A 115,343-nucleotide genomic window follows, 5' to 3' on the forward strand; every position below is an offset into this window, starting at 1 on the left:
CCATGCGGAAAAGCGGAAGTTGATCAGGTCACACGGCAGCTGTGGCCGGGAATCGTCGTGATCCCCCGTCAGGTCCCCGTGGCCGGGCGCGCGGGAGTACGCGTGGGACAGCGGAAACACGTGTGGGACAGCAGAACCGCCCCACCGGTACGGGGGAGCCCGGTGGGGCGGTCGCTCACCAGACTGCCACAGCCGACAGGGCAATGGGGACCGATCGACGCATATCCAGCGGTAGTTGAGTCGAAATCGACGGTGCTCGGACTTCGGTGGAGCACGTTCGGGAGAAAGCACGGCAACTTCCGCCGGAGGACGGCACCCGCGCTCCACCAGCTCACACCCGGTCCGCCGGACCGAGCCGCGCGGCCGCGATGGACCGGCTGCGCGCCGCCGTGACGGCTCCCACCACCGGCATGGCCAGCATGGCCAGGAAGACAGGGCCGTAGCCGCCCTCGGACGACACGTCCATCACCACCACCTCGCCCGCGGACAGCGTGGCCCCCACCACGAAACAGGTCAGCCCGCGCAGGGGGGCGGAGCCGAGCACGCGTGGGGGCGCGACCACCAGCACCACACCCGTCACCAGGCCCAGCCCCGCCCCCACGACGAGGGAACCCAGTACGGCGACGGCGCCCGCCACGGGCTTGTCGAAGGTGCTTCCCACCGGCCCGCCGAACAGCCCCGCGAGCGCGATCACCGCCCACAGCACGGCGCAGATCCCGGCCGGAATCGCCCCGGCCCGGATGCCGAACAACAGCCCGCGGTGCATCACGGCACCTGACGCTCCCATGTGTTCCCCCTGTCCGTGCGCCGCGCGTGCGATGTCACCCGAAGCCCGGCGTCGGGCGATGCGCGTCAGCGGGGCCGCGCCATCTTCGCAGGTCTGCCGGGGCAACCGTCACCGGGTGGGTCATCATGTGATGGACGGAGGACGTGGCCGAGGGGGGCACAGGTGATTTCCGAGCCGGAGATGGTGGACGAGTTCGGTGCGGTCGGGGCGGGCGAGGTGGTGGGCGACTTCGACCGGAGGCCCACGGAGGGACCCCGGCAGCGTCGCCCGTGGTTGTGGGCGCTGGGCGGAGCCGTGCTGGCCTCCGCCGGGTGGGCCGGCGTGTTGTACCTGCATCCCGTCGGCGACCCGGCGCCGGACCTGCACGGCTACCGGCTGGCCGGAGACCCGTGCCCGACCGTGCGGCTGAAGGCGATAGGTGCGGCGATAGCGCCGAAGGACGGGACACCCAGGCTCGAACCGGAGCTCCTGAACGACCCGGCACTCGACCGGGCGGAGTGCTTCCTCTCCCTCCGGCCACCGGCCGCGAAGAAGTCGGTCACGAGCGGCTGGTACTCCGATTACTCCGTCGGTGTCACGGTGGCGCTGCACAAGAAGTCCGACCCGGCGGCCGAGTTCGAGGCGATGCGCGGGGTGACCGATCCCGGTATCGAAGCCGATGTGAAGGTGGAGAAGGTCCCGAACCTCGGCGACAGCGCGTACCTGCTGACGCGGGACGACGGCCATGCGGAGCTGAGGGTGCGGGAGGGCGGTGCGGTCCTCTCGCTGAGCCTCACCTCCTCCGCGCAGTTCAACAGTGAGGACGGCGAGGTCCCGTCCGACGACGGGCCGGACACATCCGATCTGACCCCGTACCAGTCCGCGATGATCAGCGACATGCGTGACCTGATGAAAAGCCTCAAACACTGACCCCGGGTCCGCTGAGTCATTGCGGCCCGATGAACACTCCACCCCCGGGGGAATACGCGCCCGGACGAGGGTCTTCCAGTTGCTGTGGCGATCGGTGACCGGGCCGGCCGCCGGTGCCGTGAACAGGAGAGAGGAAGCTCATGCCCAAGGCGTACGTGTTCACCCGCAACGGCGGACCGGAGGTGGAGGCCTTCATCGAGCAGGACGTGCCGGTGCCGGGCCCGGGTGAGCTGCTCGTCGCGGTCCGGGCCGCCGGGGTCAACCCCGTCGACTGGAAGCTGCGTGGGGGGTACACCAGGCCCGGAAGCGAGCCGCAGTCCTTTCCCACCGTCTTCGGCAGCGAGGCCGCCGGGGTCGTCGAGGGCATCGGCCCGGACGTCGAAGGGTTCGCGATCGGGGACGAGGTCTTCGGCAACCCGGTGACCGGCGGGTACGCCCAGTACACACTGCTGCCCGTCGCCGTCACCGCGCACAAGCCGGCCGGCCTGTCGTTCACCGACGCGGCGGTACTGCCGGTCGCGGCCGCCACCGCGTACGACGGTGTGCGTCAGCTCGGCCTCGCCCCCGGCGCGACCCTGCTGATCACCGGGGCCGGAGGCGGTGTGGGAACCGCCGCGGTGCAACTCGCCCGGCATGGCGGTGTCCATGTCGTCGGCGTCGCGAGTGCGGCCAAGAAGGACTTCGTCGAGTCGCTCGGCGCGGTGCACGTCGAATCCGGCCCCGGACTTGCCGACCGGGTGCGGGCAGCCGCCCCCGACGGAGTGGACGCGGTCTTCGACCTGGTCGGCGGGGACACCCTGCGGGCTGCGGCTTCACTGCTCGCGGCCCCGGCCGCACTGATCAGCGCCGGGGGCAAGCCGCTGGCCGTGGAGCTCGGCGGGGCGCCCGTCGCGCGGGCCCGCACCGCGGCGGTCCTCGACGAGGTGGCGAACCTCGTCGTCACCGGAGCGCTGCGGACCCATGTGAACCGGGCCTACCCGCTCACCGGGGCGGGAGACGCGCTGCGCGCCGTGGAGGACGGACACGCACTGGGCAAGACCGTGATCGAGGTGGTCGCGTGAGCACGCCGTACACCACCGGCGACGCACACCCGCTGGACAGCCCGGTCCGCGCCGCACTGACCGGCCCGCACGCCCATTTCGCCGAGCGGCGCGGCCGGATCCTGCGCTACCCGGCGGACGTGGCCCCGTGGGTCGCGATCCCGGACGTGCCTCGGGCCGAGGACTGGGACGACGCGGCGGAGCTCGTCGGGCCCGGCGGCGCCGTCACCATCACCGCCTTCCACGAGCCGACGCCGGACGACTGGGAGGTCGTCTTCCGGGCCGATGGCGTCCAGCTCGTCGACGCCGGGGTCGAGACGGCACCCTTCCCCGAGGCCGTACCGCTCGGACCCGCCGATGTGCCCGAGATGCTCGCCCTGGTCGAGCGCACCCGGCCGGGGCCGTTCCTGCCCCGCACCGTCGAGCTCGGCACCTACCTCGGAGTGCGGCGCGAGGGGGTGCTGGTCGCCATGGCCGGTGAACGGCTGCACCTGCCGGGCTGGACCGAGATCAGCGCCGTCTGCACCGACGAGTCCGTGCGCGGTCAGGGACTCGGCACCGCACTGGTGCGCGCCGTCGCCCACGAGATCCGGCAGCGCGGCGCAATGCCGTTCCTGCACGCCGCCGCCTCCAACACGGACGCCGTCCGGCTCTACGAGTCCCTGGGCTTCGCGCTCCGCCGCCGGACCTCCTTCCTCTCGGCGCTCGTCCCGCAGCCGCTGCCGACGCGCCTGCCCGCCCCCGGCGGTGTCCGCGAGGCCCGCACGGCGGCCGTGCGCTGACCCGCGGTTCGGGACCTTCGGCGCGGACCAAGAGGCCGTAAGACTCGTGTGCCGCCCCCTCGGAGCCGGGTGCACTGGAACCGAACGCCGGCACCGGGCCGGCAGGTCCCGGGAGGAGCGGCCGTGACGATCGGGCTTCAGCGCCGAGGTGCGACACGGGGAGCGGCGCTCCCCGGGGCGGACGCGGGGGAGGCGGCCGTTCACGCGCCACGGGTCGGGAACCCCGCGCTGTTCGGCGGACTGGTCCTGCTCACGGCCCTGGTCGTCCTGCTGGACGTCCGGACCGGTGAGGACCTGCGCCTCGTACCGCTGCTGGTGGTCGTGCCCGCTCTCGTCTCGGTCTTCGGAACGATCCGGCAGACCGTGGGCGTGTCCACCCTGATCATGATCGTCGTCGTCGGCTCGCACCTGGTGTCCGGCGGCACGTTCTGGGACGTCGCCACCGGCGTGATCGTCACCGTGCTGGCCTGCTGCCTGGGTATCGGCGCCTGTGTGCTGCGGATCCGCCACGCCATGCAGATAGCCCGGCTGCGCTCCGCCGCCGGCGCGCTCCAGCGCCAGATCCTGCGCCCGCTGCCCATCCTGACCGACCAGATCCTCGCCCACGGCATCTATACGCCGATCGAGGAGGACCGTCTGGTCGGCGGTGACATCTACGAGGTCGTCCAGTCGCCCTACGGAACCCGGGTGATCATCGGGGATGTCCAGGGCAAGGGCCTCGCCGCGATCGGGGCGGGCTTCGCCGTGCTCGGAGCGTTCCGGGAGGCGGCCATCCGCGAGCCCGCCCTGACGGGTGTGGTCGACGCCCTGGAGGACGCGGTCGCCAGGCACAACGTCTTCTCCGCCCAGACCGGGGAGACCGAACGCTTCGTCACCGCCCTGGTGCTCGGCTTCGACGGGAGCGACCGCGTCGAGGCCGTCAACTGCGGCCATCTGTCGCCACGGCTGCTGCACGACGGTGCGGCCGCTGCCGTTCCGCTGAGCCGCACCTCCGTTCCGCTGGGCCTGGCGGAACTCAGCCGCGAGGCCCGGGCCGCCGAGTGGCTGGACTTCCCGTCGGGTGCCACGCTGCTGATCTGTACCGACGGGGTCACCGAGGCGCGCGACGCGTCCGGTGCCTTCTATCCGCTGGACGCCCGGCTGGGCCGCTGGGCGGAGCGGGCTCCGTACGAGGTGCTGGAGGCGCTCAATGCCGATCTCGAATCCTTCTCCGGAGGCGTGCGGCGCGACGACATCGCCGCGCTCGCCCTGCGCCGGACAACGGCCGGCGGCCTCGACCGGCCCATGGCTGCCGACCACGGCGCCCGACGGGCGGCCGAGACGTTCAGCAGCCGGTGAGCCGAGCCGTTGAGCGGCCGGCCACAAGGCGCTGAAGGCCATCCCACGCCGATCGAATGTTCCGTCGAGACTTATGTCGCGGTGGGACATTTTCGGGTGTACGGTGCACTTAGACCGTCCGGCAATTGGGGGGTGGGTGAAGGAGCGGGGCTGGGTGCGTGCAGCTGCAAGGCGGAGGATTGAGGCAACGCAATGGGGTCTCCCCTGCTCGAGCGAAGCCGAGAGCTTGGGGAAGTTGTTGATTGACGACAACGCGGCAGATGTGCGTGCCCAGCCCCGCGACGCCGCCCCCCTATTGCCGGTCGGTCTTATGCATCCGGAACGGAAGACCCCGGAGCGGCGGAGCCGCAAGGCCCGCAGGACCCGGGGCGCACTGGCGCAGGCCGCGTTCGAGCTCGTACTCGACCGGGGTCCGAAGAATGTGACGGTCGAGGAGATCGCGGAACGCGCGGACGTCGACCGGCGCACCTTCAGCCGGTACTTCACGAGCAAGGAAGCCGCGGTCCTGGACTCGCTCCGGGGTGACGGCGACCGGATCAACGAGGCCCTGAGGGCCCGCCCCGCCGGCGAACCCCCGCTCATCGCCTACCGCAGGGCCGTTTTCGACTGGCTCGAAGACCCCGGCGTGCCCGCCTGGCACCGGCGCGAGCGGATCTTCGACCTGCTGGTCCTCGCCGAACAGGAGCCGACCCTCTACGCGGCGTTCCACCACATCCGGGTGGACGCCCAGGAGGACTCGGTCGCCATCGTCGCGGACCGGCTCGGGGTCGACCCGCGACGGGACATCCGCCCCGCCGTCACGGTCGCCGCGGGCGCCGGGGCACTCCTCGCAGCCCAGGCCGCCTGGGTACGCGCCGGGCAACCGGACGACCTGCCCCGACTCATCGGGCAGGCCTTCGACGCCCTCGCGGGGGAACTGCTCGCGCAGCCTCCCGCCGGGCAGGCGCCGCACAGCACCACGGAAGGAAGCACAGAATCATGAGCACCACCCCCACCCCCGCCGACCAGGAGTTCGCCGGCAAGACCGCCCTCATCACCGGCGGAGCCTCCGGCATCGGACTGGCCCTGGCCCATCGGCTGGCCGCCGGCGGCGCGTCCGTCGTCGTGGCCGACTACGACGAGGCCGCCGCCCGCAAGGCGGTCGCGGACCTGGAGAGCACCGGCGCCAAGGCCGCCGCCGTGGCCATGGACGTGACCGACCCCGACTCCGTCGAAGCGGGCGTGCGCTTCGCCGTCGACACCTTCGGCGCCCTGCACCTCGCCGTCAACAACGCCGGCATCGGCGGCCCCACCAACCCCACCGGCGAGTACGCCGTCGAGGACTGGAACCTGGTCGTCGCCACCAACCTCAGCGGTGTCTTCTACTCGATGCGCTACGAGCTTCCCGCCATCGTCGCGGCGGGCGGCGGCGCCGTGGTCAACATGTCGTCGATCCTCGGCACCAACGGCTTCGCCGGTTCGCCCGCCTATGTGGCCGCCAAGCACGGCGTCGTCGGCCTCACCAAGACGGCGGCCCTCGAATACGCGGCGCAGAACGTCCGCGTCAACGCCGTCGGCCCCGGCTTCATCGACACGCCGCTGCTGCGTAACACCGACAGCGCGGCCCGCGACCACCTGATCTCGCTGCACCCGGCCGGCCGCCTCGGCAAGGCGGAGGAAGTCGCCGAACTCGCCGCCTTCCTGCTCTCCGACCGCGCCTCCTTCATCCACGGCAGCTACCACCTGGTGGACGGCGGCTACTCCGCCTCCTGAGCGGCGAACGGGGAACGGGGGCGAGCAATGGAACAAAGAACGTGAGGAGAAATCCATGAAGGCCGTTCAGTACCGCACCGTGGGCGCAGCACCCGAGGTCGTCACCGTGCCCGACCCGGAGCCCGGCCCCGGCCAGGTGATGCTCAAGGTCACCGCCGCGGGTGTCTGCCACTCCGACATCGCCGTGATGAGCCGGCCTGCGGAGCAGATCCCGTTCCCGCTGCCGCTCACCCTCGGCCATGAGGGCGTGGGCACCGTCGCCGCCCTCGGCGACGGCGTGAGCGGGCTCTCGGTCGGCGATTCCGTCGCGGTCTACGGCCCCTGGGGCTGCGGCACGTGCGTCAAGTGCGCCGAGGGCAAGGAGAACTACTGCCTGCGCGCCAAGGAACTCGGCATCGCCCCGCCCGGACTCGGCTCGCCCGGCGCCATGGCCGAGTACATGATCGTCGACGACCCGCGCCACCTGGTGCCGCTCGGCGGTCTCGACCCGGTCCAGGCCGTGCCGCTCACTGACGCGGGCCTGACCCCCTACCATGCGATCAAGCGGTCGCTGCCCAAGCTGGTACCGGGCGCCACCGCCGTGGTCATCGGTACCGGCGGTCTGGGCCATGTCGCGATCCAGCTGCTGCGCGCCATGACCGCCGTCCGGGTCATCGCCCTCGATGTCGCCGAGGACAAGCTCGCCCTCGCCCGCGCCGTCGGCGCCCACGAGACGGTCCTGTCGGACAGGGACGCCGCGGCGAAGGTCCGGGAACTCACCGGCGGGGTCGGCGCGCAGGTCGTCCTCGACTTCGTCGGAGCACCGCCCACCGTCGCCACCGCCGGGGCCGCGGCCGCCATCGACTCCGACGTCACGATCGTCGGCCTCGGCGGCGGTGCGCTGCCGGTCGGCTTCGGCTCCCTGCCGTACAACACGACGGTGACCTCCCCGTACTGGGGCTCGCGCTCCGAGCTCGCCGAGGTGCTCGACCTCGCCCGCGCGGGATCGGTCGAGGTCCATGTGGAGACGTACACCCTGGACGAGGCGCCGCTGGCGTACGAGCGACTGCACCACGGCAGGATCAACGTCCGCGCGGTCATCCTCCCCAACGGCTGATCGGGTCCTCGACGGCTGATCGGATCCCAACGGCCGGCCGGGATCTTCTTGTCACGGCCTTGCGGGCCGTCGCACGGTGCGACGGCCCCGCATCGTCATACGCGTGACCGATGCGCACCGCGCCGCTCGCGGAGAGACTGGACGGATGGAATTCGTCGCGCTGATGACATTGCCCGGACTGGTGATCGGGCTGACCGCGGTCGCTTTTCTCGATCAGCTGATGCTGCGCGCGGGGCGGGCCGGTCTGCTGCCCTGGCGCAACGGCGCGCGGCAGGGGCAGGTGGTGGCGACGGGTTCGAGCAGCTGCACGCTAGCTTCTCGCCGGGGAAGCAGAGCGAACTCAAGGAGCGCCAGAGCGCCCTGCTGATGCGCGACGACGAGGAGGACGGTGCGCCGCCCCACCGCTCCACCGTCGACCTCGACGGCGGCCGTGCCGTCATCCGCCTGCCCGGCGGCGCCGGCCGGTAGCGGGCCGACCGCCTGAGTGCCGCGGCTCAGCGCGTCGCCACCAGCGGACGCAGCGGGGTGTCGCGCAGCCGGGTCACCGCCGGGGCGCAGCGCCGTGCCGCGATCGTCAGCAGCCGGGCGACGAGTGCGCCGGTCACCAGCCCGATCAGCACATCGTGGGGGTAGTGCACACCGATCCACACCCGTGAGGCGGCCATCAGCACGGCGGCGGGCACCGCGATCGCGCCGAGCCGGCGGTCGGTCAGCCAGATCGCCGTCGCCGCGGCCGCCGCGATGGCGGCGTGGTTGCTGGGAAACGACCAGTCGCCGAGCGCCGGGCACGCCTCCACCGTCACGACATGGAGGGTTCGGCACGGCCGTTGCTCGTGGAAGAGCGACTTCACCAGGTCGTTGGCGAGATAGGCGGCCACCACGACGAGCGGGGTGCAGAGCGCCATGGCGGTACGAGCGGGATCGGTGGAGCGCGAGCGCCACCAGGAGGCGAGCATCAGCAGGGCGAACAGGGCGAGCCCGTAGTCCGACCAGACGCGGACCACGGAATCCAGGACGGTGGGAGAGTGCCGGGCCAGCTCGGTGATCCAGGTGTACAGATCACCGTCGACCGAGGTGGCGGCGGAGGCGAGCGGCATCAGATGGTCTCCCCTTCGGCGTTGCGCCGGCCCCGGGAGCGGAGCAGCTCGGCGGCGAGCGGGACGAGGGAGACCACGACCACGAGGGCGACGATCGGCAGCAGATAGCGGTCGACGTTCGGCACCGAGGAGCCCAGCGCGTAGCCCGCCAGGACCAGCCCGACCGTCCAGACCACTCCGCCGACGACCTGCCAGAGCGTGAACAGCCGGGCCGGGACGTCGAGCGCCCCGGCGAGCGGGTTGAGCACCGTGCGCACGACGGGTACGAAACGGGCCAGCACGATCGCCTTCGCGTGGCCGTATCTGCCGAGGAGCTCCTCGGCGCGGGCGGCGCCCTCGTGCAGCCGCTTGGCGCGGCTGCGGGCGAGCAGGGCCCGGCCGCCCCGCCGGCCGATCCAGTAGCCCGCCTGGGCGCCCAGCAGCGCGCCGGCCACGGCGGCGATCAGGACCTGCGGCAGCGACAGCCGCACCGGGCCGTGGGCGCCGGACACGCAGAGAAGGCCCGCCGTGAACAGCAGGGAATCGCCGGGGAGGAAGAAGCCGACGAGCAGCCCCGTCTCGGCGAAGAGCACGACGGCGATACCGAGCGCGCCGAACGCTCCGAGCAGTGACCCCGCGTCCAGCAGGTTCACCGCCTGTGGCACGGACGCCAGTGAGAATACGGACACGGTGGAGGGTCTCCCATAATGGTGAGCGGGCGGCCCCACGGAACGCCCGGACTGACTACAGTGATGTAGACGGTCTACATCACTGTAGACGCCCGAAGGGGGAGGAGAGTTCCCATGTCCCAGGTGAAGGGGATAGCGAGCGGAGAACCCGACCCCAGACCGCACGGCGATCCCGCTTCCGTACCGACGCCGCAACCCGCCCCACGGCATCCGTCACCGCCCTCGGCCGCGTCGGAACGCCGGCCCGCCGGCGAGCTGGAGTCCACGATCCTGGCGGCACTGTGGGCGGCCGGAACACCGCTCACCCCCGGTCAGGTCCAGGGCGCGATCGGCGCCGAACTCGCCCGCACCACCGTCACGACGATCCTGTCCCGCCTGTACGAGAAGGGCACGGTCGCCCGCACCCGGGCCGGCCGCGGATTCGTCTACACACCCACCGAGGACGCACCCGGGCTGACCGCCCGCCGTATGCACAGCGAACTGCGGAAGCAGGAGGACCGCAGTACCGTCCTCGCCCGGTTCGTGTCACAGCTCACCGACGAGGACGAGCAACTGCTCCGGGAGCTGCTCGACGGAGAAACCCCGTGATCTACGCCGTCTGGCTTCCGCTGCTGATGCCGTTCCTGGCGGTGCCCGCGGCCCGCCGGCTGGCGGACGCGCTGTCGCCGGTGCGCGCCGTGCGGCTGCTCGCCGCGACGGGAGTCGGCCTCGCCCTGTGCAGCGTCCTCGCCCTGGTCCTGCTCGTGGTGCCCGGCGCGACCCGGTTCTCCGCGGTCTCCGCCGTCGGTGAACTCGTCAGACCGCTCTCCGACGCGGGCCCGGCCGCCGCCGTGCCCCTGGCCGCCGCCGCACTGGCCCTCCTCGTCGGCTGTGTCGCCGCTGTCGCCCGCGCCGCCCGCCGCCACTGGACGGAGCTGTGCCGGGCCGGACGGTACGACGGGCACGCCGGCGGCGAGCTGGCCGTCCTGCGCGACAGCCGCCCCGACGCCTACGCGCTGCCCGGCCGCCCCGGGACGCCCGGCAGGATCGTCGTCACCACGGGAATGCTGCGCGCCCTCGACCCCGCCGAGCGCGACGCCCTGCTGGCACACGAACGCGCCCATCTCAAGGGCCGACACCACCTCTTCATCGCCGCTGCCGAGGCTGCCGCGCTCTGCCACCCGGCGCTGCGCTCGCTGCGCGCCCCCCTGGGCTACGCCCTGGAACGCTGCGCCGACGAGGCGGCCGCCTCCGCCGTCGGCGACCGGCGGATCGCCGCCCGCGCCATCGGCCGGGCCGCCCTCGCCGCCCGCGCCGCCGAAGGCGCTCCGCAGCCCCGCCCGCGGGTGGCGCTCGCCGCAGCGGCCGGGCCCGTACCGCGCCGCGTCGCCGCGCTGCTCGGCCGGAGCACCGCACGGCCCCGCGTCGGCCGTGTCGCGGCCGCGGCGCTGCTGGCCTGCCTGGTCGTCTCCGGCGCCGCCGCGCTCGACGCGACGAGTGATCTGCACAGCAGCATCGAGGCGGCACAGGGCGAGAGCGCGCACCACTGACCGGCTGACCCCCTGCGTCCTGTCGTCCGGCGGCCCGCTCAGGCCCCCTCCTGATCGGGTGTCACCCGCCCGTCCGCCAGGTGTTCCCGCAGCCGGTCGAGGAAGACCCGCTGTCCCGTGACGAGCCGCTCCGCCGCCTCCCGGGGCGTGCACCAGTCGAACCGGTCGACCTCCGGGAACTCCCGCAGCACACCCGACCCCCTCGGCCATTCCATGGTGAACGTCCCGGGGACCGCCGACGCGGCATCGAGATCCGCCTCCAGCGCCCACACCGTCACGGTCTTGCCGCCGGACTGACGTGCCTCGCCCAGCGCCACCCACTCGCCGTCCGGCACCGGACACCCGAACTCCTCCGCGAACTCACGGCGGGCGGCGGCCGCCGGCTCCTCCTCGGGGCCGTACTCCCCCTTGGGGACCGACCAGGCCGCACTCTCGCGACCCGCCCAGAACGGGCCGCCCATGTGCCCGATGAGTACCTCGAAACCGGACTCGCTCGACCTTCGGAACAGGAGAAGGCCCGCACTGCGCCTGGCGCGCTGCTGAGATGGCATGCCGTTAAGTCTGCGTCCCGGCCGAGGTACACAGCCGCGGACGACACCCCGTTCCCGGTGATCATTGCCGTCATCGAGCCGACGCGTCCTGTTCGCCGTGAGGTTCCCGACGCCCCCTGGTGCGTGATTGCGCGCGCGGCCATGCTGTCCGCCGACAGCGCCGCTGCCCGGACCGGGCCGCGCAACCATCGCAATCCCAGGAGGACTTGTGGGCCCAGGCACAGTCGGCAGGACAACCCCACCGCGCGGGAGGGCCGCGCGAGGAAACCGGACGATCGCGCGCCCGCTCGTGCTGCTCGCGACGGTGTCCGCCATGACCCTCGGCGCGATCTCTCCCGCACTCGCCGATCCGAGCTCCGATCCACGCCCCCGCACCCCCGCCGAGATCCTCAGACCGGTCGCCCCACCAGCCGCGAGCAACGCGGCAGGGGCACCCCGTTCGGTCGTGGACGGCGACGGCATCGAGACCGCGCGTACGTCCCGCCCGATCGCCCCGGGGGTCCGCCTCAGCTCGTACGACCGGCTGGAGTCCGACAAGTGGCTGCGGGTCGACAACCTCTCGGTCGACCTCGCCGGCAGCGGCGTACGCGCCGACTACCTCTCCTCCGGCAAGGTCTCCGAGCGGCACACCGTCTCCGAACTGGCCGCCGGACACGACGCGGGCCGCGGCCGCCGCACCGTCGCCGCGATCAACGCCGACTTCTTCGACATCAACCAGACGGGAGCGCCCGAGGGGATCGGCATCAGGGACGGGGCCACCGTCCAGTCGCCCGCCCCCGGGATCAACCGGGCCGTCGGCATCGGCCCCGACAGCGCGGGCCGCATCCTGAACCTGTACTTCGAGGGAACGCTCACCCTGCCCGCCGGGCAGCGGCCGCTCGCCGCGTACAACGCGGCCAACGTGCCGGCCGGCCAAGTGGGCGCGTACACCTCGGCCTGGGGAACCGCCGACCGGGCCCTGACCGTCGACAACGCGACCCCGGTCGCCGAAGCGGTGGTACGGGACGGCAAGGTCGTCTCCGTCTCGCACGCCCCCGGATCGGGGGCCGTACCCGACGACACCACCGTCCTGGTCGGCCGTGAGGCCGGAGCCGCCGCACTCGACGCCCTGAAGCCCGGCGACCCGGTGTCCCTGGCCTACCGGGCCCGGACCGACGGCGGGGCCGTGCCGCGCACCGCCGTCGGCGGCCGGGAACTCCTCGTCGTCGACGGAGTCGCGCAGAACCATGACGGCGAGGGCAACAACACCGCCGCGCCCCGCACCGCCGTCGGCTTCTCCGAGGACGGCCGGACCATGCAGATCCTCACCGTCGACGGACGGCAGGCCGACAGCGGCGGCGTCACCCTCACCGAACTCGCCCTGATGATGAAGCGCGCCGGCTCCTACAGCGCACTCAACCTGGACGGCGGCGGCTCGTCGACCCTCGTCGCCCGCGTACCCGGCAGCGACGCGCTCCAGGTGGAGAACAGCCCGTCCGACGGCAGCGAACGCACCGTTCCCAACGGCCTCGCGCTCACCGCCCCCGACGGCAGCGGACGGCTGAAGGGCTACTGGGTCCAGCCCCGTACGCCGGCCGGCTCCGCTCCGGGCGTCGACCCCGTCAAGGGCGGCCACCCCGACCGGGTCTTCCCCGGTCTCACCCGACGTCTCACCGCGACCGGATACGACGAGACGTACGGCCCGGCGCAGGGCACCCCGCGCTGGCACACCGCGCGGGGCTCCGTCGGCACGGTCGACGGTCACGGGCTCTTCACCGCACGCCGCAGCGGCAGCACCGACGTACGCGCCGAACACGGAGCGGCCCGCGGGAGCACGTCCCTGACCGTCCTCGACAAGCTGGCCCGGATCCAGCCCACCACCCAGCGCGTGGGCCTCGCCGATGCCGGGGCCACCGGCACCTTCGGCATCGTCGGGCTCGACGCCCACGGCACCAGCGCCCCCGTCGAGCCGCGCGACATCGCGCTCGACTACGACCACACCCTCTTCGACATCCGCGACGACGGTCAGGGATCCTTCAGCGTCGCCTCGCGCACCGGCTCCGGTGCCGGACAGATCAAGGCGACCGTCGCCGGCACCAGCACCGTCCTCGCCGTCAGCGTCGGCCTCACCGAGCAGGCCGTCTCCTCCTTCGACGACGCCGGGTCCTGGAAGTTCAGCCAGGCCCGCGCGGACGGATCGCTCGCCGCCACCCCTGACGGCCACACCGGCACCGGACTGAAGATCGGCTACGACTTCACCCGGTCCACCGCCACCCGCGCCGCCTACGCCGCCCCTCCCCAGCCGGTCGCCGTGCCCGGCCAGCCCCAGTCGTTCAAGCTCTGGATCAAGGGCGACGGCCAGGGTGCCTGGCCGACCCTGCACCTCAAGGACGCGGCCGGCTCCGACCAGTTGCTGCGCGGACCGTACGTCACCTGGACCGGCTGGCGGCAGATCACCTTCGCGGTGCCGCCCGGGGCCGCCATGCCTCTCTCGGTGTCCCGCTTCTACCTCGCGGAGACCGGTGCGGCCAAGCAGTACACGGGTGAGATCGTGATCGACGACCTCACCGCCCAGGTGCCGCCCACCGTCGACCTGCCCGAACAGACCGAGCCCGCCGATCCGTTGATCGACCCGGCAGCCGTGACCGGGCGCAGGGACTGGCAGTTCGCGGTGATGTCCGACGCCCAGTTCGTCGCCCGCGACCCGGACAGCGCGATCGTCGCCCAGGCACGGCGCACCCTGCGCGAGATCGAGGCGGCGGCCCCGGACTTCCTGGTCATCAACGGAGACCTCGTCGACGAGGGATCGCCCGCGGACCTGGCCTTCGCCCGCCGCATCCTCACCGAGGAACTCGGCGACTCGCTGCCCTGGTACTACGTACCGGGCAACCACGAGGTGATGGGCGGCAGGATCGACAACTTCATCACCGAATTCGGACCCGCCCAGCGGACGTTCGACCACAAGGGCACCCGCTTCGTCACCCTCGACACATCGAGCCTCAGCCTGCGCGGCGGCGGCTTCGCCCAGATCGAGCAGCTCCGCGCCCAGCTGGACGCGGCGGCGAAGGACCGGAACGTCGACTCGCTCATGCTGATCGAGCACGTGCCGCCGCGCGACCCGACCGTGCAGAAGGGCAGCCGGCTCGGGGACCGCAAGGAGGCGGCCCTGGTCGAACAGTGGCTCACCGACTTCCGCCGTACGACGGGCAAGGGCGCGGCCTTCATCGGCAGCCACGTGGGGGTCTTCCACGCCTCGCACGTCGACGGGGTGCCGTATCTGATCAACGGCAACTCCGGCAAGGCACCGGCCGGGCCCGCGGACGACGGCGGCTTCACCGGCTGGTCGCTGGTCGGCGCCGACCGAGTCAGCGACGGCGCACAGGCCGCCGCACGGCAACGGCCCTGGCAGGGCGGGCCCGACTGGGTCTCCGTACAGACCCGCGCGCATGTGGACGCGCTGACGATCGACGCGCCCGCGGTGCTCGGAACCGGAGGCCGTACGAAGGTCACCGCGACCGTCACCCAGGGGACCCGCAACGTTCCGGTCGGCTTCCCGCTGGCCGCGGACTGGACCGGCTCCCCGAACGTCCACATCGGTGACCGCGGCGGCGCCCGGCACCGCGACACGGCGGTGCTCGACCCGTCCACCGGCACCCTCACCGCGTTGCGGCCGGGCACCATCACCCTGGCCGTGACGGTCAACGGCACGACACAGCAGACCCGGATCAGGATCGCGGCGGCCGGGTCCGCGCCGGCGGCCTGACGGGCCGAAAGCCGGTCCGGCCCGATGGCCGGACGTGCGTCCGGGCCGCCCCGCACCACGAAACGGTGTGGGGCGGCCCCGCTCGCCTACAGCTTGCGGTACTCGTACGCCTCCGACGCCGCGGCCTCCACCGCAGCGATGTCGCCGCCCGCCGACGCGGTCACCACGGCCGCCACGGCACCCTCCACGAACGGCGCGTCCACCAGCCGCGAGCCGTCCGGCAGCTCGTCGCCCTCGGCAAGCATCGACTTGACCGTGAGCACCGCGCTGCCCAGATCGACCAGCAGCGCGACGCCCGCGCCGCCGTCCACCGACCTGGCGGCCTCGGCGATCAGCTCCGCACTCGTGCCGAGACCACCCGCGGGGGTGCCACCGGCGGCGGCCACCGGAGCCGTGGCGCCGCCCGCGGCAAGGCCCTTGGCCAGCTCCGCGACGGACTCGGCCACCGGGCCGCTGTGCGAGACCAGCACGATCCCGACCTGCTTCCCGTCGCTCATGCCCCGCTCCCGTCCGCCGCTCCGGTCTCGGCCAGCGCGGCGATCAGCAGGGCCGAGGACGTCGCCCCGGGATCCTGATGCCCGATGCTGCGCTCACCCAGATAGCTCGCCCTGCCCTTGCGGGCCTGCATCGGCACCGTCGCCAGCGCCCCCGCCTCGGCCGCTTCCCGGGCCGACCCGAACGAGGTGCCGAGCGCCTCGGCGGCCGGCAGCAGTGCGTCGAGCATCGTCTTGTCCCCGGCCTGCGCCCCACCGAGCTGCGCCACGGCCGCGACGCCCACCCCGAGCGCCTCCGCCAACTGCTCCGGGGCCACGGCGGGGGCGTCGCCCAGAGCCTTTCCCGTACGCCGCAGCAGCGTCCCGTACAACGGGCCCGAAGCACCGCCGACCGTCGAGATCAGCTGCCGTCCGGCCAGCATCAGTACGGCCCCCGGAGTCTGCGGCGGCTCCTTGCCCAGGGCCGCGGTCACCGCGGCGAACCCGCGCAGCATATTGCTCCCGTGATCGGCGTCGCCGATCGCGGCGTCGAGGTCGGTGAGATGGTCCGCCTCACGGCTCACCAGGGCCGCGGCCGCGGTCATCCAACGATGGAAGAAGTCGGCGTCGAGCACATGATCTCCTTGTCGCTCCAGCATGACGGGGTGCGGTACCGGCGGGTCAACGGCCCCAGCGCAGCGCCGACGTCTCCACCGGCGCGTCCCAGAGCCGCAGCAACTCCTCGTCCACCTGGCAGAGCGTCACCGAACAGCCCGCCATGTCGAGCGAGGTCACGTAATTCCCCACGAGCGTACGAGCTGCCACGACACCCCGCTCGGACAGCACCCGCTGGACCTCGGCATTGAACCCGTACAGCTCCAGCAGCGGCGTCGCGCCCATGCCGTTGACCAGCACGATCACCGGTCCGGTCGGCCGAAGGTCGTCCAGCACCGCATCCACCGCGAAGTCCGCGATCTCCCGCGAGGTCATCATCGGCCGCCGCTCCCGCCCCGGCTCGCCGTGAATGCCGATCCCGAGCTCCAGCTCACCGGGCGGCAGATCGAACGTGGGGGAGCCCTTGGCCGGCGTGGTGACGGCGCCGAGTGCCACCCCGAAACTCCGCGACGCCTCGTTCACCCGCCGCGCGACGGCCGCCACCCGCTCCAGCGGGGCGCCCTCGTCGGCCGCCGCCCCGGCGATCTTCTCGACGAACAGGGTGGCGCCCGTACCCCGCCGCCCGGCCGTGAAGAGACTGTCGGTCACCGCCACGTCATCATTGACCAGCACCTGGGTGACCTGCAGGCCCTCGTCCTCGGCGAGCTCCGCGGCCATCTCGAAGTTCAGCACGTCGCCCGTGTAGTTCTTGACGACGAACAGCACCCCCGCCCCGCTGTCGACCGCGGCGGCCGCCCGTACCATCTGATCCGGCACGGGCGAGGTGAACACCTCACCGGGGCAGGCCGCGGAGAGCATCCCGGGCCCGACGAACCCCGCGTGCAACGGCTCGTGCCCGGAACCGCCGCCGGAGACCAGCGCCACCTTCCCGGCCACCGGCGCGTCACGTCGTACGACGACACGGTTCTCGACATCCACGATCAGCTCGGGGTGGGCGGCGGCCATACCGCGCAGTGCGTCCGCGACAACGGTTTCGGGGACGTTGATCAGCATCCTCAACGGTATCTCCTAGCGAGGTGGGAAGGTCCGGCACCGAGCAGGGTTCACACAGGCCGGGCTGGATTCGCCGAGTCACTGCCGACTCTACTGACCGGGTATCACGTTGTGTCGGAGGTCGCTGAACGGATGTCCGGACAGGACCCGCGGGGTGCCCGAGGGTCTCGCACCGCCCCGCCCCGTAACCCGTCCGTCTCCGTGGTGTCAGACGCCTGCCGCCCGCGCCGCCTCGTACACCTCGGCCGCCACGTCGATCAGTTCCGAGGCGTCGCGCGTCGTGCCCTGGAGGTCCAGCAGGATCTCCGGAACGCCCGTCGCGGCATGGGCCGCCAGGTCCTCGACGATCTGGGCCGTGTTGCCGTGGAAGGGGGCGCGGCCCGCACCGCCGACCGGTTCGGCGCTGTACCTGGCGTTGGCGCGGGCGCAGACGCCGACCGGACGCTCCCGGCCGCGCTCGGCCGCCAGGTCCTGGACCCGCTTCCACTGCTCTGCCAGCCGGTCGGCGCCCGCGGCCACCGGCATCCAGCCGTCCGCCCGGTCGACCAGGCGGCGGGTGGCCCGGGGACTGTTCGCCGGCAGATAGACCGGGACGGGGCGTACCGGCTTCGGGCCGACCTCGGACGGCGCGATGGTGGTCAGCTCGCCCTCGTACGAGACGGGATCCGGACCCCAGACCGCCGCGCACACGTCCAGCAGCTCGTCCAGGACCGCGCCGCGCTTCTCGAAGGGGGCGACTGAAGCGGCGGCGTACTCGTCCAGGGACCAGCCCGTGCCGAGGCCCGCGACCACCCGGCCGCCGCTCGCGGCGTCGAGCGAGGCGAGCGAACGGGCCAGCTGGAACGGTACGTGCAGCGGCGCGACCAGGACGCTGGTGCCGAGCCGGGCCCGGCTCGTCGCCCCGGCGGCCAGCGCGAGCGTGATCAGCGGATCGGCGACGCTGCGGTACTGATCGGGCCAGGGCAGCCCCGGAACGCCGTACAGCCCCTGCGTGGCGGGCTCGGGAAAGATGATCCGCTCGAAGACCCACAGGCTCTCGTAGCCGATCTCCTCCGCCGCGCGTGCCACGGCGGCCACATCGCGGCCGATGTCGTACTGCTTCATCTGCGGGAGACCGAGCCCCAGCGAGACCGGCATGAGCGCACTCCTTCTGACAAGCGGTGGGGCAACCACCGTATGACACCTGCCTGTTGCCTGCCGGGCTTCCCGCCGGGAGCGCCGGCGGACATGAGCGCGGCCGGGGGCGGGTGCGCGCTCTGCGACCGGGGTGGCACACTCCGCCGCCGATGAGGGCAGGGCCCTGTCGAGGCCGGGGCGATCACGAGATATCTTGATGTCAAGCAATGTTGCAGACGTGGAGCGGAGCACAGGGTGACTGACTCGACCATCATCTATACACACACCGACGAGGCTCCGGCCCTGGCGACGTATTCGTTCCTGCCCGTCATCCAGGCGTACGCCTCGACGGCCGGGGTCAATGTCGAGAGCCGTGACATCTCGCTGGCCGGACGCATCATCGCGGGCTTCCCCGAGCGTCTTGAGGAGGGCCAGCGCATCGAGGACGCGCTCGCCGAGCTCGGCGAGCTGGCCAAGCGGCCCGAGGCCAACATCATCAAGCTGCCGAACATCTCGGCCTCGATCCCGCAGCTGAAGGCGGCCATCGCCGAGCTTCAGGCGCAGGGCTACGCGCTTCCGGACTACCCGGACGACCCGCAGACCGACGAGGACAAGGACGTCCGCGCGCGCTACGACAAGGTCAAGGGCAGCGCGGTGAACCCCGTGCTGCGTGAGGGCAACTCCGACCGCCGTGCCCCCGCCTCGGTCAAGAACTACGCCAAGGCGCACCCGCACCGCATGGGCAAGTGGTCCGCCGACTCGAAGACGAACGTCGCCACCATGGGCGTCGACGACTTCCGCTCCACCGAGAAGTCCACGACCATCGCCGAGGCCGGTACGCTGCGCATCGAACTCGCGGGCGACGACGGCAGCACCACCGTGCTGCGCGAGTCGGTGCCGGTGCTCGCGGGCGAGGTCGTCGACGCGGCGGTCATGCGCGTCGCCGCCCTGCGCGAGTTCTTCACCGCGCAGGTCGCCCGCGCCAAGGCCGAGGACGTGCTGTTCTCCGTCCACCTCAAGGCCACCATGATGAAGGTCTCCGACCCGATCATCTTCGGCCACGTGGTCCGCGCCTTCTTCCCGAACACCTTCGCCAAGTACGGCGAGGTGCTCGTCGCGGCCGGTCTGTCCCCGAACGACGGCCTCGGTGCCATCCTCAAGGGCCTGGACTCGGTGCCGCACGTGGGCGCCGAGATCAAGGCGTCCTTCGAGGCCGAGCTGGCCGAGGGCCCCGCACTGGCCATGGTCGACTCGGACAAGGGCATCACCAACCTGCACGTACCGAGCGACGTCATCGTCGACGCCTCCATGCCGGCCATGATCCGCACCTCCGGTCACATGTGGGGCCCGGACGGCCAGGAGGCCGACACCCTCGCGGTGCTGCCGGACAGCAGCTACGCGGGCGTCTACCAGGTCGTCATCGATGACTGCCGCGCCAACGGCGCCTTCGACCCGTCGACCATGGGCTCGGTGCCGAACGTCGGTCTGATGGCCCAGAAGGCCGAGGAGTACGGCAGCCACGACAAGACCTTCGAGATCCCCACCACCGGTACGGTGCGGGTCCTCGACGGCAACGGCGACGTGGTGCTGGAGGAGGCCGTGAGCGCCGGCGACATCTTCCGCATGTGCCAGGCCAAGGACCTGCCGATCCAGGACTGGGTCAAGCTCGCCGTCACCCGCGCCCGCGCCACCGGCGTCCCGGCCGTGTTCTGGCTCGACGAGGACCGCGCCCACGACGCGCAGCTGATCACCAAGGTCAAGAAGTACCTCGCCGACCACGACACCGACGGTCTGCAGATCGAGATCATGTCGCCGGTCGAGGCGACCGCGTTCTCGCTGGAGCGCATCCGCCGCGGTGAGGACACCATCTCGGTCACCGGTAACGTGCTGCGTGACTACCTGACCGACCTGTTCCCGATCCTCGAGCTGGGCACGAGCGCGAAGATGCTCTCCGTCGTCCCGCTCATGAACGGCGGCGGTCTGTTCGAGACGGGCGCCGGCGGCTCCGCGCCCAAGCACGTCCAGCAGCTGGTCAAGGAGAACTACCTGCGCTGGGACAGCCTGGGTGAGTTCTTCGCGCTCGCGGCCAGCTTCGAGCACCTGGCGGCGACCACGGGCAACGCACGCGCCCAGATCCTCGCCGACACCCTCGACCGCGCGACCGGCACCTTCCTCAACGAGGACAAGTCGCCGAGCCGCAAGCTGGGAGGCATCGACAACCGCGGCAGCCACTTCTACCTGGCCCTGTACTGGGCCCAGGAGCTGGCGCAGCAGACCGACGACGCACAGCTCGCGCAGGCGTTCGCCGCGCTCGCGAAGACGCTGGGCGAGCAGGAGCAGACCATCGTCGACGAGCTGATCGCGGTGCAGGGCTCGCCGGCCGACATCGGTGGTTACTACCAGCCCGACCCGGCCAAGGCCTCGGCCGTCATGCGCCCGTCGAAGACGTTCGTCCAGGCCATCGCGGCCATCGGCTGACGCGACGCTGCGGAGAGGGGGCGCGACCAGGCGCCCCCGCCCCTCCCGCCCCGGCCGGCACCATGCCCGGCCGGGGCGGTTCCGTGTCCAGGAGCGGCACCGACCAGGCCGCCTGCTCGAAGAGTTTCCGCGTAATCGGCCCCACGGAGCCCTTCCACCGGTAGGTTCGAACGCCCGGACCAACCGTGCCCTGGAAGGGGGTCGGCCGTGCTGACAGGCAGGAACGCCGTGGTCACCGGTGGATCACGGGGCATCGGCCGCGCGATCGTCGAGCGGCTGTGCCGCGACGGGGCACACGTGGTCTTCAACTACGCCACCGACGACGACGCCGCAGCCGAGGTCGTCCGCACGGTGCGCGGCGACGGCGGCAAGGTCCGGTCCGTCCGGCTGGACCTCGCGGACCCGGACGGACCGGAGCGCCTGATGTCGGCCGCCGAGGAAGAGCTCGACGGGCTGGACATCCTGGTGAACAACGCCGCCTTCTGCCCCGCCCCGTCCCTGCTCACGGACACCGATCCGGCGGTCTTCGACCAGGTCCTGGCGGTCAACACCAGAGCGGTCTTCATGACGATCCGCCACGCGGCGCTACGGATGCGCGACGGCGGCCGCATCGTCAACATCTCCACGGCCAACACCGTGCGGCCGGGCCCCGGTATCTCCGCCTACGCCGCGAGCAAGGGTGCCGTCGAGCAGCTCACCGCCGTCGCCGCCCATGAACTCGGGGCCCGCGGGATCACGGTCAACACCGTCTCGCCCGGCGCCACCGACACCGAGCTGCTGCGAGGCACCAACCCGCCGCAGGCACTGGAGGCAGTCGCCGGCATGACCCCGCTGCGCCGGCTGGGGGAACCCGCGGACGTGGCCGATGTGGTCGCCTTCCTCGCCGGTCCCGACGGCCGGTGGATCACGGGGCAGAACGTCCGCGCGACGGGCGGGCTGGCCTGAGCGGCGCCGGGGGAGCCCGCCGCCCGGCCCGGGCCTCCACCGTATCGCCCGGCAACGGCACCGCACCGCAACGGAGTTCGGTCGGCGGCGGCCCGGCTCATGGTGGACCGAGGGCCTGAAAGACGGCCTGTGCCCATGGACGCCCTGATGGGTGAATGTCACGCGGCGGCGGGCGGTGGGCCGCGCACAGCGGCCCGGCGGCTGATTTGCTGCACCTGGAATCTGGCGTGACGCGTGCGGGACCGGTCTGCGGGCCGTCCCGGTGGGAACGGCGCCCCTGCCGGGGCTCGGTCCACCCGCGAACGACAATCGAAGGAGCGTCCCAGTGACGACGACGGGCACAACAGGGGCAGCCGACGAAGAGGAGACGTACGCGAACGAGCTTCCGGTCCATGCCAAGGAACCGGGAAACGTCGTCATCAAGTGGCTGACCACCACCGACCACAAGACGATCGGCACGCTCTACCTCGTCACCTCGTTCGCCTTCTTCGTCGTCGGCGGGGTGCTGGCCCTGGTCATGCGCGCCGAGCTGGCGCGTCCGGGGATCCAGATCGTCTCGCCCGAGCAGTTCAACCAGGCGTTCACGATCCACGGCACGATCATGCTGCTGATGTTCGCGACGCCGCTGTTCGCCGGATTCACCAACTGGATCATGCCGCTGCAGATCGGCGCACCCGACGTGGCGTTCCCGCGGCTGAACATGTTCGCGTACTGGCTCTACCTCTTCGGCTCGGTCATCGTCGTCGGCGGCTTCCTCACCCCGAACGGCGCGGCGGACTTCGGCTGGTTCGCCTACTCCCCGCTGACCGACGCGGTCCGCTCACCGGGCATCGGCAGCGACATGTGGATCATGGGTCTGGCCTTCTCCGGCTTCGGTACGATCCTCGGTTCGGTCAACTTCATCACCACGATCATCGGCATGCGCGCCCCCGGCATGACGATGTTCCGCATGCCGATCTTCGTCTGGAACGTCCTGCTGACCGCCGTGCTGGTCCTGCTGGCCTTCCCGGTCCTCGCGGCGGCACTTCTGGTGCTGGAGGCGGACCGCAAGTTCGGCGCGCACGTCTTCGACCCGGCCTACGGCGGCGCCCTGCTCTGGCAGCACCTCTTCTGGTTCTTCGGCCACCCGGAGGTGTACATCATCGCGCTGCCGTTCTTCGGCATCGTCAGTGAGATCATCCCGGTCTTCAGCCGGAAGCCGATCTTCGGCTACATCGGCCTGATCAGCGCGACGATCGCCATCGCGGGCCTCTCCGCGACCGTGTGGGCGCACCACATGTTCGTCACGGGCGGGGTGCTGCTGCCCTTCTTCTCGTTCATGACCTTCCTCATCGCGGTCCCGACCGGTGTGAAGTTCTTCAACTGGATCGGCACCATGTGGCACGGGTCGCTGTCCTTCGAGACACCGATGCTCTGGTCGATCGGCTTCCTGGTGACCTTCCTCTTCGGCGGCCTGACCGGCGTGATCCTCGCGTCGCCGCCGATGGACTTCCACGTCTCGGACTCGTACTTCGTCGTCGCGCACTTCCACTACGTCGTCTTCGGCACCGTGGTCTTCGCGATGTTCGCCGGATTCCACTTCTGGTGGCCGAAGTTCACCGGCAAGATGCTGGACGAGCGGCTCGGTCAGATCACGTTCTGGACGCTGTTCGTGGGCTTCCACGGCACGTTCCTGGTGCAGCACTGGCTGGGGGCCGAGGGCATGCCGCGCCGCTACGCGGACTACCTCGCCGCGGACGGCTTCACCGCGCTGAACACGGTCTCGACGATCTCCTCGTTCCTGCTCGGTCTGTCGGTGCTGCCGTTCTTCTACAACGTGTGGAAGACCGCGAAGTACGGCAAGAACGTCGGGGTCGACGACCCGTGGGGCTACGGCCGTTCGCTGGAGTGGGCGACCTCCTGCCCGCCGCCGCGGCACAACTTCCTCACCCTGCCGCGGATCCGTTCCGAATCCCCGGCCTTCGACCTGCACCACCCCTCGGTCCGCGCGCTCGACGTAGCCCTCAACCGTGCGGACACGGAGCTGCCCCGAACTCAGGGGGACGACCGGGCCTGAGCGTGGCGGCCCGGCGGGAGGAGGAGCGAGTGGACCCCGACAAGGACAGCGCCCGCGGTCTGGCACAGCTGCAGGGCTACCTGCTGTGGAGCGCCGAGGTCGAGGAGGCCCGCCGCCGGGCGGCCCGCTTCACCGACGAGCTGCCCTGGCTCACCACGGCACAGCGCGAGGACGTGGAACGCGTCTACACCGCCGACCGCCTCGCCGCATCACAGGCGACGCTCGCCCGGATCTCCGCCCGCGCCACCTCGCTGCGCGGCGAGTACGAGGCGCGCTACCGCCTGCTCAAGGCACGCTGCGTGGCCGCCGGTGTCGTGTTCGCCGGCGCGGTCGGCGGCACCTGTACCGCACTCACCCTGCTGACCCGCTGACCGGGTGGCGTCGTCCGTCCGCCGTCCCCAGCAGGCGAACTCGCCCGGGGCTCGTGAAGATGGAACGACGGGCGCGTGCGACGGCAGGCGAACGTATGACCGTACAGGCCCGAGAAGGGACGAACACTGTGGCACGCCCCAGGATCCTCGTTGTCGGAGCCGGATTCGCCGGAGTGGAATGCGTACGCCGTCTGGAGCGCGGGCTCGCCCCCGGCGAGGCGGAGATCGCGCTCGTCGCCCCGTTCTCGTACCAGCTCTACCTCCCCCTGCTGCCTCAGGTGGCGGCGGGCGTGCTCACCCCGCAGTCGGTCGCCGTATCGCTGCGCCGCAGCCGCAAGCACCGCACCCGGATCATTCCGGGCGGGGCCATCGGCGTGGACCCCAAGGCGAAGATCTGCATCATCCGCAAGATCACCGACGAGATCGTCTACGAGCCCTACGACTACATCGTGCTCAGCGCCGGGAGCGTCACCCGTACCTTCGACATCCCCGGTCTGCTGGACAACGCGCGGGGCATGAAGACTCTGGCCGAGGCCGCATATGTACGGGACCATGTGATCGCCCAGCTCGACCTCGCGGACGCCAGCCACGACGAGAACGAACGCGCCTCGCGGCTGCAGTTCGTGGTGGTCGGCGGCGGCTACGCCGGCACCGAGACGGCCGCCTGCCTGCAGCGCCTCACCACCAACGCGGTCAGGCACTACCCCAGGCTCGACCCGAAGCTCATCAAGTGGCACCTCATCGACATCGCCCCGAAGCTGATGCCCGAGCTGGGGGACAAGCTGGGCCGGAGCGCCCTGGAGATGCTGCGCGCCCGCGGCATCGAGGTGTCGCTCGGCGTCTCGATCGCCGAGGCCGCCCCGGAGAAGGTGACCTTCACCGACGGCCGGGTGCTGCCCTGCCGGACCCTGATCTGGACGGCGGGCGTCACCGCGAGCCCGCTGGTCACCACGTTCGACGCGGAGACGGTACGCGGCCGGCTGGCCGTCACCCCCGAGATGCGCCTGCCGGGCTTCGACGGAGTCTTCGCCCTCGGCGACTGCGCGGCCGTACCGGACCTGAGCAAGGGCGACGGAGCGGTCTGCCCGCCCACCGCACAGCACGCCATGCGCCAGGGCCGCAGGCTCGCCGACAACCTCATCGCGACCCTGCGCCACCAGCCGCTGAAGCCGTACGTCCACAAGGACCTCGGCCTCGTCGTGGACCTCGGCGGCAAGGACGCGGTCTCCAAGCCGCTCGGCGTCGAGCTGCACGGAATCCCCGCGCAGGCCGTCGCCCGCGGATACCACTGGTCGGCGCTGCGCACCAATGTCGCCAAGGCACGGGTGATGACCAACTGGGTGCTCAACGCGGTCGCGGGCGACGACTTCGTACGCACCGGCTTCCTGTCCCGGCAGCCGGCCAGACTGCGCGACTTCGAGCACGCGGACGCCTACCTCACACCGGCGCAGGTCCGCGAGCACACCGCCTCGCTGCACACCGGCACCTGACCGCGCACCGCGGGGCCGGGGCGGAGAACGGCCGGTCGGATCAGCTGTTGCCCGCGTGCCCGGCCGTCAGCCCGGGATCCCGCTCGGCCACCGGGTCCAGGATGTCGTCGATCCCCTTCAGCAGCTCCGCGTCGAGCGTCACACCGGCCGCCGCGGCGTTCTCCGTCACCTGCTCGGGCCGGGAGGCGCCGATGATCGCGGCAGAGACGTTGGAGTTCTGCAGCACCCACGCGACCGCGAGCTGGGCCAGGCTGAGACCGGCGCCGTCGGCGAGCGGCCGCAACCGCTGAACGCGCTCCAGCACATCGTCGCGCAGCCAGTCGGCGATCATGTTCGCACCGCCCTTGTCGTCCGTCGCCCGCGAACCGGCCGGGAGCGGCGCACCGGGCCTGTACTTGCCCGTGAGCGCGCCCTGAGCGATCGGGGACCAGACGATCTGGCCGATGCCCAGCTCCTCGGACGCGGGCACCACCTCGCTCTCGATGACCCGCCACAGCGCCGAGTACTGCGGCTGGTTGGAGATCAGCGGCACCCGCAGCTCGCGGGCCAGTCCGTGTGCGGCGCGGAGCTGGCCGGCCGTCCATTCCGAAACACCGATGTACAGGGCCTTGCCGGAGCGGACGACGTCGGCGAAGGCCTCCATGGTCTCCTCCAGCGGTGTGGAGTGGTCGTAGCGGTGGGCCTGGTACAGGTCCACGTAGTCCGTCTGCAGGCGGCGCAGCGAATTGTCGATGGACTCCATGATGTGCTTGCGGCCGAGCCCCCGGTCGTTGTTTCCGGGACCGGTCGGGAAGTAGACCTTGGTGAACACCTCGAGACTCTCGCGGCGTTCGTTCCTGAGCGCCCGGCCCAGGACGGCTTCGGCCCGGGTCTCGGCGTAGACGTCCGCGGTGTCGAAGGTGGTGATTCCGGCGTCCAGGGCGGCGCGGATGCAGGCCACCGCTGCGTCCTCCTCCACCTGGGAGCCGTGGGTGAGCCAGTTTCCGTAAGCGATCTCACTGATGGTCAGGCCGCTGCGGCCGAGTCGGCGAAACTCCATGTGGCTGCTCTCCCTGTGTTCGTGAGGCGCGGATCGTGCAAGGACCCGGCCATGCTATTGCGCAGGGCCGGCGCCGCCCGGGCAGGCTCAGGTCTCGGGGACGGTGCGGTGGACGGCGCGGAGGAAGGCCGCGTTGTCCGGGGTGCGGCGGATCCGGTCGAGCAGTGTCTCCAGCGCGTTCTGCGGCTCCCTGGCGTGCAGCGCGCGCCGCAGTCGCCGTACGACTCGCAACTCGCTCCCCGGTACGAGGAGTTCCTCGCGCCGGGTGCCGGACGCCGGGATGTTCACGGCCGGGTGGATGCGCTTCTCGGCGAGCCGGCGGTCGAGCCGGAGCTCCATGTTGCCGGTGCTCTTCAGTTCCTCGAAGAAGTAGTCGTCGGCGCGGGAGCCGGTCTCCACCAGCGCGGTGGCCAGGATGGTGAGGGAGCCGCCCTCCTCGGCGAGCCGTGCGGCGCCGAAGAACTGCTTGGGGCCGAGCAGGGCGGCTGCGTCGACGCCGCCGCTGAGGGTGCGTCCGCCCGCGGCGGAGGCGTTGTTGTGGGCGCGGCACAGCCGGGTGAGGGAGTCGAGCAGGATGACGACGTCCTGGCCCTGCTCGACCAGCCGCTTGGCGCGTTCGACCGCGAGGTCGGCGAGTGCGATGTGATCCTTCGCGGGCCGGTCGAAGGTCGAGGCGAGCACCTCGCCCCGTACGGACCGGCGCATGTCGGTGACCTCTTCGGGGCGTTCGTCGACCAGCACCACCATCAGATGGCACTCGGGGTGGTTGGCGGCGACAGCGGCGGCGATCTGCTGGAGCAGCACGGTCTTGCCCGTCCGGGGCGGGGCGACGACGAGCCCGCGCTGCCCCTTGCCGATCGGTGCGACCAGGTCGACGAGACGCATCGCGGCGCCGCCGGACGGTGTCTCCAGCCGCAGCCGTTGCCCGGGGTGGAGCGGGGTGAGGTCGCGGAAGTGCGGACGGCCGCGAAGGGCCTGCGGGGAGAGGCCGTTGACCCGCTCCACGGTGGACAGGGTGCGTGGCCGGTCGCAGAGCCCCTCGACGTCATCGCCCCGGCGCAGGCCGTGGCGGCGGATCAGGGCGGCCGGGACCACCACGTCGCCGGGGGAGGGGTGGCCGCCCCGGACGCGCAGCGCGCCGTTCCCCTGATGGGTGAGGTCGAGGACGCCTCTGGCTTCCTCGGTGGTCAACTCCTTTTGCAGAAGCGGGTGTTCGAGAGTGCTGGTCATGGAGAGCGGTCCTTTCGCGGACATGGCGAATGAGGGGGGCCGGACGGCGCGGGCGGAAGAGATCACGCCCCGCACGACGGGCGGGAAAGCTCGGACGGAGAAAGCCGGGCCCGAACTGGGTGAGGTGATGCGGAAAGCCGGATCGCCGGTCGGGAGGAGACGGGCGTGGTGGCTTCGGAGAGGTGGATCTGCACCGGCGCCTCGAAACGAGGCGGACACATGCGGTGATTGCATGGTACCACGGCGCTCGGGAGCCGGGGCGGAGTCGAAGGTCCCGATATCCGGTTGCCGCGGCGTTCACGGAGTGATGTGGTTCTGCGGGCCACCCGCCCGTTCACCCCATTCCGACCGGCGCCCCGGGCGCGGAGGAGTCACCTTGTCCCTGCGCATCACCGCACTGGCCGACCCCGACCGGGCCGACGGGAGCCACCGTCTGGCCTGGCTCGCCTCCGATCCCGCGGGCAGCCCGCTCGGCTCGGCGTTCCTGCGCGTCTTCACCCGTGAGGGCCAGGACCACCTCGCCGAACTGGAGCTCCGCGTGCATCCGGCCGAGCGCCGCAAGGGGGTCGGCTCGCGGCTGTTCGACGCGGCGGTCGCCGCCGCCCGCGAGGAGGGGAGGCGCAGCGTCATCGCACAGGTCGAGGCCGATTCCCCGGGGGACGGTTTCCTGCGGGCCAAGGGGCTGCGCAAGGTGCTGACCCTGACCTACGTCCGGCTTCCGCTGGCGAAGGCCGACACGGGGGCGCTGCGCCGGGCCGTCGGGCAGCCGCATCCGGGCTACCGGCTCATCTCCTGGGACGGCACCGTCCCGGACGAGCTCGCGCCGACGTTCGCCGCGTCCCGCCGGGCCATGGACGACATGCCCATGGACGACACCGACTTCGGCACGGTCGTCTGGGACGTGGACCGGGTCCGGTCCGTGGCGGCGGCCGTCGCGGAACGCGGCGAGCTGCTCCACACGGTCGCGGCGGTCGACGAGTCCGACGCCACGATCGTGGGCTTCACGGAACTGGTCGTCCCGGGCGACGGCAAGGGCGACGCCCAGCACTACGGCACCGGAGTCCTTCCCGAGCACCGGGGGCACGGCCTCGGCCGGTGGATGAAGGTGCGGTCCATCCTCCGGGCCCGAGAAAGCCACCCCGGCCTGGAAGGGCTGCTGACGGACACCGCCGACAGCAATACGCACATGCGGTGCATCAACGACGAGCTCGGCTACGAGCCGACACACAGGTCGGTCGAGTACCAGCTCGACCTGTAGGAGCGGTCCGTCCGGTGGCCGGGGCGAGGCCCCGACCACCGGCCTTCTTCCGGATCAGACCGTGCCCCGGAACGCGGCCAGGATCCGCTCGGCCGCCAGCGTGGCCGTCAACTCACCTTCCCGCACCAGCTGTTCCAGATCCGGGGTGAGCGCGCGCACCTCCGGATGGCCGCGCAGACTCTCCAGCAGCTCGTCGCGCACCATCGTCCAGGTCCAGTCGACCTGCTGGTCACGGCGCTTCGCGGCGAGCCGGCCGGTCGATTCCAGCAGCGCGCGATGCTGCTCCAGCCGCTCCCACAGCGTGTCGAGACCGGCCGGCTCACGGGCGCTGCAGGTGAGGACGGGCGGGGTCCACGCCGCGTCCACCGGGTGCATCAGCCGCAGCGCACCCGCCAGTTCACGCGCGGCCGCGCGGGCGTCGCGTTCGTGCGGGCCGTCCGCCTTGTTGACCGCGATCGCGTCCGCCAGCTCCAGCACACCCTTCTTGATCCCCTGGAGCTGATCGCCGGTCCGGGCCAGCGTCAGCAGCAGAAACGTGTCGACCATGTTGGCCACCGCCGTTTCCGACTGCCCGACGCCGACCGTCTCCACCAGGACCACGTCGTACCCCGCGGCCTCCATCACCACGATGGACTCCCGGGTCGCCTTGGCCACCCCGCCGAGGGTCCCGGCGGTCGGGGACGGACGCACGAACGCCGCCGGGTCCACCGCGAGCCGCTCCATCCTGGTCTTGTCGCCCAGGATGGAGCCGCCCGTACGGCTGGAGGACGGGTCGACGGCCAGCACCGCGACCCGGTGCCCGAGCCCGGTGAGCATGGTGCCCAGCGCGTCGATGAAGGTGGACTTCCCGACCCCCGGCACGCCGCTGATGCCGATCCGCCGGGCGGCGCCGGAGTGCGGCAGCAGCTCGCGCAGCAACTGCTGGGCCAGCGCCCGGTGATCGGGGCGGGTGGACTCGACGAGAGTGATGGCGCGCGCGATGTGCGCCCGCTTCCCGTCGAGCACCCCCTTCACATAGCTGTCGATGTCGATCTTCGGAGCCATCGGGTCAGCGGCTCACAGCTCGTGACCGAGCGCGGCACCGAGCCGCGTCACCAGGTCGTACGCGGCATCCGGAATGACCGTGCCGGGCGGGAACACGGCCGTCGCGCCCGCCTCGTGCAGGGCCTCGACGTCCTGCGGCGGAATCACCCCGCCCACCACGATCATGATGTCCTCGCGCCCCTCGGCCGCCAGCTCCTCACGGAGCGCCGGCACCAGCGTGAGGTGCCCGGCGGCCAGTGAGGAGACGCCCACGATGTGCACGTCCGCCTCCACCGCCTGCCGCGCCACCTCGGCCGGCGTCTGGAACAGCGGGCCGACGTCGACGTCGAAGCCCAGGTCGGCGAAGGCCGTCGAGATCACCTTCTGGCCGCGGTCGTGGCCGTCCTGTCCCATCTTGGCGACCAGGATGCGCGGACGGCGTCCCTCGGCCTCCTCGAACCTGTCCACCAGTGCCCGGGTCCGGTCCACGGATGGGGATTCACCTGCCTCGTTGCGATACACACCGGAGATCGTACGGATCTGGCCCGCATGCCTCCCGTACACCTTCTCCAGGGCGTCCGAGATCTCGCCCACCGTCGCCATCGCGCGTGCCGCGTCGACGGCGAGGGCCAGCAGATTGCCTTCGAGACCGGGGCCGGGCTCCCGCTCGGCCGCCGCCGTGAGCGCGTTCAGCGCGGCCCGGCAGGCCGACTCGTCGCGCTCCTCGCGCAGCCGGCGCAGCTTCGCGATCTGCTGGGCGCGCACCGACGAGTTGTCGACCTTGAGCACATCGATCTGCTCATCGGTCTCCACCCGGTACTTGTTCACCCCGATCACCGGCTGGCGCCCCGAGTCGATCCGCGCCTGGGTGCGGGCCGCGGCTTCCTCCACCCGGAGCTTCGGAATGCCCGCGTCGATGGCCTGCGCCATGCCGCCCGCGGCCTCGACCTCCTCGATGTGCTGCCAGGCCCGGCGCGCCAGGTCGTACGTCAGCTTCTCCACGTACGCGCTGCCGCCCCACGGGTCGATCACCCGGCCGGTGCCCGACTCCTGCTGGAGGAGCAGCTGGGTGTTGCGGGCGATCCGGGCGGAGAAGTCCGTCGGCAGGGCGAGTGCCTCGTCGAGTGCGTTGGTGTGCAGCGACTGGGTGTGCCCCTGGGTGGCCGCCATCGCCTCCACACAGGTCCGGGTGACGTTGTTGAACACGTCCTGCGCGGTCAGCGACCAACCCGAGGTCTGCGAATGGGTGCGCAGTGAAAGCGACTTGGCGTTCTTCGGCTCGAACTCCTTGACCAGCTTGGCCCAGAGCAGCCGGGCCGCCCGCAACTTCGCAATCTCCATGAAGAAGTTCATGCCGATCGCCCAGAAGAACGACAGCCGCGGTGCGAACGCGTCCACGTCGAGACCGGCGTTCCGCCCGGCCCGCAGATACTCCACACCGTCCGCGAGGGTGTACGCCAGCTCCAGATCGGCCGTCGCACCCGCCTCCTGGATGTGATAGCCGGAAATGGAGATCGAGTTGTAGCGCGGCATCTTCTGCGAGGTGTACGCGAAGATGTCGGAGATGATCCGCATCGAGGGCTTCGGCGGATAGATATAGGTGTTGCGGACCATGAACTCCTTCAGAATGTCGTTCTGAATGGTCCCGGCCAGTTTCTCGGGCCCGACGCCCTGTTCCTCCGCGGCCACGATGTACAGCGCCAGTACCGGGAGCACCGCGCCGTTCATCGTCATCGACACCGACATCCGGTCCAGCGGGATGCCGTCGAAGAGCTGCCGCATGTCGTAGATCGAGTCGATCGCCACGCCCGCCATGCCGACATCGCCGGTCACCCTCGGATGGTCGCTGTCGTAGCCGCGGTGGGTCGGCAGGTCGAAGGCGACGGAGAGACCCTTCTGCCCGGCCGCGAGGTTGCGGCGGTAGAAGGCGTTGGACTCCTCGGCGGTGGAGAACCCGGCATACTGACGGATCGTCCAGGGCTGGTTGACGTACATCGTCGGGTACGGGCCCCGCAGATACGGGGCGATGCCCGGATACGTACCGAGGAAGTCGAGCCCTTCGAGGTCGTGCCCGGTGTACAGCGGCTTGACCGCGATGCCTTCCGGGGTCTCCCACAGCAGATCGCCGTCGGAACTGCCGGAGGACTCCTTCACCGAGGTGCGCCACCGCTCCTCGGACACCTCGGCGGCGGCGCCCGGACCGAGCTCGATGCCGGAGAAGTCAGGGATACGCATTACGCCACATCCATACGGTCGAGAAGGGAGGAGAGCACGGCCACCACATCGGAGCCCGCGAAGACGTACTCGTCGACGCCGGTGTATCCGGCGGGCCGGCCGGCGAGGAACACCCGCAGCGCGCCCGCCGAACCCAGCGCCCCGGCGACCGCCGCGGCCTGCTCGGCGTAGAGCGCGTCGCTGGAACAGAGGCACGCCACGGTCGCCCCGCTGGCCCTGAACGCGTCGGCGGCCGAAGCCTCGTCGACCGGGACCGGGTCGTGGACCGGCTCGATGCCGCCTGCCTGGAAGAGGTTGGCGGCGAACGACGCCCGCGCGGTGTGCGCCGCGGCGGGGCCGAGTGCGGCGAGGAAGACCTTCGGCCGCTCCCCGGTCGTCGCGAGGTGGGCGTCCGACCGGGCGCGCAGCGCCTCGAACGCCTCGTCTCGGCGGACCCTGGGCAGACCGCCCGCGACCGCGGCCGGTCCGGCCGGGGCCGGTTCGCGCTCCACCGGCCGCTCCGACAGCTGCGGGAACTCGCTGACCCCGGTGATCGGCTCCTTGCGGCGCGCCAGATCCTTGCTGCGCGCCGCCCAGGTGGCCGCGAGACGCTCGCCGATCATCCCGGAGCGAAGGGCGGCCGCCTGGCCGCCGGAGCCTTCGATCTCCTGGAAGAACGACCATGCGGCGTCGGCGAGCTCGGTGGTGAGCCGCTCCACGTACCAGGAACCGCCCGCCGGGTCGATGACCCGGGCCAGGTGCGACTCCTCCAGCAGGATCGTCGACGTGTTGCGGGCGATGCGCCGGGCGAACGCGTCCGGCAGGCCCAGCGCGTGATCGAACGGCAGCACGGTGACGGAGTCGGCACCGCCGACACCCGCCCCCAGACAAGCCAGTGTCGTGCGCAGCATGTTCACCCAGGGATCGCGCCGCGTCATCATCACCGACGACGTCACCGCGTGCTGGCGCTGGGCACCGGCCCCGGCGGCCCCGCACACCTCGGCCACCCGGGACCACAGCCGGCGCGCGGCCCGCAGCTTGGCGATGGTGAGGAACTGGTCGGCGGTCGCCGCGTACCGGAACTCCAGCTGCCCACAGGCGTCTTCGACCGACAGTCCGGCGTCCGTCAGCGCCCGCAGCAGGGCGACACCGGTCGCCAGCGAAGCGCCCAGCTCCTCGGCCGCCGAACCGCCGGCCTCGTGGTACGGCAGCGCGTCGACGGTCAGTGCCCGCAGTCCGGGAAACTCCTGTGTGCACCGCCGCGCCCAGTGGACCGCGGCCGACAGATCGGGCGCGGCGCCGGTGCGGGCGGCCAGCCCGAGCGGGTCCGCGCCGAGGTTGCCGCGCACGCTCCGCGCGTCGACGCCCCGCTCCGCGCAGATCCGCAACAGCTCCGTCGCCGCGGCGTCGGTCTCACCGCCGGCGTCGAGCACCACGGGGGCCAGATCGAGGTAGACGCCGTCCAGGGCCCCTGCCAGCGCGGACACCGGAACACCCGTGGCACCGCCCACGGCCAGCCACAGCGAGGTGACGCCGTTCTCCAGGTCGGCGAGCACCGCCTCGTTGAGACGCGCGGGATCCGCGAGGGTGTGCCGTTGCCGTACGTCCCAGCCGCCCGCCGCGTTGCCCTCGGGCTTGCTGCCGCGGGTGAAGGGGGCGAAGCCCGGATATCCGGCATCGGGCGCGCTGTCGCGCGAGGTGTAGAGGGGGCGGGTGATGAGCCCGTCCTCCACCGTGGTGGACAGTGCTTCCTCGGCGGCCGAACCCTCAGCATCCTTGCCCGACTTGCGCAGCACGCCTTCGACGAGGCGTTGCCATTGCTCATGGGCGGGGGCAGGGAACTCGGCGGCCAACGAAAGCCCGTCGGCAGGCAGGACCGTCATGCCCAGATGCTAGGTCAGGGCGCTTGAGGGCAGCACGGGTTCCGCTTGTGACCTTGCCCTCTCCGGAGCGCACTTGATCCTTCACCCACCGTCGCGTAGACGACCGGCCGCGCGAACGGAGGAGGATTCGCCGGGCGCACCCTCGCCGCGCCCGGGCGGGAATCGCGGGGCCGGGAATTCGAGGGTCGTCGTACCGGTCCGCGCATCGATCGGTGTTGCCCTTCGGGCGGCTTTCCGGAGAGGACACCGCTATTGGTGTGGTGTGCCCCTGACCTGGGTGGGGGCGGCTTCGATTTCACATTTCCATTGCCTTCGCCGGTGCCCCCGATCGATACCGTCCGGCGTTTTACTTTGTCGATTTCCCGACCGCGTGCGACGTTTGATCAGGCCAGGCCGAATAAATTCGGATACGCGTCGGGAAAAGGGGAAGTTCATCGTGCAAACAGCCAGGGCCGTCCCGGCATCCACCGTCCTCAATCTGCGCGACCTGGGCGGCATCGCCCTGGGCCCGGATCACCGGCTCCGGGCGGGTGTCGTGCTGCGGTCCGGACAGCTCAGCGGGCTCGACGCGGCGCAGGACTCGCAGGTGGCCGCGCTCGGCATCCGGACCGTCGTCGATCTGCGGACCGCCGACGAGCGCGCCGCGGCACCCGACCGGCTGCCTCCCGGGGCCCGGCTGTTCGTCGCCGACGTGCTCGGGGACAACCCGGGTGTGGCGCCTGCCCGGCTGCGCGCGCTGCTCACCGACCCCGTCGAGGCGGAGCGGGCGCTGGGGGGCGGGAAGGCGGAGGGGCTGTTCGCGGACACCTACCGGCAGATGGTGCTCTCGCCGGGGTCGTCCGCCGCCTACCGGGCCTTCGTCGAGACGGTCGCCGACGACCGCGCCCGCCCGGTGCTCTTCCACTGCACGGCGGGCAAGGACCGTACCGGCTGGGCGACCGCCCTCCTCCTGATGATGACCGGCGCGTCACGTGATGTCGTGCGCGCCGAGTTCCTCGCGGTGAACCCCGTGCTGCGGGTCGCCTTCGCGCCGTACGTGCAGGACTTCCTCGACGCGGGCGGCGACCCGGAGATCGCGTCCGCGATCACCGAGGTCCGCCCTCGCTACCTCGACACGGCGCTGGACGCCGTGGAGGAGAGGTGGGGCGGGCTCGACGGTTATGTGCGCGACGGTCTGCGCATTCCCGAAGCGGCGGTGGAACGGCTGCGCGACGCACTGGTGGTGCCCGCCTGAGCGGCGATCCGGGCGTTCCTTCCTCCCGTGCATCCCTGGGGCGATAGGAGCTCCGGGGTTTGACTTGATACCCCCAGGGGGTATGTTGTGGTGCATCGGGAAGCGCTGCCTCCCGGTCGACCCGATGGAGGAAACCGTCATGAACAACGCACTGAGGATCACCGCCTTCGCCGCCGCGCTCGCCGCGACCTTCGGAACCGCGTACGGAGTGGGCAGGGGCGTCGACCCGCTGGTGGCGGCGGAGGACCGCCCCGCGGGGCAGCACGGTGGCCACGGCGGGGGAGAGGAGGGCGGGACGAAGGCGGCGGCGGACCACGCGCCCGGCGGACTGCAGGTGTCCGAAGGCGGCTACACGCTGGCCCTGGAGACGCCGACGGTCCGGGCCGGGGCCCGCTCCGAGATCCGGTTCGCCGTCAAGGACGACAGCGGGCAGAAGGTCACCGCCTATCGGCGTGAGCACGGCAAGGAGCTGCATTTCATCCTCGCCTCCACCGACCTCACCCAGTACCGCCATCTGCACCCCGTCCGTGCCGCCGACGGCACCTGGTCGACGCCGGTCGACCTTCCCGAAGCCGGTGGCTACCGGGTGTTCGCCGACTTCACCCCGGCCGCAGCGGGTGCCGAGAACCTCACGCTGGGAGCGGATCTGGCCGTCTCCGGCGCCTACCTCCCCGCCGCTCTCCCCGCCCCGGGCGCCACCGCCGAGGCCGACGGCTACCGCGTCACGCTCGGCGGCGAACTCCGCGCCGGCCGGGCCGGTGAACTCAAGCCGTCCATCAGCAAGGACGGCCGCCCCGTCACCGATCTGGAGCCCTACCTCGGCGCGTACGGGCACCTGGTCGCCCTGCGCTCGGGCGACCTGGCCTATCTGCACGTCCACCCGAACGAGGGAGGTCCGGGTCCGGTGGTGTCCTTCGCCGCGACGGCGCCCAGTGCGGGCATGTACCGGCTCTTCCTCGACTTCAAGCACGAGGGCAAGGTGCGCACGGCGGCGTTCACCGTCCGGGTGGCGGAACCGGGGAACGGCGACGGCGCACACCGGGACAGCGGGACCGGGGAGCCCGCCGCGCACGCCCACTGACGCGAGCCGTTCGCGCCCCGAAATGACCCTGTGGCAGAGCGTGTTGCGCAGGGGTGGGCGAGGACGTGCCGGGTTCCTCCTCGGCCCCTGGGTATCGTGAGAGGACCGGATTTCGAATCCTCCGAGAGGGGCGTACGTTGACCGAGCGCAAGCCTGCGGGCGTCAGCTTCGAATCATGGGTCGACAAGCAGATCCGGGAGTCCGAGCAGCGTGGCGACATCTCGCGGTTGCCGGGATTCGGTAAGCCGCTCGAAAGCCTTGAGGCTCCCTACGACGAGAACTGGTGGATCAAGCGGAAGATGCAGCGCGAGGGGGTGTCGGTGCTCCCGCCGACGCTGGCCCTGCGCAAAGAGGCGGAGGACGTGGCCGAAGCCGTGTCCGGGGCGCGGACGGAGGCCGAGGTCCGGCGCATGCTGACCGAGGTCAACGAGAAGATCCGGACAGCCGTCAGGCGGCCGCCGCCGGGACCGATGCTGAACCTCAAGCCGTTCGACATCGACGCCGTGGTCGACGAATGGCGCGCGGCGCGCGATCGCTCGTAGCCCCCGACGGGCTCGCGAGTGGGTGCCCGGCAACCGGATGCGTAATACTCCACCCATGAAATCGAGCATTACGCGCCCGGGGGGTGGGGAGCGACGGGAGGCCGTACGCATCAGGCGGGCCACCGCCCGGGACGCGAAGCGGCTCACCCGGCTGGTCAGGACCTCCCGCGCCTACGAGGGGCAGTACGCCGCCATGGTCGCCGGATACCGGGTGGGTCCCGACTACATCGAGACCCATCGGGTCTTCGCGGCCGTGGAGCCCGGCACCGAGCGGGTGCTGGGCTTCTACTCGCTCGTTCTCGAGCCGCCGGAACTCGACCTGATGTTCGTCGCCGACGACGCACAGGGACTCGGCATCGGGCGGCTCCTCGTCGGGCATCTGCGCGGTGAGGCGGAACGCGCCGGCCTCACCGAAGTCCGCGTCGTCTCGCACCCGCCCGCCGAGGGCTTCTACCGCAGTGTGGGCGCCCGGCGGACCGGCACCCTGGCGGCCAACCCGCCTGCGGTGATGTGGGACCGGCCCGAGCTGCTGCTGCCGATCGCCTGATCCGGCACGGCGGGTCCCGGCCGGGACCCGTGCACGAGCCCCGGCCGAACCCCTTTCTCAGGACGCCGTGTTACGAGGGGAAGCCGCCGTACGGGCGCGTGATGATCTCCATGGCGTGACCGACGGGATCGAGGAAGTACACGCCCCGGCCGCCGTCGTTGTGGTTGATCTCGCCCGGATGCTTCCTGTGCGGATCCGCGAAGTACTCGACCCCGAGATCCTTGATGCGGGCGTACGCGGTGTCGAACTCCGCCTCCGAGACGAGGAAGGCGTAGTGCTGCATGGTGATCGAGGCTTCGGGAATGGCCGCGAAGTCCAGTGTGACGCCGTTCGCGGTGGTGACCGGGATGAACGGGCCCCATTCCTCGCCGATTTCGAGCCCCAGTATGTCCGCAAGGAACTCGGCGGACTCCTTGTTGTCCCGGGAATGGATGATGGTGTGATTCAACTCGACTGACACTGTGGAATGCCTCCAACGGGCATCTCACGGGCACCTCCACGCCTCACCCGGCCGGTGACCGACGCGCGATGCCGTTACCGAAATCCTAGGTGAGGTCGAACTGATCGTCGAGGTCCGGTGAACGATCCGGCCACCACCCCGGCCCTGGTGACCGGTTACGGTGGGGGAGGGGGGAAGGTGAAGTACTCCGGGTATCCGGACGGAGGCTCCCGGTGACCTCGACAGCACGTCTTCCCGACAGCCAGGGCCGCGACGACGGCCGCCACGAGACGCCCGAGGAACGCGCGGACCGGCGGTGGACCGATCTGCTCCAGGAACTGCGCGTGGCCCAGACCGGCGTCCAGATCCTGTTCGGCTTCCTGCTCGCCGTCGTCTTCCAGCCCCGCTTCACCGAGCTCTCGGACGCCGACCGCACCATCTACGTGGTCACCGTGATGCTGGGATCGGCCACCGCCGCCGCCCTGATCGGGCCCGTCTCGTACCACCGGCTGCTCACCGGCCGAAGGCTCAAACCGCAGACGGTGACCTGGGCGTCGAGAATGACCGTGCTCGGGCTCCTGCTGCTGTTCTGCACGATGTGCTCCGCCCTGCTGCTCATCCTGCGGGTGGCCCTGCACAACTCCGTCGCCCTGTGGCTGGTCGGTGCCATGGCGCTGTGGTTCCTGGTCTGCTGGTTCGTCTTCCCGGCCTGGGCGCTGGCCCGCTCCTCGTCCGCGCACGGGAAATAACAGCGCACGGGAAGCGAGCACGGCCCGGTCAGCCGGGGTCGTCCGCCGCGAGCCCCCGAAGGTCCGTGACCGTGAAAAGGGCGCCGTCCGGATCCAGCAGGGTGGCTTCGCTGCCCTGGGACAGGATCCGCTGCTCGACCAGACTGCCGCCGTTCTCCCTCGCCGCCGCGACCGTGGCCGGCACATCGGTGACGGGGAAGTGCACCTGCCAGTGCGGGCGGACCAGCGGGTCGGGTGCCGCCTCCACCGCGCCGGAGCTGATCCGGGCGAGCCGGCGTCCGTCGCAGTCGACGACGACCTCGTCCTTCTCGTACGACACCTCGCAGCCCCCCGGACGTCCGCTCGCCCAGTCGAGCACTTCTCCGTAGAAGATCGCGGCGTCGAAGGCGTTCCTGGTGTGCAGACGCAGCCAGGCGTGCGAATGGCCGTCCGGGGTGGGCGGTGAGGTCGCGGGCTCGGTCCGCTCCCAGATACCGAACACCGCACCGTCCCGGTCCGCCGCCAGCGCCCCGCGCCCCTTGCCGAGAGCCATCGGCCCCACGGCGACCGTGCCGCTGCGCTCACGGATGCGTGAGGCGGCCGCGTCGGCGTCGGCGACGGCGAAATAGGGCGTCCAGGCCACGGCCACCCGGTACGCGGTCGCCACCGCGCCTATCCCGGCGACCGGTACGCCGCCGCGGCGTGCGACCGAGAAGTCCTGCCCCAGCTTGCCCGGGCGGAAGGTCCACCCCAGCACGGCGCCGTAGAACTCCTGCGCCGATCCCAGATCGCGGGTCATGAGGTTGACCCAGCAGGGCGCTGCGGATCCGGTCAGCGGCGCCGGTGTCGGCGCCCTCCCCGGGTGGCTTCCGGTCATGGTCCTAACTGCCTTCATCGGTTGCGAGGTCTGCGTATGCCCGTGGCCGCCGGGCCTCACCAGCCTCACCGGGGGCGGCCGCCCCCGCAACACGCGAAGCCCCCACCGCGGACCGATGCCGGGGAGTCCGCGGGGTCAGTCGCGCTGCTCGTCGGTCTCGCGGCGGATGGGCTCGTTCCCGTGGTCACCGAGTTCGTACGGCGAAAGGCCCCGGCGGTCGGGCGGGAAGTGGTCGTCGCCGTGCACATCGCGTTCCTCGATGTGGCTGCGGTGGTCCGGCCGTGGTGGCTGCTCGTCGGGTCTGGGCGGTGGCAGTTCCTCGGCCCGGCGCTTCCTCCCGAGCCAGACCGCGCCGATCAGCACGGCCACCAGCGCCACTCCGACAATGCCCATCACCGACCCGGTGGCGCCCCGGCCGTCGGCGAAGGTGAGGGCCAGCGAACTCAGGTCTGCGTTCGAAACGTCCATGCTTGCCGGATACCCCGAGGTGGAGCCCTCACTCAATAATTCACATGAATTCATGTTTTAAGTGGATATGACCTGAAAGGTGTTTCGTTCCGAGGGGTCGCGATCCGTTCGAATCCCGGTGGTCTCGTGTCGCCGTCGCCCTGCCACGGGGTGAGCCTGGAGACATCCCCGAATCGCCCCAGGGGCACGGAGCGGAAGGAACCGCGGTGAACACCATCAAGGAGAAGCAGACGGAGGACAGCGGGTACGTCGAGGAGGTCTCGGTCGTCATCAGCGGGTGCGAGAAGGCCGACGCGCGGATGGTCTTCGATGTGCTGCGGGCCGCGTTCACCACCGACCGGGCCTCGGTCGACGTGCCGCAGAACCTCGCGGGCACCCGCCCCACCGCATGGGTGGTGACCGTCGACGTCGCCGAGGCGAGGGTGGTCTCCGGGCCGGTCGCGCTCGGCGCGCCCGTCAGCGTGGACGTGCAGGGCGGTTACTGGGCGGTGGAGCGGCTCCGCCGGAGCCTGGCGCACGCCTTCGACGTCAAGGTCGTGGGGACCGTCTCCGGTGACCAGGAGGAAGAGGTGCGGCTGCGTCTGTCCAGCCGGTAGACCGATGGGCCGACAGGCCGACGGATCACGGCCCGGCAGCGGAGCAATGGGGCCGGAAGACACCGCACGTCTGGTAGAAAACGGATAAAAGGCCACCCCTGAAAGGTGCGAGCGCGTGGACCCCTCTCGCGGGCGGGACGACGGTGCGCAACAACCGGCAGCGACCGGTGACCGTTCCACCCTGACACTGCAGATCAACGGAACCGAGCGGACGCTCACGCTCGATCACCGCACCACCGTCCTGGACGCACTGCGCGAGCACCTCGGCCTCACCGGTGCCAAGAAGGGCTGCGACCACGGACAGTGCGGGGCGTGCACCGTCATCGTCGACGGGCGGCGCGCCAACAGCTGCCTGCTGCTCGCCGTCGCCCACGACGGCGCCGCCATCACCACTGTCGAGGGCCTCGCCGACGGCGACCGGCTCCACCCGCTCCAGGAAGCCTTCCTGGACCGCGACGCCCTCCAGTGCGGCTACTGCACCCCCGGCCAGCTCTGCTCGGCCGTCGGCATGCTCGGCGAGGCGGCGGACGGCTTCCCGTCCCATGCCACCCCCCGGCGCGCACCTGTATCGGCCCCGGCACCGCTCGGCGCCGACGAGATCCGCGAGCGGATGAGCGGCAACCTGTGCCGCTGCGGCGCGTACCCCCGTATCGTCGAGGCGATCGAGGACGTGGCGCCGTGAAGCCCTTCGCCTATCTCCGTGCCCGGTCCGCCGACGAAGCGGTCCAGGAGAGCGCCGCCCGCCCCGACGCCGTGTTCCTCGCCGGCGGCACCAACCTCGTCGACCTGATGAAGCTCGGTGTCGAGGCCCCCGAGCTGCTCATCGACATCAGCCGGCTGCCGCTGGACCAGGTGGCCGACACCGCGGACGGCGGCCTGCGGATCGGCGCGACGGCGCGCAACAGCGACCTGGCCGCCCATCCCGCGGTGCGCACCCGCTACCCCGTCCTGTCCCAGGCGCTGCTGTCCGGCGCCTCCGGGCAGCTCCGCAACACCGCCACGACCGGCGGCAACCTGCTGCAACGCACCCGCTGCCCGTACTTCCAGGACACCTCCAAGCCGTGCAACAAGCGGGAACCCGGCACCGGATGCCCCGCCCGCGACAGCGCCCAGCGCGACCTCGCCGTACTCGGCCACTCCGAGCACTGCGTCGCCACCCACCCCTCCGACATGGCCGTCGCCCTGTCCGCCCTCGACGCCACCGTCCGGCTGCACGGACCGGACGGCGAGCGGACCGTGTCCGCCACCACGTTCCACCGCCTGCCGGGCGACACCCCCGACCGGGACACCGAGATCCGGCCGGGCGAACTCATCACCGAGGTGGTCCTGCCACCGAGCCCCGACGGTGCCGCCTCCGTTTACCGCAAGGCCCGCGACCGCGCCTCCTTCGCCTTCGCCCTCGCGTCCGTCGCCGCCGTACTGAGCGTTCGCGCCGGCCGGATCGAGCACGCCGCACTGGCCTTCGGCGGACTCGCCCACCGGCCCTGGCGCGCACACGCCGCCGAGGACGTGCTCCGGGGCGCACCGGCCACCGACGAGACCTTCGAACGGGCTGTGGACGCCGAACTCACCGCGGCCCGGCCGCTGCGCGACAACGCCTTCAAGGTGGGCCTCGCCCGCAACCTGGCCGTCGACGCGCTCGCCGAACTCGCCGCCGACAGCTGAGCAACCGCACCAACGCCGACCCCCTGCCGTGAGGACCCCGTCATGAGTCAGGCCCCGCCACCACTGGGCACCCCCGTCGTCCGCCGTGAGGGCAGGGACAAGGTCACGGGCACCGCCCGCTACGCCGCCGAGCACACCCCGCCGGGGTGTCTGTACGGCCGGCCCGTCCCCGCCACCATCGCCCGCGGCCGCGTCGACGCGATCCGCGCGGAAGAGGCCCTGGCCCTGCCGGGTGTGCACGCCGTACTCACCCATGAGAACGCCCCCCGGCTGAAGGAGCCCGACGACCCGATCCTCGCCGTCCTCCAGAACGACAGGGTCCCGCACCGGGGCTGGCCCGTCGCGCTCGTGGTGGCCGACACCCCGGAGGGCGCCCGCGCCGGGGCCGAGTCGCTGCGGATCACGTACGAGTCCGCCGGGCACGACGTCCTGCTGACCGAGGACCACCCCGGCTTGTACACCCCGGAGACGGTCAACGGCGACTATCCGGCGGTCCGTGAACGCGGCGACACCGACCGGGCCTTCGTCACGGCACCCGTGCAGATCGACGCCACCTACACCGTCGGCGCCCTGCACAACCACCCCATGGAGCCGCACGCCACGACGGCACAGTGGGACGAGAACGGGCACCTGACCGTTCACGACTCCAGCCAGGGCTCCACCAAGGTCCGCGACAGCCTTGTCACCGCGTTCGGAATCCGGCCCCAGCAGATCACCGCCGTCTCCGAGCATGTCGGCGGCGGCTTCGGGTCCAAGGGCACCCCGCGCCCGCAGACCGTGCTGGCCGCCATGGCCGCGCGCCACACCGGGCGCCCCGTCAAGATCGCGCTGCCCCGCCGCCAGATGGCCGCCGTGGTCGGTCATCGCGCCCCCACCGTCCAGCACGTCCGGCTCGGTGCCGACCTCGACGGCATCCTCACCGCCATCGACCACGAGATCATCACCCACACCTCCACGATCAAGGAGTTCGTGGAGCAGGCGGCCGTACCGACCCGGATCATGTACGGCTCCGCCACCAGCCGCACCACTCACCGGGTGGTCGCCCTGGATGTGCCGAGCCCCTCCTGGATGCGCGCACCGGGCGAGGCCCCGGGCATGTACGCGCTGGAATCCGCCATGGACGAACTCGCCTCGGCCCTCGGCATGGACCCCGTCGAGCTGCGCATCCGCAACGACCCGGCGAACGAACCGGACTCCGGACGCGCCTTCAGCAGCCGCGGCCTGGCCGCCTGCCTGGAGAAGGGCGCCGCGCGCTTCGGCTGGTACGACCGCGATCCGCGCCCCGCCATCCGTGAGGAGGGTCCGCTGCTGCTCGGCACGGGCGTCGCCGCCGCCACCTACCCCGTGTACATCGCCCCCTCCAGCGCCTCGGCGCACGCCGCCCCCGACGGCTCGTACCGCATCCGGGTCAACGCCACCGACATCGGCACCGGCGCCCGCACCGTGCTCGCGCAGATCGCGGCCGAGGCCCTGGGCGCCCCGGTGGAGAACGTCCGGACCGACATCGGCAGCAGCGAACTGCCCGACGCCCCACTGGCGGGCGGATCGGCGGGCACCGCCTCCTGGGGCTGGTCCGTGCACAAGGCATGCACCTTGTTGCGGCGGCAGCTGGACGAGCGTGCCGGCCCGGTTCCCGCCGACGGGCTCACCGTCACCGCCGACACCCAGCAGGAGACCGCGGAGGAATCCCCGTACGCACGCCACGCGTTCGGCGCGCACTTCGCCGAAGTCGCCGTGCACTCGAGGACCGGAGAGGTGCGACTGCGGCGGATGCTCGGTGTGTTCGCCGCCGGACGCATCCTCAACCCCCGTACCGCGCGCTCCCAGTTCATCGGCGGCATGACCATGGGGATCGGCATGGCACTGACCGAGGCCAGCACCATGGACCCTGTCTTCGGCGACTTCACCGAGAGCGATCTCGCCTCCTACCATGTGCCGGCCTGCGCCGACGTGCCGGAGATCGAGGCGCACTGGATCGACGAGGAGGATCCGCATCTCAACCCGATGGGCAGCAAGGGCATCGGTGAGATCGGAATCGTCGGCGCCGCCGCGGCCGTCGGCAACGCCGTCCGGCACGCCACCGGTATCAGACTGCGCAGCCTCCCGCTCACCCCGGACACGCTGCTGCCCTATCTCCTGTGACCTGGGCGGTCGTCCCCTGTGTTGCGCGACAGGTGCGGCCGGGTCACCCTGTGGAATGACCCAGAAGCGACATCTGCTCACTCTTCGTGTTCGGGGGTCGTTGTCCAACGGGGCGAAGACAAGTGGGCCTCGATGTGAGGAGCCTCGACGATGACCGTTCCACTCGACCGGCACTATCTGGTCGAACTCCAGGTTTCGGCAGAGCGTGTGTCCCAGCTGCGGCGAATAATCGCGGCACACCTCCGCCACTGGAGTCTCGAACTCCACATCCGGCCGGTGTGCCGGGGTGTGGAGGAGCTGCTGACCAATGTCCACCGGCATGTCGGTGACGACAACAACTGCACCGTCGAACTCCGCTGGTCCGGGCGGCATCTCACGGTCTCCGTCGCCGACAACGGCTCCGAGATGCCGCGGCTGCTCAGCACCGGTGGCGGTGGCCTGAGCAGGGTCATGGCCCTGAGCGACAGCTGGGGCACCTGCCGTACGCCCGAGGGCAAGGTCGTCTGGTTCACCCGGTACGCCGAGGAGCCGTACAGCGTCGGCCTGGCGCCGCTCCCGCCGCTGCCCGGTGTGCGCGAGTTCCGCCGCTCTCCCGCCGTGGTCGCCGCCCCCGTCGCCGAGCCCGTGACGGCATCCGATCCCGCTCTCGTCTGAGCCGGGCCACCGGGACCGCCGGCTCCTGTACCCGCTGAACGCTTCCCCCTCCCGGCGCGGACGACGTGCGCACCGTACGCGCGGACCGCGCCGGCCGGGTGTCCGCCCGACGGGGCCCGCGTTGCGGCGCGGCGTACGACGCGGCACGGTCGAAGAACCGAGGCAAGGAGGACACGGCCATGCCCATCGCGACGGTCAATCCCTCGAACGGCGAAACCCTCAGAACGTTTCAGGCACTGGACCAGGCGGGGATCGAGCAGCGGCTCGACGCAGCCGACAGCGCGTTCAAGCAGTACCGGACGACCGGATTCGCCGAGCGGGCCCGCCTGCTGAACCAGGCCGCCGTGCTGCTGGACGAGGACCAGCAGGACATCGCGCGCACCATGACCACCGAAATGGGTAAACCCGTCAAGGCGGCCCGCGCGGAGGCCGCCAAGTGCGCCAAGGCGATGCGCTGGTACGCCGCCCACGCGGAGGAACTCCTCGCGGACGAGTATCCGTCCGCCGCCGATGTGCGCGACTCCGGCGCCTCCCGGGCCTACGTCCACTACCGGCCGCTCGGCGCCGTGCTCGCCGTGATGCCGTGGAACTTCCCGCTCTGGCAGGTCGTACGGTTCGCCGCCCCGGCCCTCATGGCGGGGAACGTCGGCCTGCTCAAACACGCCTCCAACGTCCCGCAGACGGCGATGTATCTGGAGGGACTGTTCCGCCGGGCCGGATTCCCGGCGGGATGCTTCCAGGCCCTGCTGGTGCGGTCCGGGGCGGTCGAGGCGATCCTGCGGGACCGCCGGGTCGCCGCGGCCACCCTCACCGGCAGCGAACCGGCCGGCCGCTCCGTCGCGTCGATCGCCGGCGACGAGGTGAAGCACACCGTCCTGGAGCTGGGCGGCAGCGACCCGTATCTCGTCATGCCGTCGGCGGACGTCGCCAGGGCCGCCCGCACCGCCGTCACCGCGCGGGTCCAGAACAACGGGCAGTCCTGCATCGCCGCCAAACGGTTCATCGTGCACACGGAGGTGTACGAGGAGTTCGCCGAACGGTTCACCGTGGGCATGAGCGATCTGACGGTCGGCGACCCGATGCAGGAGTCCACCGACATCGGACCGCTCGCCAGCGAACAGGGCCGAACCGACCTGGAGGAGCTGGTGGACGACGCGCTCCGGCAGGGCGCGAGCGCACTGTGCGGAGGCGGCAGGCCCGACGGCCTGGCCCCGGAACTGGAGCACGGCTGGTTCTACGCCCCCACCGTCCTCACCGGCATCACCCCCGCCATGCGCATCCACCGCGAGGAGACCTTCGGCCCCGTCGCCTCGCTCTACCGGGCCGAAGGGCTGGACGAGGCCATCGCGCTCGCCAACGACAGCCCCTTCGGCCTCAGTTCCAACGTCTGGACCCGCGACCCGGACGAGGCGCGTCGCTGCGTACGCGACCTGGAGGCGGGCGGCGTCTTCTTCAACGGCATGACGGCGTCCCATCCCGCGCTGCCTTTCGGCGGCGTCAAGCGCTCCGGCTACGGACGCGAGCTCGCCGGGCAGGGCATCCGCGCATTCTGCAACGCGACCACGGTCTGGTACGGCCCCGAGCCCGCCGGCGCCACCTCCTAGAGCTTTTCGGCTGGAGACATCCATGAGCAACGCCCCCGGCCCGGCGGCCCCGTCCGGCCCGTCCGACGAAGAGATCGCGGCACTCGACGCGCACTGGCGGGCCGCCAACTACCTGGCCGTCGGCCAGATCTATCTGATGGACAACCCGCTCCTGACCCGGCCGCTCGCCCGGGAGGACATCAAGCCGCGCCTGCTCGGCCACTGGGGCACCTCACCCGGACTGAACCTGGTCTACACCCACCTCAACCGTGTCATCAGATCCCGCGGTGTCCAGGGCCTGTGCGTCTGGGGCCCCGGCCACGGCGGACCCGCCGTCCTCGCCAACTCCTGGCTGGAGGGCAGCTACTCGGAGACGTACCCCGATGTCGGCCGTGACGCCGAGGGCATGGGGCTGCTGTTCAAGCAGTTCTCCTTCCCCGGCGGGGTGCCCAGCCATGTGGCACCGGAGACACCCGGCTCCATCCACGAGGGCGGCGAACTCGGCTACGCCCTCACCCACGCCTACGGGGCCGCCCTCGACCACCCCGAACTGCTCGTCGCCTGCGTCATCGGGGACGGCGAGGCCGAGACCGGACCGCTCGCCGCGTCCTGGCACTCCAACAAGTTCCTCGACCCCGTGCACGACGGAGCCGTCCTCCCCGTCCTCCACCTCAACGGCTACAAGATCGCCAACCCGACCGTGCTCGCCCGCCTCCCCGAGACGGAGCTCGACGCCCTGCTGCGCGGCTACGGACACGACCCCCTGTACGTCGGCGGCGACGACCCGATCGGCGTCCACCGGGCGATGGTCGCCGCGATGGACCGGGCCGTCGACCGGATCCGGGAGCTCCAGGCCGCCGCCCGCACCGGCGGCGACACAGGCCGCCCGCACTGGCCGATGATCGTGCTGCGCACCCCCAAGGGATGGACCGGCCCGCTGGAGGTCGACGGGGTGCCCGTCGAGGGCACCTGGCGCGCACATCAGGTCCCGCTGCCCGGGGTCCGGGACAACGAGGACCATCTGCGGCAGCTGGAGGAGTGGATGCGCTCCTACCGGCCCGAGGAACTCTTCGACGCGTCGGGGCGGCCCGGCCCCCAGGTGCTCTCCTGTGTGCCCGAGGGCGACGCCCGGCTCGGCTCGACCCCGTACGCCAATGGCGGTCTGCTCCTGCGTGATCTGCCCATCCCGCCGCTGGACGACCACGCGGTCGAGGTCGGCAAGCCCGGCACCGTGCTGCACGAGCCGACCCGGGTGCTCGGCGGCCTGCTGGAGGCCGTCATGGCCGCCACCGCCGAGCGCCGCGACTTCCGCGTCGTCGGCCCCGACGAAACCGCGTCGAACCGGCTCGACGCGCTCTACGGCGCCACCGCCAAGGCCTGGCAGGAACGGATACTGCCGACCGACGAGCACCTCGCCCGCGACGGACGCGTCATGGAGGTGCTCTCCGAGCATCTGTGCCAGGGCTGGCTGGAGGGCTATCTCCTCACCGGCCGGCACGGCCTCTTCTCCTGCTACGAGGCGTTCGCCCACATCGTCGACTCGATGGTCAACCAGCACATCAAATGGCTCAGGACATCCCGCCGGCTGGTCTGGCGCCGCCCCATCGCCTCGCTCAACTACCTGCTCACCTCGCACGTCTGGCGCCAGGACCACAACGGCTTCTCGCATCAGGACCCGGGCTTCGTCGACCACATCCTCAACAAGAGCCCCGAGGTCGTACGCGTCTATCTGCCGCCGGACGCCAACACCCTGCTCTCGGTCGCCGACCACGCGCTGCGCAGCCGCGACTACGTCAATGTGATCGTGGCCGGAAAGCAGCCGTCCTTCGACTGGCTCACCCTCGACCAGGCCCGCGCGCACTGCGCCCGCGGTGCCGGTGTGTGGGAATGGGCGGGTACGGAGGACGGCAGCCGCGAACCCGACGTGGTGCTCGCCTGCGCCGGCGACGTACCCACGCTGGAGACCCTGGCCGCGGCGGACCTGCTGCGCAGGCATCTGCCGGAACTGGCGGTGCGGGTGGTCAATGTGGTCGACGTGGCGCGGCTGCTGCCCCGCGAGGAGCATCCGCACGGGATGCCGGACTCCGAGTACGACGCGGTGTTCACCCGGAACACGCCGGTGATCTTCGCCTACCACGGCTATCCGTGGCTGATCCACCGGCTCGCCTACCGGCGCGCGGGCCACGCGCAGCTGCATGTGCGCGGCTACAAGGAGGAGGGCACCACCACGACGCCCTTCGACATGGTGGTCCGCAATGACCTGGACCGCTACCGGCTGGTCATGGACGTCATCGACCGGGTGCCCGGCCTCGGTGTGCGCGCCGTGGCGGTACGCCAGGCGATGGCGGATGTCCGCACCCGCCATCACGCCTGGATCCGTGAACACGGCACGGACCTGCCGGAGGTGGCCGACTGGACCTGGAGCGGCTGACACCGCCCCGGTGCGCCCGACGTGGGCTCAGCGGCCGACCGCGCGTGCCAGCTGGGCCTTCGTCATGTTCGACCGCCCGTGGATGTTCTTCTTCTTCGCCTCTTCGTAGAGCTGGTCGCGGGTCGGCCCTTCCGCTCCGCTGTGGGCGCGCAGACCGCCGCGCCGCGAGGACGACATGTCCTCGATGGAGGTACGGCTCGCCGTCCTCGACTCACCGGCGCGGGCGCGTGCCTTGTTGACCGTACGGGCCGCGATCTCCTCGGCGCGTTCCTCGCTCACCCCGCGCTCCTGCGCGCTCTCCTTGATGTGCTCGTACTGCCGCTCCCGCTTGGCGTCGGATCCGCGTGGCATGGTGCGGTCACCCCTCTCTCCGGGACCTGCCCCGGGGCCCGGCGGGCCCCCTCCCCAGTCTCCCAGCGACGCCCCGGGCCCGCATGCCTGAGACGTGCGGGCCCGGGGGAGGGGTACGGCGTCGCGCCGGTCCGTTCAGTAGCGCAGGGCAGCCGCGACCGACCGTGCTCCGCGAGCGATTCGTCCGGGAGGAGGACCACGTCGGCGCCGCTGTCCAGAGCGGCTTCGACGAGCTCGTCCACGATGTCCTCACGGACCGTGCCGTCCGTGAGGTCCGCGGCCTCGCCGCTCACCGGCTCCAGGTGCTCGTCCGTCACCCGGACCGTCTGCTGGAGATGCTCCTCCACCGCGACCAGTCCGGCACGGCCCTCCCGTACGGCGGCCCACACCTCGTCGAGACCGCCGGCGAAAGCACGACGGCCCCGGGCCTCGTCCAGTTTGCCGTCGATCTCCGCCGCGAACCGCTGCTGATAGAGCGGGCGAGGGTCCTCGGCCAGGACCGTGCGCAGCTTCTCGTCGACCGTGCGCAGGAAGTTGCGCGTCTCCTCGTCGCTGAAGGTGCTCGGGGTGTCGCCGACCCGCTCCTCGCGCTGCGGGTCGGACGGCTCCTGCGGAGCCGTCGGCGGGAACCCGCCGGTCCGCTCCTCGCGCAGGGCGTCCGCCGTGCCGCTCCACAGGACGGCCCGGTCGGCCGACACGGTGAGCGCCCAGAAGGGCTGGGCCTGTGCCTTCGCGGCTACCAGGTTGCGGGTCAGATAGCGAAGCGGGTGAATTCGACGAGTCGATTCATGCCTTTTGATCCTAATATGAGCGGGTTCTTGATTGTTGTTCCCTGGAGGCGCATGCGATGTCCACGATCTTCCGCACTGCTCCCTCCTCCCTCATGTTCCCGTCCCGCCCTGCCTTTGCCTGTCCCTCCCTCCCCCTCTCTTCTCCTCCTTCCTTACGCCCTTCCGAACAGACGGAGCGTCCGTGAACCCGATCAGTCCCCTGCGGCACGCCCTCGGCGCCCGCGCAGTCCGCAGTCTGACCCCGGCCGTGCTGGCCGGGGTGGTCATCGCCGGTACCGCCGCCTGCGGCGGCTCCGACACCCATTCGACCGGCACGGCCAGGAGCACCCGAACGGTCTCCCCCGAACCGGCCATGACCCGGTCCGCGAGTCCCACCGGGCGCACCCAGCAGGAGTTCGCGGCCTCGGTCTCCGCCGCCGCCGAGCGCAACCGGCAGCAGGCGGTGAAGCAGCTCGCAGGTGTGCAGGGCCGGGGCAACGCGGTCAAGGACGTCTCGGTGACCGGGCAGCCGGTCGCGAAGTCCGAGCAGTTCCGCAGCGCCCTCGTCCGCGTCACCAACCGTACGGACAAGGCTGCCTTCTACGCCGTCAAGGTGGAATTCGTCGACGCGTCGGGGAAGGTGCTCGACTCCGTGGTGCTCGGCTTCCCGGACGTCCCGCCCGGACGGACCGTCAACCAGCTCGCCAACAGCCGGAAGGCGGCCGGCGTCAAGACGTTTCCCCGGATCGCCCAGGCCGAGCGCAGCTGACGGCCGGGGCCGGGCGAGTACCGACGCCGACGCCGACGCCGCCACCGATCCCGGAGCCGGTGGCCGCGCAGGTGCTTGCGGTGATGGCGACCTGCGGCATGTACGACACCTCCGGCGACTGGCTGCTGCGTGCCGGGGGCGATGCTGCGCGTCGGGCTCGGCCGGATCTCGGCGGACGGGGCACGCACCGCCGTCGCCGACCCGGCGCGCCCTGCCCGGCCCCGGACAGCGGGACGCGCCGACGGCCCGCGGTGGTTCGCGACCCGCTCAAAGGCCGTGGCCTGGTGCACGGGCGGCGGGCCCGGCTGAGTGCCGGGGCCCGCGCCGTCACTTCCGGGCCGGGCCTACCAGATGGACTCGACCCACTCGGGGTGATCGATGAACGGGTTCCGGTTGTGCTGGTACTGGTCGAATATGACGTCGTTGCGCCGCTTCTCGAAGGCGTCCGGCGGGTCCTCCTGGCTCCACGCCTTCAGGACCGACAGGCGGCCGATGTACGGGGCGGAGCCGTTGTTGACCTTGTCGTTGGGCTCCAGGTCGGGAAAGGAGCCGTCGCCCTCGTAACGCACCGCCATATAGAGGAGCATGCGAGCGACATCGCCCTTGACCGCGTCGCGCGGCTCGAAGGAGTCGCCGTCGGTGTAGTTGCCCGGTGCGCCGCTGACCGCGCTGCCGCCGTTGTCGAAGTCCTTGTTGCCGCGGATCGAGTTGACGGTGACATCCTCCGGGCGCAGGTGGTGGATGTCGGTACCGGGGCCGGTCGCGGTACCGAAGTCGCCGTGGGACTTGGCCCAGACGTGCTCGCGGTTCCAGTCCCCGACCGAGCCGCCGTTGGAGTTCTTGGACTGGGAACGGCCGGTGTAGAGGAGGATCACGTTCGAGCTGTTGGCGGGGTCCTCGTCGGTGTCCTTGAGGGCGGTCCAGACCTGGCTGTACGAGAGCTTGGTCTGGACGCTGATGATGTCGTGCAGGGAGCTCTTCAGCTGGGTGCCGGTCTTGCCGAGCGCGTCCTGGTAGTACGTGTCGTCGAGTACCCGCAGCGATGTAGCGGTGGTGGGCGTGGCCTCGGGTGTGGCGGCCGGTGCGGCGGCGGCCGTGCCGCCGAGCACCGCGAAGGCGGCAAGGGTCGCCAGCAGCGGGCGCCGGTAACGAAGGTGACGACGGGACATGTGGGGTGTCCTCTCCGGAAATGCGTGCGCCACGACACCGTCACAAGGTGGGGAGCGGCGCCGCGGCGGTCGTGTGGTACGTGGTAGCCGGGAGCCTTCCACACGCACCGTGACCATGGTGTGAACAGCGTGTACCTATCATGTGCAGGTCAAGTGATGGCTTGATCGTGACCCTTGGAGCGGATCGCGGGGCCTCGGATGCGCCGCGCCGGGCAGGGGGCGAGAATGACCGAAAGGACGAGGAGGCGGCATGAGCGACGAGCCCGAATCCGTATCCGCATCTCGGGGAGTGACTCCCGACAGCCTCTTGCACACCGGCGGTAGCGACAATCCGTCGGCAGAGGACCTGGTGCTCGCCTCAGGGCGGGACCTGACTCCGAAGAATCTCCAGTGGGCGGAGCGCAGGCTCGCCCGGGAGGGCCGGTCGGCGATCGACAAGACGCTGCCCTAGCGGGACGCAGCGGCCCGGCGGCCCGAGCCGCGGGGAGTGTGTGGGCGCTCCCCGCGGCTCGGCTAGCCTGGGTGCACAATGAACCGTTTGACGACGTCAGGGGCCGGGTTCGACCTCGCCCGCTACCCCGAGGACCCGCGCGACCCGTTCCGCGCCTGGGACGCTGCCGACGAGTACCTGCTGCGCCGGCTGGAAGGGGCCGACGGCACGGATCCGGTCGATCTGTCCGGCGCCGTGGTCGTGGTGGGCGACCGCTGGGGCGCGCTGAGCACGGTGCTCGCCGGGCACCGCCTCGTACAGATCACCGACTCCTGCCTGGCGCAGCGCGCGACCCTGGCGAATCTCGACCGCAACGGAGTGGACCCGGACGCGGTACGTCTGCTGTCCACCAGGGACACACCGCCGGACCGTATCGACGTCCTGCTGGTACGTGTCCCGAAGAGCCTCGCGCTCCTGGAGGACCAGTTGCACCGGCTCGCGCCGGCCGTCCACCCGGACACCGTCGTGATCGGCACCGGGATGGTCAAGGAGATCCACACCTCCACCCTCAAGCTCTTCGAGCGGATCATCGGTCCGACCCGCACCTCCCTGGCCGTCAAGAAGGCCCGGCTCATCTTTTCCGCCCCGGGCCCGGCGACGGACCGTGCGCCCAGCCCCTGGCCGTACCGCTACGAGCTGCCCGAGGGGCTCGGCCCGGTCTCCGGCCGCACCGTCACCAACCATGCCGGGATCTTCTGTGCCGAGCGCCTCGACATCGGCACCCGGTTCTTCCTCGGCCACCTCCCCGAGCGCAGCGGCCCCGACCGGGTCGTCGACCTCGGGTGCGGGAACGGCGTCGTCGGGCTGTCCGCGGCGCTCGCCAACCCCGAGGCGACGGTCACCTTCATCGACGAGTCGTACCAGGCGGTCGCCTCCGCCGAGGAGACCTTCCGGGCCAACACCGGCCCCGACGCAGAGGCCGAGTTCCTGGTCGGCGACGGGCCGGCGGAACTGCCGCCCGCCAGCGTGGACCTGGTGCTCAACAACCCGCCGTTCCACTCCCACCAGGCCACCACCGACGCGACGGCCCGCGCCATGTTCCACGGGGCCCGCGCCGCGCTGCGGCCCGGCGGAGAGCTGTGGGTGGTCGGCAACCGGCATCTCGGCTACCACACCCGGCTCCGCCGTATCTTCGGCAACTGCGTCACGGTCGCCGGCGACCCGAAGTTCGTCGTGCTCCGCGCCGTCAAGCGCTGACCCACGCCGTCAGGAGCCCGCCCAGCCGGAACCGTGTCCCGGCCCTTCCAGATTCTTGCAACACGTTCTACTGTGTGCGCCGCCGCACACGGACGACGCGACCGCGAGACTCCCGGAGGGGCCGTGCACCTCGAATACACACCTGAACAGCAGCAGTTGCGCGCCGAGCTGCGCAGCTACTTCGCCGCACTGGTCCCCGACGACGCATACGCACGCTACGCCGCCCCCGCGGCCCAGAAGAGCTTCTACCGGGAGACGATCCGCCGCCTCGGCACCGACGGCTGGCTCGGCGTCGGCTGGCCCACCGAGTACGGCGGGCGCGGACTCTCCCCGATGGAGCAGTTCATCTTCTTCGACGAGGCCGCGCAGGCGGGCGTCCCGCTGCCGCTGATGGCCCTCAACACCGTCGGCCCGACGATCATGCGGTACGGCACCGACGAGCAGAAGGCGTACTTCCTGCCCAAGATCCTCTCCGGCGAGATCGACTTCGCGATCGGTTACAGCGAACCCGACGCGGGCACCGACCTCGCCGCCCTCAAGACCCGGGCCGTGCGCGAGGGCGACGAGGCCACCGGCCACTACACGGTCGACGGGCAGAAGATCTGGACGACCAACGGCGACACCGCCGACTGGGTCTGGCTCGCCGTCCGCACCGACCCGGACGCGGCACCGCACAAGGGCATCACGATGCTGCTCGTCCCGACCACGGACCCCGGCTACTCCTGCACCCTGATCAACACCCTCGCCTCGCACGACACCACCGCCAGCTACTACGAGAACATCCGCGTCCCCGTCTCCCGCCGCGTCGGCGAGGAGAACAAGGGCTGGCGGCTCATCACCAACCAGCTCAACCACGAACGCGTCACCCTCGCCGCCCACGGCACCATGGCCATCCGCGCCCTCCACAACGTACAGCGCTGGGCCGCGGACACCCGGCTCGCCGACGGCCGTCGCGTGATCGACCTCGGCTGGGTCCGCGCCCTGCTGGCCCGCACCCACACCAGGCTCGACGCCATGAAGCTCCTCAACTGGCAGATGGTGTCCGCGGTGCAGAACGCGACCCTCACCCCGCAGGACGCCTCCGCCGTCAAGGTCTACGGCTCCGAGGCGCGCCGCGACGCCTACGCCTGGCTGATGGAGGTCGTCGGCTCGGCGGGCCCGCTCAAGGAGGGCTCGGCCGGCGCGGTGCTGCACGGCGAACTCGAACGCGGCTACCGCTCCGCCGTCATCTTCACCTTCGGCGGCGGCAACAACGAGATCCAGCGGGAGATCATCTCCTGGATCGGCCTGGGGATGCCGCGCGTACGACGGTGAAGGCGCGCGGTCTGTTCCGGCGGCTGACAGCCGTACCGGGACGCTCAGATCCGGTGGCGCCCGGCGCCGGGCGCGGAGGTATCCGTGGCGTGCGCGGCGATCACGGCCGCCTGGATGCGGCGCTCGACACCGAGCTTGGCCAGCAGACGGGAGATGTGGTTCTTGACCGTCTTCTCCGACAGATAGAGGCGCTTGCCGATCTGGCTGTTGGTCAGCCCTTCACCGATCAGTGCGAGGACGTCCTTCTCCCTCGGGGACAGCCCCGCCAGCGCGTCGTCGTCCTCCTCGGAGCCGGTACCGGATTCCTCCTCGCGCAGGCTGTTCATCAGCCGTGCCGTCGTCGACGGGTCGAGGGTCGAGCGCCCGGAGGCCAGGGTGCGGACGGCGGTGACGAGGTCCGAGCCCTTGATCTCCTTCAGTACGTAGCCAGAGGCCCCGGCCATGATGGCGTCGAGCAGTGCTTCGTCGTCGTCGAACGAGGTCAGCATCAGGCAGGCCAGTTCCGGCATCCGCGAGCGCAGCTCACGGCAGACCGTGATCCCGTCGCCGTCCGGCAGCCGCACATCGAGGATCGCGACGTCGGGACGGAGCGCCGGACCGCGGGCCAGCGCGTGGTCGGCCGTGCCGGCGTCGCCGACGACTTCGATGTCGGGTTCCGCGTCCAGCAGATCCTGCACGCCGCGCCTGACGACCTCGTGGTCGTCCACCAGGAAGACGCGGATCGGTTTCTGCGCCGAGAACCCCGTGTCGTCGCTCATCGTGGCCCTCCTCGCCTTCAAGGGTTGCGCAGTCCGCCCCCGTTCTCCGGTCCGCTCAGGTCTCGGGCGCGTCGGCGCGGGGACCGTACAGCTGCAGCAGCCGTGTCCGTGTTCCGTACAGGCGCTCCGCGACCGTCTCGGCGACGAACCTGTACACCGACCGGCCCAGCGCCGCATCGGCCTCGCACAGCGAACGGACGGCGGCGGCATCGAACTCCACGGCCTGCCCCGCCTGGATCACCCGCGCACCCAGGTGCCACACATGCGGGGGGAAGAGCCAGGACCAGCCCAGCATCTCGTCGCGTCCCAGCGTCTCGACGACCGCCGCACGGCGGCCGGGCACATGGAGGTCGACCTCGACCTGCCCCGAGCGGATGACCCAGAAGCGGTCGGCCCTTCTGCCTTCCTCGAAGAGCCGTGCGCCGAGAACCAGTGGCACTTCGCAGGACGCCTTGTCGAGCAGACGGGCCCGGCTCTCGGGCGGGATCACGTCGAGCAGGCTTCTGGCCGTTGACATGGAACCTCCGTTCCTGGCAGGCGTGTACCCGCACGCCCGTTCTGAACGATATGCGTGTTCCCGGCGGGTCGCTCGGCCGTGCTGCGTGCTCCCGTCCACTCCATCGTGTGCCGCACGGGACGCATGGCGCTTGGGCCGACCGGCCCGGCTCCGTGACCCGCTCGGCCCTTGCCCGCGGGCTTCGCGCTGCGCAGTGGGGCGACGAGGCCGGATCATGACGGAGGAAGCGCCTCGCTTCGAGGAGAGGCCATGGGCAGCACTCGACCGAGCGTGACCGTGACAGGAACGGTCGTGGTCGGCACCGACGGTTGCGACCACGCGACGCGGGCCGTGCGGTGGGCCGTGGGCGAGGCGGGTGCTCGCGGTCGGTCGCTGCGGATCGTGTACGCGACCGGGACGCGCCGCGGCGGTCTGTACCTCTCCCGGGAGGACAGTCGGCAGATCGACGCACGCCGTCCCGCACCACGCGCGATGCCCGGTCGTCCTCGTACCCCACACCTGATCACCGCGGCCGCGGTCAGCGGGTGTCCGGGACGACGGCGACGGGGCAGTGCAACACCGAGTGGTCCACCGGACCGAGGTGCGGACCATGGTGTCCGCGTCAGCGGCGCCGCCGTCCTGTACCCGGATGACCTGCCTGCCCGGATGACCCACTGCGAGGGCGTACTCAGACGAACCCGCCGCTGCCGTGAGGGGCGTAGAGATCGAGGAGGCGGATCCGGGTGGCCTGCAACCGGTGGGCGAGGACCTCCCCGACCCAATGGCCGATGGCCGAACCGAAGGCGGGCTCCGCGTCCATCATCATGCGTACGGTCTCCGCGTCGAACTCATGAGTACGGACAGGTGTCATCGCCTCCGCCCCGAGGTGCCAGATGTAGGGCTTGAACAGCCAGGCCCAGCCGACCAGTTCACCGGAACCGAGGCTCTCGATCGCAACCGGGGGGCTGCCCGGCACACGGATGTCCAGGGTGACGGTGCCCGAGCGCAGGATCCAGAAGCGGTCCGCGTGGTCCCCCTCCTGGAAGAGACGGACCCCCTGGGCGAAATTGACCTCCTGTCCGGTCCCCATCAGACGGGCACGGTACTCGGCGGGCAGGGCTGACGTGATGCGAGTCGGAGAACCGATCATCGGTGGCCTCCTCAGTAGTCCCCGGTGTCAGCGTCGCCGGGCAGCCGGTTCAGGGACATATGGGGCGTCCGGCCCCTCCACTATCGTCTCCCGCGCCTCCTGGGCCAAACGGACGCCGGGGCGGCGGCGGGCAGATCCGCTCCCGTCACTTCCCGAGCCGCGACGCGTGGTCGGGGACGTAGGTCTGCAGGTCTCTCGGCGGTCGCTGGTACCCGGTGGCCGGAGGCCGCGGGGGCAGTTCGATCACCGGCGGGTCGACCGTCTCGTACGGCACGGTCGACAGGAGGTGGGCGATCATGTTCAGCCGGGCTCGGCGCTTGTCGTCGCTCTCGACGACGTACCACGGAGCCTCCGAGATGTCGGTGTGGACGAACATTTCGTCCTTCGCCCGCGAATAGGCCTCCCAGCGGGTGATCGACTCCAGGTCCATCGGCGAGAGTTTCCACCGGCGGGTGGGATCCTGCAGCCTGCGCCGGAACCGCTCCTCCTGCACCGCGTCGCTGACCGAGAACCAGTACTTGCGCAACAGGATGCCGTCCTCCACCAGCATCCGCTCGAAGATCGGGCACTGGCGCAGGAACCGCTGGTGTTCCTCCATGGTGCAGAAACCCATGACGCGCTCGACGCCGGCGCGGTTGTACCAGCTCCGGTCGAGCAGGACCATTTCCCCCGCGGCCGGCAGGTGCTCGACGTAGCGCTGGAAGTACCACTGGCCACGCTCGCGCTCGGTGGGCCGCGGCAGCGCGACGATACGTGCCACCCGGGGGTTGAGATGCTCGGTGACGCGCTTGATCGTGCTGCCCTTGCCCGCCGCGTCACGTCCCTCGAACACCACGACGAGCCGTGCGCCTTCGGTGCGTACCCACTCCTGGAGCTTCACCAGCTCGGTCTGGAGCCGGTACAGCTCACGTTCGTACCGCGAGCGCGGCAGCTTTCCGGGCGTGCCCGGGCTTTTCTCGTCCGACATGGGACGACGTTACGGAGGAGACCATGCCCGAAGTCAAGCGTCAGCACCGAACGGGTTTCGCGTCAGGTACGCCGGGGCCGGCATGCGGCACCAGGAGAATTGCGGTACTCCTCGAATGAGGAGAAGCCGGGCAGGCGGACCCGCTCACCTTCGTTCCGGCCTTCACGAGGCTGTTGGAGACTCACGAGACGGAGACAGTCGTCATGGAGCCAGTTGTCACCGTGGGCCTCGACGGCTCACCCGAGAGCCTTGCCGCCGCCCGTTGGGCCGCCGACGAAGCCGAGCGGCGCAGGCTCACGCTGCGTCTGCTGCACGCGTGGCCGCTGCTGGTGCCGGAGCCGCCCCATGCCCCGGCGGAGATGGACCAGAACTACTGGGCGCGGCGGATCGTGCACAAGGCGCGGGCGGAGCTCCAGAAGCGCCACCCGGGTCTTACCGTCGTCGGCAGCCTGATCGCCGACGACGCCGAACACGCGCTGCTGCAAGCGGCGGCGGAGTCCGAGATGACCGTGCTCGGTTCGCGCGGACTCGTGCCCGTCGAGAGCTACTTCCTCGGAGACATCAGCATGCCCGTCGTGGCGCGGGCCGACGGGCCGGTGGTGCTGGTACGCGCCGGGGCCGGCGAACCGGGACCACAGCCCGCACCGGCCGCGGAGGGCGCCGTCGTGGTGGCACTGAAACTGCACGGACCCGGCGACCACCTCCTCGCCTTCGCCTTCACCAGTGCCGCGGCGCGAGGCGTGCCCCTTCGGGTCGTCCACGGCCAGAGCCTGCCGGTGGCCGCCTACACACCCTGGGGGGTGGATCACGACGTGACGGATGAGATCGCTCAGGACGCGCGGAAGAAGCTCGATCAGATCCTCCGCCCCTGGCGGGACAAGTTCCCGCACGTGGAGGTGGACGACGGTATCGTCCTCGAAAGCCCCGCCAAGGCCGTCGTGAGCGCCGCCCACGGCGCCGGGCTGCTGGTCGTCGGCCGGCGCAAGCACCGTCCCGTCCCGGCTCCGCACCTGGGTTCCGTCGTCCAGGCCGCCATTCATCACGCCCGCTGCCCCGTCGCCGTCGTCCCCCACACCTGACCGGGTGACGGCACGGGGTCAGCGCAGCCGGACGGCCGGGGTCTGCGTCACCAGGGCGTCCACGACGTCGAGGAGCGAACCGCGGCGCGCATGGACGGCGCGCTGCCGGTCGGCGCCCGTGCCGGTGGCCGCCGGCCGCCGGAGCAGCGCGACGACGGTCTCCCGGTCGCCGGTCTCCTCCAGAGCGGGCCGATGCGGCGCAGCAGCGACGGGACCAGGCCGTGGGCCGGTGACAGCCGCCCGGTGCGCGGGTCCAAAAGTACGGCGGCGGCCCGGAGACCGGCCACCGCTGCCACATCATGCGGCGCCGGCTGGCGTACCCCGTGTCACGCCCGCAGAAGAACGGCGAGTTCGCCGACAGTGCGATCAGACGCGGGAGCCAGGGACGCAGATGATTGCTCACGAACACGGCGCGCTCCCGGTCCGGGACGCCCACGTGCACCTGGGTCGCGCAGATGACGTGCTCGGCGACCGGGCCCCGGTAGTCCCGCAGCTGCTCCGCGCAGCGGGGCTCGTCGCTGACCGGCATCGGGATCGGGGCGCCGAACGGGACCGCGCCGACCGCGGCCGTACGGGCACCCACAGCCCCCGCACGAACCATGGGAGGTGTCGGCACCCGCGCGTATCCTTCGCGTACGTACGCCGCCGAGCGGGAGGTACGAACAGCATGGTGGACGCCGACCCCGGGCTCTTCGGGCCCGAATCCGTCACCTGGCAGATGCACGGCGACCCGATGATGTGGGTCGCGGGAGTGCGGGCGCTCTACCTCCAGGCGCTGCACCCGCGGGCCGTGCGGGGCGTCATGCAGAACTCCGACTTCCGCAAGGACGCCTGGGGGCGGTTGATGCGTACGGCCGGCTTCGTCGGCACGATCACCTACGGCACCACCGAGGCCGCCGAGAAGGCCGGTGCCCGGGTCCGCAGGATCCACCGGCTCATCAAGGCCACCGAGCCGGAGACCGGGGAGACCTACGGCATCGACGAGCCGGAACTGCTGCTGTGGGTGCACTGCGCGGAGGTCGACTCCTACCTCCAGGTCGAACGCCGCTCCGGCTTCCCGCTCACCGACGCCCAGGCCGACCGCTACATCGACGAGCACCGCCACAGCGCCCGCCTCGTCGGCCTCGACCCCGTCGGCGTACCGGCCACCACCGCACAGCTCGCCGCCTACTTCGAGCGGGTGCGGCCCCGGCTCGCCGCGTCCCCGGAGGCGGCGGACGTCGACGAATTCCTGCGCCGGCCCCCCGTCCACCCGCTGCTCGTACCGGCGCGGGCACTGCTGTGGCGGCGCGTCGCGGCACTCGCCTACCAGTCACTGCCCCCGTACGCCCATGAGCTCTACGGCAGACCCGCCGACCCGGCCCCCACCGTCGACCGCCGCCTGCGCACCGCGGGGACCGTACTGCGCTGCATCCCCGCCCGGCTCCGCTGGCAGCTCCCGCCCGGTCACATTCTGAACGCGATGGCCCGGCTCGGCCCCGGCAGCCGCCCCACCCCGTACAAACTGCGCAGCCGGGCCGCCATACTGGACGGGCCGGGGAGGGCGCGGAAACAGGCGTAACGACGGGGGCGACAGCAGGCGATGGCGGACACCAGGCTGATCCAGAGCCGGTACCGGCTGCTCGATCTGATCGGGCGCGGAGGCATGGGCGAGGTGTGGCGCGCCCGTGACGAGTCGCTCGGCCGCCATGTCGCCGTCAAATGCCTCAAGCCGATGGGGCCCCAGCAGGACCAGTCCTTCACCCGCGTCCTGCGCGAACGCTTCCGCCGCGAGGCCAGGGTCGCCGCCGCGCTCCAGCATCGCGGTGTCACCGTCGTCCATGACTTCGGCGAGCACGAAGGCGTCCTCTACCTGGTCATGGAGCTCCTCGACGGCCGCAACCTGAGCCAGCTCCTGGAGGACAACAAACAGCATCCGCTGCCGGTGCCCGATGTCGTCGACATCGCCGAACAGGTCGCCGACGCCCTCGGCTACACCCACCAGCAGGGCATCGTGCACCGCGACCTCAAGCCCGCCAACATCATGCGGCTGGCCGACGGCACGGTGAAGATCTGCGACTTCGGCATCGCCCGGCTCGGCCACGACATCGGCTTCACCTCCCGCCTCACCGGTACCGGCATTGCCATGGGCACCCCGCACTACATGTCGCCCGAGCAGATCAGTGGCGGCCAGGTCGACCACCGCAGTGACCTCTACTCCCTGGGCTGTGTGCTGTACGAGATCGCCACCGGAGCACCGCCGTTCGACCTCGACGACGCCTGGGCCGTCCTCGTCGGACACCGCGACACCCAGCCCCGGCCGCTGCGCACCCACCGGGCCGAACTCCCGGGCTTCTTCGACCGCGTCGTCCTGGAACTGCTGGCCAAGACCCCCGAGGAGCGGCCCGTCGACGCGGGCGACCTGCGTCGGCGGATCATCGTCGGCCGCACCGGCGAGCAGCCGCATCTGCCGCCCACCGGGCAGGTACGGCTCGCCCCGCCCGTTCCCGTCGTGCTCCCCGGGCAGCAGCTGCCGGCCTGGACCCGCTCCATGACCACCGGGCACAAGGCGACCGGCACCCGCCCCGGGCTCGCCCCACCCGACTACTCCGCCGGCCTCACCGGCGAGTGGACCACCGGCACCGACAGGCGCGGCCTCACCGGCGAACCGCCACCGGTCGCGGCCGAGCGCCCGACCCCGTCGCCGGAACGGCTGTCCGTCCTCGCCGACCGGCACAGCGCGGGCCTCAACCTGGGCCGGCTCGGCCACTGGGAGGAAGCCGGCGAGGTGCACCGCGCGGTCGCCGCCGAACGCGAGCACGCCCTCGGCCCCGACCACCCCGACACCCTCGCCAGCCGGTACGAGATCGGCTTCACCCTCAGCCGCACCGGACGCGCCTCGGACGCCCTGCGGGAGTTCGACCGGGTCGCCCGGGGCCGCGAGCGCAGCCTGGGCCCCGACCACCCGGACACCCTGGCCGCCCGCCAGGAGGCGGCGTACGTGCTGGGCCGGCTGGGCCGGCACTTCGAGGCCCACCAGGTGTACGCGGAGGTGCTCGCCTCCCGGGAGCGCTCGATGGGCCCCGACCACCCCGACACCCTGCGCTGCCGCCACAACCTCGCCTTCAACCTCAGCAGGCTCGGCCGCCTGGAGGACTCGTACCGGATGGCCCGGGACGTGGCGTCGGCCCGCAGCCGGCTGCTCGGCGCCGACCACCCCGACACCCTGGTCACGCTCTACGAGGTGGCGTACACACTGGGCAGGCTTGGGCGCTGGACGGAGGCCCTGCAGGCCTACCAGGAAGTCGCCAAGGCCCGGTCGGGGTCGCTCGGCGCCGACCACTCCGACACGCTCTCCGCCCGCTACGAGGTCGGCATCAGCCTCGGCCGCCTGGGCCGCAGCACGGAGGCCCTGGAGCTCTACCGCGCCCTGGTGGAGGACCGGACCAGGGTGGGCGGCCCCGCCGACCCCGAGACGCTCCGCGCCCGCCACGGCCTCGGCGTCAACCTGGGGCGCCTCGCCCGCTGGGAGGAGGCACTCACCGAGGCCCGCGACGTGTGCGCGATCCGCGAACGGGTCCTGGGCCCCGACCACCCCGACACCCTCGTCAGCCGCCGCGAGGTCGCCGTCGGCCTCGGCTGGCTCGGCCGCTGGGCCGACGCCCTCACCGTCTACCGCACGGTCGCCGCGGCCCGCGAACGGCTCCTGGGCCCCGGCCACCCCGACGCCCTCGCCGCCCGCAACGACGAGGCGCACTGCCTGGAGCAGCTCGGCCGCGGGACGGAGGCCGCCGAGCTGTACCGGCAGGTCGCTGCGCTGCGCAGCGGGCAGCAGGCGCCGCCGCACTGAGCGGCAGCCACGGCCTCTGGTCAGGGGCGATCGCGCCGTGCTACGAAGAGTCATGCCCGCACCCGACAGCTATGACGCAGTGATCGTGGGCGGCGGCCACAACGGCCTGGTCGCCGCCGCCTACCTCGCCCGCGCCGGACAGTCCGTACTGGTCCTGGAGCGCCTGGCCACCACCGGGGGAGCGGCGGTCTCGACCCGCCCCTTCGACGGGGTCGACGCCCGCCTGTCGCGCTACTCGTACCTGGTTTCCCTGCTCCCGCACAGGATCGTCAGCGATCTCGGACTGGACTTCGCGGTACGGAAACGGACCGTCTCCTCGTACACCCCGACCGTGCGCGGCGGCCGTGCCACCGGGCTGCTCGTCGGCGGCGAGCGCACCCGGGACTCCTTCGCCGCGCTCACCGGCTCCGACCGGGAGTACGAGGCGTGGCAGCGGTTCTACGGCATGACGCGGCACGTCGCCGAGCGGGTCTTCCCGACCCTCACCGAGCCGTTGCCCGGCCGCGAAGCCCTGCGCGAGCGGATCGGCGACCCGGGGGCCTGGCGGACGCTCTTCGAGGAGCCCATCGGCGTCGCCGTCGAGAAGAACTTCACCGACGACCTGGTACGCGGAGTCGTCCTCACCGACGCGCTGATCGGCACCTTTGCCGACGCGCACGATCCGACGCTGCTCCAGAACCGTTGCTTCCTGTACCACGTCATCGGCGGCTCCACCGGCGACTGGGACGTCCCCGTCGGCGGCATGGGCGCGCTCACCGACGCTCTCGCCCGGTCCGCCCGCGCGGCCGGGGCACAGATCCGTGTCCGGCACGAGGCGATCCGGATCGAGACCGACGGAACACGGGCCGAGGTCACCGTCCGCTCACCCGATTCGGAACATGTCGTCGCGGCCCGCAAGGTCCTCGTCAACGCCTCTCCGCAGGCGCTCGCCGCCCTCCTCGGGGACGAACCGCCCGCCCCGGCCGAGGGCGCGCAGCTGAAGGTGAACATGCTGCTCACCCGGCTGCCCCGGCTGCGCGACCGCTCCGTCGATCCGCGCGCGGCCTTCGCCGGGACGTTCCACATCGCCGAGGGGTACGGACAGCTCGCCGAGGCCTACCGGGACGCCGCGGCGGGGCGGCTGCCCGCCGCCCCGCCGTCCGAGATCTACTGCCACTCGCTGACCGACCCGTCGATCCTCGGCCCGGACCTCGCCACCCGCGGGTATCAGACCCTCACCCTCTTCGGCCTGCACACCCCCGCCCGGCTCTTCGCCGCCGACAACGCAGCGACACGGGCCGAGTTGCTGGCGGCGACCCTCGCCGAACTCGACGCGCACCTGGACGAGCCGGTCACCGACTGCCTGGCACGCGACGAGAACGGCGAGCCGTGCATCGAGGCGAAGACCCCGCTCGACCTGGAGCGGGATCTGCGGCTGCCCGGCGGCCACATCTTCCACCGGGACCTCGCCTTCCCCTACGCCACGGAGTCCACCGGCCGGTGGGGGGTGGAGACGGCACACGCCAATGTGCTGCTCTGCGGGGCCGGCGCGGTGCGCGGCGGCGGGGTCAGCGGGGTCCCCGGCCACAACGCCGCGATGGCGGCGCTGGGCCGGTGACCGGGGTCCGCTACTGGCCGAACACGCCCCGCAGCGCGCCGAGCTTGCGCGGCAGGTCGTACTCGGCGCCGCCCTCGTGCCCGTTGTACGTGAACACCTCGATCTGCGCCGGACCCGCATAGCGGTGGTACGCGGCGAACACCGTGGACGAGGGGCAGATCTTGTCCATCAGGCCGACCGAGAACCACGCCGGGGCGGTCGCCCGTGCCGCGAAGTTGACCCCGTTGAAGTAGGACAGGGTCTCCATCGCCTCGTCGATCCGGAAGCGGTGCCCGGACAGCCAGCGGGCGATCTCCGCGTACGGTCCGGCGTCCGTGATCTGCGAGGCACGCCGGTAGTGGCAGAGGAACGGCACATCGGCGACGGCCGCCACGATGTCGTCCCGCAGCCCGGCGACGGCCAGCGCGAGCCCGCCGCCCTGGCTGCCGCCGAGCACCGCCACCCGCGAGGCGTCCACCGCCTCATGGGCCTTCGCCGCGTCCACCGCCCGCACCGCGTCCGTGATGAGCCGCCGGTAGTAGTGGCGGTACGGGTCCTCGATGCCCCGGGTCAGGAAACCGGGGGAGGAGGAGCCGTGCCCGTCCGGGCCGATGTCCGGGGTGTCCGCGGTGTTCTTGCCGCCACCGCCCTGGCCCCGGTTGTCCATCACCAGATGCGCGTACCCGAGCGCGCTCCAGGTCAGCCAGGAGTACGGAATGCCCCGGCCGCCGTTGTAGCCGATGTACTGCACCACGGCGGGCAGCGGGCCCGAACGCGTCTTCGGCAGCAGCAGCCAGGCCTTCACCGGCTGCCCGCCCCAGCCCCGGAACGTCACGTCGAACACGTCGACGGTCGCGAATCCGGCGTCGTACGGGACGAACGCGGCGTCCAGATCGTGGCGGGCCGTCTCGGTGAGCGTCTTCTCCCAGAAGGCGTCGAAGTCGGCCGGCTCCTCGGGCTCCGGCCGGTAGTCGCGCAGCCGGTCCAGGGGCATGTCGAACAGCAAGGGTCTAGCTCCTCTTCAGGGTGAGGTTGAGGGTCGCGCCGTGGCGGCCTGCGGTGTCGGCGGTGATCCGGATGCCGTTGCCGACGGGTGCGGCGCTGACGCCCGGATCGGCGGAGACGACGGTCAGACCGCGCTGCGCCAGGTCCAGGACCACCGAGGACCGCAGCTGTGTCGGGTCGGACAGCGACACCTTGACCGTCTTCCCGTCCGGCCGGACCAGCACCGAGGCCGGGCCGTCCGAGGTCAGGTCCTGCGCGGTGCCGGCGGTCCAGAAGTTCGCGGCGACCAGTCCGTCCGCGCAGCGGCGTACCGCGTGCACGGCGGTGGAGCGGGCGATCGGTTTCACCGGCGGCGCGGACGACCACTGCTTCGTCCGCTCGGCCGAGGCCGCCGGGGCCTGGAGCCAGTAGTAGCCCGCCCCGCTCGGCGCGGCGCCGTGGTCCTGCCAGAGCGTCAGATACGGGCGGGTGACCGAGGTGTCCGTGCCGTACTTGAGGTTGATCTCGCGCCAGGTCGCGGTGCGCTCCTCACGCAGACCGTTCAGCGTGACGGGCTCGGGGAAGATGTAGCCGCCGGTTCCGGCCACATGCAGCCACCGGACCTGGTCGAGCCGTGCCGACCAGCCGGCGTCCGTCGGCGCCGCCGTGCCGTTGACGAGCAGCGCGGCCCCGGGGTCGCGCAGCTTCCGGTTCTCCACCACCGTCTCGGCCGTGCCCGCGTCCGCGCCGATGCCCGAGCCGACGCAGGCGATCACGTCGTCCAGGCAGAACCAGCTCTTCAGCCCGTGCAGCGAACTGCCGTACGCGCGCAGCTCCATGCCGTACGCGCCGAGCGTGGTGCCCGGCAGCGCGGTGCCGCCCGCCCAGTCGGACGTGCTGGTGGTGCGCTGGCCCGCCGCGTCCGCCGGGCGCCCGGCGATGACGGTGGTGCCGGGCAGCCGGGCCGGGTCGACGGTCGGCCAGTAGTCCTCGCTGTAGTGCCCGAGGTCGTCGGTGTAGAGCAGGACCATGCCGTCGGAGAGGTGCCAGGCGTGCAGGTTCTCGTTCTGGATCGACTCGTAGTTGTAGATCCGGGAGGAGTACGCGGAGATGCCGAGCGAGAAGGACGGCCGGCGGTGGGCCGCCTTGTCCATCCGCGGGTGCTGCTTGTGCGCGACCAGCGGCCCCCGGGCCGGCACCGGGGAGGCGATGACCTGCCGGGCGGCGACCAGCGAGGCCAGGTCGGTGACGGCCAGGAAGTCCCGGTAGGTGTCCTCGGCGATCCACTGCTTGACGAGCGCTGTGAACCGGTCGGCGGTCTCGCCCGGGAAGCTCGGGATCAGGCGCACCACCGCCTCGATGACCGTCTGCGCCGACACATGACCCTGCTTGCTGGGGCGGGCGATCTCGCGCCCGCACACCGATGCCATCACGTCGCCGCGCACCAGCAGCGGGTCGAAGCCGTCGTCGACCCAGCCGCGGATGTTGTCGAGGTCGGGGTCGGTGACCGTCCACGCGGTGCCGGCGAGGAGGTTCAGCAGCCGGGAGAGGTTGTTCAGCAGCTCCTTGCCGTACCCGCCGTTGTACGGGTGCTTGTAGTGCTGGAGGAACGAACCGTCGGAGTAGAAGCCCTCGCCGGTGCCCTCCGCCGCGGCGCTCGCGTCGTTGAAGGCGAGGACACTGTTGGCGCCCGAACCCTCGACGTCCGAAAGAGCGTCACGGACCCGGGCGAGATCGTCGCCCGTGCCGCTGAGCACCGCGTTGACGGCGACCACGGTGGAGATCCACACCCGGTTGGCGCCGGTCGCGATCTGCCGGTCGGCCCGCCAGAGGTTCGGGTCGGGCGTGTAGTGCCGCACGGCCCCGGTGATCCGGCCCAGCCGCTCCGTCCCGAGCGCGTCGTACAGCAGCACGGCCGTGTCGTTGAGGGCGAGCGCGGAGCCGATCTCCCAATCCCAGTCGTTGTCGAACCGGGTGTGGCCGGGGCCGTAACGGTTGGTCAGCATCCAGTCGAGGCCTGCCAGCAGCAGATCGCGCAGCGCGGTGTCGCCGTACTGCGGGGTGCCGGGGACGGCCCACGCGGTCGCGACCGTGGCGAGCCGCTTGAACGACGTCGTCACGTGGTTGGAGAGCGTGGTGCTGGTCAGATCGGGGAACAGCCCGTCGGTCCGGGCCGGGTCGAGGCCCTTGACCGAGGTGGTCGCGGCCTTGCCGATCCTGGCCACGGCCGCGGCGATCTGCGGGTCCGTCAGGTCGAGGCCGGGGCCACCGGTGAGCAGGGTGTACCAGCGGGTGCGCAGGGCGGTGGCGTCGTCGATGACGGCGGGTCCGTCCGCCGCGTGCGCGGTGCCCGCGGTGGCGGTGAGCGTGAGCGGCAGCGCGGCCGCCGCGCCGAGGGCCGCAGCCCCGGCGAGAACGGTGCGCCGGGTGGTGCCCGAGGTGGTACCTGGGTTCGTCATGCGGCCCTCACAGGAGGTGTCGGCGGTCGACGGCCGCTGCCAGAGCGGCATGACCGGAAGGGTTGGGGTGGAGTCCGTCGCCGCTGTCGTACGAGGGCAGCAGCAGCGACGGGCGGTCCGGGTCGCGCAGGGCCGCGTCGAAGTCGGCGACGGCGTCGAAGACCCGGCCGGTGCGCACCGCCGCGTTGATCCGCTGCCGTACCGCTTCGAGCTCGGGCGTCCAGCGGGTCCAGCCGCCGAACGGGGCGATGGTCGCGCCGACCGTCCGCAGCCCGGCGTTGCGGGCGCGCAGCACCAGCTGCCGGTACCCGGCCAGCACGCGTGCCGGATCGGTCTGGCTCGGCGGCTGCTGGAGGTCGTTGACGCCGAGATGGACGAGTACGGTGCGCAGTCCGGGCAGCGACAGCACATCGCGGTCGAAGCGCGCCTGTCCGCCCGGCCCGAACCGGGCGTCGTCGAGCAGCAGCCGGTTGCCGCTGATGCCGAGGTTGGCGACGGCCGAGCCGGGCAGCCGTCGGGCCAGCTGGTCGGGCCAGCGCAGATCGGCGTCGTCGGGGGTGCCGACGCCCTCCGTGATGGAGTCGCCCAGCACCGCGACCACCGGCCCGTGCGCGCCCGTCACCTCGACGCCGGTCAGCAGGAACACCGAGGTGGTGCGCTCGCCGTCGACGGAGTGCGAGGCATGGGTGTTGCGGTGGAAGGACAGCGGCCCGGTGGGGCCGGGCAGCCGGGTCTCCACCGTCAGCCGCGCCCTCTCGGCGGCACGCAGTCCGGCGACCGGGTCGCTGGTCAGCGAGGCACCCGCGGCGATCCACGCCTGCCGCTGCCCGCCGAACGTCACCGGCAGGCCGCCTGCCGTCACCGGGCCGATGAGGACCGGGACGGTGCCGAGGGCGTGTCCGTAGCGCAGCCGGACGGCTCCGCCCGCGGACAGCCGCACGTTCGCGGTGAACGTGCCGTCGGTCAGGCCGGCGCTCGCCACCGTGTCCGTGGCGGTGGGCGCTGTCTGCGCGGTGGACCAGGATGTCGTCCAACGCGACCGGCCCGCTCCGCCGCTCGACGATTCGGCCGCCTGCGCCCCCGGCGCCGTGGCCGCGACCGCCGCCAGACCGGCTGCCGCCGTCAGTACCCCGCGTCTCGCGGGTCCCCGCCCGGTCACTGGGGGCACGCACCCGTCGGGTCGTACTCGCTGCCGTACGTGCCGACCGCGTCGCCGCCGGTGTTGTTGCTCATCGTGTTGGTGCACACCGGACCTTGCGGGGTGCGCATGAACTTGATGCCGCCGCCCGCGTTACCGGTGATGGTGTTGCCGTAAATACTGGTGTTGATGCCGTCGGTCGCGGTGTCACCGCCGAGCCGGATGCCCGCGCCGACGTTGTCGTGAATGGTGTTGTAGCGGAAGATGTTGCCGCTGCCGCGTGCGTCCAGGCCGCCGGAGCTGGAGTCCTTCTGGCCGCTGCAGTCGTTGTACTCGACGTAGTTGTTGGTCGAGTTCTCCTTCACATCGACGCACTCGTTGCCCTGCGTGGCGATGGTGTTGTGGTGGATGCGGTTGTTCTTGCTGATGTCGGGCGCCGCGTCCGGGGCGCCGTTCGCCCCCTGCTGCTCGGGGGCGGTGCCGAGGTAGATGCCCTCGCCGTTCTTGCCGCCGCCGCCGAACTTGAAGTCGGCGACCCCGCAGTTGGTGATCGTGTTCTCGGAGATGTCGGCTCCGGTCACCAGATAGCGCACCCGCAGGCATTCGTCGGCGGCGTTCTTCAGCGTCATCCCGGTGATCCGCAGCCCGCCCACACCGTTGCCGGGAGTCGTGCTCATGACATAGATGAGCTTGAGGCGGTACCCCGACACATCGGTGGACGACCCGTGCAGACCGTCCACGGTGAATCCGCTGAGCGTCGTCGAGTCGTGCTGCACCTGGATGATCCGGGCGTCGCCGGCCCCCTTCACCACGGCGTTCGACGGGCCGGCGATGGTGACTCCGGCGCGCTTGGTCACGACGTCCTGCTTGTACGTACCGGCGGCGAGGTTCACGACCGCACCCGCCGGCGCCAGGTCGACCGCCTTCTGGATCGTGGCGAGCGGGGCGCCGGCCGATGTACCGGCGTTGGAGTCGCTGCCGGACGGCGACACGTAGTACGCGGTGGCAGCCTCGGCGGCCACCGAAGTCGGGGGGAAGGCCAGCGGGGCGCCCGCGGCGAGCGCCGCGACGAGTGTGGTGCGTAGTACACGGCTCATGAGGTGTGCCTCCTGGGGTCTGCGAAGGACAGTGCGAGCAGTACGGGGATGCTGGGGCCGAGGAGCAGGGGACCCAGCGGTACGACGAGGGAGAGCAGCGCGGCGGAGATCACCGCGCCGAGCAGAGCGGTGCCACGGGCCGCCGACCCGAAGCCGAGGGCCAGCGCACCGCGCGACCAGGTGCGGACCGTTCCGTGCGAGGACCGGCCCGCCTCGGCCGCGAGCGCCACATGGTGGATGGCGAGCGCGGCCGCGATGCCCACCTGCGCGGCGAGCAGCACGAACGTCCACGGCTCCGGACGGCCCAGCAGATGGACGATGTTGGCGGCCAGGACGATCCCCGCCGCGGTGGACGCCAGGGAGTGGCGCCACAGGGACCGCCAGTACCGCGGGAAGGCGGCGAAGGTGTTGGTGAAGCAGCGGCTGTCACCCTCCACCCGCCACCGCTGCAGGGCATGCCCCATCGCGGCGAGCGCGGGAAGCCAGGTCACGACACCGAGCGACAGCACGGTGAAGGCGGCCCCGGCGGCCGCCGGGTAGGCCACGAACTCCAGCCGCCGCAGCAGCGTCGGCCAGCCGGACGAGAGGGTTGCCTGCATGTTGATCAGCCGACCTTTCCTGTGTACGGCTCCGGGACATCGAGCAGCACGCGGCCGTCCAGCTCCAGCCGGGTGGCCGCCACCACGTACGGGGCCGAGCCGTCGGCCCCGAGCAGCACCGCCGCTGCGTCGGCCGACACCGCGGGGTTGCGGATACGACGGGCGACGGGGGAGAGGAGCACGGTCTCCTCGCCGAAGGTGACGCCCTGCCCCTGCGCGCACACGACCTGCTCGACCGAGGCAGGTGCCGCGTCCGGGACGATCGCGGTGAGGAAGAGCGCGTCCGCCGCGCGCGCGGTCGTCGCCCGCAGGGTGTGCAACGTGCGGGCGAGACGCAGCTCCGGCGTGCTCGACGCCGGATTGGCCTCGACCTCGGTGGCCTCCGAGACGACCGAGGCGTCGAGCGGCGCGAACTGCCGCACCAGGGCGGAGGCCGCCCCGGACCGGATCAGCCGGCCGCCGTCCGGCCGCGCCTCGGTGGGCCGGTCGGTCTGGAGCAGGAACGTCCACTCCCGCTCCGCGTCGGCCTCGGCGAGATCCAGCAGCACGAGCCGTCCCGACGGGGTGAACACCAGCGTCCGGTCCAGCCGCCGCACCCCGAGCGCCGGGTCGTACATCGCGGCGATCTCCGCCGTGGCGTGCGCCCAGCCGCAGCCGGGACCGGCGAGCACATCGCGCTGCCGGGCCTGCCGCTCGTACGGGATGTCCTTGTAGACGTGGTAGCGGTCCTCGTCCGCGTACCCCTGACCGTCCACCAGGAGCAGATTGTGGTGCGCGGCCCGCTTGCGGTTGCTGTACCCCTCGTCGACCGCGAGGAACGCGCCCTGCGAGACCAGTACGAACGAGCCCGAATCAGGGTGGTGGTGACCCTGGTCGAGGGTCTCCCAGCCCAGTTCCGCCCGGTGCTTCGCGGAGGTCTCCCACGCCTTGTGGCCACCGCCGGGGCTCGCCTTGAACGAGACGAGCGTGGCGTCGTCGCCCCATCCGGTGCGGGCCGCGAGCAGGCCGAGATCCGGGAAGAACGCCCGCGTCTCGGTGGGCCGGGCGGCGGACACGGACGGGTCGTACCAGAGGTATTCGAGATACGCCTCCGGCAGGATCCCCGGCCGTACCCCACTCTCCGCCGCCTCCTGCCACAGCAGTTCACCCGAGGCGAGATCGCCCAGCCACTGCGCCTGAGGAATCCCGTACTGCGCCGCGAGACGGTAGTACAGGCCGGCGCTGTGTCCGCTGCGCCGGTCGTGGCAGTCGCCGTGGTCGACGTTGAACGCGAAGCCCGGGGCCAACTGGTGCAGGCGGTAGCGGAAGGTGTTGGCGAGGAAGCCGCCCCGCCCCCACCAGTCGATGCCCTCCACCTCCTGGAGGAGATCCAGATGGATGGCGAGGAACGGCACGCCGTAGCGCCAGTAGACGACCCCTTCGGCGTGCGAACCGTCTTCCGGCATCAGGTCGAGGACCGTGCCGAGGTTGTCCTTGGCGCGCTCGGTCCACTCCTCCTTGCCCAGCACATAGCCGGCCGTCGCCAGACCCGCGTAACAGATCCAGTTGTGGTTCTGCCAGTACGACGACGACCACCAGCGGCCCTCGCTCGCCACCGCGAACTCGTACATCCGCCGCCCCTGGAGCAGCAGTTTGTACCGCAGCAGCGCCCGCACCCCGTCCGGGAGCTCGTCGCCGATCCACCGGTGGGCGAGCGACAGATGGTGCAGCAGCCAGCCGGCATCCAGATCGTGGTCCGGCATATGGGCCCTGCCCCAGTGCGGCAGCCGCACCGCTGCCTCGATCCAGCGAAGGCTCTCCGCCAGGTGAGCCGGATCGCCGCTCACCCGGTAGGCCAGCGCCGGGTTGGAGGCCGCGGGACCGAGCCAGGTGATGCTGGCCAGGGGGTGCGTACGCGGCGGGGTCAGCCCGCGGTGGCGGGCGGCCTCCTCGTACAGCCGCACCTGCTGCGCGGGGCGCGGGCCGGGCGGCGGGGTCGCCGAGAGCAACAAGGGTCAGTCCTCCGTCCGGAACCGTGCGGTGCTGCCATCGGTCAGCGAGACCGCCAGCACCCCGTCACCGTCCAGCCGTACATCGGTCACGGCGGGCCCGGCCGACGCCGCCTGGTACACCGAGGCGAAGGTGACCTTCTCCGACTGCGCGGTGAAGTCGACCCGGGTGCGCACGCGCTGCGGATCGTCGGCCGCGCCCGGGCCCGGCCGGGAGACCGGACGTACGGTCGCGCCGGGGGTGTGGGTGTGCCGGCCGTGCAGGGTCTCGTCGCCGTACCAGGTGGTGCGGACCTCGCCCGAGGCCTGGAGCTGGACGTCCAGCGCGACACCGGGACGGAGCTGCGCGCTGAGGCGCCGCTCGTCCTCGGCACGCACCGTCAGCAGATCGACCAGATAGCTGTCACCGAGCACCACCTGCCGCACCGCACGCACACCCTCGTAAGCCGTCGTCACCTCGGCGGTGACGGACGAACCGTCCGAGCCGAGCAGCCGCCCGGTGCACTCGGCCTGTTCGGCGCCGTTCACCCGGAACGCCGGATGAGCCTCCGTCGATGCGTACAGATCACGGAACTCAGCGTGTGCGTAGGGCACTTGACCGGGATCTGGCTGCCATGGGGTGGTGTCGCCGTACAGATACAGCGACAACTTGTCGCGATGGCCGTGCGAGCCGCCGTGCGGACCGAAGTCCAGCAGCGCGTGGACTCCCGCGTGGTGCAGCACCGCGTACCCGGCGGTCGGGAACACCGTGACCGGACCGGGCGCAGGGCGCTCGGGCAGCGGCGGACCGGCGAACCAGCCGCCCAGCTCCCGGTCGAGCCCGTCGTCCTGCGCGCCGAGCTCGGACCGGGCCCGCCCGGCCACCGCCTCCAGTGCCGGTGACGGAACCAACTGCTGGGCCAGCGCGACGAGTTCGAGCCACTCCAGGGCGAGCGGACCGCGCAGATACGGGCCGTCGTGCAGCGCCGGCAGGATGCCGCCCGGCGTGGCGATCGCCGCCAGCACATCCGTCATCCCGGCCAGCACATCCACCACGTCGGACGGTACGGACGCGGGGTCGGTTCCCCGCAGCGCCAGCAGCGCGGCCCGCAGCACGAACCCGTGGTAGTAGGTACTGCCCTCCCACTCCCAGCCGTCATCGGCGACCGCGACCCGCAGATGCGCGTACAGCCCGTGCTCGCCCTCCAGCCACCGCCCGGCACCGTCCCACTCGCTGCCGCGAGCCGCCGCGGCACCCCGACTCGCCGCCACACCGGCCGCGTTGAGCCACGCGGTGTAGTTGGAGGCGAGGTGGCCCTGACCGGTGAGCACGTCCCGGGCGTCGAGAGCCGCCCGTTCCAGCGCGTCCAGCAGCGGCAGCACCGGGACCAGGTCCTCGGTGGAGTGCTCGGCGAGCGTGATCACGGTGTGCCCGATGTTCACCGCCCAGATGGCATCGGTCAGCGCCTGGTGGAAGAGCCGGCCGCGCAGCATCCAGGTCTGGGCCTCGCCGTGCCGCTCGGTGGCCAGCTCCGCGTACAGCCCCGCGTACTCCACGAGCCGCGCCACCGACTCAGCGCGCTCCTCGCGGTGGGCGAGCACCCGCAGATGCCGCGCCCACGCCTGGTGCGAGAGCACCAGCCAGGCGCCGCGCACCGCCTCGTCGTCCACCCGGCAGCCGTACGCACAACGCGCACCGTCCTCGGGGAACACCCCGGAGAGCAGGTCGCCGTGGTCGAGCTCCACGCCGTGCGCCGGGCAGACGTACGCGTGCCACCAGCCGCCCCGCTCCCGGGCGATCCGCCTCAACGCGGCCACACGCCACCGTCGATGTCCACCGTGGTGGCGGTGAGGAAGCCGGACGACGGCGACGCCAGGTGGACGACCGCGGCGGCGACGTCCTCGGGGGTGCCGGCCCGGCCGACCGGGATACCGGCCTCCATCGCCTGCTGCGCCTCGGGCGCGGTGAACGTGTCGTGGAAGGCGGTGCCCTTGATGAAGCCCGGAGCCACGGTGTTGACGGTGATGCCCGTGCCGCCGAGCTCCTTGGCCAGGCCCTTCGTGAAACCGCGCACACCGGCCTTCGCCGCCGCGTAGGCCACCGAGCCGGGGCCGCCGCCGTTGTGCGCGGCCAGCGAGGACATCGTGATGATGCGGCCGGCCGAGGACTCCTTGAGATGCGGCAGGGCGGCGCGCACGGTGCGGAACGTGGAGGTCAGATTGGTGGAGAGGACCTGGTCGAAGTGGTCGTCGGACATCTCGGCGATGGTGGCCCGGCCGATCAGATGACCCGCGTTGCAGACCAGGACGTCCAGGCCGCCGAGGAAGCCGGTCGCCTCGTCGACGAGCCGGTCCACGTCGCCGGTCACCGTGACATCGGCCTTGAACGCCTTGGCCCGGCGGCCCAGTGCCTCGATCGCGGAGACCGTCTTCGCGGCCTCGTCGGCGGAGGAGTGGTAGTGGACGGCGACGTCCGCGCCGGCCTCGGCGAGCGCGACGGCGATGGCGCGGCCGATTCCGTGGCCCGCCCCTGTCACCAGTGCGCGGGAGCCGTTGAGATCAGCAGACATGGAGTAAGTACCTTTCGAAGAACGGTGGTTAGGGCCGGGATCGGTTACTTGAGACCGGCGGTCGCGAAGCCCTGCACGAAGTAGCGCTGGCCGATGAGGAAGAGAATGACCATGGGCAGCGTGGCCAGCGTGGTGCCGGCCATCAGGAAGTGCCACTGAGGGCCGTTCTCCGTCTTGAAGACGGAGAGTCCCACCTGGATCACCCGCAGGCTGTCCGTGCGGGTCACCAGCAGCGGCCAGAGGAAGTTGTTCCACGACGCCTCGAAGGTCAGCAGCGCCACGGTGGTGAGCGCGGGCTTGACCTGCGGCGTCATGATCCGGGCGTAGATCCGGAACTCGCCCAGACCGTCGAGCCTGGCCGCCTCCTCCAGCTCCACCGGAAGGTCCAGATAGAACTGACGGAAGAGGAAGACCGCGAAGGGGGTGACGGCGCCGGGAATGATCAGTGCCCACCAGGAGTCCAGCCAGCCGCTGCCGCCCTGGCCGAAGATGTCGTTCCCGCCGGCCAGCGGCATGAAGCGGACGATCAGGAACTCCGGCAGCACCTTGGTGTACGTGGGGATCATCAGTGCGGCGATGAAGAGGTAGAAGATGACCTCGCTGCCCCGGAACTTGATCCGCGCCAGCGAGTACCCGGCCATCGACGCCACGACCACATTGATGAGGGTGTGGCTGAACGCGATGATGAAGCTGTTGCGCGCGTACGTCGCGAACGGCGCCGCCTTCAGCGCGTCGACATAGTTTCCGAACTCCCAGTGTTCCGGGAGCAGTCCGGCGTCCTGCGAGGCGATCTCGACCGGGGTCTTGAGCGAGGTGAGCACCATCCAGACGAACGGGGCCACCATCAGCAGTGAGACGACGGTGAGCGTCAGATAGAGCGCGATCCGGCCGACGGAGAGCGGCTTGCTCTTCGTCCGGGGCCGGGCCTTCTCTGCAACCTCGGCCCTGTGCAGCTCAGTTGTGGCCACGAGTGCCTCCCATGATCCGCCGGTTGACCAGGGTGAAGCCCATCAGCAGCACGAACAGCACCAGTGACTGCGCGGAGGCGTAGCCGATGCGGAACTCCCGGAAGGCGGACTTGTAGATCTCGAACGTCATCATCGTGGTGCTGTTGGCCGGGCCGCCGTCGGTCAGGATGTAGATCTGGTCGAACGACTGGAACGCGCTGATCATCGACGTGATGAGCACGAAGAACGTCGCGGGCTTCAGCAGCGGCAGGGTGATCGAGAAGAACTGCCGCACCTTGGACGCACCGTCCACCGAAGCCGCCTCGTACAGCTCCTTCGGCAGGGACTGCAGCGCGGCCAGGTAGATGAGCATCTTCATGCCGATGCCCTGCCAGATGCCGACCAGGATCACCGAAGGCATCGCCCACGATGTCGACGACAGCCAGGCCGGGCCCTGGATCCCGAGGAACGACAGGAGCGTGTTCAGCAGCCCGTTGCCCGGGTTGTAGATCCACAGCCAGACCAGGGCGATCGCGACGGTCGCCGTCACCTGGGGAATGAAGACCGCGGTACGGAAGATGCCCCGCGCCTTCAGCCCGGTGTGCAGCGCCAGGGCCACGAGCAGCCCCAGCAACATGCCGAACGGAACGGTGAAGAAGGTGTAGATGACGGTGTTGACGATGGACTTGCGGAACACCGCGTCGTCCAGCATGTCCCGGAAGTTGTCCAGGCCCACGAACTGCGGCGCCGTCAGCACGTCGTACTTCGTGAAGGCCAGAACCACCGACGCGACGACCGGCAGGCCGATCCAGAGCGAGGCGTGCAGCAGCGCGGGCGCCACCATCAGCATGCCGGCGCGTTGCCTGCGGCGCCCCGGGCCGGTGGGTGCCCGGCCCGTGCGTTTCTTCGCGACCGTGTGCTCGGTCGGGGAAGGCGGCCGCGCGGGCCTCGCCTTCAATACGGATGTCGCTCCCACAGTGACGGGTCCTTACATCCGGCCGATGGCGGCCTCGGCTAGCCGGCCGAGTTCCGCGATGGCGTCCTTCGCCGACTGGTTGCCCACGATGGCGGGCTCCAGCGTGGGCTTGATCTTTTCGCGGATCTCCATCCAGGCAGCGGTGCCGCCCTCCGAACACGCGTCACCCATGCTCTGCAGGGAGAGATCGACGAACTTGTTCTCCTTCACATAGCTGGAGTCGCTGAGATCCTTCAGCCCGGGAACCGATCCTCGCTGCTTGGCCGCACCGAGGATCGACTCGGGCGTCGCGAGGTACTCGACGAGCGCACGGGCCGCCGCGGGGTGCTTGGAAGTGGCGGACTGGGTGACGAGCGTGCCGCCCTGGAGCATCGCGGGCTTGCGGTTGGCGAGGACGAACGCGCCGAGCTTGTCGTCCTTGAGGAGTTCCGGATTCTGTTCCCCGACCTGCTTCCACAGGGCACTGCTCGTCATCATCATCGACGCCTTGCCGGTCTGTACGTTGGTCGGGGCCCCGAGGTCCGTCTTCTTGGCGTAGTCGGCGGAGCCGTCCTTGATCAGGTCCTTGAAGAACTGCAGCGCCTCGACCCCGCGGGCGTCGGTGAACAGCACCTTCTTGCCGTCCGCGCTGAAGAGCTGGCCGCCGTTGGCGAAGAGGAAGGTCTCCCAGCACTGGCGCAGATGGATGGAGAACGGGTCGAATCCGAACCGGCCGTTCTTGGTCAGCTGCTTGGCCACGGCGCGCAGTTCGGCCCAGTTCTCCGGGGTCTTCTTGATGCCGGCCTCGGCGAAGTGGTCCTTGCGGTAGACGACGATGCGGGTGTCGAGGACGACCGGCAGCGCGTACAGCTTGCCGTCGTACCGGGACGGCTCAAGCACCCGCTTCTCGTAGTCGTGCGCGGTGGCGAACTTCTCGGGCAGCTCCGCGATCGCCTTCTTCGCGGCGAACGGCGGGATCCAGCCCACGCCCATCATCAGCACGTCGGGCAGCAGACCGCCCGCGAGCCCTGTGGTGATCTTCTCGTTGAGCTGGTCGTACGTGGTGTAGTCCACGTTCACCTTGACGTCCGGGTACTTCTTCCGGAAGCCGCCGAGTATCTCCTTCTCCAACAGCGTCTTGCCGTCGGCGCCTTCGTAGATCGGGGTGAGCAGAGTGATCTCACCCTCGGCGGGGCCGTCGGCGGAGCCGCCCGCCGAAGTGCCGGTGCCGCACGCACTGAGGGCGGCGGCAGCGGTGCCGGCGCCGATGGCAGCAAGCAGCGACCGTCTTTTGAGTTCCATGGGACACCCCTTTTGAGGTGGAGACTGTGGATCGATCCAGCGATGGCATCTCGGCCATGGCTGAGAAGCGCTGGTAAATCGATGCACTGATGCTAGGAACGCCGTGAGAGCGACGTCAACAGCTGATGCGCATGAATTTTCAGGGATGTTAACGGGTATACCGGTAAACGAAGTTCAGTAAATCGATACACTGGTAGGGTCAGACGGGTTCCGAACCGGAGGTGGCATGAGCGGGGTAACGATCCATCAGGTCGCGGAGGCCGCGGGGGTCTCCGCGAGCACGGTCTCCAACGTCCTCAACGGGCGTACGGACCGTATGCAGGCGGCCACGCTGGCGCGCGTGGAGCAGGTGATCGAGCAGCTCAGCTACCGGCCCAACCGTGCGGCCCGGATGCTGCGAACGGGTCGCATCAAGGTCATCGGTCTCATCGTGCCGTCCGTCGCCAACCCGTTCTGGGGGGCGCTCGCCCGTGAGCTGGAGGCCATCGCGCTCGCCGAGGGCTATCACGTACTGCTCTGCAACAGCGAGCGCGACGCGGCCCGCGAGCTCAAGTACGGCGAGGAGTTGCTAGCGGACGGGGTGAGCGGAGTGGTGCTGTGCTCCTCGCTGCCCTCGCTCGACCATGTGACACCGCTGCTCAGCCGCGGACTGAAGATGGTCGCCTTCGACCGCACCGCGCAGGCGGGAGACCCGCCGTCGCTGGCTTCCATCAGTGTCGACAACGCGATGGGCGCCGAGATCGCCACCCGCCATCTGATCGAACTCGGCCACCGCCGGCTGGCGTTCGTCTCCGGTTCGGTCAACAGCGTCAACCGCCGCGAGCGGCTGCGCGGCTTCCGGGCCGCCCTGGAGTCGGCGGGCCTCGATCCGGCCGACGCGATCGTCTGGCCGGGCGCCGACGCCACCGAGTTCGGTGACAAGGACGCCGCCGAGCTGGGACGCAACGCGGCCAGGGAGCTGCTCGGCGGCCCGCGCCCGCCCACCGCGTTCGTCGCCATCAACGACATGTGCGCGATCGGGATCTGCCGGGGCGCCAAGGATGCCGGGCGCAACGCCGGACAGGACGTCTCCGTGGTCGGCTTCGACGACATCCTCCTCGCCGACCTCTTCGAACCGCCGCTCACCACGGTCCGCCAGCCGCTGCCGGAGATGGCCGCGGAGACGTTCCAGCAGCTGCGGGCCCGGATCGACTCGGCCCCTGCGGCGGGACGGTCACTGCTCATCCGGCCGCGGCTGGTCGTACGGGAGTCGACGGCCCCGGCGCCGGTCGGTGGGCCGAGCGTGGCCAGGCAGCGGCCGGCGGGCCGATCGGCATAGGTCGCCGATGCCCGGGTCCCGGCCGACGTCTGCGCCCGCCGCGCAGGAGCGTGAGAGCGCCGGTGAGGCGTGTCGGACCCGGATCGCGTGCCGGGAGCTGCCGCCTGCCTGCGCCGCGCGGGGTGTCCTGCGAGTGCGTTGCAAGAGGCGTCGCGTTCATGGGTGGGCGAGTTCGAGAACGGTGATGCCGGCGAGGACGACCGCGCCGGCGGTGAGGCGCAGACGGCCGAAGCGCTCACGGAAGAGGAGTGGTACCGGCTCGGCGCTCACGTACGGGCCGAACTGCCGGAGCTCCGCGAGACCGAGGCCCGCGTCGCGCAGGTGATCCTCGACCAGGGGGCCGACCTCGTCCGGCTCAGCGTCAGCGACGTCGCCGCCCTGGCCGGCACGGCGCCGTCATCGGTCGTCCGCGCCTGCCAACGCCTCGGCTTCCGTGGCGGCCCGGCCCGGCGGGGCTCAGTCCGCCGACGCGGTCCAGCCCAGCGCCTCGATGCGCGCGGCGTCGCCGGGCCGGCCCTCGTCGAAGACCGTACGGTTGCCGTCCTCGACCCGGACGTCGTCCACGTACACCCCGCGGCCGACGTACAGCTGATCCGTCGTGTACCGCCACCGAAGCCGGACCTTCTTGCCGCGCCAGGCGGCGAGGTCCGCGTCGAGGCGGTGCCACACCCGGCCGGACCAGCCGGAGACCGCGCCGGTGGGATGCGGCTCGGGCTCCGGGCGGGGCTTCTCCGCCGTCGGTACGGTGGTGAACGGTACGGGCTGCCAGGTCGCCCCGGCGTCCGCCGACGCCTCCAGGAAGAGGAAGTCGGAGCCGGGCTCGGTGTCCCACCACAGGGCCGAGCTCAGCCGGGCGTGCGAGGAGGCCAGGCGCAGCGCGGGCAGCGTGAGCGTGGCCGATGCGGCGCTCGCCATACCCGAGAACCACGCGGTACGGCCGCGCGCGGGACGGACCGCGACGGCGCGCGCCATCTGGTTGGCCGTGGCGACGCGCGGCGCGCTGCCGGAACGCCAATTGCGGACCGGGTGCACCGAGTTGCCGAGCACGATCAGGAACGAGTCGGTCGTCGGGTCCAGTACGAGACTGGTGCCGGTGAAACCGGTGTGGCCCGCGGTGCGCGGTGTGGCCATCGCGCCCATGTACCAGTGCTGGTAGAGCTCGAAGCCGAGACCGTGCGCATCGCCGGGGAACGCGGTGTTGAAGTCGGTGAACAGCAGATCGACCGATTCCGCGGAGAGGATCCGTGCGCGGCCGTACACCCCGCCGTTGAGCAGCGTACGGGCGAGGATCGCCAGGTCCCAGGCGCAGGAGAAGACGCCGGCATGGCCCGCCACCCCGTCCAGGCTGTACGCGTTCTCGTCGTGCACCTCGCCCCAGACCAGTCCGCGGTCCAGCCCGGACCAGGGCAGCCGGGCGTCCTCGGTCGCGGCGATCTTCGGCTTCCAGGAGGCCGGGGGGTTGTACCGGGTGCGGTGCATCCCGAGCGGAGCGGTGATCTCCTCACGGAGCAGGACGTCCTGCGTGCGGCCGGTGATCTTCTCCAGGACCAGCTGGAGCGAGATCAGATTGAGGTCGGAGTAGAGGTACACCGTGCCGGGCGGGTTGGCCGGCACCTCGCTCCACAGCAGTTGCAGCTTCCCCTCCCGCGTCGGCGCCTTGTACAGCGGGATCCAGGCGCGGAATCCCGAGGTGTGCGTGAGCAGTTGACGGATCGTGATGTCCTGCTTGCCGCCGCCGGCGAAATCGGGCAGGTACGAGGCGACCTTCGCCTCCAGCTCCAGCGTCCCGCGCTCGATCTGCTGCACGGCCAGGATCGAGGTGAACAGCTTCGATACCGAGGCCAGGTCGAAGACGGTGTCCTCGGCCATGGCGATCTGCTGTCCGGGCGGGAACTCCACCCCGGTGTCGGTCTTCTCGTCGTAGGCCGCATAGCGCACGGCCTTGCCGATCGGCCGGTGCAGGGCCACCGTGCCGCCCCGCCCGGCGAGCAGCACCGCCCCCGCGTACCAGGGGTGCTTGGGGGAGGCGGAGAGGAACTTCTCAGCGTCGGCGACCAGTTGGTCCAGCGGCTCCTGGAGCAGCCCGGCACGGGCGGCCGGTCCACGTCGCAGCGTCGGCCGGCCCTGCCCCGACGCGGTGCTCCCGAGCGCCCCTGTGCGCATGTCCGACGATCCCGTCCCCGACTCCATGGCCGACGCCCGCTCCGCGAACGGAATCGGCGCCAGGGCGAGTGCCCCGCCCAGGGCCAGCATCCCACCGCCCAGCCTCCGTCGGCTGATCCCTCTGCCCGCCGCGTCCTCGGTCATCCGGAACCCCTTCCTGCTGCGCGAAAGTAACTTTCGAAATTTCGTCCGACAATGAAACTTCCTGCCGCCGCAGAGATTACTGTCACCCCCGCCGTCACGGAGGTCCCCTGCGCCACAAAGAATCTGACACTGCATCAGAAAATCTCTTCCCTAGGGGGACCGGCTGCGGCATCCTGCGGCCCATGGAGACGGAGCTGAGCAAGAAACTGGGAGTCGAGCACGCCATCTTCGGCTTCACGCCGTTCCCCGCGGTGGCCGCGGCCATCACCCGGGCCGGCGGATTCGGCGTACTCGGCGCGGTCCGCTACACCGCCCCCGACGACCTCGCGCGCGACCTCGACTGGATGCAGGAGCACACCGACGGCAAGCCCTACGGCCTCGATGTCGTCATGCCCGCGAAAAAGGTGGAGGGGGTGACCGAGGCCGACGTCGAGGCCATGATCCCGGCCGGACACCGCCAGTTCGTCCAGGACACCCTCGCCAAGCACGGTGTCCCCGAACTCCCGGAGGGCGAGGCGTCCGGCTGGCGCATCACCGGCTGGATGGAGGAGGTCGCCCGCAACCAGCTCGATGTCGCCTTCGACTACCCCATCCGGCTCCTCGCCAACGCCCTCGGGTCACCGCCCCCCGACGTCGTCGGACGCGCCCACGACCGGGGCGTGCTCGTCGCCGCCCTCGCCGGGAGCGCCAAGCACGCCCGCCACCACGCCGAAGCGGGCATCGACATCGTCATCGCCCAGGGGTACGAGGCGGGCGGCCACACCGGCGAGATCGCCTCCATGGTCCTGGTCCCGGACGTCGTCGACGCCGTCGGGCCGCTGCCCGTCCTCGCCGCCGGCGGCATCGGCAGCGGCGAGCAGATCGCCGCGGGACTCGCCCTCGGCGCCCAGGGCGTCTGGCTCGGCTCCCTCTGGCTGACCACGGAGGAGGCCGACCTCCACTCCCGCGCGCTGACCCGCAAACTCCTCGCCGCCGGCTCCGGCGACACCGTCCGCTCCCGCGCCCTCACCGGCAAACCCGCACGCCAGCTCCGTACCGAATGGACCGACGCCTGGGACGACCCGGCCGGGCCCGGCACGCTGCCCATGCCGCTCCAGGGGCTGCTGGTGGCCGAGGCCGTCTCCCGCATCCAGAAGTACGAGACCGGCGCGCTGCTCGGCACCCCCGTCGGTCAGATCGTCGGCCGGATGAACAGCGAACGCAGCGTGCAGGCCGTTTTCGACGACCTGACCCGCGGCTTCGAGCGTGCCGTGGACCGGATCAACCGCATCGCCGGACGGAGCGCCTCATGAGCCGGCCGCCCAACGGCTTCTGGGCCCAGGCCACCGCCGACCCCGACCGCACGGTCCTGACCGCACCCGACGGCGAGAGGTGGACGGCGGGCCGGCTGCACGCCGCCGCCAACCGCCTCGTCCACGGACTGCGCGCGGCAGGGCTGCGAAGGGGCGACGCGTTCGCCGTCGTGCTGCCCAACGGCGTCGAGTTCTTCACCGCCTATCTCGCCGCCGCCCAGGCCGGCCTCTACCTCGTACCCGTCAACCACCACTTCGTCGGCCCCGAGATCGCCTGGATCGTCTCCGACTCCGGCGCCAAGGTGCTCATCGCCCACGAGCGGTTCGCGCAGGCCGCGACCGAGGCCGCCGACGAGGCGGAGCTGCCGGCCGCCCAGCGCTACGCCGTGGGCACGGTCGACGGCTTCCGCCCGTACGCCGAACTGCTCGAAGGGCAGCCCGGACACGCCCCGGACGACCGCACCCTGGGCTGGGTCATGAACTACACCTCGGGCACCACGGGCCGCCCGCGCGGCATCCGCCGACCGCTCTTTGGCAGGCTCCCCGAGGAGAGCCACCTCGGCGGCTTCCTCGGCATCTTCGGCATCAAACCGTTCGACGACAACGTCCACCTGGTCTGCTCGCCGCTCTACCACACCGCCGTTCTGCAGTTCGCGGGCGCGTCCCTGCACATCGGACACCCACTGGTGCTGATGGACCGATGGACGCCCGAGGAGATGCTGCGGCTCATCGACACCCACCGCTGCACCCACACGCACATGGTCCCGACCCAGTTCCACCGCCTCCTCGCCCTCCCCGACGAGGTGAAACGGCGCTACGACGTCACCGCCATGCGGCACGCCATCCACGGTGCCGCGCCCTGCCCCGACCACGTCAAACGCGCCATGATCGACTGGTGGGGGCGGTGCGTCGAGGAGTACTACGCGGCCAGCGAGGGCGGCGGCGCCTTCGCCACCGCCGAGGACTGGCTGAAGAAGCCGGGCACGGTCGGCAGGGCCTGGCCGATCAGCGAACTGGCCGTCTTCGACGACGACGGCAAGCGGCTGCCGCCCGGCGAGCTCGGCACCGTCTACATGAAGATGAACACCGGCGGTTTCAGCTACCACAAGGACGAGACCAAGACGAGGAAGAACCGCATCGGTGACTTCTTCACCGTCGGCGACCTCGGCATCCTCGACGAGGACGGCTACCTCTTCCTCCGCGACCGCAAGATCGACATGATCATCTCCGGCGGGGTGAACATCTACCCCGCCGAGATCGAGGGTGCCCTCCTCGGCCATCCTGCGGTCGCCGACGTCGCCGTCTTCGGCATCCCGCATCCCGACTGGGGCGAGGAGGTCAAGGCGGTCGTCGAACCGGCCCCGGGACACGATGCGGGCCAGGAGCTCGCCGCCGGGATCCTGCGCCACTGCGAACAGCGCCTCGCCGGGTACAAGCGCCCCAGAAGCATCGACTTCATCGATGTGATGCCCCGCGATCCCAACGGCAAGCTCTACAAGCGGCGGCTGCGCGACCCGTACTGGGAAGGACACACCCGGGCCGTGTGACCCGCCGTCCGGCCGCCGCCCGACGCGCGCCCCCGTTCCGGCTCTGGCAGGGTGTGGCCCATGAACGCGCGCGCGACGGTCCGGACACCGGCGACCCGGTGGACGGTGGTCGTGCCGATCGTCGCCGCGCTCGCGCTGGTCTTCAGCTGGGGACGGGAGCTGCCGGCCTTCGCCGTCGCCGCGGTCGCGCTCTGTCTCGCGGGCGCCGTCCTGGCCGCCGTCCACCATGCCGAGGTCATCGCCCACCGGGTCGGTGAACCGTTCGGCTCGCTCGTCCTGGCCGTCGCCGTCACCGTGATCGAAGTGGCCCTCATCGTCACCCTGATGGTGGACGGCGGCCCCAAGACGTCCGCGCTCGCGCGCGACACCGTCTTCGCCGCCGTGATGATCACCTGCAACGGCATCGTCGGACTGTCCCTGCTCGTGGGCGCCGTCCGCAGCCGCGTCGTCGTCTTCAACGCCGAGGGCTCCGGGGCCGCCCTCGCCACCGTCGCCACGCTCGCCACCCTCAGCCTGGTCCTGCCGACCTTCACCGTCGGCAAACCGGGCCCCGAATTCTCCACCGCCCAGCTGACCTTCGCCGCCGTCGCCTCACTCTTCCTGTACGGGCTGTTCGTCGCCGTGCAGACGGTGCGGCACCGCGATTACTTCCTGCCCCTCACCCCGGAGGGCGCGTTCAAACCGGAGGAGCACCACGCCCCGCTGCCCGGCCGGGGCGCCACAGCGCTGAGCCTGGCGATGCTGCTGATCGCGCTCGTCGCGGTCGTCGGCGACGCCAAGTCCGTGTCGCCGACCATCGAGTCCGGGGTCGAGGCGGCCGGGATGCCCCAGGCGGTGGTCGGTGTCGTCATCGCGCTGCTGGTGCTGCTGCCGGAGACCCTGGCGGCGGTGCGGGCCGCCCGTCGCGAACGCGTCCAGACCAGTCTCAACCTCGCCCTCGGCTCGGCGATGGCGAGCATCGGCCTGACCATCCCGGCCATCGCCCTCGCCTCGGTCTGGCTCGACGGCCCGCTCCATCTCGGCCTCGGCGCCACCCATATGGTGCTGCTCGCACTCACCGTGATGGTCGGCGCGCTGACCGTCGTACCGGGACGGGCCACCCTGCTCCAGGGCGGCGTCCATCTGTCGATCTTCGCCGCGTTCGTCTTCCTCGCGATCAGTCCCTGACCGCGAGGCGGGCGGACAGGGACCGATCGCGCGCAGGGAGCTACCGGCGCTCGTGGACCCGTACGACCCGCAGCGCGGGCGAGCGCAGGATGTCCTTCTCGCAGAACCGGGACGTCACCCACCGCTCACCCGAGTACAGCTCGGTCTGGTCGCTGTAGTGCGCCGAGCCCGGGTCGGAGGACTGGGAGTACGTGAGCAGGGTGCGCGCCACCGGGCACTTGCTGCCGTCCCAGCCGACCGCCTGGATGTAGCTGGAACCGGCCGACACCTCCTGGTAGCCGCCGGCCGCCGCGTCCCACACCGGCTCCGTCTTGTTCCAGATGCCGAGCGATTCCGTACCGCCGCCGATCGGGATGCGCTTCCCGTTCCGTTCCACCCACTGGTGCCGGCCCAGCGGGGCGTCCAGCGCGATCCCGGCAGCCCGCAGTTCGGCCACCGTGTCGGCCAGAGCCCTGCCGACGCCGGGCGCCGAGACGTTCAGCGTGTTCGGCGTAGCGACCGGATCGGCGGGGGAGAAGGGCACCTTCCACAGCTCGGCCGGCGGGACCGCGGCCGTCGCCCTGCGCCAGAACCGGTCGAAGAGCAGCGCGCCCCGGCTGCCGGTGTCGACCTTCCGGTCCCAGCGCCGCAGCACCCCGCACGCCGCCGACACATCGACCGGCCTGCCGTCGCTGCCGACAGCACGCCCGCCGGGCAGCGCCTCGCAAGCCGCCGCCAGGTCCGCGGCGGTCAGATCGCCGGCCGGCGCACGGTTGGCGAACTGCTGGCCCTGCAGGTCGGCCACGGTCAGCCGGCCCTTCGCCGTCATCGCGGACACATCCTCGATCGCGCCCCGGGTCCGCATCGACCGGGGCGTGCCGACCGTGCCGAACACCCGCTCGTACCCGGTCAGTGGCGTGGCCGCGTTCGTCAGCCAGGCGCTGTCGTTGGAGTTCTCCACGTACGGGGCGTCCTTCACGGTGGGCATCCGGCCCGGCCCGAAGATGCCCGGCTGCACGGCGTCCGGGTCCGACCCGAGCGCGCAGTCGCTCCTGGAGCCGTCCAGCACCGCCAGCCCGGAGGCCGGATACGTGGCCTTGCCCAGCGCCGTGGAACACCGCCCCGCGAGCTCGTCCGTGATCCTCGGCAGCACCTGCGACTGCGAGAAGAACGAATGCCCGGACGAATCGGCGGCGATGGTGTTCACCCACGGCAGACCCTGGGTACGGCGCAGCGCCGCCTGGATGTCCGCGGTGCTGCGCGCCCGGCTGAAACCGAGACCGGCGTCCGAGAAACGCAGATTCACGGCGTTGGGGTCATTGAGCGCGTACGCGGTCGTCGCCGTCCAGGGCAGCGGCAGCCCGTCACCGAGCGAGGTGACGACCGGCCCGTACCGGGTCGACCACTGGGTGCGGGTCACCGCACCGCCGCCCTTCACCGCGACCGAGACCGTACGCTTCGTCATCCGCTCGGGCTTTCCGTCCACCAGGTAGACGGTCGGATCGGCCGGGTCGAGGGTGAGCTGGTGGAGGTTGAGCGGGACACCGGTGGCGACGGTGTGGCTCCACGCGATGTTCGCGTTGTGCCCGATCGAGACGATCGGCGCGCCGAGCAGCGAACCGCCCGCCACGTTCAGCTCGCCGGGAATCGTCTGCTGCGACTGCCAGAACCGCCGCCCGCCCTGCCACGGATAGTGCGGATTGCCCAGCAGCAGGCCCCGCCCGTTCGCCGTCGTGTCGCCGCGGAACGCGACCGCGTTGGAGCCCATGTCCGCGTTCTGCGTCGACAGCAGCCGCCGGGCCGCGTCCGCCGCGTCTCCCGGCGACGGGACCGCGGGCGTCCCCGCCGCCCCGGTGGGCGGCTGAGCGCTCGTGATGCCGTCGATGCCGCGCCCCTGACCGCCGAGCACCGAGAGCGCGTAGCCGCGCGCCACCACGTCCAGCGTCGTCACCGGCCGCACCCAGTCGGCGCCCCGGCAGGTCGGATCGGTGATCCGGTTCCGCGCCAGCCAGGCGTTGTAGCCGGCCGCCCAGCCGCGCTCCAGCTCCCTGACGTCACGGCTCTGACCCGCCGGCGCGGGCGCCTTCAGCAGCTTCTCCACGGTGCGGCTCTCGCGGATCCGGCGGAAGTAGAGGTCGCTGGAGAGGTTCTTCGTCGCGGCGGACAACGAGCCGTCCGGGGCCGCGTCCGGGCCGAAGTACCGCGACCGCTCGCCGCGCAGGGTCACGAAGCCGTCGGCGAGGGTACACACCTGGTCGGCGGCCTGGGCCCAGCCGTTGCCGAAGCCCAGGCTCGCGTAGTCCTTCGCCACGATGTGCGGGATGCCGTACTCGGTGTACCGGATCGTGGCGGACAGCCCGCCGCCCGACGGACGGTGGGAGCCCGGGGCGTCGGCAGCGGTGGGTGGCAACGACGCCGAAACGGTGAACAGCGCGAGGCCGGATATCGCAAGAAGTCTCAGACGGTTGCGGAGCGGCAATGGTCCTCCCAACTGTGCTGGTACGAAAGGCGGTTGCCCGAGGTTTCGAGTCGCCACGCGCAACTCAGTCAGCACCCCCGCACCCCTGTCAACATCCCCACCGGTATCCGGACCCTTGACCCCCGGGTTCCGGCCGCACAGGATCACGCCATGACAGGTGTACGGAGCAGCACAGTCGACGGAGTCCTGGCGCGCAGCGCCCGGCGCACCCCGGAGCACACCGCTCTGCGGTACGCGGACAGGTCATGGACGTACGCTGAGCTCGACGCGGCCGTCAGCACCGCCGCCGCCGTCCTCGCCGGCGAGCACGGACTGCGCCCCGGCGACCGGGTCGCCTGCTACGCGCACAACTCCGACGCGTATCTGATCGGCTTTCTCGGCTGCGCCCGCGCGGGCCTGGTTCACGTACCGGTCAACCAGAACCTCACCGGCGACGACCTCACGTACATCCTCGAACAGTCCGGCAGCGCCCTCGTCCTCACCGACCCGGACCTCGCCGACCGGATTCCGGCCGCGTTCCCCGTAAGCCCGCTGCGCGACGCACCGGACTCCCTGCTGGCGGCGACCGCCACCCCGCGAGCCTTCGTCCCGGAACGCGAACCGGCCGCGGCAGACCTCGTCCAGCTGCTCTACACCTCGGGCACCACCGCGCTGCCCAAGGGCGCGATGATGACCCACGGCGCGCTCGTGCACGAGTACGTCAGCGCGATCACGGCGCTCGGTCTGCGGGCCACCGACCGGCCCGTCCACTCGCTGCCGCTCTACCACTCCGCGCAGATGCATGTCTTCCTGCTTCCGTACCTCGCGGTCGGGGCGCAGAACATCATCCTCGACGTACCCGACGCCGACCGGATCTTCGACCTCGTGGAGGCGGGGCAGGCCGACAGCGTCTTCGCCCCGCCGACCGTCTGGATCGGCATCTCCCAGCACCCCGGCTTCGCCACCCGCGAACTCGGCGGCCTGCGCAAGGCGTACTACGGCGCGTCGATCATGCCCGTACCGGTACTGGAGCGGCTGCGTGAACGGCTGCCCGCACTCGCCTTCTACAACTGTTTCGGGCAGAGCGAGATCGGCCCGCTCGCCGCCGTCCTCGGACCGGACGAGCACGAGGGCCGGATGGACTCCTGCGGCAGGCCCGTCCTCTTCGTCGAGGCCCGGGTCGTCGACGAGGACGGCAAGGAGGTCCCCGACGGCACGGCCGGCGAAGTGGTCTACCGGTCGCCCCAGTTGTGCGAGGGCTACTGGGACAAGCCCGAGGAGACGGCGGAGGCCTTCCGCGACGGCTGGTTCCACTCCGGCGACCTCGCGGTGCGCGACGCCGAAGGGTTCTTCACCGTCGTCGACCGGGTGAAGGACGTCATCAACTCCGGCGGTGTCCTCGTCGCCTCCCGGCAGGTCGAGGACGCCCTCTACACCCACCCCGCCGTCGCCGAGGCCGCGGTGATCGGGCTGCCGGACGAGCGCTGGATCGAGGCCGTCACCGCCGTCGTCGTGCTGCGCGGCGACGCGACGGCGGCCGAACTCGTCGACCACGCCCGCGAGCGGCTGGCCCACTTCAAGGCCCCGAAGAAGGTCCTCTTCGTGGACGAACTGCCGCGCAACGCCAGCGGGAAGATCCTCAAGCGGGAGCTGCGTGACCGGTTCGCGTGACCGGCCGCCTCCGGTCTCCCGGTTCGGGCCTCGCTCCGAACGGGTTGATAGGCAAGTCGCTACTTGCCTATGGTGGGGTCATGGCGGAGGATGTCTTCAAGGCGCTGGCCGACCCCACCCGTCGGCGCATCCTGGACGAACTGGTGGAACGGGACGGCCAGACACTGTTCGAGATCTGCACCCGGCTGGTCACCAAACACGGCCTGGGGCTGTCCCGCCAGGCGATCAGCCAGCATCTGGCCGTACTGGAATCGGCGGGCCTGGTCCTTTCGCGACGCCAGGGCCGCTACAAGTTCCACGACCTCGACACCGAACCCCTTGAGCGCATCGTGACCCGGTGGCTCAGGCCCGATGCACCGGAGAACACCCCATGAGGATCCACCTGTCCAGCGTCTTCGTGGACGACCAGGACAAGGCCCTGCGCTTCTACACCGAGGTGCTGGGCTTCGTGAAGAAGCACGACGTTCCGCTGGGCGAGGCCCGGTGGCTGACCGTGGTCTCGCCGGAGGACCCCGACGGCACGGAACTGCTCCTCGAACCCTCCGGCCATCCCGCGGTGCAGCCGTACAAGACGGCGCTGGTCGAGGACGGCATCCCGGCCACCTCCTTCGCGGTGGACGACGTACCCGCGGAGTTCGACCGGCTGAGCGGGCTCGGGGTGCGCTTCACCCAGGAGCCGCTGGAGATGGGCCCGGTCACGACCGCGGTTCTGGACGACACCTGCGGCAACCTGATCCAGATCGTGCACAGCGAGCAGTGACCCGGCGCGGCCGCCGGCCGAGGGCCCGGACATCCGGGCAGCTCGCGCCGGCGGCGGCAGCCTCGGGGCAGGACAGGCCCTAATGCCCGCCGCGCTCGTCCACGATCCGCTTGAACTTGCCGGCCGACCGCTCCAGCGTCTCCGGATCGACGATTTCGACCGTGACCGACACCCCGATCCCGTCCTTGACGGCCGCCGTGATCGACGCCGCGGCCGCCGCCCGCTGCTCCGGAGCGGCCCCCGCCCGCGCCTCCGCCCGTACGGTCAGCGCGTCGAGACGGCCCTCGCGGGTCAGCCGCAACTGGAAGTGCGGCGCCACGCCCGGCGTGCGCAGCACGATCTCCTCGATCTGGGTCGGGAAGAGATTCACGCCGCGCAGGATCACCAGATCGTCGCTGCGCCCGGTCACCTTCTCCATCCGCCGGAACACCCGGGCCGTGCCCGGCAGCAGCCGGGTCAGGTCCCGGGTCCGGTAGCGGATCACCGGCATGGCCTCCTTGGTGAGCGAGGTGAGGACCAGCTCGCCCTCCGCGCCCTCCGGCAGCACCTCGCCGGTGAACGGGTCGACGACCTCGGGATAGAAGTGGTCCTCCCAGATGTGCAGGCCGTCCTTCGTCTCGACGCACTCCTGCGCCACACCGGGCCCCATCACCTCCGAGAGGCCGTAGATGTCGACCGCGTCGATCGCGAACCGCTCCTCGATCTCGCGCCGCATCTCCTCCGTCCACGGCTCGGCACCGAAGATCCCGACTTTCAGCGAGGTCGTCCGCGGATCGACGCCCTGCCGTTCGAACTCGTCGAGGAGGGTCAGCATGTACGACGGGGTCACCATGATGATCTCGGGACGGAAGTCCTGAATCAGCTGGACCTGGCGGGCGGTCATGCCGCCGGAGGCGGGGATGACCGTGCAGCCGAGCCGCTCCGCCCCGTAGTGCGCGCCGAGCCCGCCGGTGAACAGCCCGTACCCGTACGCCACATGGACCTTCTGCCCGGGCCGTCCGCCGGCGGCCCGGATGGAGCGGGCGACCACGTCGGCCCAGGTGTCCAGGTCCCGCTGGGTGTAGCCCACGACGGTCGGGCGGCCCGTCGTCCCGCTGGACGCGTGGATCCGGCGTACGCGCTCCTCGGGGACGGCGAACATGCCGAAGGGGTAGTTGTCCCGCAGGTCGGCCTTGGTCGTGAAGGGGAAGTGGGCAAGATCGGCGAGCGTACGGCAGTCGTCCGGACTCAGCCCGGCCCTGTCGAACGCGGCCCGGTAGTGGCCGACGTTCTCGTACGCGTGGTGCAGCGTGGCCCGCAGCCGCTCCAGCTGGAGTGCTTCCAGCTCGTCCCGGCCCAGTCGCTCCGCCTCGTCCAGCAGAAACGTCATCCGGATCTCCCTCTCCCGAGCAGACGACCGATCGTTCGGTCGATCTTTCGAGAGTAGTAATTCAGGATGTTCCGCCACCTGGCAAGAGGGGGGACGCAGCTCATCCGCGTCGCGGATTCGCTCATGCCGAACAGGGGTGCGCCGCCCATGGGGCCCTGTTTGGATGGCAGGCATGCCGATCTTCCACGCATACGACGGGACCGAACTCGCCTACCGCCTTCTGGGGGAGGGTGCACCGCTGATCTGTCTGCCCGGCGGCCCGATACGGGCCGGGACATACATGGGGGACCTCGGTGGGCTCTGCGCCCACCGCCGGCTCGTGGTGCCGGATCCGCGCGGCGCCGGGGACTCCGCGGTGCCGGACGACCCGTCGGCCTACCGCTGCGACCGACTGGTCGACGACATCGAGGCGCTGCGCGAACACCTCGGCGAGGACCGCGTCGACCTGCTCGCCCACTCCGCCGCAGGGAACCTGGCCGCGCTCTACGCCGCGCGGTACCCGGAGCGGCTGCGGACGCTCACCCTCGTCACCCCCGGCACCCTGGCGGTCGGCATCGAGGCCACCGAACAGGACTGGCACGAGGCGAGCGAACTCCGGCGCGACGAACCGTGGTACCCGGCCGCACGGGCCGCCCTGGACGACTTTCTGGCGGGTAGCGCCTCGGACGACGTCCGGGCCGCTGTCGCGCCGCTCGCCTACGGGCGCTGGGACGAGGCTGCCCGTGCCCATGCCGCAGCCGGGCCCGGACAGACCAACTCCGGTGCCGCCGACTTCTATTACGAGGACGGGGCCTTCGACCCGGCCGCCACCGTCGCCGCGCTGGCGGTGTTCACCGCGCCGGTGCTCGTCCTCGCGGGGGAGTACGACGGGGGGCCGACCCCGGACCGCGCCGCCGAACTGGTCGCGCTCTTCCCGAACGCCGAGTTCGTCGTGCAGCGCGGCGCCGCGCACTTCCCGTGGCTGGACGACCCGGGCGCCTTCGTCCGTACCGTGGAGGCCTTCCTCGACCCGGACGTGCTCAGTGTGCAGGCCGGTGGCATCCGGCTGGCCCACCGCGTGTGGGGGGACCCGTCGGCCCCGCCCGTCGTACTCGCCCACGGCCGCTGCGGCGACAGCCGGACCTGGACCGCGATCGCCGAGCACCTCGCGGCCGAACACCGGGTGTACGCCTTCGACTTCCGCGGCCACGGGCTCAGCGACTGGCCCGGCCGCTACTCCTTCGAGCTGTTCCGGGACGATCTGCACGCCTTCCTGGAGGCCCGCAACCTGGCGGGAGCCACCGTGATCGGGCACTCCATGGGAGCCGCTGCCGCCTATCTGCTCGCCGAGCGGGAACCCGGGCTGATCGGCCGGCTCGTCCTGGAGGAGGTGCCGCCGCCGTTCCCGCTCGATCCGCCGCGCGCCCCCGCCCGACGGCCGGATGAGGCACTGGACTTCGACTGGCCGGTGGTGCCGTCGACCGATGCCCAGCTGAACGGACCGGACCCCGCCTGGCAGGAACGCCTCGACGAGATCACCGCCCCGACCCTCGTCATCGGCGGCGGCCCCACCAGCCAGATCGCCCAGGAGAGACTGGTCTGGCTGGCGGGGCGGATACCCGGCGGCCGGTTCGCCACCATCGACGCCGGACACCTCGTCCACACCGAGCGCCCGGACGAATTCCTCGCGGAGTTAAGGAAGTTCGGTCTTTCCTGAGTCGCAGTCAGGAACGGTGCAGCAGGGTGGTCAGGACCTCGTGGAGGGTGCTCTCGGCATCTGCCACGGGGCCCGCCGACCGCCAGGCCACGAAACCGTCGGGGCGCACCAGGACGGCGCCCTCGGACGTCGTCCCGTGGAGCCCGGCCCAGTCCGCGCCGTTCTCCGGCTCCAGATCGGCGCCCGGACCGATGCCGTACGCCCGGAGCCGGACCGGGAGCCGGTCGGCGACCCGTGCCGCCGCCCGCCGCCACGCCACGTCCGCACCGTCCGTGAGCAGCACCATCGTCTGCTCGTACAGATCCAGTGTGGACTTGCGCGCGCCGCCCTGATGGACCCACAGATGCGGTGCGCGACTGCCTGGTTCACCGTTCAACTGCACCCCCTGCGGCACCACCGGCTGCTCGGGGTCGGTGCCCAGCACCGCGCCGCGGACATAGCGGTAGCCCAGCGCCACACTGAGCATGCCGCCCTGTTTCCCGCCGCCCACTCCGGGCGCCGCGGAGTACCCCGGGTGGCTGTGCTCGCTGGAGCGTGCCGAAGCCCGTGCGCTCGTCGCCCGTGCCACCGGCAGCCGCTCCGCCTCGTACGTGTCCAGCAGCCCCGGACCCGCCTCGCCCTTCAGTACGGTGGCCAGCTTCCAGGCCAGGTTGTGCGCGTCCTGGATACCGGTGTTGGATCCGAACGCCCCGGTGGGGGACATCTCGTGGGCCGAGTCACCGGCGAGGAAGACCCGGCCGGAGGAGTACCGTTCGGCGACCCGCTCCGCGGCGTGCCACGGCGCCTTTCCGGTGATCTCGACATCGATGCCCGGAGCGCCGACCGCCGTACGGATGTGCTCGGCACACCGCTCGTCGGTGAAGTCCTCAAGGATTTCGCCGAGTTGGGGCTGCCACGGTGCGTGGAACACCCAGTCCTTCTTGTTGTCGACCGGCAACAGGGCACCGTCCGCAGCGGGGTTGGTGAGATAGCAGACGATGAAGCGCCGGTCACCCAGCACATCGGCGAGCTTCCGGGAGCGGAAGGTGATGCTGACGTTGTGGAAGAGGTCGCCGGGCCCCGTCCGGTCGATGCGCAGCTGTTCGCGGATGGGGCTGCGCGGCCCGTCGGCCGCGATGAGGTAGTCCGCGCGCACATTGATGTGCTCGCCGGTCTCCCGGTTCTTCAGCGCCGCGTCCACTCCTGACGGGTCCTGGTCGAAGCTCTGCATCTCGGTGGAGAACCGCAGGTCACCGCCCTGATCCCGGGCCTGCTTCAGCAGCACGGGCTCCAGGTCGTTCTGACTGCACAGGCACCAGCCGGTCGGACTGAACCGGGCGATCCCGCCACCCGGGTCGATCTCCTTGAACAGCCACTCCTGATCGTCCCCGGTGAGCGAACGGGCTTGCAGGATACCGTGGTTGTCGGCGAGGACCGAGGCCGCCCGCCGGATGCTCGCCTCGGCACCCGCCGTACGGAACACCTCCATCGTGCGGACGTTGTTGCCGCGGCCGCGCGGGTGTGTCGAGGTGGCCCGGTGCTTCTCGACCAGCAGGTGCTCGATCCCGAGCCGGCCGAGGAAGACCGAGGCGGACAGACCCACCAGGGAGCCGCCCACGATGAGGACCGGTACGCGAATGTCGACGTTCTCGTTCATCAGTTGCTCCAGCTCGGACGCCGTTCGGATGCATTGTTCAATGCCCTGGTGAGAGCGGTTCGGACGGCCGCTCACCTGAACGGTTCATAAATCTCGCGCCACCCGGACCAGCGTTTCACGATCGGTCACGGAGACGATGCCCGCGGCCTTGGGGGCGGACCATTCGCATCCGCCGGGAGAGTCCCCGCTCCGAATCCACTCGCCAACCGACGGTTGACGGCATGCCACCCGGCTCGGCCACCGAAACCGTCTCGAAGGAGATCGAAAGATGACCACCACCCTCTCGGAACGGATCTCCCAGTCCGCCTTCGACGGTTCCCGGCTGCGCGTCGTGCTGCTGCTGGACCTCTACGACGGGGCCCAGAAGGAGTTTCTGGAGGCGTACGAGCACCTGCGCAACCAGGTGGCGTCCGTTCCCGGACACATCAGCGACCAGCTGTGCCAGTCCATCGAGAATCCCTCCCAATGGCTGATCACCAGCGAATGGGACAGCGCACCCCCCTTCCTCGCCTGGGTGAACAGCGAGGAGCACGTCGCGACGGTCCAGCCGCTGCACAACTGCGTGCGCGACACCCGCTCGCTGCGCTTCAGCGTCCTGCGGGAGACCGGGAAGGCCTTCGAGATGGTGCCCGAGACGGCCAAGGGCCGCCTCCAGGCGTCCCCGCGCCTGGGCGACGGGGTGGTGCGCCACGCGCTCACCTTCACCGTCAAGCCGGGCACCGAGGACATCGTGGCGAAGATCCTGGCCGACTACGACTCCCCGAACGCACGGGTCGACGAGGACACCCGGCTGCGCCGCACCTCGCTCTTCATGCACGGCAACCGCGTCGTGCGGGCCGTCGAGGTCGAGGGCGACCTGCTCGCCGCCCTGCGCCACGTCGCCCGTCAGCCCGAGGTCCGGGCCGTCGAAGAGGCCATCAACCCGTATCTGGAGCAGGACCGGGACCTCAGCGACCCGGACTCCGCCCGGATGTTCTTCACCCGGGCCGCGCTGCCGACCGTCCACCACGTGACCGCCGGCCGGCACAAGGCGGAGGACATCCGCCGGCACGCCCTCTTCTACCAGGCCAAGGAGGGCTGCGGCATGGCCCTCGCCCGGCTGCTGGCCGAGCACGACGAGGAAGCGGCCGACGACCCGGCGAGCATCATCGACAGCAGCACCATCTTCCAGCGCGACGACGTCGTCGTCCGCCTCCTCGAAGCGGTCGAACCGATCGACGCGCAGCCCGCCCAGGCGGTGGGCATCGACGGCCCCGGCAAGGTGGCCAGGCTCGGGCGTCTCCTCGACGCCGGCTGCAACGCCGCACCCACGGACGAGCAGGGCGTCCCGAGCTTCCTCAAGCAGTCCGAGATGACCCTGATCACGGATCGGCGGGCCATGGAGTCCTGAACCGCGCATCCGCACCCTGGGGGGTTCTCGCTCAACCCGTCATCACAACGCGCAATGCGCCAGGAGGAAAACAGTCATGACCATGCACCGGCCACGCATCGTGGATCTCAGCGAGACGCAGCCCAACCGCAGGCGCGGAGGGGATCTTCGCGCCATGCTCACGCCGACGGCGGTGGGAGCCACCAGCGGCTTCATGGGGCTGGCGATCGTTCAGCCCGGCGACCGCATCGGCGAGCACTACCACCCGTACTCCGAGGAGTTCGTATACGTCGTGAACGGTCTGCTGGAGGTGGACCTGGACGGCGAACCGCACCGGATGCGGCCCGACCAGGGCCTGCTGATCCCTCCCCATGTACGCCACCGATTCCGCAACGTGGGCGACGTCGAGGCACGCATGGTCTTCCACCTCGGCCCGCTCGCCCCGCGTCCGGAGCTCGGCCACGTCGACACCGAGCACACCGAATCCTCCGGCCGCGTCGCGCCTCCGGAACGAACGGAGGCCGCCTCATGACCCGCCGGGTGGCGGTCACCGGCGTCGGCGTCGTCGCCCCCGGCGGCATCGGCGCACCGGCCTTCTGGGACCTCCTCGCGAACGGACGCACCGCGACCAGGGGCATCACGCTCTTCGACCCGGCCGGCTTCCGCTCCCGGATCGCCGCCGAGTGCGACTTCGACCCGACGGCGCACGGGCTGGACGCCGACACCGTCGAACGCTCGGACCGCTACATCCAGTTCGCGATGGTGGCCGCCAGGGAGGCCCTCGGCGACGCCGGTCTCGACCCGGAGAAGGTGGACCCCTGGCGGATCGGGGTGTCGCTGGGCACCGCGGTCGGCGGTACCACCCGGCTGGAGCACGACTACGTCGCCGTCAGCGAGAGCGGTGCCCGCTGGGACGTCGACCACCGCTCGGCCGGCCCCCACCTGGAGCGGGCCTTCTCACCCAGCTCCCTCGCCTCGGCGGTGGCCGAGCAGGTCGGCGCGCACGGCCCGGTGCAGACCGTCTCCACGGGCTGCACCTCCGGCCTCGACGCGATCGGGTACGCCTTCCAGTCCATCGAGGAGGGCCGCGTCGACGTGTGCGTCGCCGGGGCGTCCGACTCCCCGATCACCCCGATCACCGTGGCCTGCTTCGACGCGATCAAGGCCACGTCGCCGAACAACGACGACGCCGAGCACGCCTCGCGGCCCTTCGACGCACGCCGCGACGGCTTCGTCATGGGCGAGGGCGGAGCGGTTCTCGTCCTGGAGGAGCTGGAGCACGCCCGTGCCCGCGGTGCCACCGTGTACTGCGAGATCGCGGGCTACGCCACCTTCGGCAACGCCTACCACATGACCGGGCTGACCTCCGAGGGCCTGGAGATGGCCGAGGCGATCAACCGGGCGCTGGGCCACGCCCGCATGGACGGCTCGCAGATCGACTACGTCAACGCGCACGGCTCCGGCACCAAGCAGAACGACCGGCACGAGACGGCCGCCGTGAAGCGGGCACTGGGCGCGCACGCCTTCGACATCCCGATGAGTTCGATCAAGTCCATGGTCGGCCACTCGCTGGGGGCGATCGGCGCGATAGAAATCGCGGCCTGCGTACTCGCCCTGGAGCACCAGACGGTGCCGCCGACGGCGAACTACGAGAGCCCCGACCCCGAATGCGACCTCGACTACGTGCCGCGCACCGCTCGTCCCCTGAAGCTGCGCAGCGTCCTCTCGGTGGGCAGCGGCTTCGGTGGCTTCCAGTCCGCGGTGGCCCTGACCCGTACAGGTGGGAGGACACCATGAGAACCCGCAAAGCCCGGCGCACCGTCGTCACCGGCATCGGTGTGGTCGCCCCCAACGGCAACAACACCGAGGCCTTCTGGAAGCGGACACACGAAGGCGTGAGCGTCCTGGACCGGGTCACCCGCGAGGGCTGCGAGCAACTGCCCCTGCGGGTCGCGGGCGAGGTGCGGGGATTCGAGGCGGTCGAGCTGATCGAGGAGCGCTTCCTCGTCCAGACCGACAAGTTCACGCACTTCGCGATGGCCGCCGCGGACATCGCACTGGACGACGCCCGGCTCGGCCGTGCCGACTACGAGAACTCACCCTTCGACGTCGGTGTGGTGACCGCCGCCGGCTCCGGCGGCGGCGAATTCGGCCAGCGCGAACTCCAGCGGCTCTGGGGACAGGGCCCCACCTACGTGGGTCCGTACCAGTCCATCGCCTGGTTCTACGCGGCCAGCACCGGCCAGATCTCCATCCGCGGCGGCTTCAAGGGTCCGTGCGCGGTCGTGGCCAGCGACGAGGCCGGCGGTCTGGACGCGCTGGCGCACGCCGCCCGTTCCATCCGTGGTGGCACCGAAGCGGTGGTGGTCGGTGCCGCCGAGGCCCCGCTGGCGCCCTACTCGGTCGTCTGCCAGCTGGGGTACGCGGACCTGAGCACCGTCGAGGACCCCACCCGCGCCTACCGGCCGTTCACCTCGGAGGCCTGCGGCTTCGTGCCGGCCGAGGGCGGCGCCATGCTGGTGGTCGAGGAGGAGCAGTCGGCGCGCCGGCGCGGCGCCAAGGTCCGGGCCGAACTCGCCGGACACGCCGCCACGTTCACCGGGGCGGCCAGGTGGGAGGAGTCCCGGGAGGGCCTCGCCCAGGCGATCATCGGCGCGCTGCGGGAGGCCGACTGCGCACCGGACGAGATCGACGTCGTCTTCGCGGACGCCCTCGGCGTACCCGCGGCCGACCGCGCGGAGGCGCTGGCGATCGCCGACGCCCTCGGCGTGCACGGCAAGCGGGTCCCGGTGACGGCGCCCAAGACCGGTATCGGGCGCGCCTACTGCGGTGCACCGGTGCTGGACGCGGCCGCCGCGGTGCTCTCCATGGAGAACGAGCTCATACCCCCGACCCCGAACGTCTTCGAGGTGTGCCACGACCTCGACGTGGTCACCGGCAGCGCCCGCCCCGCCGAACTGCGCACGGCGCTGGTGCTCAGCCGCGGGCTCATGGGCTCGAACGCGGCGATGGTGCTGCGGCGCTCCACCGACCCCCGAACGTGAGAAGGAGAAGTCCCCATGACCGACCGACTGACCTACACGGAACTCGCCGTCCTGATGAAGAAGGGCGCCGGAGTCACCGTCGACCCGCGCGACATGGAGCAGCGCCCCGGTTCGGCCTTCGACGAGTACGGCCTCGACTCGCTGGGCCTCCTCGGCATCGTGGGTGTGCTGGAGAACCGGCACGGCCGGGCGCTGCCGGCCGACGCCGACCGTTGCAAGACCCCCCAGGAATTCCTCGACCTCGTCAACAACAGCCTCATGACAGGAGCCTGACGTGCCCGGACACACCGAGAACGAGATCACCATCGCCGCCCCCCTGGACCTGGTCTGGGACGTGACGAACGACCTGGAGAACTGGCCGCGGCTGTTCAGCGAGTACGCCGCGGTCGAGATCATCGAGAGGGACGGCGACAGCACCACCTTCCGTCTGACGATGCACCCCGACGAGAACGACAAGGTGTGGAGCTGGGTCTCCGAGCGGACCGTGAACCGTGCCGAGCGCACCGTCCGCGCCCGCCGTGTCGAGCCCGGCCCCTTCCAGCACATGAACATCCGCTGGGAGTACTCGGAGGTTCCCGGCGGCACCAAGATGCACTGGACCCAGGACTTCGCGATGCGTCCCGACGCTCCCGTCGACGACGCCTGGATGACCGACAACATCAACCGCAACTCCAAGGTCCAGATGGAGCTGATCCGGGACAAGATCGAGCAGCGGGACCGGGAGCGCCGCACCGCCTCGGTCGGGGCCAACTGACCGCCGTCCGCCCACGGTTCGGCACCCGGCCTCCGGGCCGGGTGCCGGCCGGGAACCAGAAAGGCATCTCCCGATGCATCACGCTCTGATCGTCGCCCGGATGGCCCCGGGCTCGGCGCCGGACATCGCCAATCTGTTCGCGGCCTCCGACAGCGGTGAACTGCCGCACCTCGTCGGCGTCACCAGGCGCAAGCTCTTCCAGTTCGGCGACGTGTATCTGCACCTGATCGAGTCGGAGAACCCCCCCGGCCCCGAGATCGCGAAGGTGACCGGGCACCCGGAGTTCAAGGACATCAGCGAGAAGCTCACCGCCTATGTGAGCGCGTACGACCCGCAGACCTGGCGCAGTCCCAAGGACGCCATGGCCCACGAGTTCTACCGGTGGGAGCGCGGCACCCCCGCCTGAGACCGGCGATCGCCCCGGGTCCGGCCTTTCGGCCGGACCCGGGGCGATCTGACGTCGTGCCGGGGGAGCGGGTGATCAGCCGGGGACCACGCACTCGAAGGCGTGGAGGTAGGCGTTGACCGGGACGACGTCACCGATCAGCAGCCCGGCGTCCGAGATCCGGGTGACCAGGCTCTCCCTGGTGTGCTTCGCGCCACCGACGTTGAGGAGCAGCAGCAGGTCCATCGCGGTGGTGAACCGCATCGAGGGGGTGTCGTCGACGAGGTTCTCGATGACGACGACCCTGGCTCCCGGGCGGGCCGCCGCGACGACGTTGCGCAGCGTCCGACGGGTGCTGTCGTCGTCCCACTCCAGGATGTTCTTGATGATGTAGAGGTCGGCCTGGACGGGGATGGCCTCGCGGCAGTCCCCGGCGACGATCCGGGTCCGGTCGACGAGCGCACCCTCGTCCCGCAGCCGGGCGTCCGCCCGCGCCACCACGCCCGGCAGGTCCATCAGGGTGCCGTGGAGCGCCGGGTCCTTCTCCAGCAGGCTCGCCAGTACGTGCCCCTGGCCGCCGCCGATGTCGGCGACCGAGGTCACCCCGGAGAGGTCGAGGAGTTCGGCGACGTCCAGCGCGGACTGCATGCTGGAGGTGGTCATCGCGCGGTTGAAGATCTGCGCGGACTCGTGGGCGTCCTGGTGGAGGTAGTCGAAGAATCCCTTGCCGTGCACGTCCGCGAAGACGCTCTCGCCGGTGCGCACCGCGTCGTCGAGGTGCGGCCAGACTTCCCAGGTCCAGGGCTCGGTGCACCACAGCGAGATGTAGCGCAGGCTGTTGGGGTCGTCCTCGCGCAGCAGGCGCGACATCTCCGTGTGGGCGAACTGCCCGTCCGGGGTCTCGGTGAAGATCCCGTAGCAGGACAGGGCGTGCAGCAGCCGCCGCAGCGGCGCCGGCTCGGCCTTCACCAGTGCCGCGAGCTCCTGCGCCGTCGCGGGCGTCTCGCCCAGCGCGTCGGCGACGCCCAGACGGGCGGCGGCGCGCACGGCGGCGGCCCTGGCCGCGCCGAAGACGAGCTCACGCAGCTGCATGGCCGGCTGCGGGGGAGTGACGGGGTGCGGGAGGGCGGCGTGTACGGGGGTGGGTGGGGGGGTGGGGCTCACAGTGGTCATGCTGTTTCGCTTCTCCTCGTGCGGGGGTGCACCGGTCAGCACATACCGGCCGGTGCGGACTTGGCGCAGACGTTGTCGGTGAACGTGTTGCCCTTACCGGTGTCCCCATTGGCGAGGTCGGCCGGCTTGTTGCCGAGCACGACGTTGCCGCTGATGGTGTTGCCGGTGTTCTTGGTGCCCACGAAGCTCTTGAACAGGACGACACCGCCGGACATCGGCGTGGCGCCGGAGTTGTCGCGGATCGTATTGGCGCGCACCACGGTGTCCGCGGCGCCGGTGAGTACGATGCCGGAGCCCTGGAGGGCCGACAGCCGTTCGGTCGCGGAGCAGAACTTGTTGTTGCCGGTGATCTCGTTGGACTCGACCGTCATCGCTCCGGCCTGCGGCTTGCCCTCGTCGCCCACGACGAACACACCGGTGCAGTTGCCGGTGAGCCTGTTTCCGTGGACCGACAGGTTGCGCACCCGCCTGGCGGTGAAACCGATCCGGTTGTCGGTGAGTGTGTTGCCCTGGAGCTCGGTGCCCCGGGTGTCGGTGGCACCGCCCTCCTTGTCCACGGTGTTCGCGACGAAGATGCCTGCGTCGCCGTTGGCACGGGCGGTGTTGTCCGTGAACGCACCGCGGGTGGAGCGTTCCTGGGCGATGCCCCAGACGCCGTTGTGCTCGGCGGTCACCCGTCGGACGGTCAGCCGGTCGGTCCAGGAGGCCCAGACGCCGTTCTTCTTGAAGCCGGAGAGGGTCAGTGACTCGATGCGCACACCGTCCACGGTCCCGCCCGCCTTGCCCAGGACGCAGATCCCGCTGCCGGCCTTCGCGCAGGCGTCGGCGGCCTTCGCGCCCGGCTCGGCCGGCCGCAGCACGGTCCCGCTGCCGGAGCCGCGCAGGGTCAGGCCGGGCTTGGTGACCAGGACGCTCTCCCGGTAGGTGCCGGGCAGTACGACGACGGTGTCACCCGGCTGGGCGGCGTCCACCGCCTTCTGGATCGACTGGCCCGGACGGACTTCGTGCGAGCCCGTGGCCGAGGCGGCGGGCGTGGACATTCCGCACCCCGCGGCCGAGAGGAGCGCGACGGGGGCAAGGATCTTGATGTTTCGTTTCCTCATGAGCCGAAGCTATGGTCGATCTCCCCCCGTTGCCACATAGGGTGAGCGGATGGGTTCGGAGCGTGCCCGAATGGCTTACCGGGGACCCGCCGCCCGGTGGCCGGGCCCGGTCCGCCCGCGCGGCCGGGCCCGCCCTCATTCCCCGGGTTCGTGCCGGGGTGCGACGACCGAGCGGGCCCACCGGTAGTCGGCCTTGCCGCTCGGCGAGCGCTGGATCCGGCGGGTGATCACCAGCCGGCGGGGGATCTTGTAGCCCGCCAGACGGGTCCGGCAGTGGGCCTGGAGGTCGTCGAGCGTGGGTTCGGACGCCCCCTCGCGCAGCTGCACCACCGCCGCGACACGGTTGCCCCACCGGTCGTCGGGCACCGCGGCGACCAGCACGTCGTACACGTCCGGATGGGCCTTCAGTGCCTGCTCGACCTCCTCGGGGTAGACCTTCTCGCCCCCGGTGTTGATGCACTGCGAGCCGCGGCCGAGCACCGTGACGATGCCGTCCTCGTCGACCGTCGCCATGTCGCCGAGCAGGACCCATCGCTCATCGCCGCGGCGGAAGAAGGTCTCCGCGGTCTTGCCGGGGTCGTTGTAGTACCCGAGCGGCACATGTCCGCGCTGGGCGATCCGCCCCGGCTCACCCGGGGCAACCGGCTCGTACGTCGCCGGATCGACCACCGCCGTACGGGAGTTGACCTGGAGCCGGAACCCCTTCTCCGGGCCCGAGTCGGCCGTCGCCGTGCCGTTGAAACCGGACTCCGACGAGCCGAAGTTGTTCAGCAGCATCACCGTCGGCACCAGCTCCTGGAACTCCGCGCGCACCGAGTCCGACATGATCGCGCCCGAGCTGGACACGGAGAACAGCGACGAGCAGTCGGTGCCCTTCAGTGGGCCCTTCAACGCGTCGATCAGCGGCCGCAGCATCGCGTCGCCCACCAGCGAAACGCTGGTGACCTTCTCCTTCTCGATCGTACGGAGCACTTCCTGGGGCACGAACTTGCGGTGGACCACGACCCGCTGCCCGAAGTCGAAACCGATGAAGGCGGTGAGCGTCGAGGTGCCGTGCATCAGCGGGGGAGTGGGGAAGAAGGTGATCCCGTCGCCGCCCGCGGCGACCCGCTCGGCCAGTTCCTGAGGGCTCTTCACCGGCTCACCGGTCGGCGCGCCGCCGCCCAGGCCGGAGAAGAAGAGGTCCTCCTGGCGCCACATCACGCCCTTGGGCATTCCGGTGGTGCCGCCGGTGTAGATGATGAACTGGTCGTCGGCCGACCGCGGCGGGAAGCCGCGTTCAGGGCTCCCGGCCGCCTCCGCATCGGTGAACGCGACCGCCTCGGGGCCCCGGACCCCCGCCTCCGGCGCGCCCACCCGCACCAGATGACGCAGGCCCGGGGCCTTAGGCGTGGCAGCCGCGACCCGCTCGTCGAACTCGGCGTCGAAGACCAGCGCGGCCAGATCCGCGTCGCGGTAGAGGTAGATCAACTCCTCTTCCACGTAGCGGTAGTTCACATTGACCGGGACGATCCGGGCCTTGAGGCAGGCCAGCACGGTCTGGAGGTACTCGACCCCGTTGTAGAGGTGCAGCCCCAGATGCTCGCCGGGGGTGATGCCCGCCTCGATCAGGTGGTGGGCGAGGCGGTTGGCCGCCGCGTCCAGCTCCGCGTACGTCAGCCGGCGCTCCGCTCCCGTGCCGGGATGGTCGAGGTAGACGAGCGCCTCGCGTTCCGGGACCGCGTCGACGACCGACTCGAACAGGTCGGCAAGGTTGTACTCCACCGTTCCTCCTGACCCCGGAAGCTGACTGGCTCGGCGGTCATTAGAGCGCCGGGAGGCGCAACTGGGAAGAGGTGCCGCCGAGGAAATCTGACTAGCTGTCAGAAAACTATTGAACTGGGCCACCGCCTACTGCAACCTGTTCTAGGTCTTTGGATGGGAGGCGGACAATGGCTGGTACGGAACACCTCGCCGTGCGGCGCGAGGGCGCCACACTGGTGCTCACCCTGAACAGACCGGAGGCGAAGAACGCCCTGTCGCTGCCGATGCTGGTCGGGCTGTACGACGGCTGGCTGGCGGCGGACGAGGACGACACGATCCGCTCGGTCGTCCTGACCGGCGCGGGCGGCTGCTTCTGCGCCGGCATGGACCTCAAGGCCCTGGCGGGCAAGGGGATGGATGGCGAGCAGTACCGCGACCGGATGACCGCCGACCCCGATCTGCACTGGAAGGCGATGCTGCGCCACCACCGCCCCCGCAAACCGGTCATTGCCGCCGTGGAGGGCCACTGTGTCGCGGGCGGCACCGAGATCCTCCAGGGCACCGACATCCGGATCGCCGGGGCGGGCGCCACCTTCGGGCTCTTCGAGGTGCGGCGCGGGCTCTTCCCCATCGGCGGCTCGACAGTCCGGCTGCCGCGCCAGATCGCACGCACGCACGCACTCGAAATGCTCCTCACCGGACGCCCGTACAGCGCCGCGGAGGCCGCGGGCATCGGACTGATCGGCCGGGTCGTCCCCGACGGCACCGCCCTGGAGGAGGCCCTCGCCGTCGCCGAGCGGATCAACGCCTGCGGGCCGCTCGCCGTCGAGGCCGTCAAGGCATCCGTGTACGAGACCGCCGAGATGACCGAGACCGAGGGACTGGCCGCCGAACTGAAACGCGGCTGGCCGGTCTTCGCGACCGACGACGCCAAGGAAGGCGCCCGCGCCTTCGCCGAGCAGCGCCCGCCCGTCTACCGGCGCGCCTGAGCCGAGGAGGCAACCGTGCCCGAAGCCCTCAGCGCCCCGCTGGTGGTCGAATTCCCCTTCACCCGCTCCCTCGGACCCGTCCAGAGCGCCTTCCTCACCGGACTGCGCGAACGCACCGTCCTCGGCGTCCGCACCGCCGGGGGGAAGATCCTCGTTCCGCCGGTCGAGTACGACCCCGTCACCGCGGAGGAAATCCGCGAACTGACCGAGGTCGCCGCCACCGGCACCGTCACCACCTGGGCCTGGAACCCCGCCCCGCGCCGCGGCCAGCCCCTGGACGCCCCCTTCGCCTGGGTCCTCGTCCGGCTCGACGGCGCCGACACCGCCCTGCTGCACGTCCTTGCCGCACCCGGCCCCGAAGCCGTGCGCACCGGCATGCGGGTCCGGATCCGCTGGGCCGCCGAGCGCACCGGAGCGATCACCGACATCGCCTGCTTCGAGCCGTACGACGGCGAGGAGACCGGACAGCAACCAGCCCCGCACGACGGCCGGTTCGCCAACCCCGTCACCGGCATCGTCACCCCCACCAGGCTCGACTACCGGTACACTCCCGGCCGCGCCCAGAGCGCGTACCTCGACGCGCTCTCCCGCCGGCGCATCGTCGGTGAGCGCTGCCCCTCCTGCCGCAAGGTGTACGTACCGCCCCGCGGTGCCTGCCCCACCTGCGGGGTCGCCACTGCCGAACAGGTCGAGGTCGGCCCGCGCGGCACCGTGACCACGTTCTGCATCGTCAACATCAAGGCCAAGAACCTCGACATCGAAGTCCCCTACGTCTACGCGCACATCGCGCTCGACGGCGCGGACCTCGCCCTGCACGCGCGGATCGGCGGCATCCCGTACGACCAGGTGCGCATGGGCCTGCGCGTCGAACCCGTCTGGACCGAGGACGGACGGCACCCCGACCACTACCGGCCGACCGGTGAGCCCGACGCCGACTACGACGCGTACAAGGAGCTGGTCTAGATGCGAGACGTGGCGATCGTCGCCTTCGCGCAGACGGACCATCTGCGGCGGACCGACGAACTCTCCGAAGTCGAGATGCTGATGCCCGTCCTGCACCGGGTCCTCGACGCGACCCGGCTCAGGACCAGCGACATCGGCTTCACCTGCTCCGGCTCCAGCGACTACCTCGCGGGCCGCGCCTTCTCCTTCACCATGGCGCTCGACGGCGTCGGCGCGTACCCGCCGATCTCCGAGTCCCATGTGGAGATGGACGGAGCCTGGGCGCTGTACGAGGCCTGGGTGAAGATCCAGACCGGCCAGGCGGACACCGCGCTCGTCTACTCCTACGGGAAGTCCTCGCCCGGCGAGGTGCGCGACGTCCTCACCCGCCAGCTCGACCCGTACTACGCCGGCCCGCTCTGGCCGGACTCCGTCGCACTCGCCGCCCTCCAGGCCCGCGCGCTGATCGACGCGGGCGACACGGACGAGGCCGCGCTCGCCGGGATCGCCCGCCGCAGCCGGGCCGCCGCGGCGGACAACCCGCACGCCCAGCTCAAGGGACCGGTCCCGGCCGGCGAGTACGTCGTGCAACCGCTGCGCACCGGCGACTGCCCGCCGGTCGGTGACGGCGCCGCCGCCGTGATCCTCGCCGCCGGTGACACCGCACGGGCTCTGTGCCCCCGCCCCGCCTGGATCCGCGGCATCGACCACCGCGTCGAGGCCCACGGCCTCGGGGTGCGGGAGCTGACCGAATCACCGTCCACCCGGCTCGCCGCGACCCGCGCCGGAGTCTTCGAACGGCCGGTGGACACAGCCGAGTTGCACGCCCCGTTCACCTCCCAGGAGGTGGTGCTGCGCAAGGCGCTCGGACTCGACGACAGCGTGAATGTCAACCCGTCCGGCGGCGCGCTGGCCGCCAACCCCGTCATGGCCGCCGGGCTGATCCGCCTCGGCGAGGCCGCAGCCCGCATCCACCGCGGCGAGTCCGACCGGGCGCTCGCCCACGCCACCTCCGGGCCCTGCCTGCAGCAGAACCTGGTCGCCGTCCTCGAAGGGGAGAGCGCTCATGCCTGAGGAGCCCGTGGCCGTCGTCGGCATCGGCCAGACGAAACACGTGTCCGCGCGCCGGGACGTCTCCATCGCCGGACTCGTCCGCGAGGCCGCCGTCCGCGCACTGGAGGACGCGGCACTGACCTGGGCGGACATCGACGCCGTCGTGATCGGCAAGGCACCCGACTTCTTCGAGGGCCTGATGATGCCGGAGCTCTATCTCGCCGACGCCCTCGGCGCGGTCGGCAAACCGATGCTCCGGGTGCACACCGCGGGGTCCGTCGGAGGCTCCACCGCGCTGGTCGCGGCCAACCTGGTCTCCGCGCGGGTGCACCGCACCGTCCTCACGCTCGCCTTCGAGAAACAGTCCGAGTCCAACGCCATGTGGGGGCTCTCGCTGCCCATCCCGTTCCAGCAGCCGCTGCTGGCCGGAGCAGGCGGCTTCTTCGCCCCGCACGTGCGGGCGTACATGCGCCGCACCGGCGCGCCCGACTCGGTCGGCTCCCTCGTCGCGTACAAGGACCGTCGCAACGCGCTCAAGAATCCGTACGCACACATCCACGACCCGGACATCACCCTGGAGAAGGTCCGCTCGGCGCCCATGCTCTGGGACCCGATCCGCTACTCGGAGACCTGCCCGTCCTCCGACGGGGCCTGCGCGATGATCCTCACCGACCGTGCCGGAGCGGCCCGTTCGCCGCACCCGCCCGCCTGGGTGCACGGCGGCGCGATGCGCAGCGAGCCGACGCTCTTCGCGGGGAAGGACTTCGTCTCGCCGCGGGCGGGCCGAGACTGCGCCGCCGACGTGTACCGGCAGGCCGGCATCGGCGACCCGCGACGCGAGATCGACGCCGTGGAGATGTACGTGCCGTTCTCCTGGTACGAGCCGATGTGGCTGGAGAACCTCGGCTTCGCCGACGAGGGCGAGGGCTGGAAGCTCACCGAGTCCGGCGTCACCGAACTCGACGGGGATCTGCCCGTGAATCCCTCGGGCGGAGTGCTCTCCACCAATCCGATCGGCGCCTCCGGCATGATCCGCTTCGCCGAGGCCGCGTTGCAGGTCCGGGGGCAGGCGGGCGAGCACCAGGTGCCCGGGGCCCGGAAGGCGCTCGGCCACGCCTACGGGGGCGGGGCGCAGTTCTTCTCCATGTGGCTGGTCGGCGCCGAGCCCCCCACCCGCTGATGCCGGGCCGTCCCGGACCGCCTCGGGCCCCGCCCGCGCCCGGTCCGGGACCGCCCGGTCCGGCCCCGGACACCCGGCGGCGCGTTGGCCTGCGCGGACCCGGCTCTGCAACGTGAGCCCGGACACGTAACATGGCTGCATGTCCTTCCTCCGCCGCCGTAGCGCCGCCACACCCGCGGGCCCCGACTTCGACGTCCTGGCCATGGACCCGGGAGACTGGCCCGGAAACCTCGGCGCCGGTCTGCTGCCCGCGCCCGACGGAAGCTGTCAGGGCGTCTTTCTCCGCTACGACCTGTTCGGCGGCCGCGGCCCCGCGATGATCATCGGCAACCTCCCGGAGGGATCGCCCGCCCGCGAGACCGAGCAGGGGCAGGTCCCGTTCGAGGTCGCCCAGCTGCTGCTCGCGCTGGAGAACGACGAGCCGGTCGAGGTCACCGGCACCGAGGACATGCCCGTGATGCAGGGCGACAACCTGCTGATCGTCCGCCGGGTCAAGCTCTCCGAGAGCCGGATCTCCTGTGTCCAGTTCGACCGCAGCGACGGTGTGCTCGTCACCATCGCCAGCTGGGACCGGCCGATCACCGACGATCTGTACACCCTGCTGAAGCCCCTGCCCGCCGAGCTGTTCCAGCAGGGCTGAAGCGGTCTCCCCCGGCCGTCCGTACCTCCCGGGCGGCTGCGGGCCCCCTGACTCAACATCTGTCCAAGTGCTCGCGGCCTCCGTCCAAGAGGCCGCTTTGTCATGCTCCTTGTCCGGTCAGTCGTCGGACCTTTACCGTCGGTCGCATGACATCCGGGATCACGCGACGCACCACAGTGAAAACAGCGATCGGCGCAACCGGTGCTCTGGCGCTGGGAATTCCCGCCCTCTCCGGTACGGCGACAGCCGTCGGCACCTCCGATGAATCGGGGAGTGCCGCCCATGCGAAGAATCGAGCGGAACCGACCCTCCGGTATGATGCGCCGGCCGCGAACTGGGAACGCGAGTCGCTGCCCATCGGCGGCGGTGCCCTCGGCGCGAGCGTGTACGGGACGCTCGCCTCCGAACAGCTCACCTTCAACGAGAAGACGCTGTGGACCGGCGGCCCCGGCTCCGTCCAGGGCTACGACTTCGGGAACTGGACCGCACCCAGACCCGGCGCCCTCACCGGCGTACAGCAACGCCTCGACAGCGAGGGCGCGCTCGGTCCGGACGCCGTCGCCGCCGAACTCGGGCAGGCCCGGCGCGGCTACGGCGCCTACCAGGTCTTCGGCGACCTGCGGCTGGATCTGCCCAACGCACCGGCCGCCCCCGACGCCTCCTACCGCCGCACCCTCGATCTGCGCAGCGCCCTCGCCTCCGTGACCTACACCCATCAAGGGGTGGGCCACACAAGGGAGTTCTTTGTCTCCCACCCCGGCCGGGTCATCGCCGGACGTCTCGGCGCCGACAGCCCCGGGCAGGTGTCCTTCACCCTGCGCTACACCTCACCCCGCAGCGACTGCACCGTCACCGCCGACGGGGACCGGCTCACCGTGCGCGGCGCGCTGAAGGACAACGGGCTGCGCTTCGAGGCCCAGATCCGCGTCCTGACCAGCGGCGGCACCGTCACCGCGGGCGCGGACGGCACCCTCACCGTCACCGGCGCCGACAGCGCCTGGTTCGCCCTCGCCGCGGGCACCGACTACGCCGACAGCTACCCCTCCTACCGGGGCGACGACCCGCACCCGGCGGTCACCGCCGCCGTGGACGCAGCCGCCCGGACCTCCTACGAGAAGGTCCGCGACACCCACGTACGCGACCACCGCGCCCTCTTCGACCGGGTCTTCCTCGACATCGGCCAGCAACTGCCCGACCTGCCCACCGACCAGCTGCTCGCCCGCTACACGGCTGGTGCGAGCCCCGCCGACCGGGCGCTGGAGGCGCTGTTCTTCCAGTACGGCCGCTATCTGCTGATCGCCTCCTCGCGGGCCGGCTCGCTGCCCGCCAACCTCCAGGGGGTCTGGAACAACTCCACCACCCCGCCCTGGTCCGCCGACTACCACAGCAACATCAATCTGCAGATGAACTACTGGCTCGCCGAGGTCACCAACCTCGCCGAGACCACCGCACCGTACGACCGGTACATCGAAGCGATGCGTGCCCCCGGCCGCAGAACGGCGAAGGAGATGTTCGGGACCGCCGGCTGGGTGGTGCACAACGAGACCAACCCGTACGGCTTCACCGGCGTCCACGACTGGTCCACCGCGTTCTGGTTCCCGGAGGCCGCCGCCTGGCTCACCCAGCAGATGTACGAGCACTACCGGTTCGGCGGCTCCACCGGCTACCTGCGCTCCACCGCCTACCCGGCGATGAAGGAGGCGGCCGAGTTCTGGCTGGCCAATCTGCGCACCGACCCGCGCGACGGACTGCTCGTCGTCACCCCCAGCTACTCTCCGGAGCACGGTGACTTCACCGCCGGTGCCGCGATGTCCCAGCAGATCGTGCACGACCTCCTCACCAACACCCTGGAGGCCGCCCGCATCCTCGGTGACGCACCCGCCTTCCGCAGCCGGCTGGAGAACGCCCTCGACCGGCTCGACCCCGGGCTGCGGATCGGCTCCTGGGGCCAGCTCCAGGAGTGGAAGGCCGACCGCGACGACCCGGGCGACGACCACCGCCATGTCTCGCACCTCTTCGCCCTGCACCCCGGGCGGCAGATCGAGCCCGGCAGCGAGTGGGCCGAGGCGGCCAAGGTCTCCCTCGGCGCACGCGGCGACGGCGGTACCGGCTGGTCCAAGGCATGGAAGATCAACTTCTGGGCGCGGCTGCGCGACGGCGACCACGCGCACAGGATGCTCGCCGAACAGCTGAAGAACTCCACCCTGCCCAACCTCTGGGACACCCACCCGCCCTTCCAGATCGACGGCAACTTCGGCGCCACCTCGGGCATCGCCGAAATGCTTCTGCAGAGCCAGCACGGCACCGTCGACATCCTCCCCGCCCTCCCGTCGGGCTGGCCGGACGGATCGGTGCGCGGACTGCGCGCCCGGGGAGGCTTCACCGTCGACATCGAATGGGCTGCCGGGCAGGCCCGCCGTGTGGTGATCACGGCGAGCCGCAGCCGCGAAGTGACCGTCCGCAGCTCGCTGTTCGCGAGCGGCGAGAAGGTCTTCAAGGCGCGTGCCGGAGGCCGCTACACGCTGATCGCCGAGGGCTGAGCGAACAGCGCGGTCACCCGCGCCGCCGAGACACCGAGCCCCGTGGGACCGCTGATGTGCCACGGGGTTCCGGTGCCGCGCAGCAGGTCCTGCTCGCGGTAGCGCCGGCAGTCCCGGTGCCAGATCAGGATGCCCGCGATCCAGTGCTTGAGCTCCTGCACGTACCCGGCCAGGACCTCCCTCGCCTCCGCGTCCAGCCCGAAGTCGTCGTAGAGCACGGGGAGTTCCTGCTCGGCGACATGCAGGAACTGCCTCAGCCGCGACTTCATCAGGTCGTACACGATCGCCACCCCGGTCGGATAGTCCACTCCGAAGAAGTTCTGCACGACCAGGACGCCGTTGTGCACCTCGCCCTCGAACTCGATCTCCTTCTGGTATGAGAACAGGTCGTTGAGCAGGCACGCGTAGTCCGCCGCCGCGTTCTCCAGGGAGCGCAGCGGCCCGCTGTGGTAGATCTCCGGTGGAACCTTCCTGCCATGACCGAGCCGGCACAGGCTCATCGTCAGATCGGAGCCGAAGGTCATACGCCGCATCTCGACGTAGTCCACCGGGTCGGGGATGCGGTTCTGCACCTGGTTCGCCAGCTCCCACACCCAGCTCGCGGTCATGTCCTCGACCGCCTTGCGGAACGCGCTGCGTCCGCTCGCGTCCATCGGGGCCGAGGTCCGCGCCCAGAGATCGGCGAGCCCCCGCTCCAGGGCATTGACCGGTTCGGGCGTCCCGGACCCGTCCAGGGGCATGAACAGCGACAGCCGCTCATTGGCGAGCTTGGCCCCCGCCAGGTCGCGGGCCCGGCCGTGCACCACCGGGAACCAGTCGTCGCCGTACGTTCCCCAGGTCAGCCACTGCGAGGAGAGGTCCAGTTCCTGCGGTGTCGCGTCCGGGTGCAGGCCCGCCGCGCACAGCGGCAGATCGGTCGCGAGGAGCCGCTCCTCGTCCCAGATGTGCGAACCGGGCACCCCCGGCTGCGCCTCCAGAATGCCCATCCGGCCCGCCCAGTCGACGATCCGTACCCGCGCCCCGTCCAGATGCGGACTGAGCGTCGTGCCGAAGGGCAGCTCGAAGTCGGGCAGCAGCGACGGGCCGACGCGCTGGTACGGCACATGGGTGTGGCTGCGCAGCCGGGCCGCCTCCGAGCGCGAGGTGAACCGGACCGAGGCCGCGGCCATGCCGAAGCCGGTCGTGGCCGCTTCGACCGCGCCGTCGTTCATGTAGCGGCTGGAGCGCATGTGCCACTCATGGCCGCCGGACTGCCAGTCCTGCAAGCCCTTGACGTATGCGAGAACCGCCGCGGTCCGGGCGGGGTCGAGCCCCTTCTGCGCGCAGAGCGGCCCGAGTTCGGTGAGCGCGGTGTTCTCGAACTGCTGGAGCCGGGACGTCAGCAGGTCGTTCACCGCGTCGGCGGCCTCCTGCGTGCTGCAGCCGAGGAAGTGCTCCAGCACCAGCACACCGTTGCTGTTCTCGCCCTCGTCCTCGACCTCCCGCTGGTACGAGAAGAGGTCGTTGCGCAGATGCACCCCGTCGGAGAAGGCGTCGCGCAGCACCCGCAGCGCACGCTCGCCGGCCACCGCCTCGGGGACCTCGGCGTCCGCCGCGTACTCCACGAGACCCGCCGACCACGGGGCGCCGCCCACCTTGCGGCGCATCTCGATGTACTCGACGGGGTTGGCGATGCGCCCCTCGTTGATGTTGGAGAGCTCCCACATCGACTCGTTGAGCAGGTTCTCCGTCGCCACGGCGAACCTGGCCCGCCAGGCGTCGGACATGCTCGGC

Annotated in this window: 98 protein-coding genes and 5 pseudogenes (1 of these 103 cut by a window edge); 60 read left to right on the forward strand and 43 right to left on the reverse strand. The window is 71.2% G+C overall.

Annotated elements, in window-relative coordinates:
• Positions 1 to 331: 331 nt before the first annotated feature.
• Positions 332 to 787: a hypothetical protein gene (locus BT364_RS09440; RefSeq protein ID WP_143166467.1), complete on the reverse strand. Its 456-nt coding sequence runs from the start codon at positions 785 to 787 to the stop codon at positions 332 to 334.
• A 162-nt stretch (positions 788 to 949) separates the two neighbouring features.
• Between BT364_RS09440 and BT364_RS09445 the strand changes: the two genes are divergently transcribed.
• The 8 genes and pseudogenes from BT364_RS09445 to BT364_RS09480 all read left to right on the forward strand — a co-directional run bounded on the left by BT364_RS09445 (position 950) and on the right by BT364_RS09480 (position 8,172).
• Positions 950 to 1,696, forward strand: coding sequence for a hypothetical protein (locus BT364_RS09445; protein WP_072484681.1), 747 nt, complete (start codon positions 950 to 952; stop codon positions 1,694 to 1,696).
• Between the two features lie 140 nt (positions 1,697 to 1,836).
• On the forward strand, positions 1,837 to 2,757 hold the full coding sequence (locus BT364_RS09450; protein WP_072484682.1) for an NADP-dependent oxidoreductase: 921 nt from the start codon (positions 1,837 to 1,839) through the stop codon (positions 2,755 to 2,757).
• Positions 2,754 to 3,518, forward strand: coding sequence for a GNAT family N-acetyltransferase (locus tag BT364_RS09455; RefSeq protein ID WP_072484683.1), 765 nt, complete (start codon positions 2,754 to 2,756; stop codon positions 3,516 to 3,518). Before BT364_RS09450 ends, BT364_RS09455 begins: the two co-directional genes overlap by 4 nt.
• A gap of 123 nt (positions 3,519 to 3,641) precedes the next feature.
• A complete protein-coding gene (locus BT364_RS09460; protein ID WP_072484684.1) occupies positions 3,642 to 4,856 on the forward strand; it encodes a PP2C family protein-serine/threonine phosphatase in 1,215 nt (404 codons plus the stop codon).
• A 310-nt stretch (positions 4,857 to 5,166) separates the two neighbouring features.
• The gene (locus BT364_RS09465) at positions 5,167 to 5,838 is read left to right on the forward strand and encodes a TetR family transcriptional regulator (RefSeq protein ID WP_072484685.1); all 672 of its coding nucleotides are present in this window, start codon (positions 5,167 to 5,169) and stop codon (positions 5,836 to 5,838) included.
• Complete coding sequence (locus BT364_RS09470) at positions 5,835 to 6,608, forward strand: SDR family NAD(P)-dependent oxidoreductase (RefSeq protein WP_072484686.1); 774 nt, start codon at positions 5,835 to 5,837, stop codon at positions 6,606 to 6,608. Before BT364_RS09465 ends, BT364_RS09470 begins: the two co-directional genes overlap by 4 nt.
• Before the next feature lie 55 nt (positions 6,609 to 6,663).
• Positions 6,664 to 7,704 carry an NAD(P)-dependent alcohol dehydrogenase gene (locus BT364_RS09475; RefSeq protein ID WP_072484687.1) on the forward strand — a complete coding sequence of 347 codons (1,041 nt, stop codon included), beginning with the start codon at positions 6,664 to 6,666 and terminating at the stop codon, positions 7,702 to 7,704.
• A gap of 145 nt (positions 7,705 to 7,849) precedes the next feature.
• A pseudogene (locus BT364_RS09480) lies at positions 7,850 to 8,172 on the forward strand (DUF6191 domain-containing protein).
• A 26-nt stretch (positions 8,173 to 8,198) separates the two neighbouring features.
• Here BT364_RS09480 and BT364_RS09485 read toward each other — a convergent pair.
• Both BT364_RS09485 and BT364_RS09490 read right to left on the reverse strand, forming a co-directional pair.
• Positions 8,199 to 8,801, reverse strand: coding sequence for a phosphatase PAP2 family protein (locus tag BT364_RS09485; protein WP_072484688.1), 603 nt, complete (start codon positions 8,799 to 8,801; stop codon positions 8,199 to 8,201).
• Positions 8,801 to 9,469, reverse strand: a complete 669-nt coding sequence (locus BT364_RS09490) for a DedA family protein (RefSeq protein WP_072484689.1) — start codon at positions 9,467 to 9,469, stop codon at positions 8,801 to 8,803. Before BT364_RS09490 ends, BT364_RS09485 begins: the two co-directional genes overlap by 1 nt.
• Positions 9,470 to 9,724: 255 nt before the next feature.
• Between BT364_RS09490 and BT364_RS09495 the strand changes: the two genes are divergently transcribed.
• Both BT364_RS09495 and BT364_RS09500 read left to right on the forward strand, forming a co-directional pair.
• Positions 9,725 to 10,057, forward strand: a complete 333-nt coding sequence (locus tag BT364_RS09495; protein ID WP_072484908.1) for a BlaI/MecI/CopY family transcriptional regulator — start codon at positions 9,725 to 9,727, stop codon at positions 10,055 to 10,057.
• Positions 10,054 to 10,998 carry a M56 family metallopeptidase gene (locus BT364_RS09500; protein WP_072484690.1) on the forward strand — a complete coding sequence of 315 codons (945 nt, stop codon included), beginning with the start codon at positions 10,054 to 10,056 and terminating at the stop codon, positions 10,996 to 10,998. The genes BT364_RS09495 and BT364_RS09500 overlap by 4 nt, the downstream gene beginning before the upstream one ends.
• A 38-nt stretch (positions 10,999 to 11,036) precedes the next feature.
• On the opposite strand, the gene BT364_RS09505 is transcribed toward BT364_RS09500, so the two are convergent.
• On the reverse strand, positions 11,037 to 11,549 hold the full coding sequence (locus tag BT364_RS09505; RefSeq protein WP_072484691.1) for an NUDIX hydrolase: 513 nt from the start codon (positions 11,547 to 11,549) through the stop codon (positions 11,037 to 11,039).
• A 313-nt stretch (positions 11,550 to 11,862) separates the two neighbouring features.
• Between BT364_RS09505 and BT364_RS09510 the strand changes: the two genes are divergently transcribed.
• Entirely contained in the window at positions 11,863 to 15,291 is a 3,429-nt protein-coding gene (locus BT364_RS09510; RefSeq protein WP_079179398.1) for a phosphodiester glycosidase family protein, read from the forward strand.
• 86 nt (positions 15,292 to 15,377) lie between these two features.
• Here BT364_RS09510 and BT364_RS09515 read toward each other — a convergent pair whose 3' ends face one another.
• From BT364_RS09515 to BT364_RS09530, 4 genes are all read right to left on the reverse strand, one after another.
• The gene (locus tag BT364_RS09515) at positions 15,378 to 15,788 is read right to left on the reverse strand and encodes a PTS-dependent dihydroxyacetone kinase phosphotransferase subunit DhaM (RefSeq protein WP_072484692.1); all 411 of its coding nucleotides are present in this window, start codon (positions 15,786 to 15,788) and stop codon (positions 15,378 to 15,380) included.
• Positions 15,785 to 16,399, reverse strand: coding sequence for a dihydroxyacetone kinase subunit DhaL (gene dhaL / locus BT364_RS09520; RefSeq protein ID WP_072484693.1), 615 nt, complete (start codon positions 16,397 to 16,399; stop codon positions 15,785 to 15,787). Before dhaL ends, BT364_RS09515 begins: the two co-directional genes overlap by 4 nt.
• A 46-nt stretch (positions 16,400 to 16,445) precedes the next feature.
• The gene (gene dhaK, locus BT364_RS09525; RefSeq protein WP_072484694.1) at positions 16,446 to 17,438 is read right to left on the reverse strand and encodes a dihydroxyacetone kinase subunit DhaK; all 993 of its coding nucleotides are present in this window, start codon (positions 17,436 to 17,438) and stop codon (positions 16,446 to 16,448) included.
• A gap of 201 nt (positions 17,439 to 17,639) precedes the next feature.
• Positions 17,640 to 18,569 (reverse strand): LLM class F420-dependent oxidoreductase, encoded by a 930-nt coding sequence (locus tag BT364_RS09530; protein ID WP_072484695.1) that lies wholly within the window; start codon positions 18,567 to 18,569, stop codon positions 17,640 to 17,642.
• A 234-nt stretch (positions 18,570 to 18,803) separates the two neighbouring features.
• Here BT364_RS09530 and BT364_RS09535 point away from each other — a divergent pair, with 234 nt between their 5' ends.
• From BT364_RS09535 to BT364_RS09555, 5 genes are all read left to right on the forward strand, one after another.
• Positions 18,804 to 21,026, forward strand: a complete 2,223-nt coding sequence (locus tag BT364_RS09535) for an NADP-dependent isocitrate dehydrogenase (RefSeq protein ID WP_072484696.1) — start codon at positions 18,804 to 18,806, stop codon at positions 21,024 to 21,026.
• A gap of 207 nt (positions 21,027 to 21,233) precedes the next feature.
• Positions 21,234 to 21,971 (forward strand): SDR family oxidoreductase, encoded by a 738-nt coding sequence (locus tag BT364_RS09540; protein WP_072484697.1) that lies wholly within the window; start codon positions 21,234 to 21,236, stop codon positions 21,969 to 21,971.
• A 325-nt stretch (positions 21,972 to 22,296) separates the two neighbouring features.
• Complete coding sequence (ctaD, locus tag BT364_RS09545) at positions 22,297 to 24,027, forward strand: aa3-type cytochrome oxidase subunit I (protein ID WP_072484698.1); 1,731 nt, start codon at positions 22,297 to 22,299, stop codon at positions 24,025 to 24,027.
• Positions 24,028 to 24,056: 29 nt separating this feature from the next.
• Positions 24,057 to 24,398: a hypothetical protein gene (locus tag BT364_RS09550; protein WP_072484699.1), complete on the forward strand. Its 342-nt coding sequence runs from the start codon at positions 24,057 to 24,059 to the stop codon at positions 24,396 to 24,398.
• Between the two features lie 128 nt (positions 24,399 to 24,526).
• The gene (locus BT364_RS09555; protein WP_072484910.1) at positions 24,527 to 25,888 is read left to right on the forward strand and encodes an NAD(P)/FAD-dependent oxidoreductase; all 1,362 of its coding nucleotides are present in this window, start codon (positions 24,527 to 24,529) and stop codon (positions 25,886 to 25,888) included.
• Between the two features lie 40 nt (positions 25,889 to 25,928).
• Here BT364_RS09555 and BT364_RS09560 read toward each other — a convergent pair whose 3' ends face one another.
• Together BT364_RS09560 and rho are read right to left on the reverse strand one after the other, a co-directional pair.
• Positions 25,929 to 26,927 (reverse strand): aldo/keto reductase family protein, encoded by a 999-nt coding sequence (locus tag BT364_RS09560; protein WP_072484700.1) that lies wholly within the window; start codon positions 26,925 to 26,927, stop codon positions 25,929 to 25,931.
• Positions 26,928 to 27,014: 87 nt separating this feature from the next.
• Entirely contained in the window at positions 27,015 to 28,157 is a 1,143-nt protein-coding gene (gene rho, locus BT364_RS09565) for a transcription termination factor Rho (protein WP_072484701.1), read from the reverse strand.
• 376 nt (positions 28,158 to 28,533) lie between these two features.
• Here rho and BT364_RS09570 point away from each other — a divergent pair, with 376 nt between their 5' ends.
• Entirely contained in the window at positions 28,534 to 29,415 is an 882-nt protein-coding gene (locus tag BT364_RS09570; RefSeq protein WP_177328073.1) for a GNAT family N-acetyltransferase, read from the forward strand.
• A gap of 54 nt (positions 29,416 to 29,469) precedes the next feature.
• Here BT364_RS09570 and meaB read toward each other — a convergent pair whose 3' ends face one another.
• From meaB to mutA, 3 genes are read right to left on the reverse strand one after another with little or no spacing between them, the layout of a single operon-like run.
• Positions 29,470 to 30,459: a methylmalonyl Co-A mutase-associated GTPase MeaB gene (gene meaB / locus BT364_RS09575; protein WP_072484703.1), complete on the reverse strand. Its 990-nt coding sequence runs from the start codon at positions 30,457 to 30,459 to the stop codon at positions 29,470 to 29,472.
• Between the two features lie 12 nt (positions 30,460 to 30,471).
• On the reverse strand, positions 30,472 to 32,673 hold the full coding sequence (gene scpA, locus BT364_RS09580) for a methylmalonyl-CoA mutase (protein ID WP_072484704.1): 2,202 nt from the start codon (positions 32,671 to 32,673) through the stop codon (positions 30,472 to 30,474).
• The gene (gene mutA, locus BT364_RS09585) at positions 32,673 to 34,535 is read right to left on the reverse strand and encodes a methylmalonyl-CoA mutase small subunit (protein WP_072484705.1); all 1,863 of its coding nucleotides are present in this window, start codon (positions 34,533 to 34,535) and stop codon (positions 32,673 to 32,675) included. The genes scpA and mutA overlap by 1 nt, the downstream gene beginning before the upstream one ends.
• A gap of 436 nt (positions 34,536 to 34,971) precedes the next feature.
• On the opposite strand from mutA, the gene BT364_RS09590 reads away from it, so the two are divergent.
• From BT364_RS09590 to BT364_RS09605, 4 genes are all read left to right on the forward strand, one after another.
• Entirely contained in the window at positions 34,972 to 35,769 is a 798-nt protein-coding gene (locus BT364_RS09590; RefSeq protein WP_072484706.1) for a tyrosine-protein phosphatase, read from the forward strand.
• Between the two features lie 139 nt (positions 35,770 to 35,908).
• On the forward strand, positions 35,909 to 36,850 hold the full coding sequence (locus tag BT364_RS09595; protein WP_072484911.1) for a hypothetical protein: 942 nt from the start codon (positions 35,909 to 35,911) through the stop codon (positions 36,848 to 36,850).
• 137 nt (positions 36,851 to 36,987) lie between these two features.
• Positions 36,988 to 37,392 carry a DnaJ family domain-containing protein gene (locus BT364_RS09600; protein WP_072484707.1) on the forward strand — a complete coding sequence of 135 codons (405 nt, stop codon included), beginning with the start codon at positions 36,988 to 36,990 and terminating at the stop codon, positions 37,390 to 37,392.
• A gap of 55 nt (positions 37,393 to 37,447) precedes the next feature.
• Complete coding sequence (locus BT364_RS09605; RefSeq protein ID WP_072484708.1) at positions 37,448 to 37,939, forward strand: GNAT family N-acetyltransferase; 492 nt, start codon at positions 37,448 to 37,450, stop codon at positions 37,937 to 37,939.
• A gap of 70 nt (positions 37,940 to 38,009) precedes the next feature.
• Here the strand turns inward: BT364_RS09605 and BT364_RS09610 are convergent, their stop codons facing one another.
• A complete protein-coding gene (locus BT364_RS09610) occupies positions 38,010 to 38,399 on the reverse strand; it encodes a VOC family protein (protein ID WP_072484709.1) in 390 nt (129 codons plus the stop codon).
• A 212-nt stretch (positions 38,400 to 38,611) separates the two neighbouring features.
• Between BT364_RS09610 and BT364_RS09615 the strand changes: the two genes are divergently transcribed.
• Positions 38,612 to 39,127 carry a DUF6328 family protein gene (locus tag BT364_RS09615; RefSeq protein ID WP_072484710.1) on the forward strand — a complete coding sequence of 172 codons (516 nt, stop codon included), beginning with the start codon at positions 38,612 to 38,614 and terminating at the stop codon, positions 39,125 to 39,127.
• A gap of 28 nt (positions 39,128 to 39,155) precedes the next feature.
• On the opposite strand, the gene BT364_RS09620 is transcribed toward BT364_RS09615, so the two are convergent.
• Positions 39,156 to 39,983, reverse strand: a complete 828-nt coding sequence (locus tag BT364_RS09620) for a VOC family protein (RefSeq protein ID WP_072484711.1) — start codon at positions 39,981 to 39,983, stop codon at positions 39,156 to 39,158.
• A gap of 135 nt (positions 39,984 to 40,118) precedes the next feature.
• Complete coding sequence (locus BT364_RS09625) at positions 40,119 to 40,451, reverse strand: DUF6479 family protein (protein WP_072484712.1); 333 nt, start codon at positions 40,449 to 40,451, stop codon at positions 40,119 to 40,121.
• Positions 40,452 to 40,657: 206 nt separating this feature from the next.
• Here BT364_RS09625 and BT364_RS09630 point away from each other — a divergent pair, with 206 nt between their 5' ends.
• The 7 genes from BT364_RS09630 to BT364_RS09660 all read left to right on the forward strand — a co-directional run bounded on the left by BT364_RS09630 (position 40,658) and on the right by BT364_RS09660 (position 49,522).
• Positions 40,658 to 41,047, forward strand: a complete 390-nt coding sequence (locus BT364_RS09630; RefSeq protein ID WP_072484713.1) for a hypothetical protein — start codon at positions 40,658 to 40,660, stop codon at positions 41,045 to 41,047.
• Between the two features lie 115 nt (positions 41,048 to 41,162).
• Positions 41,163 to 41,729, forward strand: a complete 567-nt coding sequence (locus BT364_RS09635) for a 2Fe-2S iron-sulfur cluster-binding protein (protein ID WP_072484714.1) — start codon at positions 41,163 to 41,165, stop codon at positions 41,727 to 41,729.
• The gene (locus BT364_RS09640) at positions 41,726 to 42,712 is read left to right on the forward strand and encodes an FAD binding domain-containing protein (protein ID WP_072484715.1); all 987 of its coding nucleotides are present in this window, start codon (positions 41,726 to 41,728) and stop codon (positions 42,710 to 42,712) included. The genes BT364_RS09635 and BT364_RS09640 overlap by 4 nt, the downstream gene beginning before the upstream one ends.
• A gap of 42 nt (positions 42,713 to 42,754) precedes the next feature.
• The gene (locus BT364_RS09645; protein ID WP_072484716.1) at positions 42,755 to 44,854 is read left to right on the forward strand and encodes a xanthine dehydrogenase family protein molybdopterin-binding subunit; all 2,100 of its coding nucleotides are present in this window, start codon (positions 42,755 to 42,757) and stop codon (positions 44,852 to 44,854) included.
• A gap of 150 nt (positions 44,855 to 45,004) precedes the next feature.
• A complete protein-coding gene (locus BT364_RS09650; protein WP_072484717.1) occupies positions 45,005 to 45,508 on the forward strand; it encodes an ATP-binding protein in 504 nt (167 codons plus the stop codon).
• Positions 45,509 to 45,687: 179 nt separating this feature from the next.
• Entirely contained in the window at positions 45,688 to 47,112 is a 1,425-nt protein-coding gene (locus BT364_RS09655) for an NADP-dependent succinic semialdehyde dehydrogenase (RefSeq protein ID WP_072484912.1), read from the forward strand.
• 22 nt (positions 47,113 to 47,134) lie between these two features.
• Positions 47,135 to 49,522: a phosphoketolase family protein gene (locus BT364_RS09660; RefSeq protein WP_072484718.1), complete on the forward strand. Its 2,388-nt coding sequence runs from the start codon at positions 47,135 to 47,137 to the stop codon at positions 49,520 to 49,522.
• 27 nt (positions 49,523 to 49,549) lie between these two features.
• Here the strand turns inward: BT364_RS09660 and BT364_RS09665 are convergent, their stop codons facing one another.
• Together BT364_RS09665 and BT364_RS09670 are read right to left on the reverse strand one after the other, a co-directional pair.
• Positions 49,550 to 49,873, reverse strand: a complete 324-nt coding sequence (locus BT364_RS09665) for a plasmid stabilization protein (RefSeq protein WP_072484719.1) — start codon at positions 49,871 to 49,873, stop codon at positions 49,550 to 49,552.
• A 135-nt stretch (positions 49,874 to 50,008) separates the two neighbouring features.
• Positions 50,009 to 50,631, reverse strand: a pseudogene (locus tag BT364_RS09670) (baeRF3 domain-containing protein); the annotation flags it as partial.
• 214 nt (positions 50,632 to 50,845) lie between these two features.
• Between BT364_RS09670 and BT364_RS09675 the strand changes: the two are divergent.
• The gene (locus BT364_RS09675) at positions 50,846 to 51,412 is read left to right on the forward strand and encodes a hypothetical protein (RefSeq protein ID WP_256259658.1); all 567 of its coding nucleotides are present in this window, start codon (positions 50,846 to 50,848) and stop codon (positions 51,410 to 51,412) included.
• 344 nt (positions 51,413 to 51,756) lie between these two features.
• Here BT364_RS09675 and BT364_RS09680 read toward each other — a convergent pair whose 3' ends face one another.
• Positions 51,757 to 52,581 carry an endonuclease I family protein gene (locus tag BT364_RS09680; protein ID WP_072484721.1) on the reverse strand — a complete coding sequence of 275 codons (825 nt, stop codon included), beginning with the start codon at positions 52,579 to 52,581 and terminating at the stop codon, positions 51,757 to 51,759.
• Between the two features lie 250 nt (positions 52,582 to 52,831).
• On the opposite strand from BT364_RS09680, the gene BT364_RS09685 reads away from it, so the two are divergent.
• From BT364_RS09685 to BT364_RS09695, 3 genes are all read left to right on the forward strand, one after another.
• Complete coding sequence (locus tag BT364_RS09685) at positions 52,832 to 53,032, forward strand: hypothetical protein (RefSeq protein ID WP_072484722.1); 201 nt, start codon at positions 52,832 to 52,834, stop codon at positions 53,030 to 53,032.
• Between the two features lie 78 nt (positions 53,033 to 53,110).
• On the forward strand, positions 53,111 to 54,268 hold the full coding sequence (locus BT364_RS09690; RefSeq protein WP_072484723.1) for a methyltransferase: 1,158 nt from the start codon (positions 53,111 to 53,113) through the stop codon (positions 54,266 to 54,268).
• A 123-nt stretch (positions 54,269 to 54,391) separates the two neighbouring features.
• Positions 54,392 to 55,582 (forward strand): acyl-CoA dehydrogenase family protein, encoded by a 1,191-nt coding sequence (locus BT364_RS09695; RefSeq protein WP_072484724.1) that lies wholly within the window; start codon positions 54,392 to 54,394, stop codon positions 55,580 to 55,582.
• A gap of 44 nt (positions 55,583 to 55,626) precedes the next feature.
• Here BT364_RS09695 and BT364_RS09700 read toward each other — a convergent pair whose 3' ends face one another.
• Both BT364_RS09700 and BT364_RS09705 read right to left on the reverse strand, forming a co-directional pair.
• Positions 55,627 to 56,340, reverse strand: coding sequence for a response regulator (locus BT364_RS09700; RefSeq protein WP_072484725.1), 714 nt, complete (start codon positions 56,338 to 56,340; stop codon positions 55,627 to 55,629).
• 55 nt (positions 56,341 to 56,395) lie between these two features.
• On the reverse strand, positions 56,396 to 56,857 hold the full coding sequence (locus BT364_RS09705; RefSeq protein WP_072484726.1) for a Crp/Fnr family transcriptional regulator: 462 nt from the start codon (positions 56,855 to 56,857) through the stop codon (positions 56,396 to 56,398).
• A 249-nt stretch (positions 56,858 to 57,106) separates the two neighbouring features.
• Here BT364_RS09705 and BT364_RS09710 point away from each other — a divergent pair.
• Positions 57,107 to 57,247: pseudogene (locus BT364_RS09710) on the forward strand (universal stress protein); the annotation flags it as partial.
• Positions 57,248 to 57,524: 277 nt separating this feature from the next.
• Here the strand turns inward: BT364_RS09710 and BT364_RS09715 are convergent.
• Together BT364_RS09715 and ppk2 are read right to left on the reverse strand one after the other, a co-directional pair.
• Entirely contained in the window at positions 57,525 to 57,986 is a 462-nt protein-coding gene (locus tag BT364_RS09715) for a cyclic nucleotide-binding domain-containing protein (protein ID WP_072484727.1), read from the reverse strand.
• 145 nt (positions 57,987 to 58,131) lie between these two features.
• Positions 58,132 to 58,953, reverse strand: coding sequence for a polyphosphate kinase 2 (gene ppk2 / locus BT364_RS09720; protein WP_072484728.1), 822 nt, complete (start codon positions 58,951 to 58,953; stop codon positions 58,132 to 58,134).
• A 203-nt stretch (positions 58,954 to 59,156) separates the two neighbouring features.
• Here ppk2 and BT364_RS09725 point away from each other — a divergent pair, with 203 nt between their 5' ends.
• Positions 59,157 to 60,032 (forward strand): universal stress protein, encoded by an 876-nt coding sequence (locus BT364_RS09725; RefSeq protein ID WP_072484729.1) that lies wholly within the window; start codon positions 59,157 to 59,159, stop codon positions 60,030 to 60,032.
• A 262-nt stretch (positions 60,033 to 60,294) separates the two neighbouring features.
• Here BT364_RS09725 and BT364_RS41400 read toward each other — a convergent pair.
• Positions 60,295 to 60,633: pseudogene (locus BT364_RS41400) on the reverse strand (carboxylate-amine ligase); the annotation flags it as partial.
• A gap of 66 nt (positions 60,634 to 60,699) precedes the next feature.
• Here BT364_RS41400 and BT364_RS09735 point away from each other — a divergent pair.
• From BT364_RS09735 to BT364_RS09745, 3 genes are read left to right on the forward strand one after another with little or no spacing between them, the layout of a single operon-like run.
• Positions 60,700 to 61,593 (forward strand): oxygenase MpaB family protein, encoded by an 894-nt coding sequence (locus BT364_RS09735; RefSeq protein ID WP_072484730.1) that lies wholly within the window; start codon positions 60,700 to 60,702, stop codon positions 61,591 to 61,593.
• Positions 61,594 to 61,614: 21 nt separating this feature from the next.
• Positions 61,615 to 63,861: a serine/threonine-protein kinase gene (locus BT364_RS09740; protein ID WP_072484731.1), complete on the forward strand. Its 2,247-nt coding sequence runs from the start codon at positions 61,615 to 61,617 to the stop codon at positions 63,859 to 63,861.
• A 52-nt stretch (positions 63,862 to 63,913) separates the two neighbouring features.
• Positions 63,914 to 65,458, forward strand: a complete 1,545-nt coding sequence (locus tag BT364_RS09745; protein ID WP_072484732.1) for a phytoene desaturase family protein — start codon at positions 63,914 to 63,916, stop codon at positions 65,456 to 65,458.
• A gap of 10 nt (positions 65,459 to 65,468) precedes the next feature.
• Here the strand turns inward: BT364_RS09745 and BT364_RS09750 are convergent, their stop codons facing one another.
• From BT364_RS09750 to BT364_RS09800, 11 genes are read right to left on the reverse strand one after another with little or no spacing between them, the layout of a single operon-like run.
• Positions 65,469 to 66,443, reverse strand: a complete 975-nt coding sequence (locus tag BT364_RS09750; protein ID WP_079179373.1) for an acetylxylan esterase — start codon at positions 66,441 to 66,443, stop codon at positions 65,469 to 65,471.
• A gap of 4 nt (positions 66,444 to 66,447) precedes the next feature.
• Positions 66,448 to 68,880, reverse strand: coding sequence for a polysaccharide lyase 8 family protein (locus BT364_RS09755; RefSeq protein ID WP_072484915.1), 2,433 nt, complete (start codon positions 68,878 to 68,880; stop codon positions 66,448 to 66,450).
• Between the two features lie 7 nt (positions 68,881 to 68,887).
• Positions 68,888 to 70,039, reverse strand: a complete 1,152-nt coding sequence (locus BT364_RS09760; RefSeq protein WP_072484733.1) for an SGNH/GDSL hydrolase family protein — start codon at positions 70,037 to 70,039, stop codon at positions 68,888 to 68,890.
• Positions 70,036 to 71,115 carry a DUF1565 domain-containing protein gene (locus BT364_RS09765; RefSeq protein ID WP_072484734.1) on the reverse strand — a complete coding sequence of 360 codons (1,080 nt, stop codon included), beginning with the start codon at positions 71,113 to 71,115 and terminating at the stop codon, positions 70,036 to 70,038. The genes BT364_RS09760 and BT364_RS09765 overlap by 4 nt, the downstream gene beginning before the upstream one ends.
• On the reverse strand, positions 71,112 to 71,714 hold the full coding sequence (locus tag BT364_RS09770) for a YesL family protein (RefSeq protein WP_072484735.1): 603 nt from the start codon (positions 71,712 to 71,714) through the stop codon (positions 71,112 to 71,114). The genes BT364_RS09765 and BT364_RS09770 overlap by 4 nt, the downstream gene beginning before the upstream one ends.
• A 5-nt stretch (positions 71,715 to 71,719) precedes the next feature.
• Positions 71,720 to 73,705 carry a hypothetical protein gene (locus tag BT364_RS09775; protein WP_072484736.1) on the reverse strand — a complete coding sequence of 662 codons (1,986 nt, stop codon included), beginning with the start codon at positions 73,703 to 73,705 and terminating at the stop codon, positions 71,720 to 71,722.
• 3 nt (positions 73,706 to 73,708) lie between these two features.
• Positions 73,709 to 75,499 carry a heparinase II/III domain-containing protein gene (locus BT364_RS09780; protein ID WP_256259659.1) on the reverse strand — a complete coding sequence of 597 codons (1,791 nt, stop codon included), beginning with the start codon at positions 75,497 to 75,499 and terminating at the stop codon, positions 73,709 to 73,711.
• The gene (locus BT364_RS09785; protein ID WP_072484737.1) at positions 75,487 to 76,251 is read right to left on the reverse strand and encodes an SDR family NAD(P)-dependent oxidoreductase; all 765 of its coding nucleotides are present in this window, start codon (positions 76,249 to 76,251) and stop codon (positions 75,487 to 75,489) included. Before BT364_RS09785 ends, BT364_RS09780 begins: the two co-directional genes overlap by 13 nt.
• A gap of 44 nt (positions 76,252 to 76,295) precedes the next feature.
• Positions 76,296 to 77,219, reverse strand: coding sequence for a carbohydrate ABC transporter permease (locus BT364_RS09790; RefSeq protein WP_256259660.1), 924 nt, complete (start codon positions 77,217 to 77,219; stop codon positions 76,296 to 76,298).
• A complete protein-coding gene (locus BT364_RS09795; protein WP_256259661.1) occupies positions 77,206 to 78,174 on the reverse strand; it encodes a carbohydrate ABC transporter permease in 969 nt (322 codons plus the stop codon). The genes BT364_RS09790 and BT364_RS09795 overlap by 14 nt, the downstream gene beginning before the upstream one ends.
• A 12-nt stretch (positions 78,175 to 78,186) precedes the next feature.
• On the reverse strand, positions 78,187 to 79,455 hold the full coding sequence (locus tag BT364_RS09800; RefSeq protein WP_072484738.1) for an ABC transporter substrate-binding protein: 1,269 nt from the start codon (positions 79,453 to 79,455) through the stop codon (positions 78,187 to 78,189).
• A gap of 226 nt (positions 79,456 to 79,681) precedes the next feature.
• Between BT364_RS09800 and BT364_RS09805 the strand changes: the two genes are divergently transcribed.
• Positions 79,682 to 80,773, forward strand: coding sequence for a LacI family DNA-binding transcriptional regulator (locus tag BT364_RS09805; RefSeq protein ID WP_072484739.1), 1,092 nt, complete (start codon positions 79,682 to 79,684; stop codon positions 80,771 to 80,773).
• A gap of 282 nt (positions 80,774 to 81,055) precedes the next feature.
• A pseudogene (locus BT364_RS41410) lies at positions 81,056 to 81,199 on the forward strand (MurR/RpiR family transcriptional regulator); the annotation flags it as partial.
• 30 nt (positions 81,200 to 81,229) lie between these two features.
• Here the strand turns inward: BT364_RS41410 and BT364_RS09815 are convergent.
• Complete coding sequence (locus BT364_RS09815) at positions 81,230 to 83,080, reverse strand: serine hydrolase domain-containing protein (RefSeq protein WP_072484740.1); 1,851 nt, start codon at positions 83,078 to 83,080, stop codon at positions 81,230 to 81,232.
• Positions 83,081 to 83,262: 182 nt separating this feature from the next.
• Here BT364_RS09815 and BT364_RS09820 point away from each other — a divergent pair, with 182 nt between their 5' ends.
• Genes BT364_RS09820 through BT364_RS09830 form a run of 3 tightly spaced genes read left to right on the forward strand, consistent with a single transcriptional unit; the run spans position 83,263 to position 87,086 of the window.
• Positions 83,263 to 84,372, forward strand: coding sequence for an NAD(P)H-dependent flavin oxidoreductase (locus tag BT364_RS09820; protein WP_072484741.1), 1,110 nt, complete (start codon positions 83,263 to 83,265; stop codon positions 84,370 to 84,372).
• Positions 84,369 to 85,919: an acyl-CoA synthetase gene (locus BT364_RS09825; RefSeq protein ID WP_072484742.1), complete on the forward strand. Its 1,551-nt coding sequence runs from the start codon at positions 84,369 to 84,371 to the stop codon at positions 85,917 to 85,919. The genes BT364_RS09820 and BT364_RS09825 overlap by 4 nt, the downstream gene beginning before the upstream one ends.
• A 60-nt stretch (positions 85,920 to 85,979) precedes the next feature.
• Positions 85,980 to 87,086, forward strand: coding sequence for a calcium:cation antiporter (locus BT364_RS09830; RefSeq protein WP_072484743.1), 1,107 nt, complete (start codon positions 85,980 to 85,982; stop codon positions 87,084 to 87,086).
• 40 nt (positions 87,087 to 87,126) lie between these two features.
• Here the strand turns inward: BT364_RS09830 and BT364_RS09835 are convergent, their stop codons facing one another.
• Positions 87,127 to 89,544 carry a penicillin acylase family protein gene (locus BT364_RS09835; protein ID WP_107408196.1) on the reverse strand — a complete coding sequence of 806 codons (2,418 nt, stop codon included), beginning with the start codon at positions 89,542 to 89,544 and terminating at the stop codon, positions 87,127 to 87,129.
• Between the two features lie 150 nt (positions 89,545 to 89,694).
• Between BT364_RS09835 and BT364_RS09840 the strand changes: the two genes are divergently transcribed.
• The 3 genes from BT364_RS09840 to BT364_RS09850 all read left to right on the forward strand — a co-directional run bounded on the left by BT364_RS09840 (position 89,695) and on the right by BT364_RS09850 (position 91,954).
• Positions 89,695 to 91,194, forward strand: coding sequence for an acyl-CoA synthetase (locus BT364_RS09840; RefSeq protein WP_072484744.1), 1,500 nt, complete (start codon positions 89,695 to 89,697; stop codon positions 91,192 to 91,194).
• Between the two features lie 80 nt (positions 91,195 to 91,274).
• On the forward strand, positions 91,275 to 91,568 hold the full coding sequence (locus tag BT364_RS09845) for an ArsR/SmtB family transcription factor (RefSeq protein ID WP_072484745.1): 294 nt from the start codon (positions 91,275 to 91,277) through the stop codon (positions 91,566 to 91,568).
• Entirely contained in the window at positions 91,565 to 91,954 is a 390-nt protein-coding gene (locus BT364_RS09850) for a VOC family protein (RefSeq protein WP_072484746.1), read from the forward strand. Before BT364_RS09845 ends, BT364_RS09850 begins: the two co-directional genes overlap by 4 nt.
• Before the next feature lie 79 nt (positions 91,955 to 92,033).
• On the opposite strand, the gene paaK is transcribed toward BT364_RS09850, so the two are convergent.
• Entirely contained in the window at positions 92,034 to 93,323 is a 1,290-nt protein-coding gene (paaK, locus tag BT364_RS09855) for a phenylacetate--CoA ligase PaaK (RefSeq protein WP_072484747.1), read from the reverse strand.
• A gap of 172 nt (positions 93,324 to 93,495) precedes the next feature.
• On the opposite strand from paaK, the gene BT364_RS09860 reads away from it, so the two are divergent.
• Positions 93,496 to 95,019, forward strand: coding sequence for an alpha/beta fold hydrolase (locus BT364_RS09860; RefSeq protein ID WP_072484748.1), 1,524 nt, complete (start codon positions 93,496 to 93,498; stop codon positions 95,017 to 95,019).
• 7 nt (positions 95,020 to 95,026) lie between these two features.
• Here the strand turns inward: BT364_RS09860 and BT364_RS09865 are convergent, their stop codons facing one another.
• Complete coding sequence (locus BT364_RS09865) at positions 95,027 to 96,655, reverse strand: FAD-dependent oxidoreductase (RefSeq protein WP_072484749.1); 1,629 nt, start codon at positions 96,653 to 96,655, stop codon at positions 95,027 to 95,029.
• 268 nt (positions 96,656 to 96,923) lie between these two features.
• Between BT364_RS09865 and BT364_RS09870 the strand changes: the two genes are divergently transcribed.
• The 7 genes from BT364_RS09870 (at position 96,924) to BT364_RS09900 (ending at position 102,228) form a co-directional block, all read left to right on the forward strand.
• Positions 96,924 to 98,045 carry a SchA/CurD-like domain-containing protein gene (locus tag BT364_RS09870; protein ID WP_072484750.1) on the forward strand — a complete coding sequence of 374 codons (1,122 nt, stop codon included), beginning with the start codon at positions 96,924 to 96,926 and terminating at the stop codon, positions 98,043 to 98,045.
• A 76-nt stretch (positions 98,046 to 98,121) separates the two neighbouring features.
• A complete protein-coding gene (locus BT364_RS09875) occupies positions 98,122 to 98,556 on the forward strand; it encodes a cupin domain-containing protein (RefSeq protein ID WP_072484751.1) in 435 nt (144 codons plus the stop codon).
• Entirely contained in the window at positions 98,553 to 99,821 is a 1,269-nt protein-coding gene (locus tag BT364_RS09880) for a beta-ketoacyl-[acyl-carrier-protein] synthase family protein (protein ID WP_072484752.1), read from the forward strand. The genes BT364_RS09875 and BT364_RS09880 overlap by 4 nt, the downstream gene beginning before the upstream one ends.
• The gene (locus tag BT364_RS09885) at positions 99,818 to 101,068 is read left to right on the forward strand and encodes a ketosynthase chain-length factor (protein ID WP_072484753.1); all 1,251 of its coding nucleotides are present in this window, start codon (positions 99,818 to 99,820) and stop codon (positions 101,066 to 101,068) included. The genes BT364_RS09880 and BT364_RS09885 overlap by 4 nt, the downstream gene beginning before the upstream one ends.
• A 15-nt stretch (positions 101,069 to 101,083) precedes the next feature.
• The gene (locus BT364_RS09890; RefSeq protein ID WP_072484754.1) at positions 101,084 to 101,341 is read left to right on the forward strand and encodes an acyl carrier protein; all 258 of its coding nucleotides are present in this window, start codon (positions 101,084 to 101,086) and stop codon (positions 101,339 to 101,341) included.
• A gap of 1 nt (position 101,342) precedes the next feature.
• The gene (locus BT364_RS09895) at positions 101,343 to 101,822 is read left to right on the forward strand and encodes an SRPBCC family protein (RefSeq protein WP_072484755.1); all 480 of its coding nucleotides are present in this window, start codon (positions 101,343 to 101,345) and stop codon (positions 101,820 to 101,822) included.
• 73 nt (positions 101,823 to 101,895) lie between these two features.
• The gene (locus BT364_RS09900) at positions 101,896 to 102,228 is read left to right on the forward strand and encodes a TcmI family type II polyketide cyclase (protein ID WP_072484756.1); all 333 of its coding nucleotides are present in this window, start codon (positions 101,896 to 101,898) and stop codon (positions 102,226 to 102,228) included.
• A 75-nt stretch (positions 102,229 to 102,303) separates the two neighbouring features.
• Here BT364_RS09900 and BT364_RS09905 read toward each other — a convergent pair whose 3' ends face one another.
• The 3 genes from BT364_RS09905 to BT364_RS09915 all read right to left on the reverse strand — a co-directional run bounded on the left by BT364_RS09905 (position 102,304) and on the right by BT364_RS09915 (position 106,247).
• On the reverse strand, positions 102,304 to 103,380 hold the full coding sequence (locus BT364_RS09905) for a methyltransferase (protein ID WP_072484757.1): 1,077 nt from the start codon (positions 103,378 to 103,380) through the stop codon (positions 102,304 to 102,306).
• 35 nt (positions 103,381 to 103,415) lie between these two features.
• Complete coding sequence (locus BT364_RS09910) at positions 103,416 to 104,483, reverse strand: right-handed parallel beta-helix repeat-containing protein (protein WP_072484758.1); 1,068 nt, start codon at positions 104,481 to 104,483, stop codon at positions 103,416 to 103,418.
• Between the two features lie 135 nt (positions 104,484 to 104,618).
• Complete coding sequence (locus BT364_RS09915) at positions 104,619 to 106,247, reverse strand: acyl-CoA synthetase (RefSeq protein WP_072484759.1); 1,629 nt, start codon at positions 106,245 to 106,247, stop codon at positions 104,619 to 104,621.
• A 167-nt stretch (positions 106,248 to 106,414) separates the two neighbouring features.
• Between BT364_RS09915 and BT364_RS09920 the strand changes: the two genes are divergently transcribed.
• The 6 genes from BT364_RS09920 to BT364_RS09945 all read left to right on the forward strand — a co-directional run bounded on the left by BT364_RS09920 (position 106,415) and on the right by BT364_RS09945 (position 113,570).
• A complete protein-coding gene (locus tag BT364_RS09920) occupies positions 106,415 to 107,215 on the forward strand; it encodes a crotonase/enoyl-CoA hydratase family protein (RefSeq protein WP_072484760.1) in 801 nt (266 codons plus the stop codon).
• Between the two features lie 15 nt (positions 107,216 to 107,230).
• Positions 107,231 to 108,178, forward strand: a complete 948-nt coding sequence (locus tag BT364_RS09925; protein ID WP_072484761.1) for a Zn-ribbon domain-containing OB-fold protein — start codon at positions 107,231 to 107,233, stop codon at positions 108,176 to 108,178.
• Positions 108,179 to 109,231 (forward strand): thiolase domain-containing protein, encoded by a 1,053-nt coding sequence (locus BT364_RS09930; protein WP_072484762.1) that lies wholly within the window; start codon positions 108,179 to 108,181, stop codon positions 109,229 to 109,231.
• Complete coding sequence (locus BT364_RS09935) at positions 109,224 to 110,390, forward strand: thiolase domain-containing protein (protein ID WP_072484763.1); 1,167 nt, start codon at positions 109,224 to 109,226, stop codon at positions 110,388 to 110,390. Before BT364_RS09930 ends, BT364_RS09935 begins: the two co-directional genes overlap by 8 nt.
• Before the next feature lie 139 nt (positions 110,391 to 110,529).
• Positions 110,530 to 111,030 carry a hypothetical protein gene (locus tag BT364_RS09940; protein ID WP_072484764.1) on the forward strand — a complete coding sequence of 167 codons (501 nt, stop codon included), beginning with the start codon at positions 110,530 to 110,532 and terminating at the stop codon, positions 111,028 to 111,030.
• A gap of 146 nt (positions 111,031 to 111,176) precedes the next feature.
• Positions 111,177 to 113,570: a glycoside hydrolase family 95 protein gene (locus BT364_RS09945; RefSeq protein WP_079179374.1), complete on the forward strand. Its 2,394-nt coding sequence runs from the start codon at positions 111,177 to 111,179 to the stop codon at positions 113,568 to 113,570.
• On the opposite strand, the gene BT364_RS09950 is transcribed toward BT364_RS09945, so the two are convergent.
• Positions 113,546 to 115,343 carry the 3' portion of a terpene synthase family protein gene (locus BT364_RS09950; RefSeq protein ID WP_072484766.1) on the reverse strand. 416 nt of this gene lie beyond the right edge of the window, so only the last 1,798 of its 2,214 coding nucleotides appear in the window; its start codon lies off the right edge, out of view; the stop codon is at positions 113,546 to 113,548. The two genes, BT364_RS09945 and BT364_RS09950, sit on opposite strands and share 25 nt — an antisense overlap.

Source organism: Streptomyces atratus (assembly GCF_900119365.1).
In the GTDB taxonomy this organism is placed as follows: Bacteria; Actinomycetota; Actinomycetes; order Streptomycetales; family Streptomycetaceae; genus Streptomyces; species Streptomyces atratus_B.

Coding starts and splice junctions, on each gene's coding strand:
- BT364_RS09440 (WP_143166467.1), bottom strand. CDS start 787: ATGGGAGCGTCAGGTGCCGTGATGCACCGCGGGCTGTTGTTCGGCATC.
- BT364_RS09450 (WP_072484682.1), top strand. CDS start 1,837: ATGCCCAAGGCGTACGTGTTCACCCGCAACGGCGGACCGGAGGTGGAG.
- BT364_RS09465 (WP_072484685.1), top strand. CDS start 5,167: ATGCATCCGGAACGGAAGACCCCGGAGCGGCGGAGCCGCAAGGCCCGC.
- BT364_RS09470 (WP_072484686.1), top strand. CDS start 5,835: ATGAGCACCACCCCCACCCCCGCCGACCAGGAGTTCGCCGGCAAGACC.
- BT364_RS09475 (WP_072484687.1), top strand. CDS start 6,664: ATGAAGGCCGTTCAGTACCGCACCGTGGGCGCAGCACCCGAGGTCGTC.
- BT364_RS09485 (WP_072484688.1), bottom strand. CDS start 8,801: ATGCCGCTCGCCTCCGCCGCCACCTCGGTCGACGGTGATCTGTACACC.
- BT364_RS09505 (WP_072484691.1), bottom strand. CDS start 11,549: ATGCCATCTCAGCAGCGCGCCAGGCGCAGTGCGGGCCTTCTCCTGTTC.
- BT364_RS09510 (WP_079179398.1), top strand. CDS start 11,863: ATGACCCTCGGCGCGATCTCTCCCGCACTCGCCGATCCGAGCTCCGAT.
- BT364_RS09515 (WP_072484692.1), bottom strand. CDS start 15,788: ATGAGCGACGGGAAGCAGGTCGGGATCGTGCTGGTCTCGCACAGCGGC.
- BT364_RS09530 (WP_072484695.1), bottom strand. CDS start 18,569: ATGCCGGTCTCGCTGGGGCTCGGTCTCCCGCAGATGAAGCAGTACGAC.
- BT364_RS09560 (WP_072484700.1), bottom strand. CDS start 26,927: ATGGAGTTTCGCCGACTCGGCCGCAGCGGCCTGACCATCAGTGAGATC.
- rho (WP_072484701.1), bottom strand. CDS start 28,157: ATGACCAGCACTCTCGAACACCCGCTTCTGCAAAAGGAGTTGACCACC.
- meaB (WP_072484703.1), bottom strand. CDS start 30,459: ATGGCTCCGAAGATCGACATCGACAGCTATGTGAAGGGGGTGCTCGAC.
- scpA (WP_072484704.1), bottom strand. CDS start 32,673: ATGCGTATCCCTGACTTCTCCGGCATCGAGCTCGGTCCGGGCGCCGCC.
- mutA (WP_072484705.1), bottom strand. CDS start 34,535: ATGACGGTCCTGCCTGCCGACGGGCTTTCGTTGGCCGCCGAGTTCCCT.
- BT364_RS09595 (WP_072484911.1), top strand. CDS start 35,909: ATGAACAACGCACTGAGGATCACCGCCTTCGCCGCCGCGCTCGCCGCG.
- BT364_RS09605 (WP_072484708.1), top strand. CDS start 37,448: ATGAAATCGAGCATTACGCGCCCGGGGGGTGGGGAGCGACGGGAGGCC.
- BT364_RS09620 (WP_072484711.1), bottom strand. CDS start 39,983: ATGACCGGAAGCCACCCGGGGAGGGCGCCGACACCGGCGCCGCTGACC.
- BT364_RS09625 (WP_072484712.1), bottom strand. CDS start 40,451: ATGGACGTTTCGAACGCAGACCTGAGTTCGCTGGCCCTCACCTTCGCC.
- BT364_RS09645 (WP_072484716.1), top strand. CDS start 42,755: ATGAGTCAGGCCCCGCCACCACTGGGCACCCCCGTCGTCCGCCGTGAG.
- BT364_RS09650 (WP_072484717.1), top strand. CDS start 45,005: ATGACCGTTCCACTCGACCGGCACTATCTGGTCGAACTCCAGGTTTCG.
- BT364_RS09655 (WP_072484912.1), top strand. CDS start 45,688: ATGCCCATCGCGACGGTCAATCCCTCGAACGGCGAAACCCTCAGAACG.
- BT364_RS09660 (WP_072484718.1), top strand. CDS start 47,135: ATGAGCAACGCCCCCGGCCCGGCGGCCCCGTCCGGCCCGTCCGACGAA.
- BT364_RS09665 (WP_072484719.1), bottom strand. CDS start 49,873: ATGCCACGCGGATCCGACGCCAAGCGGGAGCGGCAGTACGAGCACATC.
- BT364_RS09680 (WP_072484721.1), bottom strand. CDS start 52,581: ATGTCCCGTCGTCACCTTCGTTACCGGCGCCCGCTGCTGGCGACCCTT.
- BT364_RS09685 (WP_072484722.1), top strand. CDS start 52,832: ATGAGCGACGAGCCCGAATCCGTATCCGCATCTCGGGGAGTGACTCCC.
- BT364_RS09690 (WP_072484723.1), top strand. CDS start 53,111: ATGAACCGTTTGACGACGTCAGGGGCCGGGTTCGACCTCGCCCGCTAC.
- BT364_RS09700 (WP_072484725.1), bottom strand. CDS start 56,340: ATGAGCGACGACACGGGGTTCTCGGCGCAGAAACCGATCCGCGTCTTC.
- BT364_RS09705 (WP_072484726.1), bottom strand. CDS start 56,857: ATGTCAACGGCCAGAAGCCTGCTCGACGTGATCCCGCCCGAGAGCCGG.
- BT364_RS09715 (WP_072484727.1), bottom strand. CDS start 57,986: ATGATCGGTTCTCCGACTCGCATCACGTCAGCCCTGCCCGCCGAGTAC.
- ppk2 (WP_072484728.1), bottom strand. CDS start 58,953: ATGTCGGACGAGAAAAGCCCGGGCACGCCCGGAAAGCTGCCGCGCTCG.
- BT364_RS09725 (WP_072484729.1), top strand. CDS start 59,157: ATGGAGCCAGTTGTCACCGTGGGCCTCGACGGCTCACCCGAGAGCCTT.
- BT364_RS09735 (WP_072484730.1), top strand. CDS start 60,700: ATGGTGGACGCCGACCCCGGGCTCTTCGGGCCCGAATCCGTCACCTGG.
- BT364_RS09740 (WP_072484731.1), top strand. CDS start 61,615: ATGGCGGACACCAGGCTGATCCAGAGCCGGTACCGGCTGCTCGATCTG.
- BT364_RS09745 (WP_072484732.1), top strand. CDS start 63,914: ATGCCCGCACCCGACAGCTATGACGCAGTGATCGTGGGCGGCGGCCAC.
- BT364_RS09755 (WP_072484915.1), bottom strand. CDS start 68,880: ATGACGAACCCAGGTACCACCTCGGGCACCACCCGGCGCACCGTTCTC.
- BT364_RS09765 (WP_072484734.1), bottom strand. CDS start 71,115: ATGAGCCGTGTACTACGCACCACACTCGTCGCGGCGCTCGCCGCGGGC.
- BT364_RS09770 (WP_072484735.1), bottom strand. CDS start 71,714: ATGCAGGCAACCCTCTCGTCCGGCTGGCCGACGCTGCTGCGGCGGCTG.
- BT364_RS09785 (WP_072484737.1), bottom strand. CDS start 76,251: ATGTCTGCTGATCTCAACGGCTCCCGCGCACTGGTGACAGGGGCGGGC.
- BT364_RS09800 (WP_072484738.1), bottom strand. CDS start 79,455: ATGGAACTCAAAAGACGGTCGCTGCTTGCTGCCATCGGCGCCGGCACC.
- BT364_RS09805 (WP_072484739.1), top strand. CDS start 79,682: ATGAGCGGGGTAACGATCCATCAGGTCGCGGAGGCCGCGGGGGTCTCC.
- BT364_RS09815 (WP_072484740.1), bottom strand. CDS start 83,080: ATGACCGAGGACGCGGCGGGCAGAGGGATCAGCCGACGGAGGCTGGGC.
- BT364_RS09820 (WP_072484741.1), top strand. CDS start 83,263: ATGGAGACGGAGCTGAGCAAGAAACTGGGAGTCGAGCACGCCATCTTC.
- BT364_RS09825 (WP_072484742.1), top strand. CDS start 84,369: ATGAGCCGGCCGCCCAACGGCTTCTGGGCCCAGGCCACCGCCGACCCC.
- BT364_RS09830 (WP_072484743.1), top strand. CDS start 85,980: ATGAACGCGCGCGCGACGGTCCGGACACCGGCGACCCGGTGGACGGTG.
- BT364_RS09840 (WP_072484744.1), top strand. CDS start 89,695: ATGACAGGTGTACGGAGCAGCACAGTCGACGGAGTCCTGGCGCGCAGC.
- BT364_RS09845 (WP_072484745.1), top strand. CDS start 91,275: ATGGCGGAGGATGTCTTCAAGGCGCTGGCCGACCCCACCCGTCGGCGC.
- BT364_RS09850 (WP_072484746.1), top strand. CDS start 91,565: ATGAGGATCCACCTGTCCAGCGTCTTCGTGGACGACCAGGACAAGGCC.
- paaK (WP_072484747.1), bottom strand. CDS start 93,323: ATGACGTTTCTGCTGGACGAGGCGGAGCGACTGGGCCGGGACGAGCTG.
- BT364_RS09860 (WP_072484748.1), top strand. CDS start 93,496: ATGCCGATCTTCCACGCATACGACGGGACCGAACTCGCCTACCGCCTT.
- BT364_RS09865 (WP_072484749.1), bottom strand. CDS start 96,655: ATGAACGAGAACGTCGACATTCGCGTACCGGTCCTCATCGTGGGCGGC.
- BT364_RS09870 (WP_072484750.1), top strand. CDS start 96,924: ATGACCACCACCCTCTCGGAACGGATCTCCCAGTCCGCCTTCGACGGT.
- BT364_RS09875 (WP_072484751.1), top strand. CDS start 98,122: ATGACCATGCACCGGCCACGCATCGTGGATCTCAGCGAGACGCAGCCC.
- BT364_RS09880 (WP_072484752.1), top strand. CDS start 98,553: ATGACCCGCCGGGTGGCGGTCACCGGCGTCGGCGTCGTCGCCCCCGGC.
- BT364_RS09885 (WP_072484753.1), top strand. CDS start 99,818: ATGAGAACCCGCAAAGCCCGGCGCACCGTCGTCACCGGCATCGGTGTG.
- BT364_RS09890 (WP_072484754.1), top strand. CDS start 101,084: ATGACCGACCGACTGACCTACACGGAACTCGCCGTCCTGATGAAGAAG.
- BT364_RS09900 (WP_072484756.1), top strand. CDS start 101,896: ATGCATCACGCTCTGATCGTCGCCCGGATGGCCCCGGGCTCGGCGCCG.
- BT364_RS09905 (WP_072484757.1), bottom strand. CDS start 103,380: ATGACCACTGTGAGCCCCACCCCCCCACCCACCCCCGTACACGCCGCC.
- BT364_RS09910 (WP_072484758.1), bottom strand. CDS start 104,483: ATGAGGAAACGAAACATCAAGATCCTTGCCCCCGTCGCGCTCCTCTCG.
- BT364_RS09920 (WP_072484760.1), top strand. CDS start 106,415: ATGGCTGGTACGGAACACCTCGCCGTGCGGCGCGAGGGCGCCACACTG.
- BT364_RS09930 (WP_072484762.1), top strand. CDS start 108,179: ATGCGAGACGTGGCGATCGTCGCCTTCGCGCAGACGGACCATCTGCGG.
- BT364_RS09935 (WP_072484763.1), top strand. CDS start 109,224: ATGCCTGAGGAGCCCGTGGCCGTCGTCGGCATCGGCCAGACGAAACAC.
- BT364_RS09940 (WP_072484764.1), top strand. CDS start 110,530: ATGTCCTTCCTCCGCCGCCGTAGCGCCGCCACACCCGCGGGCCCCGAC.
- BT364_RS09945 (WP_079179374.1), top strand. CDS start 111,177: ATGACATCCGGGATCACGCGACGCACCACAGTGAAAACAGCGATCGGC.